The following is a 112,445-nucleotide window of genomic DNA, read 5'->3' on the forward strand; positions in this document are numbered from 1 at the left end:
CACCGAATACAACGTGTTCGTGCTGCCGGCCAATTCGCCCTTCAAGACCATGAAGGACGTGGTCGAGCAGCTCAAGAAGGACCCGGGCAGCGTCAAGTGGGGCGGCGGTTCGCGCGGTTCCACCGAGCACATTGCCGCGGCCATGATCGCGCAGAAGGTCGGCGCCGATCCGTCCAAGATCAACTACGTGGCCTTCCGCGGCGGCGGCGAAGCCACGGCCGCCATCCTGGGCGGCAACGTCACCGTCGGCGGCAGCGGCTACAGCGAGTTCGCCGAGTACATCGCCGCCGGCAAGATGAAGCCCATTGCGGTCACCTCGGCCCAGCGCCTGCCGGGCATCAACGTGCCCACGCTCAAGGAGCAGGGCATCGACGTGGAGATCGGCAACTGGCGCGGCGTGTATGGCGCCCCCGGCATCAGCGCCGAGCAGCGCAAGGCGCTGACCGACATGGTGCTGGCCGCGCTCAAGAGCCCGTCGTGGGCCGAATCGCTCAAGAAGAACGACTGGACGCCGGCCGTGCTGTCGGGCGACGCCTTTGCCAAGTTCGTCGACGACGACTTCGCGAGCCTGCGCGCGATCATGGCCAAGTCCGGGATGATCTGATTTCGCTCGCCCCCAGTCTTCGCGCACTTCGTGTCGCTACGCCAACCCCCTACCGGGGGCAACACCAGAGGCCCGGCGGAGCCGGTTCCTCGGTGTTCCTGGCAGGGGATGGGGGCTCTTTCGAGTAGTGGGGGCTTTCAGCGAGTCCCCGTTCCTTTCCCTGACTGCGGGAGCAAAAAATGACAACTCCAGAATCCTCGGTCTCGCCGCAAGCTGCGGCCACGTGGCCGCAAACATTGGTCGGGGCCGGCGTGCTGCTGACCGGCTTGGCGCTGGCTTTCGGCGCCATCGGCATTTCTTCCGAGGCCGGCTACGGCGGCGTCGGGCCCAACTTCCTGCCCTGGCTGGTGTCGGGCGTGCTCACGCTGTGCGGCGCCTGGATTCTCTGGGAAGCGCGCACCGGCGGCTTTCGCGAGCTCGACGCACCCTCGGGCGCGGAGCATGCCTACTGGCCGGGCTTCGTCTGGGTGTCGGCCGGCCTGCTGCTCAATGCGGCGCTGATCACCATGCTGGGCTTCATCCTGAGCTGCACGCTGTGCTACGTGCTGGCGGTGCAGGGCCTGCGCCGCGCGAGCGGCCATCCCTCGGCCAACCAGCCGCGCACCTGGGCCATCGACCTTGTGACCGGCGCGCTCATCTCGGCGCCCGTGTTCTGGATGTTCACCAAGTTCCTGGCCATCAACCTGCCGGGCCTCACGACCACCGGCTGGATCTGACATGGACATTTTCAACGCACTCATGATGGGTTTCGCCGCGGCGATCACCCCCGTCAATCTTCTCTGGTGCCTGGTGGGCTGCGCCCTGGGCACGGCCGTCGGCGTGCTGCCGGGCATCGGCCCGGCCGTGGCGGTGGCCATGCTGCTGCCGATCACCGGCAAGGTCGACATCACGGCCTCGATGATCTTCTTCTCGGGCATCTACTACGGCGCCATGTACGGCGGCTCGACCACGTCCATCCTGCTCAACACGCCCGGCGAAACCGCCAGCATGGTGACGGCGATGGAAGGCAACAAGATGGCCAAGAGCGGCAGGGCGGGCGCAGCGCTGGCCACCGCCGCCATCGGCTCCTTCGTGGCCGGCACCATCGCCACCGTGATCGTCACGCTGTTCGCGCCGTTCGTGGCCGAGTTCGCCGTGAAGCTCGGGCCGCCCGAGTACTTCCTGCTGATGCTGCTGGCCTTCACCACCGTGAGCGCGGTGCTCGGCAAGAGCACGCTGCGCGGCATGACGGCGCTGTTCATCGGCCTGGCGGCCGGCTGCGTCGGGCTCGACCAGATCTCGGGCCAGGGCCGCTACACCGGCGGTGTGCCCGAACTGCTCGACGGCATCGAGATCGTGCTGGTGGCCGTGGGCCTGTTCGCGGTGGCCGAAGTGCTGTACGCCGTGCTCTACGAGGGCAAGGTGGTCGAGGCCCAGAACAAGCTGACCCGCGTGCACATGAGCAAGCGCGACTGGAAGCGCTCGATTCCGGCATGGCTGCGCGGCACCGCCATCGGCACGCCGTTCGGCTGCATTCCCGCGGGCGGCACCGAGATTCCGACCTTCCTGAGCTATGCGACGGAAAAGAAGCTGGCCAAGGATGCCGACGCCAAGGCCGAGTTCGGCACCACCGGCGCCATCGAAGGCGTGGCCGGCCCCGAAGCGGCCAACAACGCCACGGTGACCGCGGCGCTGATCCCGCTGCTCACGCTCGGCATTCCCACGTCGAACACCACCGCCATCTTGCTGGGCGCGTTCCAGAACTACGGCATCCAGCCGGGGCCGCAGCTGTTCACCACGTCGGCCGCGCTGGTGTGGGCGCTGATCGCCTCGCTCTACATCGGCAACGTGATGCTGCTGGTGCTGAACCTGCCGATGGTGGGCCTGTGGGTCAAGCTGCTGAAGATTCCCAAGCCGCAGCTCTACGCCGGCATCCTGATCTTTGCGACGGTGGGTGCCTATGGCATGCGCCAGAGCGCATTCGACCTGTTCCTGCTCTACGGCATCGGCCTGCTCGGCGTGGCGATGCGGCGCTTCGACTTCCCGACCGCTCCCGTGGTGGTGGGCATGATCCTCGGGCCGCTGGCCGAAGCGCAGCTGCGCAACGCGATGTCCATCGGGGAGGGCAGTGCCGTGGTGTTCTTCCAGCGGCCGATGTCGATCACGCTTGTGGTTGTCATTGTGGCTGTGCTGGTGTTGCCGCGGGTTGCGAAGCGGATGAGTGAGCGCAAGTTGGCCAGGCTGGCGGCCTAAGGGTGCTGTTTTTTCCCGGGGCCGGGTCTCGCCCCGGCGGGCGACTTACTTTCTTTTGCTTCGCCAAAAGAAAGTAAGCAAAGAAAAGGCGACCCCACTGTCTGCGACCCTTCGCTGCGCTACGGGCAACCTGCGGTGCTCGCGTTTCGCGGGGTCCGCAGAACTCGCTTCGCTCGGACAGCTGCGGCCCTGATCCGCGAAACGCTGCGCTCCTCGGCGCATACAGAGGGGCTTGGGAACCACACAGGCCTTTGCTTCGCTCGGCCACCAAGCCACCGCGGCGCTGCGCGCCGCGGTGGTTGGAATTGGCTGTTGGTATTGGCTGTTGGATATTGGGGCCGAGCGAAGCGAAGGCCGCCCGCTCCCACCCCTTCTGTATGCGCCGAGGAGCGCAGATGGAGGCGGGATCAGGGCCGCAGCTGCCTGAGCGCAACGCAGTGGAGCGAGTTCTGCGGACCCCCGCCGCAATCGAGCACCGCAGGTTGCCCGCAGCGAAGCGGAGGGACGCAGACAGCAGGGTCGCCTTTTCTTTGCTTACTTTCTTTTGGCGAAGCAAAAGAAAGTGAGTCGCCCGCCGGGGCGAGACCCGGCCCCCGTCCTCAAAAAAACTCAACTCAACGCAACATAGAAGACATCGCCGAACAGCAGTTCAGCATCCGCACAGCCGCTTCCACCGTCTCGGCGGAAAACCGCAACGTGACACCGTCGACGCGCTCGAACGACGGCCATTGGCAGAACAGATCCGCCATCATCGGCGACTGCGTGCGCAGTGTGACCACCTGCGGACCCTTGAACACCAGCGGCCTCGCATTACCGCGTGCAGCCAGCGCCTCGGCCACACCCGCCCGGATGGCGGCGCGCGACTGCTCGGGTGACAGCGACACCCCGCTGTTGAACCCCGTGGCACGCTTGGTCTGCACGAAGGTCGCATGCGGAAAAAGCGCCCGGTTCTCGGCGATGAACACGTCGTCCCCGCTGGCCATCACCACCGGCACGCCATATTCGCCGGCCAGTGCGCCGTAGAGCCCGGCCTCGCCCAGTTCCTGCTCGCCGAGCCGGATGCCGGCAAAGGCAAAGCTGTTGATGGTGTGGGCGAGGATGCCGCGTCCCTGCGCGCGCGAGTGGTAGCCCACCATGCAGACGGCGTCCACGCCTTCTTCCTCCACGCCGGCCACCATGCTCAGGTAGCGCGGCTTGCCCTGCACCACGCGGGCGCGCGCATCGAGCACGTCGGGCGGCATGTTGCGAAAGCCGCCGTGCGAATCGTTGACCAGCACCTCGGTGGCGCCGGCCTCGAAGGCGCCGGCAACGGCTGCGCTGGCCTCGTGCGCCATCAGCAGGCGGGCGCGTTCGTACTCGGGGTTGCCGGGCCGCGCCTGCTCGTGGTGGTAGACGCCCGCAACGCCTTCGATGTCGGTGGAGATCAGGACTTTCATGGGAGGGAATGCGGTTGCGCTAAAGAGAAGAAAGGGAAGAGGGCGGCAGCAGTTCCGACAGCGCTGCCCGGTGATTGCCATCGCGGCCTGTCACGGCCGTGGCGCGCCAGAGGGCATGCAGGATCGCCTGCTCGGTGCTGTCGGCCGCGGCCTGGAAGAGGCCGTCGAGCAATCCGTCGTGCACCATCGCGATGGCCGGCATCGGGCGATCGACGCGGTCGGGCACGGTGTAGGCGGTCGAGAAGGCCAGCACGATGTCGCCGCTGCCATGGCCGAAGACCGAGCCGGTGCGCGCCAGCCCCGCGCCCGCGCGCAGCGCGAGGCGGCGCAGCTGGCGCGCATCGAGCGGTGCATCGGTGGCGACGACGATGATGATCGAGCCCTTCTCGGGCTCCCTGGATTCGCGCGTGCCGTGCGCGGCCAGCCGCTCGCCGACCGGATGCCCGGCCAGCACCAGCTGCGGCTGGCGCCCGTAGTTCGCGAGCACCAGCGTGCCCACGGTGTGCAATTCGCCCCCTGGCGCCGAGACGCGCCGCGAGGCGCTGCCGATGCCGCCCTTGAGCTGGAAGCTCGACATGCCGCGCCCCGCGCCGACCGAGCCCTGCGCGAAGTCGGAGCCGGCGCTCTCGAGCGCGCGCAGGTAGTCCGCCTCGGTCACGGCCAGCCGCTGGATGTCGTTCAGAAAACCGTCGTTGCACTCGAAGACCAGCGGATTCACCGTCGGCAGCGACCGGCCGCTCTCGGGGTTGGCCGCTATGCAATGGCGGATCTGCGCCGTGGCCACCGTGCCGACCGAAAACGTGTTGGTCAGCGCAATCGGCGTCTCCAGCACGCCGAGCTCGGCGAGCTGCACCAGCCCCACGCTCTTGCCGAAGCCGTTGAGCACCACGGCGGCGGCCGGTACCTTGTCGCGGAACGGATCGCCCGCATGCGGTCGGATCACCGTCACGCCGGTCTGCACGCTGCCGTCATCGAGCGTCTGGTGGCCGACCGTGACGCCTTCGACGTCGGTGATGGCGTTGCGCGCGCCTTGCAGCAGGGTGCCGATGTAGGGCAGGGAGTTCGCTGGCATCGAATGAATGGGTTATTCGCGGTCGATCTTCGGATCGAGCGCGTCGCGCAGTGCATCGCCCAGCAGGTTGAACGCCAGCACGGTGAAGAAGATGGCCAGGCTCGGGAACAGCGCCACGTGCGGCGAGGTCACCATGTCGGCGCGGGCTTCGCTGAGCATGGCGCCCCATTCGGGCGTGGGCGGCTGCGCGCCCATGCCCAGGAACGAGAGGCTGGCGGCCGTGATGATCGAGGTGCCCACGCGCATCGAAAAATACACGACGATCGACGAGATGGTGCCCGGCAGGATGTGCCGCACGATGATGGTCCAGTCCGATGCGCCGATGCTGCGCTCGGCCTCGATGTAGGTCTGCTGCTTGAGCACCAGCGTGTTGCCGCGCACCAGCCGCGCGAAGGCCGGCACGCTGAACACCGACACCGCCACCACCACGTTCGTCATGCTGCTGCCGAGGATGGCAACCACGCCAAGCGCCAGAAGAATGCCGGGGAAGGCAAAGAGCACGTCGGAGATGCGCATCACGATGCGGTCCCACCAGCCTTCGTAGTAGCCCGCGAGCAGGCCGAAGGCCGTGCCGACGAAGCCACCCACCAGCACCGAGAGAAAGCCCGCCATCAGCGAGATGCGCGCACCCATCAGGATGCGGCTGAAGATGTCGCGCCCCAGCGGATCGACGCCGAACCAGTGCGTGGCCGAAGGCCCCGTGTTCAGCATGTCGTAGTCGAAGAAGTTCTCCGGGTCGAAGGGCACGATCCACGGCGCGAACACCGCGACGAGCACCAGCAGCAGCACGAACAGCGCCGCGACGATGCCCACGGGCTGCTTCTTGAAGCGGCGCCAGCATTCGCCCCAGGGCGTGCGGACCTTGCCCGCAGTTTGGACCGCCACGACGGGCGGAGTGATCGATTCGGCAGTCACGCCGGTGGCTTGCGTCATGTCGGCTGCCTCACTTGTAGCGGATGGTCGGGTTGATGTAGCCGTACAGCACGTCCACCACGAGGTTGATCAGGATGAACTCGAGCGAGAACAGCAGCACCAGCGTCTGGATCACGGGGTAGTCGCGCATCTGCACGGCGTCGACCAGCAGGCGCCCGAGGCCCGGCCAGTTGAAGACCGCCTCGACCAGGATCGAGCCGCCCAGCAAAAAGCCGAACTGCAGGCCCATCATCGTGACCACCGGGATCAGCGCGTTGCGCAGGCAGTGCTTGATGATGACGGTGCGCTCGCGCACGCCCTTGGCACGCGCGGTGCGAACGAAATCTTCCTGGATCACTTCGACGAACGAAGCGCGCGTGAAGCGCGCCATCACGGCAGCCACCGCGGCACCCAGCGTGATCGAGGGCAGGATGTAGTGCTTCCAGCTGCTCGCGCCCACCGTGGGCAGCCAGCCGAGCTGGACCGAGAAGATCTGCATCAGCAGCATGCCGAGGGCAAATGCCGGAAAGGAGATGCCCGACACGGCCAGCGTCATGCCGAGCCGGTCGGGCCATTGGTTGCGGAACACGGCAGAAACAATGCCGATGCCCATGCCGAAGATCACGGCCCACACCATGCTGGTGATGGTCAGCATCACCGTGGGGAAGAAGCGCTCGCCGATCTCCATCGACACCGGCCGCCGCGTGCGGATCGAAGTGCCGAAGTCGCCCTGCAGCATGTGGGAGAAGAAGCTCACGAACTGCTGGGGCAGCGGCTTGTCGAGCCCGAGTTCCGCGCGGACCATGGCCACGGTCTGCTCGTCGGCCTCCTGGCCAGCGGCAAGTCGCGCCGGATCGCCGGGCAGCATGTGGACGAACAGGAACACCAGCACGGCCACGATGAGCAGCGTGGGGATCAGGCCCAACAGTCGTTTGAGGAAGTAATTCAGCATGGCATATAGGCGATCAGGCCTCTCGGGGCCTTTTGAGGCCCTAGTCGGGAGACACCGCGGAACCGGCTCCGCCGGGCCGCAGGTGTCGCCCCCTTGAGGGGGAGGCGGCTACACAAAGTGAGCCGCTTCGGGGGTGGATCAATTAATCGCGATTGCGTCGATGTTGATGTTGCCGTCAGGCATCACGAACACACCCGACAAGCGCTTGGCATGCGCCGACAGGTTCTGCTCCGTGACCATCGGCACGCGCGGCAGGTCCTTGCGGATCTCTTCCTGCGCGGTCTTGTAGAGCGCGGTGCGTTCCTTTTCGTCGACCGTCACCAGCGCCTTGGCCAGCGCGTTGTCCACCACCTCGCTCTTGTAGAACGACATGTTGTTGAGCTTGGGGGCCCAGGCTTCCGAGGCGAACAGCGGGCGCAGGCCCCAGTCGGCTTCACCGGTCGACGACGACCAGCCCGTGTAGTACATGCGGACCTTGGCCGTCTTCGGATCGGGCCATGCATCCACCTGCTCGGTGCGCTGGCCCACTTCGAGCGCCTGCACCTGCAGCTTGATGCCGATCTGCGCGAGCTGCTGCTGCACGAACTGGATCGTTTTCTGGCTGGTCGTGTTGTTGTAGGCGCTCCACAGGACCGACTCGAAGCCATCGGGGTAGCCGGCTTCCTTCATCAGCTCCTTGGCCTTCTTCAGGTCATAAGGAATGGGCGCCATCTTCTCGGCGTACTTGACGCCCTGCGGCACGATGCCTTGCGCGGGGAACGCGTAGCCGCCGAATGCAACCTTGGCCAGCGCCTCCTTGTTGATGGCATAGCCGATGGCTTCGCGCACCTTCGGGTTGTCGTAGGGCTTCTGCAGCATGTTGAAGGCCAGGAAGCGCGTGATGATCGACGGCGTGGCCACCACTTCGAGCTTCTCGCTCTTCTTCAGCAGGTCGGCCTGCTCATAGGGAATGGGATAGGCGAAGTCGGCTTCGCCGGTCTGCAGCATCGCGGCGCGCGTGTTGTTCTCGAGCACCGGCTTCCACGAGACCGTGTCGATCTTCGGATAGCCCTTCTTCCAGTAGCCGTCGAACTTCTTGGCCTTGACGGCTTCGGTCTGCTTCCACTCGACGAATTCGAAGGGGCCGGTGCCCACGGGGTGGAAGGCGATGTCCTTGTTGCCCCATTTCTTGAGCGCGGTGGGCGAGATCATCGCGGCCGAGGCATGGGCCAGCGAGTTGATGAAGGGGCCGAAGGGCTCCTTGAGCGTGATGCGCACGGTGGTGGGGTTGAGCGCCTCGACCTTGCCCACGCGGTTGAACTGGTTGTAGCGCAGCAGCTTGTTGTCCTGGTTCAGCACGCGGTCGAGCACGAACTTCACGGCTTCGGCGTTGAAGTCGGTGCCGTCGTGGAACTTGACGCCGCTGCGCAGCTTGATGGTGTAGACCAGGCCGTCCTTCGACACGTCGTAGCTCTCGGCCAGCACGTTCTGCACCTTCAGGTCCTTGTCGAACTGGAACAGGCCTTCATAGAAGGTCTTGGTCACGGCCGTGGTGATGGTGGTGTTGGTGTTGTACGGGTCCAGCGTTTCGGGCTGGTAGCCGATCGACAGCACCACGTCTTTCGCGGCCAGTGCCGTGCCCGATGCAGCCAGTGCGGCCAGGCCCAGCAGCGCCGATGCCCATCGCAGGGAGGAAGAAGATTGCTTCATGGAAAGAAACTCCAGTCGGTTCGAGAAAAAAGCAGGAGGGCCTGCGGGTTGAAAAAAATCTGCCGGTCGCTCAGAAGGCGCCGCCGATGGCATGCCGCGCCACGAAGTGGCCGGGCGCCACCTGCACCAGCGGCGGCACGTCGGGTTCGTCGCCCACGGCGCGGATCGGACTCGGGATCTCGCCTTCGAGCAGCGCGCGCGGCTTGTGGCGGCGCGACGGGTCGGCCACCGGAATCGCGGCCATCAGCTTGCGGGTGTAGGCGTGCTGCGGCGCTTCGAACACGGCGCGGCGCGGGCCGATCTCGACGATCTGGCCGAGGTACATCACGGCCACGCGGTGGCTGATGCGTTCCACCACCGCCATGTCGTGCGAGATGAAGAGAAAGGCCACGCCCAGCTCGCGCTGCAGGTCGAGCATGAGGTTGACGATCTGCGCCTGGATCGACACGTCCAGCGCCGACACCGATTCGTCCGCCACCACCACCTTGGGGTTGAGCGCGAGCGCGCGTGCGATCGCGATGCGCTGGCGCTGCCCACCCGAGAACTCGTGCGGATAGCGCTGCGCCACCTCGGGCGGCAGGCCGACCTTCTGCAGCAGCCAGTCGACGCGCTGCTGCGCCTCGGCGCCCTTGGCGATGTTGTGGATGAGCAGCGGCTCCATGATCGAGAAGCCGACCGTCACGCGCGGATCGAGCGAGGCGAACGGGTCCTGGAAGATGAACTGGATGTTGCGGCGCAGCGCCTGCAGCTCGCGCGTGGGCAGCTCGCGGATGTTCTGGCCGCCGAACTCGATCGCGCCGCTCTGGCTTTCGACCAGGCGCAGCAGCGAGCGGCCGGTGGTCGACTTGCCGCAGCCCGACTCGCCGACCAGCGCCAGCGTCTCGCCGGGGTAGAGGTCGAAGCTGATCTTTTCCACCGCATGCACGCGGCGCTTCACGCGGCCGAACAGGCCGCTGCGCACGTCGAAGCGCGTGACAAGGTCGCGCACGCGCAGGATCGGGCCGGCGCCTTCGCGCACGGTGCTCTCTGGCGTGGTGTGCGTGCAGGGCACGGTCTCGGGCGTGCCCTCGGTGCGCAGCAGCTCGAACTTGGCGGGCAGGTCGGTGCCCTGCATCGCGCCGAGCTTGGGCACGGCCGACAGCAGCGCCTTGGTGTAGGGGTGCTGCGGCGATGCGAACACCGTATCGGAACTGCCCGCTTCGACCTTGTCGCCGCGGCACATCACGAGCACGCGGTCGGCAATCTCGGCCACCACGCCCATGTCGTGCGTGATGAAGAGCACGCCCATGCGCATCTCCTTCTGCAGCTCGCGGATGAGCTGGAGGATCTGCGCCTGGATGGTCACGTCGAGCGCGGTGGTGGGCTCGTCGGCAATCAGCAGCTGCGGCTTGCACGACAGCGCCATCGCGATCATCACGCGCTGGCGCATGCCGCCCGAGAGCTGGTGCGGAAAGCGGTCGAGCACGTTGCGCGCTTCGGGAATGCGCACCAGCTCCAGCATGCGCAGCGCCTCGGCGCGCGCGGCCGCGTTGTTCTTGCCCTGGTGGATGCGGATGGCCTCGGCAATCTGCTCGCCGGCGGTGAACACCGGGTTGAGCGAGGTCATCGGCTCCTGGAAGATCATCGCGATGTCGGCGCCGCGGATGTTGCGCATCTCGGTGTCGCGCGCCTGTGCGAGGTCGAGCACTTCGCCATTGCGGCGGCGAAAGGCCATGCGTCCGCCCAGGATGCGTCCGCCGCCGTGTTCCACCAGCCGCATCAGCGCGAGCGAGGTCACCGACTTGCCCGAGCCCGACTCGCCGACCACCGCGAGCGTTTCGCCATGGTCGACGTGGAAGGAAAGGTTCTTGACCGCATCGACCGTGCGCTCGGAGGTCGAGAAGCGCACGGTGAGATCGTCGACGGCGAGAACGCGGCCGTCTGGCAGGGCGAGGGAAGGGGAGGACATGGTGCGAGAAAAAAACGTGTGCGTGTCAGGCGAAGATGGCTGTTGCGGGTGCCTCGTCGCCGCGCGCGTGGCCGCGGTACATGCCTTCGGTGTTGAAGGCGAGGCTCAGGTTGCCGTGGCGGTCGATGGCGATCAGCCCGCCGGTGCCGCCGATGGCGGGCAGCGACTGGTGCACCACGGCGTGCGTGGCGGCTTCGAGCGTGGCGCTGCCATAGGCCATGCGGGCGCAGATGTCGTAGGCGGCGGCGACGCGGATGAACATTTCGCCGCTGCCGGTGCAGGACACGGCGGCGGTGCGGTCGTCGGCATAGGTGCCGGCGCCGATCAGCGGCGAATCGCCGATGCGGCCGACGCGCTTGTTGGTCATGCCGCCGGTCGAGGTGGCCGCGGCCAGGTGGCCGTGCATGTCGAGCGCGACCGCGCCCACGGTGCCGAATTTCTTGTCCTCGTCGAGCGGCGGCGTCATGGCCGCGCCTTCGTGGTCCGTCACCACGCGGCCGGTGTCGCGCACGCGGTAGAGCTGCTGGCGCCGCGCCTCGGTGGAGAAGAAGAAGGGCTCGACCATTTCAAGGCCGTGCTCGCGCGCGAAGGCTTCGGCGCCCGCGCCGGCCAGCAGCACATGGGCGCCGTCTTCCAGCACGGCACGCGCGGCGCGCACCGGGCGGCGCACGTGGCATACGCCGGCAATGGCGCCGGCCGCGAGCGTGGCGCCGTCCATCACGGCGGCGTCGAGTTCATGGGTTTCCTCGTGCGTGAACACTGCGCCGTGGCCCGCGTTGAAGAGCGGGCACTCTTCGAGCAGCTCGACCGCGAGGCAGGTCGCGTCGAGCGCGGATGCGCCCTTGAGCAGCTGCGCCTGCGCGGCCTGCACGATCTTGCGCAAGGCGTCGTGATAGGCCTGCGCCTGCGCCGCGCTGGTGGTGGAGGCGCTGATGGTGCCGGCACCGCCGTGAATGGCGATGACGGGCGTGATGCTGTTGTTCTTCATGAGGAGGCTTTCTTCTTTTTCCTAGCGGCCCCGGCCGGTGCCGCGCCGGCGGGCAGTGCCGAGGAGACTTCCGCCCGCGGCAGGCCCTGTGCGCCGTGCAGCCAGGGCCGCACCGCCTGCAGGATGCGGCTCGCGGACTGCACCGCGCGCGGCGCACGCAGCGCCACCGCGCTGGTCAGTGCCTCGATCAATGCCAGCACGCTGGTTTCGCAGTTCGGCCGGTAACTGGTCTCGGTCTGGCAATAGAGCGCCACGTCGGCCAGCGGCGCGAGCGGCGAACTCGGACGGTCGGTCAGCGCCAGCACGGCGCAGCCCTGGCCCTTGGCGATCTGCGCCAGCGCCACCGTGTCGGTGAGGTAGCGCGGAAAGGTCAGGCCGATGAACAGGTCCTGCGGACCAGCGTGCGTGAGCGTGCGCGCCGCATGCGTGACGCCGCTGACGCTGGACAGCATCCGCACGTCGTTGCAGCTGCCGTCCAGCCCGTGCTGCAGCAGCCCCGCGAGCCAGGCGCTGGCGCCAAAGCCACCGATGTAGATCGAGCGCGCCTTCAGGATGCGCTGCACCGCGGCGTCGCAGGCGGCGTAGTCGAGCGACTGGCGCGTGGCCTCGATGTTGCGCCGGCTCTCGTCGAGCGCGGTGGCAAACACCTCGGCCACGGTGGTCGGATGCGCCAGGTTGCCGCGCAGCCGCTCCACCGGCGCCACCAGCGATTCGAAGCCGCGCACGAGCTCGGCGCGGAAGGTGGCGTAGCCGTCGAAATCCAGCGCCCGTGCAAAGCGGTTGGCCGTGGCCACCGACACGCCGACCGCGGCCGCGAGCTCGTCGATCGGCAGCGTGGCGACCTGCAGCGGGTGTTCCAGCACGAAGTCGGCCACCTGGCGGTGCGAACGCGTCAGCCGCGGCAGCGCCTGCGCAATGCGCTGGGCCACGGTGGTGCCATTGGTGTCGACGTTGGTGCTCATGGGGCGGGCGATGCACCTCGAAGGGTGCGCGCAATGAAAATGAATTTACAAATATATGTCAGATAAGAAAATTTTCTGTCATTTTCGAACGATATCGCAAGTAGCGGGCCAGGAACGAGGGGTTTTGGCGTGAAACCAAGGGATTACCCTGACTTCATCTTGGAAGCCCACCATGCGGCTTCTTGACTCTCCCACGGTGTGAAGGCCGAGACTTTGTTCTTTGTTGGCTCTGGAAGGAGAACTCCATGGAACATCCCACGGTACCGGCTGCTGGGGCACGCTTGTCTCTTGCCGAGGTTGTTGCGCGCTCCGGCGCATCTGCGCAACTGCTGCGCGACTGCGAGTCGCTCGGACTGCTCGACGGCACGGCGCGTACCGACGGCGATGGCTGCCGCTATGACGAACGCGCCGTGCCGACGCTGCGCTTCGTGCGAAGGGCGCACGCGCTGGGTTTCGAAACACCGGAGGTCGTCGAGCTGCACGCCTTGTGGCGCGACGGACATCGCGCGAGCTTCGATGTGAAGCGCGTCGCGCTCGAGCGGGCCGACGACCTCGCGCAGCGGATCGAGGAGCTGGCGCACATGCAGCGCCTGCTGGAGCGCCTGGCCCATTGCTGCGAAGGCGACGAGCGCCCGGAATGCCCGATCCTGGATGAGCTGGCCGGGCTTGAGGGGTTCGCCGGCTGCGAGGCGCGGTGAGCCGGCCGGCCCGCGCAGCGGGTTATGCCGCCGCTTTCTCCTTCTGCATGAACACGCTCAGCGGATCGTCGGGATAGTCGCCGAAGCGCTCGCGCCGCGCATAGCCCGCGCGCGCATAGAACGCGAGCGCCTCGGGCTGGTGCACGCCCGTCTCCAGACGGAACACGGCGCATCCGCATGCCGCTGCTTCGGCTTCGAGAAAGCCCAGCACCTTCGCGGCCACGCCTTGCCCGCGGCTCTGTGGGCGCACGTACATGCGCTTGAGTTCGCCGTAGCCGGGGTTCATGACCAGGGCGCCGCAGCCGATGGCCGTGCCGGCCTCGTCGCGCGCGACCGCAAAGAGCACGTGGGCCGCCGACAGCGCTGCAATGTCGATGCCGTAGTGGCTCTCGGGCGGGTACAGCGGCTTCTGGTACGCATCGAGGTCATTGATGAGCTGGATGACATCGGGTTGGCCGGGGCGTTCGAGGGCAATGTTCATGCGGACGACTTCATTGGTTCACGGAATCTTATGGTGGCCCGGGGGCCAAAAGAAAACCCGCAGAAGCAGGTTTGGGAAAGTTTTGCGGTGGTGGGCGCGTCAGGGCTTTTCGCGGCTTCCCCGGAACCACTTCAACCGGCGCTCTACCTCGTCAGGCGGAAATTTCCCTTCAGCTGCCAGTTTCCTCAGCGCTCGCTCGTGCGCGCGATACAGCGCGTCCTTCAGGAGTGCCATCTTGCGTTCGCCGCAAGGAGCGCAATCGTAGAAGCCCGGTGGACTGGCCGCGAGCTTCATCTTTGCGTCGTACTCTTGGGTGCTGATCCGCCCCGTGGGCTCAACGCCGATGGCGAGGACCTTCCCGTTCTGGAAGGTAACGAGCACGCTCCCTTTACACCCCGTGGTGTCGGTGTTTTCGGGGTCGTAGGCCTTCCATGAAACCCTGCGCATGTGTTGCAAGGCATAGCGGACATCCTCTTCTGTCAGCACGACATCGTCGCAGTCAAGGACGTCCTTGTCTTCCCAGGCAGTTCGGCCTGAAGGTTCTGTGATCTCCACTTTCTGCACATATGCGAGGGGATAGCGCTTGTCGGCTGCCTGCGCTGGAGATGCGAGTGAGGCCAAGATCAGCGCCGCCACGGTCGCGAGAATATGGGTCTTGTTCATGGCGTTGGTACGGGAAGACTCCAGTTTGCGCCTCGCGCTTCCGTTGGATTCTTTCTGCTGACCACGGGATGACGAAAGATTTCACTCGAAGGAATCTGCATGGAATCTTCAAGCGCCTTGACAAGCCAGGAGAGAGATAGATTTTGAGCCGCAGTCGGGGTAGCGAATATGCCGAACTCACCTCGTTGTCTTTCGAGCGTCCACTTTGCTGGTTCACTAATTGGCTTGAAGCCTACCGGCAGCGCTGCCCTGCCAACCATCTCTATCCCGATGGCCTCCATGTTGCTCGGATAACGATCACTGGGCGGCTTGCGCATTTCAATGCGATGCATTCCTTCCACTCCTGCATTCGCATAGTCGCGCAGGTTGCACGGCATTGCGGCCCCTACGGCGAGGCATCTCGCCTTCAGCGGTCCGACGTGATTCGTGCGCTGATAGATTGCAGCGGTCTGATAGATGGTTCCATCCGTATCGATGAGAAAGTGCGCGCCATTCGCCTTCGGGCGCTTGTAGCTGTTCAATGAAGACGCCGAGGTATCGGCATCGGTCTGATGCACGACGATGCCCGTGATTGCGCCGGTTCGCCTGCCTCGTTCGATTACGGGGCTGCGAGCATTTCTGACTCGCGCGTGACTAATCATTCCGTTTTCGTCAATTTCGACAAGCATGTGGTTCCTCCTGAAAATTTATTAGTTGTCGTTTTCTCTTGAGAGGCGTTTCTTGCGGGATCAGACGCCGCGCACAGATCGCCTCTCGCGGCACATGCTACAGGCCTCCGAACGGGACTCAGTGAAGGCTTTGTTAACTACTCCTGGTCCGCATCAACATGTTCGACAGCGCGGAGTACTGGCACCAGCAGGGATTCCTCGAGCGCAATCCCAATCCCATCTAGGACGGCGCGAGCCCAAGCACCCAGCGCTCGAAGTGCTCCAGCGCCCCGGAGGCCGGCCGGCCCTCGGGGTAGGCGAAGTAGTAGCCCTGGCGCACCTCCAGGTGCCGGTCGATCGGGATCACGAGCTCGCCGGTGCGCAGCTCGCGCTCGATCAGGATGCGCGGCGCCAGGCCCACGCCCATGCCGGCGGCCGCGGCGGCGGTCACCATGGTGAAGAGCTCGTAGCGCGGTCCGCGCGAGGCGTGCACCGTGTAGTCCCAGCCCTGCTGCGCATACCAGTCGCGCCAGGCATGGGCGCGCGTGCCCAGGTGCACGTGGCGGCAGCGCTCGAAGGCCGATTCGTCCCACGGCCCGTTGGCGTCGCGGAAGGCGGGGCTGCAGACCGGCACCATCTGGCCTTCGGAAAAGATCAGCCCGCCCTGGGTGCCGGGCCAGAATTGGTCGCCGAAATAGATGGCCGCGTCGTAGGCGTTCTCCTGGAACGAGAAGGGCTGCGAGCGCGCCGAGAGATTGACGGTGATGTTGGGGTGCCGCCGGCTGAAATCGGGCAGCCGCGGGATCAGCCATTGCGTGGCGAAGGTGGGCACCACGGCCACTTCGAGCACAAAGCCCATGTCGTGGCCGGCGCTGATCTCCTGCGTGTCGCGCCGGATCTGGTCGAGGTGGCGGCGGATGCGCGCCGCGTACTCGCGCCCGGTGTCGGTGAGCGTGAGGCGCCGCCGCACGCGCGAGAACAGCGCCACGCCCAGCCGCTGCTCGAGCGTGGCCACCTGCCGCCCGACCGCGCTTTGCGTGAGCGCGAGTTCGGCCGCCGCGCGGGTGAAGCTCCCCAGGCGCGCCGAGGCCTCGAAGGCCTGCAAGGCACCCAGGTTGGGAATGTCTTTTCTCATCGTTGCTATTCTGCGTGCCGGGCTCGCGGTTTTTTGCGGCGGCTCGCGCGGATTGGATCTGTCGGCGAACAGCAAGAAAGGAATTTCATGCGTCGTGTGGTGATCATCGGCGGCGGTGCCATCGGCTCCGCCATCGCCTATTTTCTCAACCGGGATCCGCAGGAGGAGCCGTTCGACGTCACCGTGGTCGAGCGCGATTTTTCGTACACGCAGGCCTCGTCGGCCTTGTCGGCCAGTTCGATCCGGCAGCAGTTCTCGAGCGCCATCAACATCGAGATGTCGCTCTACGGCATCGACTTCTTCCGCCAGCTGGGCGAAAACCTGCGCGTCGGCGACAACGTGCCCGACATCGGCCTGGTCGAGCCGGGCTACCTGTACCTGGCGCCGCCGGAGGGCCTCGAGGTGCTGCGCGAGAACCACGCGGTGCAGAAGGCGCACGGCGTCGATGTGGTCCTGCTGGCGCCCGACACGCTGCAGGCGCGCTTTCCATGGATGTCGGCCGAGGGCATTGCGCTGGCCTCGCTGGGCCTTTCGGGCGAGGGCTGGTACGACGGCTACAGCCTGTTGCAGGCCTTTCGCAAGAAAGCCATTTCGCAGGGGGCGCGCTATGTGCAGTCGCAGGCCACGGGATTGAAGCGCAGCGGCCGCACGGTGGCCGGCGTGGAACTGGACATCGGCAACGTGCTGGAGGCCGACGTGGTGGTCAACGCCGCCGGCGCCTGGGCCGCGAGGGTGGCGGGCTGGGCCGGCATCGATCTGCCGGTGCGCGCGCGCCGCCGCATGGTGTTCAGTTTTTCGTGCCCCGAGACCCTGCCGGGCTGCCCATTGGTGATCGACACCTCGGGCATCTGGCTGCGCCCCGAAGGCCGGCGCTTCATCTGCGGCTTTGCGCCGCCCCAGGACCGCGACCGCGACGACGCACCGCTCGAAGTCGACTACCGCGTCTTCGACGATTTCATCTGGCCCGCATTGGCGCGCCGCGTGCCCGCCTTCGAGGCCATCCGCATGACCGGTGCATGGGCCGGCTACTACGAGATGAACCTGTTCGACCACAACGCAATCCTGGGCCTGCACCCGGACTGCGACAACCTGTTCTTCGCCAACGGCTTCTCCGGGCACGGGCTCCAGCAGTGCCCGGCGGCGGGGCGCGGCGTGGCGGAACTCATCCGTCATGGCAAATACCGCAGCCTCGACCTGTCGCCGGTGTCGTTCGCGCGAATTCTGGAGAACCGGCCGCTCGTCGAGAAGAACGTGATCTAGCCTCGGCGCGGGTGGAGGCGTACGATCTTTCCAAGCAAGTGAGGGTCTCATCATCATGACTGCACAGGCATTGATCGACACCGCCCGGGCGCTGGTCGCCGGCGACAAGGGCTTGCTCGCGATGGACGAGAGCAACGCCACCTGCCACAAGCGCTTCGCCAAACTGGGCATTCCGCAGACCGAGGACGCGCGGCGCGACTGGCGCGAGTTGATCGTCACCGCGCCGAACCTCGGCGCGTCCATCAGCGGCGCCATCCTCTTCGACGAAACCATCCGCCAGCGGACGAAATCGGGCGCGTCCTTCGTCTCGGTGCTCAGCGGCGCGGGCATCATTCCGGGCATCAAGGTCGACACCGGCGCGAAGCCGCTGGCGGGCCACCCCGGGGAGACAGTCACCGAAGGCCTGGACGGCCTGCGCGAACGGCTGGCCGAATATGCCGGCATGGGCGCGCGCTTCGCCAAATGGCGCGGCGTCATCACGCCCGGCCCCGGCCTGCCCAGCCGTGCATGCATCGAGGTCAACGCCCATGCGCTGGCCCGCTACGCAGCCTTGTGCCAGGAGGCCGGGCTTGTCCCCATCGTCGAGCCCGAGGTGCTGATGGAAGGCGGCCATTCCCTCGCGCGCTGCGCGGAAATTACCGAGGAGACGCTGCATGCGGTGTTCGCCCAGCTGCGCCTGCAGGGCGTGCTGCTCGAAGGCATGCTGCTGAAGCCCAACATGGTGCTGCCCGGGCAGGACAGCCCGAAGCAGGAGAGCGTGGAAGAAGTCGCCGGCGCCACGGTGTCGTGCCTGCGGCGCACCGTGCCCGCGGCCGTGCCGGGCGTTGCCTTCCTGTCGGGCGGGCAGTCGGCGCAGCTGGCATCGGCCCGGTTGAATGCCATGAATGCGAGAGCCGGTTCGCGCCTGCCGTGGGCGCTGGCGTTTTCGTATTCGCGCGCGGTCCAGCAGCCGGCGCTCGACGCCTGGAAGGGCGACGCCGCCAACATTGCCGTGGCGCAGCAGGCGCTGGTGCACCGTGCCCGCTGCAACCAGGCTGCGCGCCGCGGCGCCTACGATGCGCGGGCCGATGCGCCGGTGCCCGGCTGAGGGGCTTCAGCCGCCCTTTGCCGCATTCACCAGCACCGGCGTCGGCCGGTAGCTTTCGGGAAAGAGCTTCTTCAGGTCGTCGATCTTGGGCAGGTCGTTGAACACGATGTACTCGTGGCTCGGATGGCGCGTGAGGAAGTCCTGGTGGTAGGCCTCGGCCGCATAGAAGGGCTTCGACATTTCGATGGTGGTGGCCAACTGCCTGTTGAAGGTCTTCGCCTGGTTCAGCTGCGCGATGTAGGCCTTCGCAACGCGGGCCTGTTCAGGGTTCTCGGCAAAAACGGTGGAGCGGTACTGAGGGCCGACGTCCGGCCCTTGCCGGTTGAACTGGGTCGGATCGTGCGCCACCGAGAAATAGATCTGCAGCAGCTTGCCGTAGCTGATCTGCCGCGGGTCGTAGGTGATGCGCACCGCCTCGGCATGGCCGGTGCGGCCCGAGCCCACGTCCTCGTAGCGCGCCGTCTTGGCGTCGCCGCCGGCGTAGCCCGACACGGCGTTGTTCACGCCCTTGACGCGCTGGAACACGCCCTGCACGCCCCAGAAGCAGCCGCCGGCGAACACGGCGGTGTCGTACTTCAGGGTGGGCGGGGCGGCGAGGTCGACCGCGGCCGCCGGCACGCGCCGGGCCGGCTCTGCGACCGAAGGTGCGGCATGCCAGGCCAGCGCCGCGGCGGCGAGCATGCCTGCGGTGAGTGCGGGGAATCTCATGTGCTGTCCTTGAAGGAGGCTTGGAGGCCAGGCCGGTGGAAGCGACATTGCCGCCGATTGCGGCGGGCGTCAATGCCGCGTACCCCTGCTGCTTACTTCTTCATCTCGTCCTTGCCCATCGCGTCCTTGGACATGCCGTCCTTCTTCATGCCGTCCTTGGACATGCCGTCTTTCTTCATGCCGTCCTTGGACATGGCGTCCTTCGCCATCGAATCCTTCTTCATGCCGTCCTTGGCCATGGAATCCTTGGCCATGCCGTCCTTCGCCATGTCGTCGGCGGCGAAGGCCGAGGCGCCGGCAAAGGCGATGCAGGTTGCGAACAGGGTTGCAGTGAGCTTGTTCATTCGGAATCTTCCAGTTGAGGTTTCATTTTCAAGAGAATGGCGCGGTCCCACTGGGAACACGGCCTCGCGCTTTCATCGGCAGTCGAGCCGCACGGGTGCGGCTCAGCTCCCTCCGAACCAGTTGTAGCCCTGGTCTTCCCAGTAGCCACCGGAATAGGTGTTGGTGACGAACATCGCCTTGATGTGCTTGGGGTTCTTGTAGCCAAGCTTGGTCGGCATCCGCAGCTTCATCGGAAAGCCGTACTTGGGCGGCAGGGGCTGGCCGTCGTAGCTGAGCGTGAGCAGCGTCTGCGGGTGCAGCGCGGTCGGCATGTCGATGCTGGTGTAGTAGTCGTCGGCGCACTTGAAGCCGACATACCTGGCGGTGGTGTCCGCGCCGATGCGGCGCAGGAAGTCCGCAAAGCGCACGCCGCCCCACTTGCCGATCGCGCTCCAGCCCTCGACGCAGATGTGGCGCGTGACCTGGTCGTGCTGCGGCATGGCGCGCAGCTCGGCCAGTGTCCAGCTGCGCCTGTCGGCGACCATGCCTGTCACTTCGAGCTTGTAGCCGGCCTCGTCGACCTCGCGGACCTCGTCCTCGCCGTAGTAGGCATTGAACGGAAAGGGCCGGGTGATCATCGATTCCGGGTAGGTTTCGGCGAGCTGCGTCGGGCTGAAAATGAGGCCCTGCACCTTGTCATTGAAGCGCGAGATCTTCGAGAGCGCCGCTTCCACATGGCTGTCGTCGCTGATGCTGCATCCCGTAAGCAGCGAAAGGCCGCCGAGCGTCAGCGAGCGCTGCAGGAAGGCGCGGCGCGCGGGCTGGTCGAGCTGCTTCGCGATCAGTGTGCGGGCCTCGCGCACCACGGCGTCGGCATCGACGCCGGTCATCTTTGGGGCTTTGAAGATTCTCATATCAGGCTTTTGGCGCGCGGCCGCGGATCATGGTGAGAAGGGTGCGGGGCACCAGCGCCACCATCACCAGGTGTAGGGCGACGAAGGCGATCAGCGAGGCCATGCCGAAGAAGTGGATGCGGCGCGCAAATTCGTAGCCGCCCAGCAAGTCGCGCAGCACGGCGAACTGCACGGACTTCCACAGCACGAGGCCCGAAAGCACGATCACGGCGATGTCGAGCATCACGAACAGGTAGGCCAGCTTCTGCACGCTGTTGTAGCGGCGCGGGTCGGCATGCGAGAGCCGGCCCTTGAGCGCGGCCAGCGCGTCGTGCCAGACACCGGCCGGCGTGACCGGAAAGAACCTGGCGGCCAGCCGGCCGCTCGCGATGTTGATCGCCAGGTAGACCAAGCCATTGAACACCAGCAGCCACATGGCCGCGAAATGCCATTGCAGCGCACCGCCGAGCCAGCCGCCCAGCGTCACCGCGCCCGGAAAGCGGAATTCAAAGAGGGGCGATGCGTTGTAGATGCGCCAGCCGCTCGTCACCAGCACCAGCACCGCAAGGGCATTGAGCCAGTGCGTGATGCGCATCCACAGCGGGTGGATGGGGCGGGCATCGGGTGCGGTGCTTGCGATGGCGGTGCTGGTCATGGAGCCGATTCTTGGGCGCACCCCATGGCCGATTCATCACGCAGAGTTCAATTAATCGTGATAACTCCGAAAGCCGGTTGGCGGGACAATCGGTGCCATGGACACTGCCAAACGCGTGCTGATCGTCGAGGACGACGCCCACATCGCCGAACTGCTGCGCATGCACCTGCGCGACGAAGGCTATGTGATCGAACACGCCGCGGACGGCCACGCGGGCCTGCGCGAACTGGAGCGCGGCCATTGGGACGCGCTGGTGCTCGACCTGATGCTGCCCGGCGTGGACGGCCTCGAGATCTGCCGCCGCGCCCGCGCCATGGCGCGCTATACGCCGATCATCATCATCAGCGCACGGTCGAGCGAGGTGCACCGCATCCTTGGCCTGGAGCTGGGCGCCGACGACTACCTGGCCAAGCCCTTCTCGGTGCTGGAACTCGTGGCGCGCGTCAAGGCGCTGCTGCGGCGCACCGATGCGCTGGCGCGCAATGCCCGCCTGGAGTCGGGCAGCCTCACGCTGGGCAACCTGGACATCGATCCTGTGGCGCGCGAGGTGCGCGTCGATGCCAGGCTGATCGAGCTCACGCCGCGCGAGTTCGACCTGCTGTACTTCTTTGCGCGCCATCCGGGCAAGGTGTTCTCGCGGCTCGACCTGCTCAACCAGGTCTGGGGCTACCAGCACGACGGCTACGAGCACACGGTCAACACGCACATCAACCGGCTGCGCACCAAGGTCGAGGCCGATCCGGCCGAGCCGCGGCGCATCCTGACCGTCTGGGGGCGGGGCTACAAGCTCTCGCCCACCGGAGCCGGCGAGGAAGGGGGCGCGTGATGGCCTGGGCCAGTTGGGCCACGCTCTCGCGCCGCCTCTCGGTGGTGTTCGCGCTGCTGCTGCTGGCCTGCTGCGGCGCCTCGGCCTGGCTGCAGGTGCGCGCGAGCGGGCTGCACGGGCAGGAGGTGGTGCAGCGCCTGTCGATGGGGCTGGCGGCGCACATCGCCGAGAACTCGGAGCTGATGCGCCCCGGCGGCCTCAACCAGGCCGCGGTGAAGGACCTGTTCGACAAGCTGATGGCGGTCAACCCCGCCGTGGAGGTCTACCTGCTGGGGCTGGACGGCCGCATCGAGGCCCAGGCCGCGCCGCCCGGGCACCTGAAGCGCGACCGTGTGGCACTGGAGCCGATCCGCAAGCTCCTGTCGGGTGCTGCGCTGCCCATCGTGGGCGACGATCCGCGCAGCGCGGATGCGGCCAAGGTGTTCAGCGCCGCGCCGCTCAAGGTGGGCGGACGGGATGCGGGTTATGTCTACGTGGTGCTGCAGGGCGAGGACTACGACGCGCTGGCGGCCAGGCTCGCGGCCGACAACCTCTTGCGCACCACGCTCTGGTCGATGGCGCTGGTGGCGTTGCTCGGCCTCATTGCGGGCCTGGCGGCGTTCCGGCTCATCACGCGGCCGCTGCGCGAGTTGACCCAGGCCGTCAAGCGCTTCGAGACCGAAGGCCCGGCTTCGCCCGGGGGCGAGGCGCCCACCCTTGCGCGGCTCTCGCGCGGCGGCGACGAGATCGCGCTGCTGGGCCAGGCCTTCACGCAGATGACGCGCCGCATCGCCGAGCAATGGCGCGAACTCACGCTTTCGGACCAGCAGCGCCGCGAGCTCTTCGCCAACATCTCGCACGACCTGCGCACGCCGCTCACTTCACTGCACGGCTATCTCGAAACCCTGCTGCTCAAGGCCGGCTCGCTGAGCGAAGAGGAGCGCCGGCGCTACCTGGAAATCGCGCTCGGCCAGAGCCGCAAGGTGGGCCGGCTCGCACAGGAGCTGTTCGAACTGGCGCGGCTCGAATACGGCGTGGTCAAGCCCGAGAAGGAGAACTTCGCGCTGGCCGATCTCGTGCAGGACGTGTTCCAGAAATTCGAACTCGCGGCCGAGGCGCGCCACCAGCAGCTCAGGCCCGACATCGCGCCGGGCCTGCCGGTGGTGTCGGCCGACCTCGGGATGATCGAGCGCGTGCTGACCAACCTGCTGGACAACGCCATCCGCCACACGCCGGCCGGCGGCCAGATCGAGGTGCAGCTGCGGCCCGCCAGCTCGGGCGTGGCGGTGCAGGTGAGCGACACGGGCCCGGGCATTCCGGGCGAGCTGCAGAAGGGGCTCTTCGTGCGCCCGGTGTTCTTGAGCGGGGCGCGCAGCGACGGTTCCGGCAGCGGCGGGCTGGGCCTGGTGATCGTGCAGCGCATCCTGCAGCTGCACGGCAGCGACATCCGGCTCGTGCAGCAGCCCGACAAGGGGGCGGTGTTCCGCTTTCAGCTAGGCGGCGCCACGGCCGCCTGAAGCGCCTCAGGCTTCGGGGCCGACGTGCCGGTTCAGCCGCTCGATGAGCCCCGGCAGGTCGAAGCCCTGCGACGCCACCGACCTGGGCAGCGCATGGAAGAGGCGCGGCATCAGGTAGATGAGCACGAAGCGGTCGTCCTGCCGCCACTTGAGCACGTTCGCCCAGACGATCCGGCTCTCGCCGTGCGGGGCGCGAAGGCGCAGTGCGTCGTCCAGCAGCTCCGCAGAAAACTCTTCGCGGATCGCCTTGTACTTGCGGTAGTGCCGGCGGGCCGTCATCGGCATGACGAAAACGCGCATGGCCAGCAGCACGCCCGCGCCGCCGGCCAGGCCGCCCAGCGCGCTCGCCTGGACCTGCCGCGTGCCGAAGACCGCCGCCAGCACGAGCAGCACGGCCGCGGCCCCCAGGAGCCAGCGCGCTGTGCGCGGCAGGCGCGCGTAGAGCTTCATGGCGTCGACATAGTCGTCCTCGGAGATCCTGAATGTCGCGGTCATCGTGCAGCGCTCGTGGGTGGCCTGTGGGTGGAGGCGATGCTACAGCGCGGGCGCCCAGCATCTGCCGATCCACCTGCCGGTCCCGCCGCTCAGGGCGGGCAGGGGCGTGCCGCGGCTGCGCCCGGACGCGTCGCCTTGCTGGTGGGGCTTTCGTCCAGCGTGCCGAGCGGGCGCGTGAACGTGCAGCCGTAGGCCGGGTCCGCCACCGTGGCCGCGGTGACCACGTCGTCGCCCGCCGGCTTCACGCCGTCGCGCTCCCACTTGACCATCGCGTCGAAGGCCTCGACCTGTTCGGCGATCGTGAAGTCGCAGTGCGAGATGCCGCGCACCGCGCGCTGCACCAGCCAGCCGCCGTTGCCCTTGGCCGCCACGCGCTGGTGGTAGATCTGCTCCATGCTGAAGGGCACGTACAGGTCGCCCAGCGTGTGCAGCGTGACCACCGGAATCCTGAACTCGCCATTGGCCTTGGGAATCCAGCGCAGGCCGTCGGTGCGCAGGCGGTTGGCATCGGCCGCCGCGGTCAGCTTGAGCACCGAGGTGTTCAGCGCCGTGGTGCCCGGCACGTCGCCGTCGATGGTGTAGGTGAAGCGGTTGGTGTCGAGCGTGCTCCGGTTCAGGATGCCGTTGACCGTGCCATCGCTGCCGAACACGCCCCATACCGCTGCGAACGAGCCGCCCTGCGTGAAGCCCAGGTCGAACATCGGCCGCTCGCCGCCCGTGAGGTTCTTCACCACCGAGCCGAACTTCAGGCCGGTGGCCGTGGGCGTGCCTGGGAACGCGGTGTACAGCGTGCCCGTGACCTGCGCCCGGATGTCCAGCCAGTTGACGCTCGGATACTTGGGCAGCCCTGCCAGCGCCTGCGCGGCGACCTGCGCGCCCGCAAAGTAGTCGAACAGCTCGGTGTCGCCCATCACGCCGCACATCGGCACCGCGCCGTGGTACTTCATCTTGTGGTTGGCGGTGGCGTAGGCCTCGTCCTCGATGGCTGCCGCCGTGATGTGGCCGCCCATCGAATGGCCCGTGATGTAGATCCTCGAAGGCGCCGCGAGCTCACGGCCGTTGGCCTTGGCGATGGCGTTGAACTGCAGGGCCAGCGCGTTGGTGTCTTCCACGCCCGCGCGCACGTCGTAGAAATTCTTGCTGTAGCTCGAGGCGGCCCAGGCGTAGCCGTTCTGGATCAGGAAGCGGCGGATGGAGGGGTTGTTCACCTGCAGCAGGTTGCTTTCGCCGGCGTAGCCATGCGCGTACATCACGAGCTTGCCGTTCCAGTTGGCGGGCACCTCGACGCGGTACTGCGCGCCGCCGAGCATGCCGGCCCAGCGGCTGGTGGTGGTGTTGTCGACGGCGTCGCTGGCGTCGGAGGCGAGCGCCGCGAACGTGGTGGCCGCGGGATCGGCGGGCGCGAAGGAGTTGCGGCTGTCCTGCAGGCGGGTTTCTTCGGGCGGCGGGGGAGGTGGAGGAGGCGGTGCCGGCGGCGCGGGTGCCGGCGCCGGCGGCAATGGCATGAAGGCAAAGCCGTTGCCGCCGCCGCCCCCGCCGCAGGAGGCGACGGCAAGGCTGGCTGCAAGGGCAAGAAATGTCAGGCGTGCGGAATGCATGGGATGTCTCTCTCCGTTCTTGTGTTGTTGGGAAGAAGCCCGGCGCAGCGCAGCCTCGCGCGGCCGTAGAGAACGACCGTGCTATTTCGCTGGACCGGCGGCGCAGCGTAGGGGCGTTGCCGGGCGCACCGGCCCGGGCTTTCCCGTAGCTGCTATCCCCTGCGCGACACCCGCGCGCGCTGCGTCAGCCCTTGCGGCGCGTCACCACCACGGTGGCTTCGAGGCCGTCGTAGGCCTCGGCATCGCCATACCAGCTGCCCGAGATCGGCGCGGCCTGTGCCGGGTCGCGCGTGACGCCGACGCGGATCAGCTGGCCGCTGCCCATGAGGTTGTTGGTGGGATCGAAGGCGAGCCAGCCGATGCCCGGCAGGTAGGCCTGCAGCCAGGCGTGCGTGGTGCCGGCGCCGGTCATCGATTCGCCGGGCGCCTGGGCCGCGCGGTCGAGCGCGGCGTCGTACAGGTAGCCCGAGACGAAGCGCGTGGCAATGCCCAGGCGCCGTGCGGCCTCCATCATCAGGAGCGCGTAGTCGCGGCAGCTGCCGCTGCCCAGCGCCAGTGTTTGCAGCGGCGTCTGCGTGCCTTCCTCGTCGCGCGCCTTGTATTCGAGGCTCTGGCCGATGTGCGCGTTCATGCGCGCGAGCACTTCGCGCGTGCTGTTGGGCTGGTCGGTGTGCAGGAACTGGTGGGCCCAGCGGATCAGCGTGCCGTTGGCATCGTCGTCGTGGTGCGGGCGCAGGTAGTGCTCGAGGTCGAGCCGCTCCTGCACCGAATAGGCGAAGGGCAGGAACTCGGCGGCCGGATCGAGCGCGAGCTGGTCCTGCTGCGCCGGCACGTGCTCGATGGTGAAGGAGCACACGATGCGCAGCTCCGTGGCCTCGCCCATGGGCTGCACCAGCGCGACCGAGTTCGAATGCGGGTCCTGGATCAGCCGCGTGAACGACTCGGGGCTCACCTGCAGGTCGGTCGCGAGCACGCGCAGGTCGTGGCTGTCGCGCGGGCGGAACATCACCCGGTGCAGACCGAAGGTGACCGGCTTCTTGTAGCGGTAGACGGTGGTGTGCGTGATGTCGTATTGGATGGCCATGCGCTGCATTCTGGGGCCTTGGCGCGGTAGCGCCTACGCTTGCGTTCGCGCGGTCGAGAGCGCCTTGGCCAGGTTGGCCGGCAGCGGCAGCGGTTCGCCATGCCATTGCGCGGCCAGCAGTTCGGCGCACAGGGCCGCGAAGCTCAGGCCGCGCGAGCCCAGCGCGGTGCAGGCCCAGGGACTTGGCGCACCGGCTGCACCATCGGCATCGAGCGGGCCGACCAGAGGGCGGCGGTCGCCCGATGCGCAGCGCACGCCGACCCAGGCGTGGACCTGGCCCCGATCGAAGCTCGCGGCCAGTGCGGCGGCCGCGGCGGGGTGCAGCCGCTCCAGGCGCTCGCGGTTGGCGGCGGCATCGGCGCCGTTCGCCTCGAGATTGGTGCTGTCGCGGTCGAAGGTGGCGCCGGCCAGCCAGAGCTGGGTGCCGTCGCCGGCGGCGGGTACGTGCGCGATCAGGTGGCCGTCGCCATTGACGGGTGTCGGGGGCAGCCCGTCATCCGCCGCCATCGCGCCCCACATGACTTGGCCGCGCACGGGCTGCAGCGGAAGCCCCGGTGCGAAGCGGCCCGATTCGAAGCCCGCGGCGATCACCACACGCTCCGCCTCCGCCAGCAGCCGGTCCGCCGCATCGAACAGCTGCCACGTGCCGCCGCCTTGCGCCATCCGTGCGACCCGTGCGTTGCCGCGGAACTCGATCCCCGGCCCGCGCAGCCAGGCCGTGATCAGCCGCTGCGGCCGCACCCAGCCCGCGCGCGCATGCCAGAGGGCCGGTGCATCGGCCGGCAAGCGGGCCTCTGCCAATTGCGCGGCGCTTGCGGGCCACGATTCATTGGGGCCGCTGTCGCTCCACCCGGCGGGCACGCGCGTGTCCCCCTCGGGCCGGCGCTCCAGCACGCCGCTGGCGCGCCAATCGCGGCCTTCCTCCAGCAGGCGTTCCAGTTCATGCCAGGTCGCGCGGATGCCGGCGCGCGTGAGCCGCGACAGCAGGGCGTCGTCTGGCGAGACATGCGGCGCCATCACGCCGACCGGCAGTCCGGACGCACCGGCGGCCGGACGTTCGGCCGCATCGAGCACCGTGACCTGCCATCCGCGCCGTGCCAGGCTGGCGGCCACGGCCGCGCCGGCCAGCCCGGCGCCGATCACGGCGCAGCGGCCCGGTGCTTCGAGTTGCTCGGGCGCGGGGCCACGGCGGCGCACCGTCCAGGCCGGCGCGAACACGCCGGCGAGGCAGTCGCGCTTGGGCGGCAGTCCTGGCCGCCTTTCGAGCTGGAAACCGTTCTGCGAGAGCGCATCGCGCACCGCACGCGCATAGGTCCAGGTGGCAAGGCCCGTGCCCTGGCGCGCAAAGCGCGACACCGCCTTCAGCGTGTCGGGCGACCACATGGCGGGGTTCTGCTGCGGGCTGAAGCCGTCCAGGAAGAGGCTGTCGGCCTCGAAGCGCTGGGCGCGCAGCATCGGCTGCACGTCGCCGATGCACAGCGTGAGCAGCACGCGGCCGGCGTCGAAGGCCAGCCGGTGAAAGCCCGGCAGCAGCCCGTGCCACTGCGCGGCCAGTTGCTCGGCCAGCGGCATCAGCTCGGGGTAGGCCCCGGCGGCGCGCAGCAGGTCTTCAGGGCCGACCGGGTACGCCTCGATGGAGACGTAGTGCAGCATCCGCGGCCGGTTCGCATCCGCGCGCCAGGCCTGCCAGCTTGTCAGGAAATTGAGGCCGAGCCCGAATCCGGTTTCGAGAATCCGCCATTGCGGCCGCCCGGACCAGGCGCCGGGCAGGCCGCAGCCGCCCAGGAACACGTGGCGCGACTGCGCCAGCGCCCCGGTTTCGGTGTGATAGATGTCTCCGAAGCGCTCGCTCAACGGCACGCCGTCGGCGCGCCAGGCGACGGGCTCGGCGGCCAAGACGGGCTCAGTTCGAGGGGGGGACGTAGCCCTGCGCGACGTCGGCGCCTTCGCCGAAGAAGTGCTTTTCCATCTGGCGGGCCAGGTACTGGCGGGCGCGCAGATCGGCCAGGTTCAGCCGGTTTTCGTTGACCAGCATGGTCTGCTGCTTGAGCCAGGCGGCCCAGGCTTCCTTGCTGACGTTTTCCCACAGGCGCTTGCCTAATTCCCCGGGATAGGGCGGGAAGTCGAGCCCTTCGGCTTCTTTGCCGAGCTTGATGCACTGAACCATGCGTGCCATTTTTGATTGCCTCTGGTGGGGAAAGCGGTTGCTTAGTTGATTTGGCTATTTAGAACTGAAAACTCGGTCGTTCCAGTTTCTATATGTCGTATTGAGAATACGCAGCTTCATTGATATGCCTTTTTGAGCAAGACACCATGAGCCTTCGCCGCGACTTTATCAAGCTTTCCCTGGGTGCCGGCGTGGCCGGTGCCATGGCCCTGACGGCATTGCCGTCGTTCGCGCAGGGCGCGGCCCCCGTGACGCTGCTCAACGTGTCGTACGACCCGACGCGCGAGCTCTACGTGGACTACAACCGCGCCTTCGCCAAATACTGGAAGGGCAAGACCGGCCAGGACGTGACCATCAAGCAGTCGCACGGCGGCTCGGGCAAGCAGGCGCGCTCGATCATCGACGGCATCGATGCCGACGTTGCCACGCTGGCGCTGGGTGGCGACATCGACGCGCTCGCCACGCACGGCGGCCTCGTCAAGGCCGACTGGCAAAAGCGCCTGCCGCAGAACTCGGCGCCCTATACCTCGACCATCGTGTTCCTGGTCAAGAAGGGCAATCCCAAGGGCCTGAAGGACTGGGACGACCTCGTGAAACCCGGCGTGCAGGTGATCACGCCCAACCCCAAGACCTCCGGCGGCGCGCGCTGGAACTACCTGGCTGCCTGGGAATTCGCCAAGCGCAAGTACGGCAGCGACGCCAAGGCCAAGGAATACATCGGCAGCCTGTTCAAGAACGTTCCGGTGCTCGATGCCGGCGCGCGTGGCGCCACCATCACCTTCGTGCAGCGCGGCGTGGGCGACGTGCTGCTGGCCTGGGAGAACGAAGCCTTCCTGGCGCTGAAGGAATTCGGCGCCGAGAAGTTCGAGATCGTGGTGCCGTCGATCTCGATCCTGGCCGAGCCCACCGTGGCGGTGGTCGACAAGGTGGTCGACAAGAAGGGCACCCGCGCGGTGGCCGAGGAATACCTCAAGTACCTGTATTCGGACGAAGGCCAGGACATTGCCGGCCGCAACTTCTACCGCCCGACCTCGGAAAAGGCCAAGGCCAAGTACGACAAGCAGTTTCCCAAGCTCACGCTGGTAACCATCGACCAGGCCTTCGGCGGCTGGGCCAAGGCCGACAAGGAGCACTTTGCCGACGGCGCTTCGTTCGACCAGATCTACACGGCCAAGCAGAAGTAATCCGCCTCGCACCTCGAAGCGAAATCCCGAAGAAAACCGAAAGTCCCCTGTGTCCGTTCTCCTGATTGCCGGCAGTCCCTCCGCACCTTCGCGTTCCAGCGCATTGCTCGAGGCCGTGGGCGAGCGGCTGGCCGGCCGCAGCGCGCGCATCGAGCGGCTCGCGATCCGCGACCTGCCGGCCCAGGCGCTGCTGCTGGCGGACTGGAACCATCCGGCCATCGAGCGCGCGATTGCGCAGGTGGCGCATGCGCGCGTGGTCGTGGTGGCGACGCCGGTCTACAAGGCCGCCTACAGCGGCGTGCTGAAGGTTTTTCTCGACCTGCTGGCGCAGAACGCGCTCAAGGGCAAGACCGTGCTGCCGCTGGCCACCGGCGGCAGCCCGCACCACATGCTCGCGCTCGACTACGCGTTGCGGCCGGTGCTGCATGCGCTGTCGGCGCGCCACATCCTGCCGGGCGTCTACGCGACCGATTCGCAGATCACACTCACGCCCGAGAACGCCTACCAGGTGCATGCCGACCTGGCCGAGCGGCTCAACGAGGCCGTCGAGGTGCTCGCGACCGAAGGGCTGAAGCTGCCTGCCACGCACGGCTTCGAGCCCGTGCCGTTCTCCAGGGTGCGATGTAGTGTCTAGAACGGGTTCTTGATCGAACCCGAGTCCGGCCAGCCCCATTCCTGTTCCCGTTTTTGAAGTCGCGTCTTGCGCGGCCAGGGCGCAGCCTTGCCCGAAGTTTTTGCACAAGGAATCACGCATGAACCCCGTTGCCACCGAAGACTCCGCGCTCGACGCGCAGCCCCGCTCCATCTGGAAGGCGCTGCGGGACCTGGCCATCAGCACGATCGTGGTGACCGCCATCGCGCTCATCGTCGGCTTCATTTCGGCCTGAGGCCGCCTGCATCCGCATCCGCATTCGAAAAGGACGAGTCCATGACTTCCATCTCCATCCCGCGCCGCCGCCTGCTGCAGGGCGCCGCTGCCGCCGCAATCGCATTGCCTTCCTTCGCCGCGCTGGCCCAGGCGCCGGCGCGGCAGCTGCGCATCGGCCACCAGAAGGGCGCCCTCAGCATTCTCAAGGGCCGCGGCACGCTCGAGAAGCGGCTGGCGCCGCTCGGCGTGGCCGTGAAGTGGACCGAGTTCACCGCCGGCCCCGTGCAGCTCGAAGCCCTGAACGTCGGCTCCATCGATTTCGGCGATGTGGGCGAGGCGCCGCCGATCTTCGCGCAGGCCGCCGGCGCGCCGCTGGCCTACGTGGCCACCACGCTGCCGCGGCCCCAGTCGGAGGCCGTGCTGGTGCCCAAGGGCTCGGCCATCAGGACCGTGGCCGAGCTGAAGGGAAAGAAGGTCGCGCTCAACAAGGGCTCGAACGTCCACTACTTCATCGCCAAGCTGATCGAGAAGCACGGCCTTGCCTACAGCGACCTGAACCTCGTCTTCCTGCCGCCGGCCGATGCACGCGCGGCCTTCGAAAAGGGCTCGGTCGATGCCTGGGTGATCTGGGATCCGTTCCTTGCCGCCGCCGAAAAATCGCTCGAGGCCCGCGTCCTGGCCGACGCGACCGGCGTGGTCGGCAACCGTGGCTACTACTTCTCGTCGCTCGGCTATGCGGCCAAGAACGCCGACGTGCTGGCCATCGCGATCGAGGAGATCAACAAGGTCGACGTCTGGGGCACCGCCCACAAGGACGATCTTGCCGCCGAGTTCGCGGCCCTGTGGGGCCTGCCGAAGCCGGTGGCCGAACTGACGGTGGCACGCGCGGCCTACGGGACCAGTCCCATCAGCAAGGCCGTGCTCGCCGAGCAGCAGAAGATCGCGGACACCTTCTTCGACCTGAAGCTGATCCCCCGAAGGATCAGCGTGCTCGAGGCCGCCGCGGCGGGCATCGCGTGATGCCGGAAGCCTTGCGCGAGCGCGCCGCCCGCGTGCTCGCCACGACCACGCGCGCCTGGGGCCTTGCCGAGCGGCGCGTCCGCACCGCATCGCCGCGCTCGCGCTGCGCGCTGCCCCGCGTGCGCGGCGCCTTGTTCGCGATCTGACGCAGCACCACCGAAAGACGACATGCAGATATTCTGGTTTCTCCCCACCCATGGCGACAGCCGCTATCTCGGCACCAGCGAAGGTGCGCGGCCCATCGACCTGGCCTACCTGCAGCAGATCGCGGGCGCGGCCGACCAGCTCGGCTACGAAGGCGTGCTGATTCCCACCGGCCGCTCCTGCGAAGACCCGTGGGTGATTGCCTCGAGCCTGATCGGCGCGACCAAGAATCTCAAGTTCCTGGTGGCGGTGCGCCCCGGCCTGCACCAGCCCAGCCTGGCCGCGCGCATGGCCGCGACATTCGACCGCCTCTCGGGCGGCCGCCTGCTCGTGAACCTGGTCACCGGCGGCGACCAGGCCGAGCTCGAAGGCGATGGCGTGTACCTGGACCATGCGCAGCGCTACGAGCAATCGGCCGAGTTCATCCGCATCTGGCGCGAGATCCTTGCGCGCAGCCACAGCGGGCAGGCCTTCGACTACGAGGGCCGGCACCTGAGCGTGAAGGGCGCGAAGCTGCTCTATCCGCCGGTGCAGGAGCCTTATCCGCCGGTGTGGTTCGGCGGCTCGTCGGCCGCCGCGCACGAGCTTGCGGCGGAGCAGGTCGATGCCTATCTCACCTGGGGCGAACCACCCGCCGAGGTGGCCAGGAAGATCGCCGACGTGCGCAACCGCGCCGCGCGCAAGGGCCGCACGGTGGAGTTCGGCATCCGGCTGCACGTGATCGTGCGCGAGACCGAAGACGCCGCATGGAAGGCCGCCGAAGAGCTGATCAGCCGCGTCGACGACGAGACCGTGATCCGCGCCCAGGCCGCCTTTGCCCGCATGGATTCCGAAGGCCAGCGCCGCATGGCCGCGCTGCATGCCGGCGGCGCCAGGCGCTCGCGCGCCGAGCTCGAGATTTCTCCCAACCTCTGGGCCGGCGTCGGCCTGGTGCGCGGCGGCGCGGGCACGGCGCTGGTGGGCGACCCCAAGACGGTGGCGGCGCGCATCGAGGAATACGCGGCGCTCGGCCTGGACAAATTCATTCTCTCGGGCTACCCGCATCTCGAAGAGGCCTACCGCTTCGCCGAGCTGGTGTTCCCGCTGCTCTCGCGCAAGGCGCAGTCGCGGCTCGCGGGCGGCTCGCTGAGCGGGCCGTTCGGCGAAGTCGTTGCCAATCTCGATGCGCCTTCGCGCCTCGCCTCCCAAAGCTAAGAAGGATCTCCCATGACGGAACAGGTACAGGAACTGCCGGCGGTCGCGTCTTCTTCGGAAGAAACCACCGGCGGCGCGTTCAAGGCCTTCGGCGCCAGCGTGGCGGTTCGGCTGGTGCCGTGGCTGGTGCCGGTGGGGCTGATCGTCTTCTGGCAGATCGCTTCGTCGCTGGGCTGGCTCTCCACGCGGGTGCTGCCGGCGCCGGTGGACGTGGTCAAGGCCGCCTGGGCGCTGGCCGTGTCGGGCGAGCTCTGGACGCACGTCAAGGTGAGTGCGGGCCGCGCGCTCGCGGGCCTTGCGATCGGCGGCGGCACGGGGCTGGTGCTGGGCCTTCTGACGGGCTCGGTGAAGTTCTTCGAGACGCTGCTCGACTCGACCATCCAGATGGTGCGCAACATCCCCGCGCTGGCGCTGATTCCGCTCGTGATCCTGTGGTTTGGCATCGACGAGTCGGCCAAGCTGTTCCTGATCTCGGTGTCGGTGTTCTTTCCGATCTACCTCAACACCTTTCACGGCATCCGCAACGTCGATCCGCAGCTGATCGAGATGGGGCGCACCTACGGGCTTTCGCGCTGGCAGCTGTACCGCGAGGTGATCCTGCCCGGCGCGCTGTCGTCCATCCTGGTGGGCCTGCGCTTTTCGCTCGGGCTGATGTGGGTGATCCTGATCGTGGCCGAAACCATCTCGGCGCAGGCCGGCATCGGCTATCTCACGATGAACGCCCGCGAGTTCCTGCAGACCGACATCGTGCTGGTGGGCATCCTCTTGTATGCGCTGCTCGGCAAGCTGGCCGACCTGTTCGCGCGCGGGCTGGAGCAATGGTGGCTGCGCTGGCATCCGGGCTACCAGAAGAAGACGGCGAAGTGAGGGCAGGGCACATGAAGAACATCATTTCGCGGCGCGCGGCCATCGCCACGCTGGGCGCACTGGGCGCCGGTGCCGCGTTTGCGCAGGGCGGGGCCACGCGGCCCCTTACCGTGCGGCTCGGCTACCAGAAGTCCTCGACGCTGATCGCGCTGCTGAAGGTGCAGGGCACGCTCGAAAAGCAGCTCGCCCCGCTCAACGCCACGCTGAGCTGGCACGAGTTCACCAGCGGCCTGCCGCTGCTCGAGGCGCTGAACCTCGACAACCTGGACATCAGTGCCGACGTGGCCGACACCGTGCCGGTGTTCGCGCAGGCCGCCGGCGCCGACCTGACCTTTGTCGCGCAGGAAGCGCCGTCGCCTGCCGCGCAGGCCATTCTCGTGCGCGAGGACTCGCCGCTCCGGTCGGTGGCCGACCTGAAGGGAAAGAAGGTCGGCTTCGCCAAGGCGGCCGGCGCGCACTACCTGCTGATCGCGGCGCTGGAGAAGGCTGGCCTGTCCTTCAGGGACATCGATCCCGCCTACCTGACGCCGGCCGACGGCCGTGCCGCCTTCGAGCGCGGCGCCATCGACGCCTGGGTCGTGTGGGACCCGTTCCTGGCGGCCGCGCAGCGCCAGGCCAGGGTGCGCGTGCTGGCCGATGGCACGGGCATCGCCTCGTACCAGCGCTACTACCTCGCCAGCACCAAGTTCGCGAAGGCGCGCCCGGACGTGCTGCGCGTGGTCTATGCCGAGCTCGAGCGAACCGGCCGATGGGTCAAGCAGAACCCGAAGGAGGCCGCGGCACTGCTGTCGCCCGTGTGGGGCCTGGACGCGGCAACGATCGAGCAGGCCAACGCCCGCCGCAGCTACGCGGTGCGCCCGGTGGTGGCCGAGGCGCTGGCCGAACAGCAGCGCATTGCCGATGCCTTCTTCGCGGAAAAGCTGCTGCCTAGAAAGATCAACGCGCTCGACGTGGCGCTCTTCCAACCGGGCCTGAAATCATCATGAATGCTGTTCTGAAAGACACACGGCCGCTGGCCATTGCGGGCGGCGTGCGCCTGGAGGCGCGCGGGCTGCACAAGCGCTATGGCGAACGCGAGGTGCTGCGCAACACGCAGCTCGCCATCGAGCCGGGGCAGTTCATCGCCATCGTCGGGCGCAGCGGCTGCGGCAAGAGCACGCTGCTGCGGCTGGTTGCGGGGCTCGAGAAGGCCAGCGCCGGCGGGCTCTACACGGACGGCAAGGCCATCGACGGCCTGCACGACGACACCCGGATCATGTTCCAGGAAGCGCGCCTCCTGCCCTGGCGCCGCGTGCTCGACAACGTGACGCTCGGCCTGCCCGCCGAGGCCAAGGCGCGCGGCAAGGAGGTGCTCGCGCAGGTGGGCCTGGCCGACCGCGAGAACGAATGGCCGGCGCGCCTGTCGGGCGGCCAGCGCCAGCGCGTGGCGCTCGCACGGGCGCTGGTGCACCACCCGCGGCTGCTGCTGCTCGACGAGCCGCTGGGCGCGCTGGACGCGCTCACGCGCATCGAGATGCATCGTCTCATCGAGAACCTGTGGCAGCGCCACCGCTTCACCGCGCTGCTGGTGACGCATGACGTGCAGGAGGCCGTGGCGCTTGCAGACCGCGTGATCCTGATCGAGGACGGGCGCATCGCGCTCGACGAGAACATTGCGCTCGCCAGGCCGCGCTCGCAGGGCGACCCGGCGTTCGCGGCCATCGAGAAACGCATCCTCGACCGCGTGCTGCAGAAGCCCGGCGAGGCCGAATCCGCCGCCGCGGACGCCAACTGGCTGCAGCCCTCGGCGCACACGCTGCGCTGGGCGATCTGAATCCATCGTTCATCCACAAAGAAGAAAGGCAGTCGCATGTCGCAGAACTGGAAATTCGAAACCCTGTCGGTGCACGCCGGCTACTCGCCCGAGCCGACCACGCGCGCCGTGGCGCCGCCCATCTATCAAACGGTGGCCTATGCCTTCGACAGCGCGCAGCACGGCGCCGACCTGTTCGACCTGAAGGTGCCGGGCAACATCTACACCCGCATCAACAACCCGACGCAGGACGTGCTCGAACAGCGCGTGGCCGCGCTCGAGGGCGGCATCGCGGCACTCGCGCTGGCTTCCGGCCAGGCGGCCGTGACCTATGCGATCCAGACCATTGCCGAGGCGGGCGACAACATCGTCAGCAGCACCGCGCTGTATGGCGGCACCTACAACCTGTTCGCGCACACGCTGCCGCAGTTCGGCATCACCACGCGCTTCGCGGACCACCGCGATCCCGCAAGCTTCGAGAAGCTGTTCGACGAGAAGACCAAGGCGGTGTTCGTCGAATCGCTCGGCAACCCGGCCGGCAACGTGACCGACATTGCGGCCATCGCCGAGATCGCGCACCGCCACGGCGTGCCGCTGATCGTGGACAACACCGTGCCTTCGCCGTACCTGAGCCGGCCCATCGAGCATGGCGCCGACATCGTGGTGCACTCGCTCACCAAGTACCTGGGCGGCCACGGCACCAGCATCGGCGGCGCCATCGTCGATTCGGGCAAGTTCCCGTGGGCCGAACACAAGCAGCGCTTCCGGCGCCTGAACGAGCCCGACGTGAGCTACCACGGCGTGGTCTACACCGAGGCGCTGGGCCCGGCCGCCTACATCGGCCGCGCGCGCGTGGTGCCGCTGCGCAACACGGGCGCGGCGATCTCGCCGTTCAACGCCTTCCTGATCTTGCAGGGCATCGAGACGCTGGCGCTGCGCATGGACCGCATCAGCAGCAATGCGCTTTCGGTGGCCCAGCACCTGAAGACGCACAAGGCCGTCAACTGGGTCAACTACGCGGCGCTCGAGGACCATCCCGACCACGCATTGGCAAAGAAGTACTTCGGCGGCCGGTCCAGTGGCGTGCTGACCTTCGGCATCGGCGCCGGCCGCGAGGGCGGGGCGAAGTTTCTCGATGCGCTCAAGCTCTTCACGCGGCTCGTGAACATCGGCGACGTGCGCTCGCTCGCCACGCACCCGGCCTCCACCACGCACCGGCAGCTCTCGCCCCAAGAGCTGGCGCGGGCCGGCGTCACGGAAGACACCGTGCGCCTGTCGGTCGGCATCGAGCACATCGACGACCTCATCGCCGACCTCGACCAGGCGCTGGCTGCCGCGGGGTGAGCGCCTTGCCCCTGTTCCTCATGCCAGAACCCTTCCTTCAACCTCAAAGAGAAAGAAACACCATGTCCATCCAAGCCATCAATGTCCGCAACCAGTTCAAGGGCAAGGTCCGCGAAATCATCCGCGGCGACGTCGTCTCCGAAGTCGACGTCGAAACCGCCTGGGGCATCGTGACCTCGGTCATCACCACGCGCTCGGTCGACGAGCTGCAGCTCAAGGTGGGCTCCGACGTGGTCGCGCTCGTGAAGTCGACGGAGGTTTCGATCGCGAAGCTTTGACGGACCCTCAAGCTTGCGAACAACCCGGCGCCGTGTTGGCGCCGGGGTTTTTCCGCTTGCAGCAGCCGGGTTTTCAGTTCTTGGCACATCGGCCGCGGGCTTCTACAGTGTGATGTACAAAACGCCCGGAGAGAAAGCCATGGCCAATTTCGAAGTAGGCGGCATCGTGCGCGCGCTGCACGCCGCGCGCGATGAATGGCGCGATTCGCAGCGCCGCTCGCGCGAGCCCGGCACGCGCGAGTTTCCGTCGCGCGATGCGCTGGCGCAGGTCATCGAATCGCTCAAGGGCGCGCTGTTCCCGATGCGGCTCGGCCCGCCCGACTTGCGCCATGAGAGCGAAGACTTCTATGTCGGCCACACGCTGAACACCGCCTTGCAGGCGCTGCTGGTGCAGGCGCGGCTGGAACTCAACTACAACGCCCGCCACGAGCCGCGCCCCTCGAACGAAGTCGACGGCCTCGCCACCGAGGCCATCCGCCAGTTCGCGAACGCGCTACCGGGCCTGCGCCGCCTGCTCGACACCGACGTGCTCGCGGCCTACCAGGGCGATCCGGCCGCGCGCAGCGTCGACGAGGTGCTGCTGTGCTATCCGGGCGTGCTCGCGATGATCCACCACCGGCTGGCGCACGAGCTCTACAAGCTTGAATTGCCGCTGCTGGCGCGCATCGTGGCCGAGCTCGCGCATGCGCAGACCGGCATCGACATCCACCCCGGCGCGCAGATCGACGCGGGCTTCTTCATGGACCACGGCACGGGCGTGGTGATCGGCGAGACGGCGGTCATCGGCAAGCGCGTGCGGCTGTACCAGGCCGTCACGCTGGGCGCCAAGCGCTTTCCGACCGATGCCGAGGGCAACCTGCAGAAGGGCCTGCCGCGCCACCCGGTGGTGGAGGACGACGTCGTGATCTACGCCGGCGCCACCATCCTCGGGCGCGTGACGCTGGGCAAGGGCGCGGTCATCGGCGGCAATGTGTGGATCACCGACGACGTGCCCGCGGGCGCGAGCGTGACGCAGGCCAGCCTGCAGAACGCGCCGAAGGCGAACGCGCCATAGGAACGGCACCAAGGGGCGGCCGGCTTCGGCCGCGCTATGCTTGGCCGTTGTCAACTATGTAGCTTGCCTTCGCATGTCATTGCCTCAAGCCACTTCCTCCATTTCTTCCGCGCCCCCGGCGGCCGACGAGTCCTGCGACGTGCTCGTGATCGGTGGCGGCCCCGCGGGCTCCACGATCTCGGCGCTGCTCGCACAGCAGGGCCGCAAGGTGGTGCTGCTCGAGAAGGAGCACCATCCGCGCTTTCACATTGGCGAATCGCTGCTGCCCGCGAACGTGGAACTGTTCGACAGGCTCGGCGTGCGCGACCAGGTCGAGAAGATCGGCATGCCCAAGTTCGGCATCGAGTTCGTCTCGCCCGAGCATGAGCACCGCAGCTACGTGGACTTTGCCGAAGGCTGGGACAAGTCGCTCGATTCGGCCTGGCAGGTGCGCCGCTCGGAGCTCGACGAGCTGCTGTTCCGCAATGCCGCCGCGCGCGGCGCGCAGGCGCTCGAAGGCTGCAAGGTGCGCGACGTGGCCTTCGATGCCGATGGCGCCACGGTGCAGGCCCAGATGGACGACGGCGCCAGGCGCAGCTGGCGCGCGCGCTTCGTGGTCGATGCCACGGGCCGCGACACGCTGCTGGCCAACAAATTCCGCTGCAAGGAAAAGAACCCCGACCACAACAGCACGGCGCTGTTCGGCCATTTCACCAACGCCGAGCGGCTGGAGGGCAAGAAGGAAGGCAACATCAGCATCTGCTGGTTTGCGCACGGCTGGTTCTGGTTCATTCCGCTGGCCGACGGAACCACCAGCGTCGGTGCGGTCTGCTGGCCGTACTACCTGAAGACACGCGACAAGCCGCTGAAAGATTTCTTCTACGACACCATCGCGCTGTGCCCGGTGCTGGTGGACCGGCTGAAGCACGCCACGCTGGTGGACGATGCGGTGCACGCCACCGGCAACTTCTCGTATTCGAGCACGCACGCCACGGGCGACCGCTACCTCATGCTGGGCGATGCCTTCACCTTCATCGACCCGATGTTCTCTTCGGGCGTGTACCTGGCGATGCACAGCGCCTTCGACGGCGCCGGGCTGGTGGCCACCGCGCTCGACCGGCCAGCCGAACTGGCGCCTGTGCGCGAGAATTTCGAGGCCATGATGCGCAAGGGGCCGCGCGAATATTCGTGGTTCATCTACCGCGTGACCAACCCGACCATCCGCGACATGTTCATGCACCCGGGCAATCCCTTCCGCGTGAAGGAGGGGCTGATGTCGCTGCTGGCCGGCGACATCTACCGCGGCACGCCGATCTGGCGGGCGCTCGGCATGTTCAAGTTTCTCTACTACTTCATCTCGATCACCCACCTGCGCCGCACCTGGGCCGGCTGGAAGCGGCACCGCTTCAACATCCGAGACATGGGCGCACTGAAGGGCGAGACGATCCTCAAGTCGGAGTAGCCGCAGTAGCGCCTCAGGGCGCCCACGCCGAGCGCGAGGCGCGCAGCGTGGCCACGGCATGCGCCACGCCCGGGCCGGGGCTGCCGAGCACCTCGATGCCGAGGTCTGCCAGTTCATCCGCGACAGGGGCCATCGAGGCCTGCGCCAGCACCACCACGTCGGCGCCGATGGCGGCGCTGCGGATCGCGCTGGCCAGCATCTCGATGTAGCGGGCGCTGTCGCCGGCCTCGAAGTGCGGCCAGGCCTCGGCGACCAGCAGCGTGCTCGGCCGGACGCCGACGCCGGCCTGCGCGGCGGCCGAAAGAAGCAACGCGGTGGTCGGCTCCAGCGTGCTTTCGAGCGCCGCCGCAATCAGCACGCGCGGGCCGGCGCGCACGGCGCGGTCGGCCATCGCACGGTCGATGCGCTGGGCCGCGAAGGCGCCGCCCGTCGGGGTCTTTTCCGCGATGCCGCCGATGGTCGAGCAGGTGCACGCCACCACGGCGGCGCCCTCGGAGGCGGCCTCGCGCATGGCCTCGTGCACGCGCGCGGCCAGCATCGGGTTGTCGATGCCCACGGCGCGGGCTTCGTGCAGCAGTTCCTCCATCACCAGGTGGCGCACCTCCAGCTCGGGCGCGATCTCGCGGGTCAGGCGCTCGAAGGTCGGCACATGGACCTGCGCCGTGTGGAGGAAGGCGATGGCGTCGTTCATCGCGCGGAAAGCCCCGTCAGGCCGCTTCGCGGGCGCGCCGTGCCTCGTAGGCCTTCAGGTGGACGTAGGCCGTGCGCAGCACCGAAGGCGCACAGGAAGAAGATGCGGCCGGCGCGCGGCCCAGCAGGTCGCCCACGATGTGGTCGGCCTCGACCGGCGCGCCGCGCACGATGTCCTTGTACATGGAGGCGGTCATCGGGGAGCCCGGCGCCGTCATGATGGCGCGGCCGCGCTCGACGGCTGCGGGGCGCGGCGCGAAGCCGTTGTGCGCGGCGATGGCGCAGCATTCGTCGAAGATCGCGAGCGCCACGTCCTGGCCGCCCGCGCTCGCGATGTCGCCGATGGAGGCGCGCATCAGGCTCGTGAGCCCGGCCGCCGAGGCGATGAAGACCCACTTCTCCCACATGTCCTGCGAGATGTTCTCGCTCAGCGTGGCGTCGAATTTCGCGCCCGCGAACTGCGCGGCAATGGCGTCGACCCGCGCCGAGCGTCCGCCTGCGCGCTCGCCGAAGGCAAGGCCATGCATGTCGTTCAGGTGCAGCACGCGGCCTTCGTCGTCCAGCGTGGCGGAGATCATGCACAGGCCGCCGAGCACGCGTTCGCTGCCGAAGCGCTCGGCCAGGCGGTCGATGTGGCTCATGCCGTTGAGCAGCGGAAGAATGACCGTGTCGGGCCCGACGGCTGGCGCGAACGACGCCATGGTCGCGTCGAGGTCGTAGGCCTTGCTGCCGACCACGACCACGTCGAACGGCGTCCGGATGTCTTCGGCCAGCACGTGGGGCGGCGAGGGCAGCTGCAGGTTGCCGAAGGGGCTCTGCACCACCAGACCGATCTTTGCGATCTGCGCCGCCCGCCGCGGCCTCAGCAGAAAAGTGAGGTCGCGTCCCGCCTCCAGCAGCCGGCCGCCGAAATAACCACCGAGTGCACCGGCACCCACCATCAGAAATCGCATCGTGAACTGCTCCTGGAACCAAAGGGCTCGGGCGATGATGCACGCGATTGCGCAAGCCTGCTGCGCATGCCGCAAAGCCAGGGCGGGGCCGAAGAGCTTTTCTGGAAAAGGTCTTGGGCGCTTCGCATAATCATTCCGGTCATGTTTTCCCCAACCCAAAAGGAGCTTCATCCATGAGCCAGACCCGAATTGCCGTGATCGTCGGCAGCCTTCGCAAGGATTCGTTCAACCAGAAGCTGGCCCTTGCGCTGGCGCACCTTGCGCCGCCGGATTTCACCTTCGAGCATTTGCGCATCGACGACCTGCCCCTGTACAACCAGGACGACGACGGCAACCAGGCGCCTTCGGTGAAGCGGCTCAAGACCGAGATCGTGGCGGCCCAGGGCCTGCTGTTCGTTACGCCCGAATACAACCGTTCGGTGCCTGGCGTGCTGAAGAATGCGATCGACCATGCCTCGCGCCCCTACGGGCAGAGCGCCTGGGCCGGCAAGCCCGCGGGCGTGGTGGGCATTTCGGTGGGCGCCACCGGCACTGCGCTGGCGCAGCAGCACCTGCGCAACGTGCTGGCCTATCTCGACGTTCCGACCCTGGGCGCGCCGGAGATCTTCCTGCAGTTCAAGGACGACCTGTTCGACGACAAGGGCCACATCGGCAATGAAGGCACGAAGAAGTTCCTGCAGGGCTGGATGGACAAGTACGTGGCCTGGATCAAGAGCCACGCGGCAGCCTGAGACGGCCTGGGTCCCTGAGCCCGCCAATGAAAATGCCGCCCCCGGGGGCGGCATTTGCTTTTGGGATGGAACCGAGGCTCAGGCGGCCTGTGCCACGTCCTGCTGGTTGGCGGCTTCGGCCGTGGCCGCAAGGATGTCGGCGCGTGCCGCGGCCAGTGCGGCGGCCTTGGTGGCATCGCCCATGGCCACGCCTTCGGCACGCACGAAGCGCACATCGGTGATGCCGAAGAAGCCGAACACCACCTTCAGGTAGCTCTCCTGGTGTTCCGCGGCCTGGCCGCCTTCGGTGGTCGAGTAGATGCCGCCGCGGCTGGACGCCACGATCACGGTCTTGCCGCCGGCCAGGCCCACGGGGCCCTTGTCGGTGTACTTGAAGGTGCGGCCGATCTGCGCGAGCCGGTCGATCCAGGCCTTGAGCTGGGTCGGCACCGAGAAGTTGTACAGCGGCGCGCCCACCACGATGACGTCGGAAGCCAGGAACTGGCTCACGAGCTGTTCCGAGAGCGCGTTCTCGCGCTGCTGGGCTTCGGTCGGCTGGGCCTGCACGCCGGTCTTGATGCCCAGGGCATCGGCGCCGAAGTGCGAGGGCGCGTTGGCGGCAAGGTCGAGGTACTCGACCTTGGTGTCGGGATGCGCGGCTTTCCAGGCCGCCACGATCTCTGCCGTGAGGAGGCGGGAGGTCGAATTGGCACTCAGGATGCTGGAGTCGATGTGGAGCAGCTTCATGGTCGATCACTTTCGTGTGGAGGTCGGCGCTCAAAGGTGGCCGGCGGTGGGGTAATTCTATTTTTGGTGCGAGTCTCTGATAAGTAGCCAAATTTTGACTGCATCGTTCCACATGCAGGACAATCGGCGAATGCAAGACCTCAACGACATGGTTTTCTTCGCCGAAGTGGCCGAGCGCGGCGGCTTTGCCGCGGCCAGCCGCGCGCTCGGCATTCCCAAGTCGCGCCTGTCGCGCCGCGTCGCGGAGCTGGAAGACCGGCTGGGCGTACAGCTGATGCAGCGCAGCACGCGGCGGCTGTCGCTCACGCCGGCGGGCGAGATCTTCCTGCGGCATTCGGCCGCCGTGCGCGACGCGGCGCAGGCCGCGACCGAGGCGGTGGCGCAGGTGCACACCGATCCCTGCGGCACGGTCCGCCTGAGCTGCCCGATCACCGTCGCCCACAGCGGGCTCGCGCAGCTGCTGCCGCGCTTCATGGAGCGCTATCCGGCGGTGCGCGTCGACCTGCGCGTCATGAACCGGCCGGTGGACCTGATCGAGGAGGGCATCGATATCGCGCTGCGCGTGCGCCCCGCCATCGAGGACAGCACCACGCTCGTGGCCAAGGTGCTGGGCACCAGCCGTGCCGTGCTGGTGGCCCGGCCGGAGCTGCTGCAGCGCCTGGGCCCGGTCCGCACGCCGGCCGACCTCGAGCGGCTGCCCACGGCGGCCATGTCGGCCAACAGCGAGGGCCGCAGCGAATGGCGGCTCGAGGGCCCGAACGGCGAGATCCACGTGCACGTCCATACGCCGCGCTGCGTGGCGGACGATCTCGTGACGCTGCAGCTGGTTGCGCTCGAGGGCGTGGGCGCAACGCTGCTGCCAGGCTACATGTGCCGCGCCGACGTGGAGGCAGGCCGGCTCGTGCAGGTGCTGCCCGGCTGGGGGCCGGCGCCCGTCATTGCGCACATGGTCTTTCCGCCGCGCCGGGCCCTGGTGCCGGCGGTGCGCCAGCTGATCGACTTCCTGGCGGAGCACATGAGCGGGAGCCAATCGGGCATGTATTAGCCGGATTGGCGCCGCTTATGCGGAAAACGCCATAACCAAACAAGTAGATATTCGTTTGGCATTGAAGCTGCACTTCGCACAATCCCAGGTCCCATCCATCCAAGGAGCGACCATGGCGACCCTGCGACTCGGCGACACAGCCCCCAATTTCACCCAGGATTCCAGCGAAGGCCCCCTCGACTTCTACCAATGGGCCGGCGATTCGTGGGTGGTGTTCTTCTCGCACCCGGCCGATTTCACGCCCGTGTGCACCACCGAACTCGGCAAGACCGCGGCGCTGTCGGGCGAATTCGCCAAGCGCGGCGTGAAGCCCATCGCGCTGAGCGTCGATCCGGCCACCAGGCACAAGGAGTGGATCGGCGACATCAACGAGACGCAGAACACCACCGTCAACTTCCCGATCATTGCGGACCACGACCGCAAGGTGGCCGACCTGTACGACCTGATCCACCCGAACGCATCGGCCACGGCCACGGTGCGCAGCGTGTTCATCATCGACCCGAAGAAGGTGATCCGCGCGACCATCACCTACCCGGCCTCGACCGGCCGCAATTTCGACGAGATCCTGCGCGTGATCGATTCGCTGCAGCTCACCGACAGCCACAAGGTGGCCACGCCCGTGAACTGGAAGGATGGCGACGACGTGGTCATCATCCCGAGCATCCAGGACCCGGCCGAACTGGCGGAGCGCTTCCCCAAGGGCTTCAAGGCCGTGAAGCCTTACCTGCGCATCACGCCGCAGCCCAACAAGTAAGCGGACAGGGCAGCGCCTTCATGCAGACTTCCGTGATCATCGTGCCCGGCTGGCGCGACTCCGGGCCCGGCCATTGGCAGAGCCTGTGGGAAGAGCGCATTCCGGGCGCGGCGCGCGTGGTGCAGGACGACTGGGCATCGCCCAAGCGCGAGGCCTGGGTGGCCACGCTCGCCAGGCTGGTGCTCGAAAGCCCCGGGCCGGTGGTGATTGCCGCGCACAGCCTGGGCTGCATCGCCACGGCGCACCTGCCGGCCGAGGCGGCGGCGCGCATCCGCGGGGCGCTGCTGGTGGCGCCGGCCGATCCGGAGCGCCGGGCCGTGCTGTCGGACTTCGCGCCCGTGCCCTATGCGGCGCTGCCGTACCGCAGCATCGTGGTGGCGAGCAGCAACGATCCCTATTGCCCGATCCGCCTGGCCGGCGCGTATTCCCGCGCCTGGGGCAGTGAGTTTGTCCGCATGCAGAATGCGGGGCATATCAACATCGACTCGGGGCACGGAGACTGGCCGCTCGGCCTCGCCTTGCTCCAGTCGCTGACCGACGAGCCCGCCGCCTGGCCGGCGGGCCGTGAATTTTCAGAAAACTTGGCAACCACATGACTTCCAGATTCAAGACCTTTGCCGCCGTGCTCGCGCTGGCGTCTTCCGCGCTCGCGGGCGGCAGCGCCTTTGCCCAGGGCAACACGCTGCTGAACGCCTCGTACGACGTGGCGCGCGAGTTCTACAAGGACTACAACGCGGCGTTCGTGGCCAACTACAAGAAGACCACCGGCAAGGACGTGAAGATCGACCAGTCGCATGGCGGCTCCAGCGCCCAGGCGCGCGCGGTGGCCGACGGCCTCGATGCCGACGTGGTGACCATGAACACCACCACCGACATCGACTTTCTTGCCAACACCGGCGTGGTCGCAAAGGACTGGAACAAGAAATTCCCCGAGAACGCATCGCCCACCACCTCGACCATGCTGTTCCTGGTGCGCAACGGCAACCCCAAGGGCATCAAGGACTGGGAAGACCTGGTCAAGCCCGGCGTGCAGGTCGTGATCGTCAACCCCAAGACCGGCGGCAACGGGCGCTACGCCTACCTGGCGGCCTGGGGCTACGTCAAGAAGAAGGGCGGCACCGACGCCCAGGCGGCCGAGTTCGTCGGCAAGCTGTTCAAGAACGTGCCGGTGCTGGCACGCGGCGGCCGTGATGCCACCACCGCCTTCCTGCAGCGCAACATCGGCGATGCGCTGATCACCTTCGAATCCGAAGTGGTGTCGATCGAGCGCGAATTCGGCTCGGGCAAGGTCGATTCGGTCTACCCGTCGATCAGCATCGTGGCCGAGAACCCGGTGGCCGTGGTCGAGCGCACCACCAAGAAGAAGGGCACCGGCGAACTCGCCAAGGCCTACCTCGACTGGCTCTACTCCGAAGAAGCGCAGGAAATCGCGGCCAAGCACGCGCTGCGTCCGCGCTCGCAGGCCGTGCTCAAGAAGTACGCCGCCACCTTCAAGCCGCTGCAGCTGTTCACGGTGCAGGAACTGTTCGGCAGCCTCGGCGAAGCGCAGAAGGTGCACTTCAACGACGGTGGCCAGTTCGACAAGCTCTACACGCCCGGCGCAAAGTAAATGAGCGGCGCTGTTTCTTCGGCGCTCCCGTCCGCGGGAGCGCCTTTTTCGCGTGCCAACCGGGCAGGGGGCACCAAGCGCGTGCTGCCCGGTTTCCACATCACGCTCGGCTTCTCCATTCTTTACCTGAGCCTGATCGTGCTGATCCCGCTCTCGGCGCTGGTCTTCAAGACCTTCACGCTGAGCTGGGAGCAGTTCTGGGTGGCCGTGACCGCGCCGCGCGTGATGGCCTCGTACCGGCTGACCTTCGGCGCCTCGCTGATCGCGGCCGTGGTCAACGCGGTGTTCGGCCTGCTCGTGGCCTGGGTGCTGGTGCGCTACAAGTTCCCGGGCAAGCGCATCGTCGATGCGCTGGTCGACCTGCCGTTCGCGCTGCCCACGGCGGTGGCCGGCATCTCGCTCACGGCGCTGCTCGCGGGCAACGGCTGGATCGGGCAGCTGCTCGAGCCGCACGGCATCAAGCTCGCGTTCACGCCGGCGGGCATCGTGATTGCGCTGATCTTCATCGGCCTGCCGTTCGTGGTGCGCACGGTGCAGCCGGTGCTCGAAGACGCCGAGAAGGAGCTCGAGGAAGCCGCCACGTCGCTCGGTGCGACGCGGCTGCAGACCTTCACCAAGGTGATCTTCCCGTCGATCGCGCCGGCGCTGCTCACGGGCTTTGCAATGGCCTTCGCACGCGCCATCGGCGAGTACGGCTCGGTGATCTTCATCGCCGGCAACATGCCGATGATCTCGGAGATCACGCCGCTCATCATCATCGGCAAGCTGGAGCAGTACGACTTTGCCGGCGCCACCGCGGTCGCGCTCGTGATGCTGGTCCTTTCATTCGTCCTGCTGCTGGTCATCAACGGCCTGCAGGCGTGGCAGCGCAAGCGCGCGGGAGCCTGAGATGAGCGCGCCTTCCAAAGTCATCCGCCGCGCGCAGGCCGGCACCACCGAATCGGCCTGGGTGCGCTGGCTGCTCATCGGCCTTGCGCTTGCGTTCATGTTCCTGTTCCTCGTGCTGCCGCTGGCCGCCGTGGCGACGGAAGCCCTGCGCAAGGGCCTCGATGCCTACATCGAAGCGCTGAAGGAGCCCGACGCCTGGAGCGCGATCCGCCTCACGCTGATCACGGCCGCCATCGCGGTGCCGCTGAACCTGGTGTTCGGCGTGGCGGCGGCCTGGGCCATTGCCAAGTTCGAGTTCCGCGGCAAGGCCTTCCTGACCACGCTGGTGGACCTGCCTTTTGCGGTGTCGCCGGTGGTGGCGGGCCTGATCTACGTGCTGGTGTTCGGCGCGCAGGGCTGGCTCGGCCCGTGGCTGGCCGAGCACGACATCAAGATCATCTTCGCGGTGCCGGGCATCGTGCTGGCGACCGTGTTCGTGACCTTCCCGTTCATTGCGCGCGAGCTCGTGCCGCTGATGCAGGCGCAGGGCACCGATGAGGAGCAGGCCGCGATCGTGCTCGGCGCGACCGGCTGGCAGACCTTCTGGCGCGTGACCCTGCCCAACATCAAGTGGGGCCTGCTGTACGGCGTGATCCTGTGCAACGCGCGCGCCATGGGCGAGTTCGGCGCGGTGTCGGTGGTGTCGGGCCACATCCGCGGCCAGACCAACACCATGCCGCTGCATGTGGAAGTGCTCTACAACGAGTACCAGTCGGTCGCGGCCTTTGCCGTGGCCTCGCTGCTCGCCATCCTGGCGCTGGTCACGCTGGTGATCAAGTCGGTCATCGAGTGGCGCCACGAACGCGAAATGAAAGCCATTGCGGAGCTGCCGCCAGAGCGGCCCACGGCGGCTTGAGAAGGCTTCGAGTGAGGGGAACAACCCTCACCCCGGCCCTCTCCCCGAGGGGAGAGGGAGAAATCAGAAGAAGGCAGAGGAAGAGATTCCATGAGCATCGAAATCCGCAACATCAGCAAGCAGTTCGGCGACTTCCGCGCACTGAACAACGTGAACCTCGACGTCGAGTCGGGCGAACTCGTCGCGCTGCTCGGTCCCTCGGGCTGCGGCAAGACCACGCTGCTGCGCATCATCGCGGGGCTGGAGACGGCCGACACCGGCAGCATTCTCTTTTCGGGCGAGGACACCACCGACGTGCATGTGCGCGAACGGCAGGTGGGCTTCGTGTTCCAGCACTACGCGCTGTTCCGCCACATGACGGTGTTCGAGAACGTCGCGTTCGGCCTGCGCGTGAAGCCGCGCAAGGAGCGCCCGAGCGACGCGCAGATCAGGCAGAAGGTGACCGACCTGCTCAAGCTGGTGCAGCTCGACTGGCTGGCCGACCGCTATCCGTCGCAGCTCTCGGGTGGCCAGCGGCAGCGCATCGCACTGGCGCGCGCACTGGCGGTGGAGCCCAAGGTGCTGCTGCTCGACGAACCCTTCGGCGCGCTCGACGCCAAGGTGCGCAAGGAACTGCGCCGCTGGCTGCGCCGGCTGCACGACGAGCTGCACGTCACCTCGATCTTCGTCACGCACGACCAGGAAGAAGCGCTCGAGGTGGCCGACCGCGTGGTGGTCATCAACAAGGGCCGCATCGAGCAGGTCGGCTCGCCGCAGGAGGTGTGGGACCAGCCCGCCAGCCCGTTCGTCTACGGCTTCCTGGGCGATGTGAACCTGTTCCACGGCCGGGCCGACAACGGCGCGGTGCAGCTCGACGGCATGCGCCTGGACTCGCCTGAACACAGCGGCGCGCGCGACGCCAAGGCGATGGCCTATGTGCGCCCGCACGACCTCACCGTGGAGCGCTACACCGCCGGCGCCACCGGCATCGTGGCCACCCTGTCGCGCGCCATCGTGGTCGGCCCGATCGCGCGGCTGGAACTTGAGCCCACCGAAACGAATCCAGATAATCCGGGCTCCGGAACCATCATCGAGGCGCAACTCCCTGCGCAACAGTTCCGTGAACTGGGCCTGCACGAGGGCGACACGGTCGTCGCCACGCCGCGCAAGGCCCGGGTGTTCGTAGAAGAAGATTGGGTTTCCCCTTGATCGATTGGTACTTCGGCGCGCCGCGCCGCGCGTATGGGCTGATCTGCCTGGCCTGCGTCCTGATGCTGGCCTTCGGGCTCTACCTGCAGCACGTGGTCGGCCTCGAGCCGTGCCCCATGTGCATCGTGCAGCGCTATGCGCTGGTGCTGGTGGCGCTCTTCACCGGCCTGGCCGGCGTGTTCAGGAGCCGCGGCCTGCAGGCCACGGGCGGTGTGCTGGCGCTGGCGGCAGCGGCCGGCGGCGCCTACACGGCGGCGGCGCAAAGCTGGCTCCAGTGGAACCCGCCCGAGGTCGTGACCTGCGGGCGCGACCTCTACGGAATGATCGAGACCTTTCCGCTCAAGCGGGCGCTGCCGATGATCTTCCGCGGCGGCGGCGATTGCTCGAAGGTCGACTGGTCGCTGTTCGGCCTGACGCTCGCGAACTGGTCGTTCATTGCCTTCGTGGTGCTGGCGGTCCTGCTGCTCGTGCTGCTTTTTCGCCGGCCCGCGGCGCGCTAGCTAGAGCGGCAGGGTGTCGAAGGCCGCGTAGGCGGTCGCCAGCCAGGACTTCACGCGCTGGCGCTCCAGCAGGCCGAGCGCATGCGGCCCTTCGCGGTCGTTCACGGCCTTCCAGAAACTGGTGTTCTGCGCATCGATCTTGCGCATGCTCGCCTCATGCAGGCGCGGCAGCGTGATCACGCGGGCGCCGTTCGCGGTGGCCTTGGAAAGCGACTGCGACGCCAGCAGCATGCCGAAGTCGCTGCCGCGGCCGTAGTTCTGCACCACGATGTAGTTGGGCCGGTTGCCGAAGGTGTCGATCAGCGTGCCGAGCAGGTCGGTGGAGTCCTTGCCGTCGTCCAGCACGTGCCAGAAGTTGACGGCCACGCCCAGCTCGTCGAACACGTCGAACAGGTCCGATTCCTTGATCCAGCGCGACAGCGGCGCGAGCGTCTGGGCCGCCAGGTCGACGATGACGCTTTGCTGCGGATTCGTCTCGAAGCCGTTCACCACGGTGTCCAGGCCCTCGAAGCTGTCGACCACGATGGGCGAGGCAAAGCCTTCGTAGAAGCGCGTGAACGAGCTGTGCGAGCGGTCGGTATCGAAGCCCGTGAAGGGCTTGCTGTGGTCGATGAAGTACTGCGCCAGCACGCGCGCCGTGACCGACTTGCCGACACCGCCTTTTTCGCCGCCGATGAAATTGATGGAGCTCATGAGTTGCTGCTGCCTCGAAAGGGTGGAGGAGTGAAGGGCCGGATCATTCTAGGGGGCGGGCTTTTCTATTTGCCGCGCCGCGCCATCCCCTGCAGCAAGGGATGTGCCTGCAAGCGCTGCTGCAGCCGTTTCTTCCACGCGGCCGGCAGCGCCGATGCCTCGATCATCGCGGGCCAGCGGCTGCGCGCGAGCCGCGCCGTGTCGGCCACGGTGCGCCGCACCAGCGGCTCGTGCAGCCCGGCCGAGAAGCAGAAGGCGCGCACGCTGGCGGGCGTGAACAGGGCGCTGCGCCTGGGGGCGGCCTCGCCAGGCGTTGCGGGCAGAAGAGGCAGCGCATGGCCGTCGACGCCCTGCAGCGCCGCATAGGCCACGATGTCGTAGGCCGGCGCCAGCCGCGGCGCGATGCCGTCGGGGTACAGCACGCCAAAGTTCTTCAGATGCGCGTCGGGGTTGCCGAGCAGGTCGTTCACCGCAAGGCGCCGCACGAGTTCGAGCACCGCTTCCTCGCCCAGCGATGGAAATGCGCGCATCGCCAGCGCCATGTCGAGGTAGCTGGCGCTGTACTTGTGCATCGGGTCGACCGCAAGCACCTGCGCGAAATCCTCGAAATGGATGCGGCGCGCGCCTTCGCGGTCGAAGCGCGTCACGGCAAGAAAGTCGGGCTCGTCGGGCAGCGCGTAGCTGTGCTCGGCCGCAATGGCCGAGAGCGGCGCGAGTTCGGCATGGCAGACCTCGACGCCGGCCGCACCCGCCATCTGCAGCGAGAGCATTTCCAGCTGCGGCATGTGGGGCCGCCCGGCCACCGGCAGCTTGGCGATCACGCGCGTGCTCGCGCCGGCGCGGGTGCGGGCCACGTAGCGCCCGCCTTGCCGGCGCAGGCCGAGCTTGGGCTGCACGCCCGACACCGAGATGCCCTGCGGCATCGGCAGCTCGACCACCGACATCTCGAGCGCGTCCTGGTCCTGGGTGATGAGCCGCTGCAAGGTGCCCCGGTCGACCGAGACCGGCCGGGCGCTCACCGCGCCGGGCAGGTCGCCGCCGCAGGCCGCAAGCAGCTCGAAATGGTCGTTCTCGCGGCAGCCGCGCAGCTGCGCGATGTGGCTGCGCAGGACGCCTTCGGGCAGCAGGTTCTGGAAGAAGCGCGGCAGCTGACCGCCCTGTGCGTTGAAGAGCGGGTTCTTGACGTCGCTCCACAGTGCCGACTGCGCGGAAGGATCGCTGGCCACCATCGACAGCGACAGCACCTCGGGCGGCGGCGCGGCCACCAGTTCGGGTTCCGCCACGAAGCGGCAGAGGTCCGCGTACTGGAACAGCTTGCCGAAGCGGCGCGCGCCGAGCGAGATCTCGAGGATCTTGACGTTCATGGCGAAGGCTTTTTCGAACGCGGCCCGGACGCCGGAGCCGGCGGCGGCGCCGCAGCGCCGACGGCGTTGCCGATGCGCGTGGGCACCGGGCGGTAGCCGGGCTCGGAGTCCGCGCGTTCGCCGAAGCCCTTGGGCGCGAGCTGCAGCTCGAGGCCCAGGGCATCCACCAGCGCCAGCAGCGAGGACATCTGCGGATTTCCCTTCAGGCTCAGCGCATTGCGCACCGAACGTTCGGTGAGGCCGGAGCGCAGCGCGATTTCAGCGTTGCCGAGACCCGCGGCCTCGCGCCGGGCCGCCAGGGCGGTGATGAGTTCCTGCTTGTTCACGGAAATATATTACCGCAAACCACAATTTCGGAAATATGTTTCCGAGAGAGTGTCCGCAATCGCTACCGGGGAATGAGCGTGAAGAAGGGCATCACGACGCCCATGACCCAGTTCTGGCCGAAATCGAGCGCGGCGCGCCGGTATTTCTCGTCGGCCTGGGCGGCCAGCAGGTCGAGCCGCGCCACCACCTTGGACAGTTCGCGGTCGGCCACGAGGTTGCGCCCGCGCTCGCTGATCTCGGTGGCCAACAGCAGCGGCTGGCCGTCGGGGCCGGTCTTGGAGGCAATCAGCCAGAGCGATATCTCGAAGTTGCGCGCGGCCCGGAAGCTGTTCTCGGCATTGACGCCGTCGAGCATGGTCTGGTCCCAGGTGTCGCCGTTGGCCTGTTTGAGCATGGTGGCCCAGCCGACGACCAGCGCCGCCACCCGGTCGCCCTGGTAGCCCTGCGGCCCGGTGTCGAAAGCCATGCGGATGGCGTCGATGCCCGTGGCGCCGCGCAGCTCGGGCAGGGCAGGGCCGGTCAGCACCGCATCCCAGGCGCGCTGCGCGGCCGCCTCGACGCTGGCGGCCGACTTGCGCCATTCGCGCGGGTTGCGCCGGTAGAGCGTGGTCTGCACGCGCCGGATCGATTGCAGGTTGTCGCGCAGCGAGAGGTTGGCGATGCGGTTGGCGCTGGACTGCAACCATTCCTGGTTGCTGTAGGCCTCGGCGCGATCGGTGGAACGCACGGCCGCGCAGCCGCCAAGGCCCAGCAGGGCGGCCGCACCGGCCAGCAGGCAGCCGCGGCGCACGGCAAGAGGTGATGAAACCAGGGAATCGCTCATGCCCTGACGTTATCATCCACGGCTGGGGCGGCGGCCTGTCTCGAACGGCAGGTCCGTGCAATTTTCCTTACAAATCAATACCTTGGCGTCATGCCAAGGCAGGCCGACAAGTCGTGCGTCTCAATTCCATCAAGCTTTCGGGCTTCAAGTCGTTCGCCGAACCCACCAACTTCCTGCTGCCGGGCCAACTGGTCGGCGTCGTCGGGCCCAACGGTTGCGGCAAGTCGAACATCATGGATGCGGTGCGCTGGGTGCTGGGCGAGTCGCGCGCGTCGGAGCTGCGCGGCGAGTCGATGCAGGACGTGATCTTCAACGGCACGACCACGCGCAAGCAGGCCAGCCGTTCGAGCGTGGAACTGGTGTTCGACAACGCCGACCATCGCGCGGGCGGCCAGTGGAACCAGTTCGGCGAAATTGCCGTGCGGCGCGTGCTCACGCGCGACGGCACCAGCAGCTACTACATCAATAACCAGCCGGTGCGCCGCCGCGACGTGCAGGACGTGTTCCTGGGCACCGGCCTCGGACCGCGCGCCTACGCCATCATCGGCCAGGGCACGATCAGCCGGATCATCGAGTCCAAGCCCGAGGAGCTGCGCCTGTTCCTCGAAGAGGCGGCGGGCGTCTCCAAGTACAAGGAGCGCCGGCGCGAAACCGAGAACCGCCTGGGCGACACGCGCGAGAACCTCACGCGCGTGGAAGACATCCTGCGCGAACTCAACGCCAACCTCGAAAAGCTCGAGAAGCAGGCCGAGGTGGCCGCGCGCTACAACGCGCTGCAGGGCGAAGCCACCAAAAAGCAGCACCAGCTGTGGTTCCTCAAGCGCAGCGAAAGCGATGCCGACCAGGCCAAGATCAAGGCCGACTCGGAAAAGGCGATCAATGACCTCGAGTCGCGCACCGCCGACCTGCGCCGCATCGAATCCGAACTCGAAACCGTGCGCCAGGCCCACTACGCGGCCGGCGACCAGGTCAACCAGGCCCAGGGCAAGCTCTACGAAGCCAGCGCCGAAGTGGGCCGCCTCGAAGGCGAGATCCGCTTCGTGGTCGAAGGCCGCCAGCGCGTGGAGCAGCGGCTGGTCCAGCTGCGCGAGCAGATGGGCCAATGGGGCCGCCGCCGCGAAGAGGCCGAGGCGGAGATCGAAACCCTGGCCGGCCAGGGCGTCGACGCGGAAGAGCAGGCCGTGCTGCTGGCCGCGCAGCTCGAGGAACACGACGCGCGCATGCCCGAGCTCGAGGAAGCCGTGCAGCGCGCCCAGGACGAGGCCAACGCCCAGCGCAGCACCGTCTCGCAGGTGCAGCAGCAGATCCAGGTGCTGGCCGCCGACCAGCGCAACATCGAAGAGCAGAGCCGGCAGCTCACGCAGCGCAGCGAACGCCTGCGCGCCGACCAGAACGCCCTGGCCGCGCCCGACGAGGCGCGCCTGCAAGCCCTGCAGGAAGAGCATGCGGCCGCGCAGGAAACCGCGAGCGAGGCCGATGCGCGCCTGCACGAGCTGCAGGAATCGGTGCCGCAGCTCGACGACGACCGCCGCGCCAAGCAGCAGGCCGTCAACACCGAAGGCGCGCGCCATGCCGAGCTCTCGGCGCGGCTCGAAGCGCTGCGCGCGCTGCAGGAAAAGGTCAAGACCGATGGCAAGCTGGCGCCCTGGCTCGCCAAGCACGGGCTCGAAGGCATGCAGGGGCTGTGGAGCCGCATCCACATCGAGCAGGGCTGGGAAAACGCGCTCGAAGCGGCGCTGCGCGAGCGCCTGGGCGCGCTCGAGGTCAGCCGGCTCGACATGGTGCGCGCCTTCGGCAACGATGCGCCGCCCGCCAAGCTCGCGTTCTACAGCCCGCCCGCGGCCGGCGCGCCGCAAGGTACGGCCGCGCTGCCGCGCCTGTCGAGCCTGCTGCGCCTGAACGATGCGGGCCTGCAGGCCCTGCTGACCGACTGGCTGCACGGCTGCTACACCGCGCAGAGTTTCGAAGAAGCGCTCGCGCAGCGCGCCACGCTGCAGCCGGGCGAAGTCATCTATGTGCAGAGCGGCCACGCCGTGTTCTCGCACAGCGTCAATTTCTACGCTCCCGATTCCGAGCAGGCCGGCCTGCTGGCGCGCCAGCAGGAAATGGAAAACCTCGAGCGCCAATTGCGCGCCCAGGCCCTCATCAGCGAAGAGGCGCGCACCGCGCTGGTCCGCGCCGAAGCCGCCTACGCCGATGCGGCGCAGCGCCTCGTCACGGCGCGCCGCGAAGCGGCCGAAACGCAATCGCGTGCGCATGAACTGCAGGTCGAGACGCTGCGCATGACCCAGCTCGCCGAGCAGACGCGCGCGCGCAGCGAGCAGCTGGCTGCCGACCTGGCCGAGGTCGACGCGCAACTGGAAGAACTGCAGGAAAAGCGCATGGCCGCCGAAGGCCGCTTCGAAGAGCTCGACATGCAGCTGGCCGACAGCCAGGAGCGCCACGCGCAGCTCGACGAACGCGTGATCGAGGCCGGCCGCGCGCTGGCCGCGAGCCGCGAGCAGCACCGCAGCCTCGAGCGGCAGGCGCAGGAGGCCACCTTCTCGCAGCGCACGCTCGAAGCCCGCCGCGGCGAACTGAACCGCGCCATTGAAACCGCATCGCAGCAGGTGCTGTCGCTCACCGACGAAGACGAGCGCGCCCGCGCCGAACTCGGCCGCCTGTCCGATGCGGCGGCCCAGGCCGGCCTGCAGGACGCGCTGGCGCTCAAGCTCGAGCGCGAGGCCGCGCTGGGTGCGGCGCGCAGCCAGTACGACGACCTCACGCTGAAGCTGCGCGCCAGCGACGAACGCCGGCTGCAGCTGGAGCGCGAACTCGATCCGCTGCGCCAGCGCATCACCGAATTCCAGCTCAAGGAACAGGCCGCGCGCCTGGGGGTCGAGCAATACCAGCAGCTGCTGGACGACGCCGGCGCCGACCTCGAGGCCGTTGCCCAGTCGATCGAAGCCGACAAGGTCCGGCTCACCGGCCTCCAAGGCGAGATCGACCGCCTGAACCGCGAAGTGGTCGCGCTGGGCGCGGTCAACCTGGCGGCGCTCGACGAGCTTGCCGTGGCCAGCGAGCGCAAGACCTTCCTCGATGCGCAGTCCGCCGACCTGAACGAGGCCATCGGCACGCTCGAAGACGCCATCCGCAAGATCGACGCCGAGACGCGCGACCTGCTGGGCGGCACCTTCAAGATCGTCAACGAGCACTTCAGCCGCATGTTCCCCGAGCTGTTCGGCGGCGGCAATGCACGGCTCGTGATGACCGGCGACGAGATCCTCGACGCCGGCGTGCAGGTGCTGGCGCAGCCGCCCGGCAAGAAGAACCAGACCATCCACCTGCTCTCGGGCGGCGAGAAGGCGCTCACGGCCATTGCGCTGGTGTTCGCGATCTTCCAGCTCAACCCGGCGCCTTTCTGCCTGCTCGACGAAGTGGACGCGCCGCTGGACGATGCCAACACCGAACGCTATGCCAAACTCGTGACCGCCATGAGCCGCGAAACCCAGTTCCTCTTCATCAGCCACAACAAGATCGCCATGGAAATGGCCGAGCAGCTGATCGGCGTCACCATGCAGGAGCAGGGCGTCTCGCGCATCGTCGCGGTCGACATGGAAGCGGCCGCCTCCATGGTCGAGGCTGCTTGATCCGGGCAGCCCATGAGCAATCTCACTCTCGCCCTGGCCATCCTCGGCGGCCTCGTCCTCGCGGCCGTCGTTGCCTACAACACCCTGACCTCGCGCCGCAATGCGCCGCGCCAGCCCGACGCCGCTGACCGCGACCTGTCCGAGGCGGACCCTCGGCCATCGTCCTCGTCCGACGGCGTGGAGCCGATGCTGCACATCGATCCGCACCCGGTGCCGGGCCATGAACGCCACGAACCGCTGTTCGACCCCGACCTGCCCGCGCCCAGCGCGAGCCCGGTGCCCACGGCCGAGCGGCGCGGCGGGCTCGATCCGCTGATCGACGTGATCGCGCCGGTGTCGCTGGACGGGCTCGCATCGGGCGACGCGGCCATTGCCGCCATGCCGCCCACGCGCCGCGCGGGCAGCAAGCCCGTGGCCATCGAAGGTTTGAACGAACACACCGGCCAATGGGAGCCGCCCGTGCCGGGCCAGCGCTACAGCGCCTTCCAAGTGGGCGTGCAGCTGGCGAACCGCACCGGCGCGCTCAACGAGATCGAATACTCCGAATTCGTGGTCAAGGCGCAGGCCTTTGCCGATGCCGTCAACGGCGCGCTCGAATTTCCTGAAATGCTCGACGAGGTGGCGCGCGCCCGCGAGCTCGACCAGTTCGCCAGCGCGCACGATGCGCAGTTGGGCTTCGTGCTGCGCGCGCTGCATGCCGCCTGGAGTCCCGGCTACGTGCAGCAGAACGCGGCGCGGCTGGGCTTTGTGGCCGGCATCATCCCGGGGCGCATGGTGCTGCCGACGAGCGAGGCCGGGCTGCCGCCGATCCTCGGGCTCTCGTTCGACACGCAGGCCGCGCTGGCCGACGATCCGGCGCAGTCGGCCATCCGCGAACTCAGCCTGAGCCTGGACGTGCCGCAGGTCGACCGCGCCGAGCAGCCGTTCCGCCGCATGCGCGAAGCCGCCGCCACGCTGGCGCGCGAGATGGACGGCGTGGTCACCGACAGCGACGGCCAGCTGCTGCGCGAGGAAACCATGGATGCGATCGGCGCCGACCTCGAGCAGCTCTACGACACGCTCGAGTCGCGCGACCTGGCCGCCGGCTCGCCCCTGGCGCGCCGCCTTTTCAGCTGATCCGATCGTTCGGGAGACACCCATGACCACGCGCGACGAAGCGGCACGCGAAGCCGCCGCACTGAGCGAACAGCTTCACCGCCACGCTCATCTCTACTACGTGCTCGATGCGCCCGAGCTGCCCGACGCCGAGTACGACCGGCTGTTCCAGCGGCTGCAGGCGCTGGAAGCCGAATACCCCGAACTGCGCACGCCCGATTCGCCCACGCAGCGCGTCGGCGGCAAGGTGCTCGAAGGCTTCGTGAAGGTGCGCCACAAGGTGCCGATGCTGTCGATCCGCACCGAGACCGACATCTCGCCCGGCGGCGCCAGCGCCTTCGATGCCCGCGTGCGCAAGGAACTGGGCCTGGCCGAGGACGGGCCGCAGGTCGAGTACGTCTGCGAACTCAAGTTCGACGGCCTGGCCATGAACCTGCGCTACGAGAACGGCGTGATGGTGCAGGCCGCGACGCGCGGCGATGGCGAGGTCGGCGAGGAGGTCACGCAGAACATCCGCACCGTGCGCGAGATTCCGCTGCGGCTCAATGGCAAGGCGCCGCCCGTGGTCGAGGTGCGCGGCGAGATCTACATGAAGCGCGCCGATTTCGAGGCGCTCAACGAGCGCCAGCGCGAGAAGATCGCGGCCGGGCAGAAGAACGAGAAGGTCTTCGTCAATCCGCGCAATGCCGCGGCCGGCGCGGTGCGCCAGCTCGACCCGGCCATTGCGGCGGCGCGGCCGTTGAGCTTTTTTGCCTATGGCCTCGGCGAGGTCACGCCGGCCAGCGAAGGCGGGCCGGAATTTCCGACCCAGTTCGACTGGCTGCAGCAGTTCCACGCCTGGGGCTTTCCGGTGGCCACGCAGACCGCACGCGCGACCGGCGCCATCGAACTGATCGCCTTCCACGAGAACATCGGGCGCCAGCGCGATGCCTTGCCCTACGACATCGACGGCGTGGTCTACAAGGTCGACAGCATCGAACTGCAGCGGCGGCTGGGCTTCGTCTCGCGCGAGCCGCGCTGGGCCGTGGCACACAAGTACCCGGCGCAGGAGCAGATCACCGAGGTGCTGGGCATCGAGGTGCAGGTCGGGCGTACCGGCAAGCTCACGCCGGTGGCCAAGCTCGCGCCGGTCTTCGTGGGCGGCGTGACCGTCACCAACGCCACGCTGCACAACGAGGACGAGGCGCGCCGCAAGGACGTGCGCGTGGGCGACAAGGTGATCGTGCGGCGGGCCGGCGACGTGATCCCCGAAGTGGTCGGCGTGGTGCCCGAAAGCCTCGCCAGGCCCGAGGGCGAGCGGGGCCTGCTCTTCACCATGCCGCACCAGTGCCCGGTGTGCGGATCGGAAGCGCTGCGCGAAGAGGGCGAAGTCGACTACCGCTGCACCGGCGGCCTGTTCTGCGCGGCCCAGCGCAAGGAAGCCATCCTGCACTTTGCGGCGCGCCGCGCGGTCGACATCGATGGGCTTGGCGACAAGCTGGTCGAGCAGCTGGTCGATGCCAACCTGATCCGCACCTTGCCCGACCTCTACAAGCTCGGGTTCACCACGCTGGCGGGGCTGGACCGCATGGCCGACAAGTCGGCCAAGAACCTCGTCGATGCGCTCGAGGCGTCGAAGAAGACCACGCTGCCGCGCTTCCTGTTCGGCCTGGGCATCCGGCACGTGGGCGAGAGCACGGCCAAGGACCTGGCCAAGCACTTCGGCAAGCTCGACGCGATCATGGATGCGAGCGAGGAGCAGTTGCTGGAGGTCAACGACGTGGGCCCGGTCGTCGCGCAAAGCCTGCGCACCTTCTTCGACCAGCCGCACAACCGCGAGGTGGTCGAGCAGCTGCGCGCCTGCGGGCTGACCTGGGAGGAGGGCGAACCCGCAGCCCGGGCGCCCAAGCCGCTGGCGGGGCTGACCTTCGTGATTACCGGCACCCTTCCTACGCTGAGCCGCGACGAAGCCAAGGACAAACTGGAAGCAGCCGGCGCCAAGGTGGCGGGTTCCGTCAGCAAGAAGACCAGCTACCTGGTGGCCGGCGAAGAGGCTGGCAGCAAGCTGGACAAGGCGCGCGAGATCGGCGTGGAGGTGATCGACGAGGCGCGTATGCTGGAGCTGCTCGCCGGCGGTGTGCCGGGTTGAAGGGGGGTGAAGCGCGGTTCTTACCGGCAGTTACGCGACTTCACACCACCGCAGTCAACAGGGCCTACAAGCTGGCGTTGAAAACTGAAGGCTGACAAGGAGTCCCTCATGCAGAAAATTCGTGTTCTCGGTATCAGTGTCGCCATCGGCGGCTTCGCGCTGCTTGGCGGCTGCGTGGCTGTTCCTGGCGACCCCTACTACAGCGGGGGCTATTCGCAGCCGTACTACTCGGATCCGGTGGTGGTGAATCCGGCGCCGGTCTATATCCAGGGCGGCGGCTACTACGAAGGCGGGCGCCGCTATTACGACCATGACCGCCCCTACTACGGCGGCAGGCCCTATTACGGGCGCCCGGGCTACCCGGTGGCGCGTCCGGTGCCAGTGCCGGTTCCCGTGCCCGTGCCTTCTCGCCCGGGCTGGGGCGGCGGCGGTGGCGCACGGCCGCCGGCTGCCGGCGTGTCGCCGCTGCCGCAATACCGGCCGGATCCGCCGCGCGGCGCATCGCGGCTGTGGTCGTCGCCCGACTCCAAGGGACAAACCCCTCCATGACGCCGCGGCGGGGCCGCTCGCGATAATCCCGCCATGGCCATCCGCGAAATCCTCAAGATGGGCGACCCCCGGCTGCTGCGCATTGCGCAGCCGGTGGCTGCCTTCGACACCGACGAACTGCACCTGCTGGTGCGCGACATGTTCGAGACCATGCTGGCCGTCAATGGCGCGGGCCTGGCCGCGCCGCAGATCGGTGTCGACCAGCAACTCGTGATCTTCGGCACCGACGTGGTCAATCCCCGCTATCCCGACGCGCCACCCGTGCCGCGCACCGTGCTGCTGAACCCGGTCATCACGCCGATCGGCGACGAGGAAGAAGAGGGTTGGGAAGGCTGCCTCTCGGTGCCGGGCCTGCGCGGCGTGGTGCCGCGCTTTGCCAACATCCGCTATACCGGCTTCGACCCCTACGGCGATCCGATCGACCGCGTCGCGAGCGGCTTTCATGCACGCGTGGTGCAGCATGAAGTCGATCACCTGCTGGGCAAGCTCTATCCGATGCGGGTGCGCGACTTCTCGCGCTTCGGCTATACCGACGTCCTGTTTCCAGGGCTGGACGCGAACGACGACGAGTGACGAAAGAACGGCCGGCACGCCGCCGGCCGCATGCTTCCTTCCTTCTTCCTTCAGTTGTACTTGCCGCCCAGGCCGAACCGGCCGCCGCCGAAGAGCGCAATGGCAAGTGCCGAGAACAGGAACATGCCCTGCAGTTCCAGCGCCCAGCCGCCCTGGCCATTGAGTGCGCCCAGGTCTTTCCGGTGCACGAGCCAGATGGCCACCAGCATGTTGAGCGCAACGATCAGCGCAGCCGGACGGGTGAACAGGCCCACGATGAGCAGCACGGGCGCAAGGATCTCGGCCACATAGACCAGGTAAGCCATGGCGGCCGGCAAGCCGTGGGATGCCAGCATGCCGCCGATGCCGTCGACGCCCTTGCCGACCTTCGCAATGCCGTGCAGCAGGATGAGGATGCCGAGCGCGACGCGCAGAACGAGCTTGCCGGTGTCATCGGATTTGGTCATGTGCAGATTCCTGGTGAAGTGATTGAAGGCCCGTATGTTAGTGAATGCGGCGCCCAAGAAAAACACCGTGCCGGCGCCTGCGGCATATGCATCCAACCGCCCGTTCTTTGGCAGAGTGGCGCGCAGCCTCGTACACTGGCTTTTGCTTGTTGTTGAGGAGAACACACCAATGAAGAACCGATTCCGTCCCGCACTGGCCATGGCCGCAGCCGTTGCAGCGCTTGCCGCTGCCGCCCCCGCCTTTGCCGGCAAGACCCTCGATGCCGTCAAGCAGCGCGGCACCGTCAAGTGCGGCGTGACCAATGGCGTGGCCGGCTTTTCCGCGCCCGATACGCAGGGCAACTGGTCGGGCCTGGACGTCGACACCTGCCGCGCCATTGCGGCGGCCGTGCTGGGCGACCCGAAGAAGGTCGACTTCGTGCCGCTCAATTCGCAGCAGCGCTTCTCGGCGCTGCAGGCCGGCGAGATCGACATCCTCGCGCGCAACACCACCTGGACGCTCACGCGCGATGCGTCGCTGGGCTTCAACTTCACCACCATCACCTACTACGACGGCCAGGGCTTCCTGGTGCCGAAGAAGCTCAAGGTGACGAGCGCCAAGCAGCTCAAGAACGCGACCATCTGCACGCAGTCGGGCACCACCAACGAGAAGAATGTGTCCGACTACTTCCGCGCGCAGAACATCCCGGTCAAGACGGTGGTGTTCGAGAGCTTCGAAGCCTCGTTCAAGGCCTTCTTCTCCGGCCGCTGCCAGGCCTTCACCACCGACGCCTCGGCGCTGGCGGGCCTGCGCAACAAGGAAGCGCCGAACCCCGACGACTACGTCATCCTGCCCGAGCTCATTTCCAAGGAGCCGCTCGCGCCGCTGGTGCGCCGCGGCGACGACGAATGGTTCGCCATTGCCAAATGGGTGCCCAACGCGCTCATCGAGGCCGAGGAATTCGGCATCACGCAGGCCAATGCCGACGAGCTCAAGGCTGGCAGCAAGGACCCGGCGCAGCAGCGCCTGCTGGGCGCCGGCGAAGACCTGGGCAAGCTGCTGGGCCTGGACAAGGACTGGTCGTTCCGCGCCATCAAGGCCGTCGGCAACTACGGCGAGATGTTCGAGCGCAACGTGGGCCCCAAGTCGGTCCTGAAGCTGCCGCGCGGCTCGAACAACCTCTGGAACAAGGGCGGCCTGATCTACGCACCACCGGTTCGATGAGCAGCGGAGCCTCGCGCCGCGGCGCCTGGCTGGGCTGGGTCGTCCAGGCGCTGCTGGTGCTGGCCGTCGTGGCCGGCGCGGCCTGGGTCGTGAACCATGCGCTCGAGGTCTTGCGGGCGCGCGGCGTCCGATCGGGCTTCGACTTTCTTACTGAGCCCGCGGGCTTCTCCATCAGCGAAGGCTGGCTCGACTTCGATGCCAGCCAGCCGTTCTGGCGCGCCTTCCTCGCGGGCCTGGTCAACACGGTGCGCGCCTCGGTGCCCGCCGCCATCTTTTCGGTGGTGCTCGGCACCTTGATCGGCATCGGCCGGCTCGCGCCTCACGTGCTGCTGCGCGGCATCTGCACCGCTTATGTCGAGCTGCTGCGCAACGTGCCACTGCTCGTGCAGCTGCTGATGCTGGCCTTTGCGATTGCCAACCTGCTGCCTGATCCGACCGAACCCGTGCGGCTGCTGCCGGGCGTGTGGCTCAGCAAGGGCGGCCTCAGCGTGCCCTGGCCGGCGTCGGGCGAGGGTGGCTGGTGGCCCACGCATTTCGATTGGCCCGAGCGCGGCGACTTCGGCGTGAGCGGTGGCGCGGCGCTGAGCCCGGAGTACGTGACCATCGTCGCGGGCCTGTCCTTTTACTCGGCCGCGTTCGTGGCCGAGATCGTGCGCGCCGGCATCCTCTCGGTGCCGCAGGGGCAGGTGCTTGCGGGCCAAGCGCTGGGACTCGCGCCGGTGCAGCAGCTGCGCATCGTGATCCTGCCGCAGGCGCTGCGGGTGATCGTGCCCTCGCTCACCAACCAGCTGCTGAGCCTCGTCAAGAATTCATCGCTCGCGGTGGCCGTGGGCTATCCGGAACTGGTGTCGGTGGCCAACACCACCATCGGCTCGAACGGCCGTGCCTTCGAGTGCATCGCCATCATCATGGCGGTCTATCTGCTGCTGTCGCTGCTGATCTCCTTCGGCATGAACCGCTACAACGCGCGCGTCGCGCTCAGGGGCTGGCGATGAGGAACGTGGCCCAGGGCCCGATCGCCTGGCGCAGCGAACTCTGGGGTTCGCCGCCGCGGGCGCTGGCGACCGTGCTGCTGCTCGCGCTGCTGGCATGGGGCGGCTACCGCGCGGTCGAATGGGGCGTGCTGCACGCCGTCTTCCGGCCTGACGCGGAAGCCTGCCGCGCGGTGCAGCATGGCGCCTGCTGGGGCGTGGTGGCCGAGAAATGGCGCCCGATGCTGTTCGGCCGCTTTCCCTACGAAGAGCAATGGCGCCCGGCCATTGCCGTGGCCGTGCTGTCGGCCGTCACCATACTGAGTGCCTGGCCGCGCAGCTGGCGCTGGTGGCTGGCGCCGCTCTGGGTGGTGGCGCTCGTGCTGTTCGTGCTGCTGATGCGCGGCGGCGTGGCGGGCCTCGCCCCCGTGCCGACCAGCCGCTGGGGCGGATTGCCGCTCACCATCGGCCTGGCGGTGGTGGGCCTCGCGCTGGCCTTTCCGCTCGCGCTGCTGCTCGCGCTCGGGCGCCGCTCGGGCTGGCCGGTGGTCCGCACGCTCAGTGCGAGCTACATCGAGCTGGTGCGCGGCGTGCCGCTGATCTCGGTGCTGTTCATGGCCTCGTTCCTGCTGCCGCTGCTCTGGCCCGCGGGCTGGCAGCCCGATGTGCTGGTGCGCGTGCTGGCGGGGCTCACGCTGTTCGTTGCGGCCTACCTGGCCGAGATCATCCGCGGCGGCTTGCAGGCCGTGCCGCGCGGCCAGACCGAAGTGGCGATGGCGCTGGGCTTCGGCCGCTGGCCGGTGCAGCGGGACATCGTGCTGCCGCAGGCCCTGCGGCTGGTGGTGCCGGCGCTGACCAACAGCGTGGTCGGTACCTTGAAGGACACCTCGCTGGTCACGGTGGTCGGCCTGTTCGAGCTGACCGGCGCGCTGGGCCTCGCACTCGGCGGCGACCCGACCTGGCGGCCGTTCTACCTCGAGGGCTACCTCTTCGTTGCGGCGGTGTACTGGGTGCTGTGCTTCGGGCTGTCGCGCTACAGCGTGTGGCTCGAGCGGCGGCTGGGAGAGGGCGCGCGCTGAACGCGCCGGCCGCACTCAGCCCGCCAGCGCCTTGTCGACCAGCAGCTGCGCCTCCTCGAGGATGCGGCCCAGGTGCTCGGCGCCGAGAAAGCTCTCGCCGTAGATCTTGTAGATGTTCTCGGTGCCCGAGGGCCGCGCGGCGAACCAGCCGTTCTCGGTGACCACCTTCACGCCGCCGATGGCCGCGCCGTTGCCGGGTGCGTGGCTCAGCACCTCCTGGATCTTCTCGCCGGCAAGCTCGGTGGACAGCACCTGCTGCGGCGACAGGCTCGAGAGCTTCTTCTTCTGCTCGACGGTGGCCGCCGCATCCACGCGATTGGCCACCGGCTGGCCCAGCGCCTGCGCCAGTTCGGCAAAGCGTTCGCCGGGATCGCGCCCGGTGCGCGCGGCAATCTCGGCCGAGAGCAGGGCGGGCACGATGCCGTCCTTGTCGGTGGTCCATACCGTGCCGTCGCGCCGCAGGAAGGTAGCGCCCGCGCTTTCCTCGCCGCCAAAGCCCAGCGACGAATCCACCAGCCCGTCGACGAACCACTTGAAGCCGACCGGCACCTCGTACAGCCTGCGGCCCAGCCGGGCGGCCACGCGGTCGATCATCTGGCTGCTGACCACCGTCTTGCCCACGGCCGCATGCGCCGCCCACTGCGGCCGGTGCGTGAAGAGGTAGTCGACCATCACCGCCAGGTAGTTGTTGGGCGGCAGCAGCCCCGCACTGCGCGTGACGACGCCGTGGCGGTCATGGTCGGTGTCGCAGGCAAAGGCAATGCCGAAGCGCTCCCGCAGGCCGATCAGCTGGTGCATGGCGTCGGGCGACGACGGGTCCATGCGGATGCGGCCGTCCCAGTCGAGCGACATGAAGCGGAAGGTGGGGTCGACCTCCTGGCTCAGCACATTGAGCCGCCCGAGCTTGTAGCGCTCGGCGATGGCCGGCCAGTAGCGCACGCCCGCGCCGCCCAGCGGGTCGACACCCAGGTCGATCTCCACGCCGCGGATCGCATCCATGTCGAGCACCTGCGCGAGGTCTTCGACGTAGGTGTTGAGGTAGTCGTGGCGGTGCGTGGTCGGGGCGCGCAGCGCCTGGGCGAGCGGCAGGCGCTTCACGCCCTTGAGGTCCGCCGCAAGAAAGGCATTGGCCGCGGCTTCGACCGCCGAGGTGATGTCGGTGCCCGCGGGGCCGCCATTGGGCGGGTTGTACTTGAAGCCGCCGCTTTCGGGCGGGTTGTGCGAAGGCGTGATCACGATGCCGTCGGCCAGCCCCGCCGTGCGACCGCGGTTGTAGACCAGGATCGCATGCGAGACGGCGGGGGTGGGCGTGTACTCGTCGTCCTTCGAGAGCATCAGCTCGACGCCGTTGGCCGCCAGCACTTCCACCGCGCTGTTGAAGGCGGGCGTGGAAAGCGCATGCGTGTCGATGCCGAGGAACAGCGGGCCGTCGATGCCCTTCTGGCGCCGGTAGTCGGCAATGGCCTGGCTCATGGCCAGCACATGCCATTCGTTGAACGCGTTGTCGAAGGAGGAGCCGCGGTGGCCCGAGGTGCCGAAGGCCACGCGCTGCGCGGGCACCGAGGGATCGGGCCGGCCCGTGTAGTAGGCCGAGACGAGGCGCGGGACATTGACGAGCAGGTCCAGCGGTGCGGGCTGGCCTGCGAGGGGATTGGTTTTCTGGCTCATGTCGAGGGTTGCCGTTCGAGTTGAAACAAGAGTCGGCACCATCATGCCGCAGGATGCGCCTGCGGATGAAACAAGCGGCAAGCGGGCCTCAGGAGGCCAGCGCTTCCATCAGGTCGGTCTCGATGGCCAGCTGCGTCTTCTGGCCCTGCAATTCGGGCCCGCTGATCAGGAAGGTGTCTTCCACGCGCTCGCCGAGCGTCGTGACCTTGGCGAGCTGCAGGTTCAGGTGATGCCGGGCGAGCACGCGCGCCACCGAATAGAGCAGCCCGGCGCGGTCGCTGGCCGAGATGTTGAGCAGCCAGCGCTGCGCCTTGTCGTCGGGCAAAAGGCTGATGCGCGGCTTGATCGGAAAGCTGCGCACGCGCCGCGACACGCGGCCCACGCTGGGCGGGGGCAGGGGGCCGGCTTCGGTCAGCGTCTGCGCCAGGCCCGACTCCACCATGCTGATGAGATCGCGGTAGTGATCGGGCAGGAAGGTGGTCACCACCTGAAACGTGTCGAGCGCGTAGCCGTTGGTCGCGGTGTGCACTTTCGCATCGAGGATGCTGAACGAAGCCTGGTCGAAGTAGCCGCAGATGCGCGCGAAGAGGTCGGGCTGGTCGGGCGTGTAGACCACCACCTGCAGGCCTTCGCCCACCGGCGAAAGGCGGGCCCGCACGATCGGCGGCGCCTTGGGGTCGATGGGCACGTTGGGCGGCGGCACGAAGCGCGAGAGCTGCTTGGCATGCCAGGCGATCTCGGTGGCTTCATGGCGCATGAAGTAGCCGACGTCGAGCGTGGCCCACAGGGCCTTGTGGGCCTCGAAGGGCTGCGCGTGCAGGGCCAGCTGCACCAGCGCCTCGCGCTTGCGCGATTCCACCTCGGCGTCGGGGTCGGGCATGCGGCCGCCGAGCGCGCGCAGCGTGTAGCGGTACAGGTCTTCGAGCAGCTTGCCCTTCCAGGCATTCCACACGCGCGGCGAGGTGCCGCGGATGTCGGCCACCGTCAGCAGGTAGAGCGCCGTGAGGTAGCGCTCGTTGCCCACGCGCCTGGCGAAGGCGCCGATCACCTCGGGGTCGCTCAGGTCCTGCTTCTGCGCGACCTGGCTCATCACCAGGTGCTCCGCAACCAGGAATTCGATCAGCCTGGAATCCTCGCGCGCAATGCCGTGCTGCTTGCAGAAGCGCTGCACGTCGCGTGCGCCGAGCGTGGAATGGTCGCCGCCGCGGCCCTTGGCGATGTCGTGGAACAGCGCCGCCACGTAAAGGATCCACGGCTTGTCCCAGCCGGCCGCGAGCTGCGAGCAGAACGGGTACTCATGCGCATGCTCGGCGATGAAGAAGCGCCGCACGTTGCGCAGCACCATCAGGATGTGCTGGTCCACCGTGTACACGTGGAACAGGTCATGCTGCATCTGCCCCACGATGCTGCGGAACACCCGCAGGTAGCGCCCCAGCACCGAGGTCTGGTTCATGAGCCGGAACGCATGCGTGATGCCGTAGGGCTGCAGCAGGATGCGCATGAAGGTCTGGTGGTTGACCGGGTCGTTGCGGAACTTGCTGTCCATCACGTGGCGCGCGTTGTAGAGCGCGCGCAGCGTACGGGCCGACAGGCCCTTCACGCCGATGGTCTTCTGGTAGAGCAGGAAGGTTTCGAGAATGGCGTGCGGCTCGCGCTCGTAGAGGTCGTCGCTCGCAATCTCGATGAGGCCTGCGCGCTCGAAGAAGCGCTCGTTGATCGGCGTGTGCTGCTCGTCCACCGGCTGCAGCCGCTCCGCAATGTTCAGCAGCAGGATCTGGTTGAGCTGCGACACCGCCTTGGCCGCCCAGTAGTAGCGCCGCATCAGCGCCTCGCTCGACTTGCGCTGCGATTCGCTTTCATAGCCGAAGCTTGCCGCCACCGCGGTCTGCAGGTCGAACACCAGGCGGTCCTCGCGCCGGTTGGCAATCACGTGCAGGCGCGCGCGGATCAGCGAGAGCAGCGCTTCGTTGCGCTTGATCTGCTGTGCCTCGAACGAGGTGGCCAGGCCGTTCTTGGCCAGGTCGTCCCAGCGGCTGCCGAAGCCCGCGGCCTTGGTCATCCAGAGGATGGTCTGCAGGTCGCGCAGGCCCCCCGGCGATTCCTTGCAGTTGGGTTCGAGCGCGTAGGGCGTGTTGTCGAACTTCTGGTGGCGGTGGCGCATTTCCTGCGACTTGGCCACGAAGAAGGCCTGCGGATCGATGGCGCGTGCAAAACGCCGGCGGAAGCCCACGAAGAGCTTCTTGTCGCCCGTGATCAGCCGCGATTCGAGCAGCGAGGTCTGGACTGTGACGTCCTTCTCGGCTTCGGCCAGGCACTCGTCGACGGTGCGCACGCTGGAGCCGATCTCGAGCCCCGCGTCCCAGCAGTGGCCGATGAAGGCCTCGATGCGCGCAGGATCGATCGCGCCGGCCTCGCCCTCGGGCGGCAGCAGCAGCAGCACGTCGACATCGGAGTAGGGGAACAGCTCGCCGCGGCCGAAGCCGCCCACGGCCACCAGCGCGAGCGCGTCGCCGAAATCGGCCTCGCGCCAGAGCGTGCACAGCGTCTGGTCGGCCAGCGCCGACAGCTGCCGCAGCACCGTGTGCACGCTGCGCGTGGGCGCGCGCGCAAAGCGCAGGGTGTCGAACAGCGCCAGCTTCTTCGCGCGATAGGCCTCGCGCAAGGTGGCGACGTCGATCTTGGCGGGTTCGATCACGGCAGTGTCCGGAGCCGTGCGCCGCTCGCGCGGCTCACGTTTTCGTGGAAGTGACGAACGAGGGCAGGGGTGGGCTGCCTTCGGACAGCGTGAGCACCTCGTAGCCCGTTTCGGTGACCAGCACCGTGTGTTCCCATTGCGCCGACAGCGAATGGTCGCGCGTGACGATGGTCCAGCCGTCGTACTGGCCACCCTTGAAGTCTTCCTTCACCTCGCGCTTGCCGGCGTTGATCATCGGCTCGATGGTGAAGATCATGCCGGGCTTGAGTTCTTCCAGCGTGCCCGGCCGGCCGTAGTGCAGCACCTGCGGCTCTTCGTGAAAGCGCTGGCCCACGCCGTGGCCGCAGAATTCGCGCACCACCGAATAGCCCTGGCCTTCGGCGAATTTCTGGATCGCATGGCCCACGTCGCCCAGGTGCGCGCCCGGGCGCACCTGCAGGATGCCGTGCCACATGGCCTCGAAGGTGATGCTGCACAGGCGCTTGGCGGCAATGGAGGCATCGCCGATGATGTACATGCGGCTGTTGTCGCCGAACCAGCCGTCCTTGATGACGGTCACGTCGACGTTCATGATGTCGCCCTTCTTCAAGGGCTTGTCATTGGGAATACCGTGGCAGACCACGTGGTTCACCGAGGTGCAGAGCGACTTCGGGAAGGGCACGCTGCTCGCGCCCATGTAGCCCACGGTGGCCGAGGTGGTGCCCTGCTTGACCATGTATTCGGCGGCCAGCCGGTCGACGTCGTTCGTGGTGATGCCGGGCTTGATGAGGGGCGTGAGGTAGTCCAGCACCTCGGAGGCCAGGCGGCAGGCGACGCGCATGGCTTCGATGCCTGCGGCGTCTTTGTAGGTAATGCTCATCCCGGAATTATCCCATTCACCAGAAGAACCTGCCCCCGACGCGGAGCACTTCGTGCCCCGCTGCCCCCCGAGGGGGCCGCCATCTTGGGGCGGCCCGGCGATGGCCTAAAATTCCGGGTTAACGCGGATGACCCCAGTCAGCGGCCATTCGCCCAGATTTCTTGATTCCCAACGCGGCCCCAGGCCCATTCGACCGTGACGCAGCCCGCACCTCAAGCCCTTCCCGTCGTAACCTTTTTCGAGGGCGGCAGCGCACTCAGCGATTTCCGCGCGCGGCAGCTGCTGCCGAAGCTGCAGGCGATCGATGCGCGCATCGAGGGCGTCAGCGCCCGTTTCGTGCACCTGGTGGTCACCGACGCGGCGCTCGACGCGGCCGGCCGCGAGCGCTTTGCCGCGCTCCTGGCCTACGGCGAGCCCTTCGAGGCGCCGGCCAAGGCGGGCGCCTCGGTGGTCGTCACGCCGCGCCTGGGCACCGTCTCGCCCTGGGCCTCCAAGGCCACCGACATCGCCCACAACTGCGGCCTGGCGCTGCGCCGGGTCGAGCGGGTCACCCAGTACCACCTGAAGCTCAAGGCCCCGCTGATCGGCAAGGCGCCCGTGCTCGAAGGCGACCTGCTGGCGGCGGTGGCCGGCCCGCTGCACGACCGCATGACCGAATCGGTGCTGGCCAGCGTCGAGCAGGCCGCCAGCCTGTTCAGCGAGCTGCCGGCCCAGCCGATGGCGCTGGTCGACGTGCAGGGCGGCGGCCGCGCCGCGCTGGTGGCGGCCAACACGGGTTTTGGCCTGGCGCTGGCGGAAGACGAGATCGACTACCTGGTCGAAGCCTTCACCCGGCTCGGGCGCAACCCGAGCGACGTCGAGCTGATGATGTTCGCGCAGGCCAACAGCGAGCACTGCCGCCACAAGATCTTCAACGCCAGCTTCGCCATCGACGGCCAGGCCCAGCCGCAAAGCCTGTTCTCGATGATCCGCCACACCGAGAAGCAGAATCCGCAGCACACCGTCATCGCCTATGCCGACAACGCCTCGGTGATGGAGGGCACGACGCTCGAGCGCTTCATCCCGGCGCCGGATTCGCAGAGCTATCAAAAAGATAGCGCGCTGAGCCATGTGCTGATGAAGGTCGAGACGCACAACCATCCGACCGCCATTTCGCCGTTCCCCGGCGCCTCGACCGGCGCGGGCGGCGAGATCCGCGACGAAGGCGCCACCGGCCGCGGCTCCAAGCCCAAGGCCGGCCTGACCGGCTTCACGGTGTCGAAGCTCTGGCCCGAAGAGGGCCACTACGGCAAGCCCGAGCACATCGCCAGCCCGCTGCAGATCATGACCGAGGGCCCGCTGGGCGGCGCCGCGTTCAACAACGAGTTCGGCCGGCCCAACCTGCTGGGCTACTTCCGCGAATACGAGCAGACCGTGGCGAGCGACGTCGACACGGTGCAGCGCGGCTACCACAAGCCCATCATGATCGCGGGCGGCCTTGGCAGCATCGACGCCACGCAGACGAAGAAGATCCAGTTCCCGGCCGGCTCGCTGCTGATCCAGCTCGGCGGGCCCGGCATGCGCATCGGCATGGGCGGCAGCGCCGCAAGTTCCATGGCCACGGGCGCCAACGCGGCCGAGCTCGACTTCGACTCGGTGCAGCGCGGCAACCCCGAGATCGAGCGCCGTGCGCAGGAGGTCATCAACCATTGCTGGCAGCAGGGCGCGGCCAACCCGATCCTTGCGATCCACGACGTGGGCGCGGGCGGCCTGAGCAACGCCTTCCCCGAGCTGACCAACGACGCCGGCCGCGGCGCGCGCTTCGACCTGCGCGCGGTGCCGCTCGAAGAGTCGGGCATGGCGCCCAAGGAAATCTGGTGCAACGAAAGCCAGGAGCGCTACGTGCTGGCCATCGCGCCCGAATCGCTCGAACAGTTCAAGGCCTTCTGCGAGCGCGAGCGCTGCCCGTTCTCGGTGGTGGGCGTGGCGACCGAGGAGCGCCAGCTGCTGGTGGCCGACGAAGGCGCCGCGCGCAGCGAGGACACGCCGCAGCCCGTCGACATGCCGATGGACGTGCTGCTCGGCAAGCCGCCCAAGATGCACCGCGACGTGAAGAGCGTCGCCCGCACCTTCAAGCCGCTCGACCTCACGGGCGTCGACCTGCAGAAGGCCGCCATCGACGTGCTGTCGCACCCGACCGTGGCCTCCAAGCGCTTCCTCATCACCATCGGCGACCGCACCGTGGGCGGCCTGAGCCACCGCGACCAGATGGTCGGCCCCTGGCAGGTGCCGGTGGCCGACTGCGCCGTGACGCTGGCCGACTACAAGGGCTTTGCCGGCGAGGCGATGAGCATGGGCGAGCGCACGCCGCTGGCCGCGCTCGATGCGCCGGCCTCGGGCCGCATGGCCGTGGCCGAGGCCATCACCAACCTGCTGGCCGCGCCGATCGAGCTCTCGCGCGTGAAGCTGTCGGCCAACTGGATGGCCGCCTGCGGCGAGCCCGGCGAAGATGCCGCGCTGTATGAAACCGTCAAGGCCGTGGGCCTGGAGCTGTGCCCGGCACTCGGCGTCTCGATTCCGGTCGGCAAGGATTCGCTGTCGATGCGCACGCAGTGGAAGGATGGCGGCGAAGCCCGGAAGGTCACCTCGCCCGTGAGCCTGATCGTGACCGCCTTCGCCACGCTGGCCGACGTGCGCGGCACGCTCACGCCGCAGCTCGATGCACAAGAGGCCGACAGCACGCTGGTGCTGATCGACCTGGGCCGCGGCCAGCACCGCATGGCCGGCAGCATCCTCGCGCAGACGCTCAACCAGAGCGGCGACACGGTGCCCGACCTCGACGACCCCGCGCAGCTCGTCGCGCTGGTCAACGCCGTGAACGCGCTGCGCGCCAACGGCAAGATCCTGGCCATGCACGACCGCAGCGACGGCGGCCTGTTCGCCACCGCCTGCGAAATGGCCTTTGCGGGCCACGTGGGCGTGGCGCTCAACGTCGACATGCTGGTGACCGAAGGCGACGGCATCTCCGACAGCCGCATGGAAACCGGCGACGCCAAGAACTGGGCGCAGCAGGTCAGCGCGCGGCGCGAGGAGCTCACGCTCAAGGCGCTGTTCAACGAAGAGCTCGGCATGGTGCTGCAGGTGCGCACGGCCGAACGCAACGAGGTGATGCAGGTGCTGCGCGCCCACGGCCTCAGCGCCCACAGCCACTTCGTCGGCAAGACGCGGCCCGCCAGCTCCACGATGGAGGCCGGCAAGGGCAAGCTCGAAGTCTGGCGCGATGCCAAGTCGGTGTTCAGCGCGAGCCTGCAGGACCTGCACCAGGTGTGGGATTCGGTCAGCTGGAAGATCGCCCGCGAGCGCGACAACCCGGCCTGCGCCGATGCCGAGCACGCCGCGGCCGGCGATCCTTCGGACCCCGGCATGCACGTCTTCCTCCCTCTCCCTCCGGGAGAGGGCAGGGGTGAGGGCAACGGCCTCAATGCCCCCGCCATCCTTCAGAACCGCCCCAAGGTCGCCATCCTGCGCGAGCAGGGCGTCAACTCGCATGTCGAGATGGCCTACGCCTTCACCGAGGCCGGCTTCGAGGCCTTCGACGTCCACATGACCGACCTGCAGGCCGGCAGGGCGGACCTCGCCGACTTCAAGGGCGTGGTGGCCTGCGGCGGCTTCAGCTACGGCGACACGCTGGGCGCCGGCATCGGCTGGGCGCGCAGCATCACCTTCAACCCGAAGCTCGCCGAACAGTTCAAGGCCTTCTTCGGCCGCGAAGACACCTTCGGCCTGGGCGTGTGCAACGGCTGCCAGATGTTCGCCGAGCTGGCCGACATCATTCCGGGCGCCGAGGCCTGGCCGCGCTTCACCACCAACCAGAGCGAACGCTTCGAGGCGCGCCTGTCGATGGTCGAAGTGCTCGAATCGCCGAGCATCTTCTTCGCGGGCATGGCGGGCACGCGCCTGCCGATCGCGGTGGCGCACGGCGAGGGCTATGCCAACTTCAAGCACCGCGGCGACGCGGCCAAGGCCATTGCGGCGATGCGCTTCGTGGACAACCACGGCAACCCGACCGAGCAGTACCCGTTCAACCCGAACGGCAGCGCCGGCGGCCTGACCTCGGTGACCACGCCGGACGGCCGCTTCACCGCGGTGATGCCGCACCCCGAGCGCGTGTTCCGCAACATCCAGATGAGCTGGACCGGCGGCGACCGGAGCGAGCTGAGCCCCTGGATGCGGATCTGGCGCAACGCGCGCCGCTGGGTAGGCTGAAAGAAAGAGCCCGGAACGAAAAAGCGGCCCGCGGGCCGCTTTTTTCATGGGGCAGGAAAGCCGCGGGGCTTACTCGACCTTGGCCTTCGCGCGCAGTTCTTCCTGGTACTTCTGCAGGCGCTGCTGCTGCAGCTGCTGCGTGATCTGCGGCTGAACTTCTTCCAGCTTCGGCAGTTGCGCCTGGCGGACATCGTCGACGCGGATGATGTGGTAGCCGAACTGCGTCTTGACGGGGGCGGGCGTGGTCTCGCCCTTCTTGAGCTTGATCATTGCTTCGGAGAACTCGGGCACGAAGCTCGCGGGGTTGGCCCAGTCGAGATCGCCGCCGTTGGCGCCCGATCCCGGGTCCTTGCTCTGCTTCTTGGCGATGTCCTCGAACTTGGCGCCCTTCTTCAGGTCGGCCATGATCTTCTTGGCCTGGTCCTCGGTCTCGACCAGGATGTGGCGGGCCTTGTATTCCTTGCCGCCGTTGGCCGCCACGAACTTGTCGTACTCGGCCTTCACCTCGGCATCGGAGACCGGGCTGGTCTTGCGGTAGTTCTCGAACAGCGCGCGGATCAGGATGGCCTGGCGGGCGAGTTCGAGCTGGTTCCTGTAGTCGTCGGTGGCGTCCAGGCCCTGCTTCTGCGCTTCCTGCATGAACACTTCGCGCGCGACGATTTCCTCGCGCAGCTGGCCCTGCATTTCCGGCGTGACCGGGCGGCCGGCCGCGGCCAGCTGCTGGGCCAGCACGTCCATGCGCGCCTTGGGCACGGGCTTGCCGTTGACGATGGCTGCGTTCTGCGCCACGGCCGCCAGAGGAATCGCACCGAGCAGCGCTGCGGCCGCAACGGCCTGCAAGAGTTGTTTTTTCATGAAATGAATATCAGGCTGGAGGGGAAATGCGCGTGTAGGAAAAAGCGCGTGGAAAAAAGCGGAGGAGCGGGAAAAAAGGGTCGGGCCGCCGCGGCCGTATCGGCGCGTGCCGGCAATCGAACGACTCAGAGCACCTCGATGGCGATGGCGTGCAGACCCTGTGCGATAAAAACTTGGAGGGCATCATACACAAGGCGATGTCGCGCCACGCGGGGCTTCCCTTCGAACAGTGGGGAAGCAATGCGGACCCGGAAGTGGGTGCCCCGGCCCTCGGCATTGGCGCCGGCGTGGCCGGCATGGGCGCCGCTCTCGTCGATCACCTCGAGCGTGGTGGGCTGCAGCGTCTGGCGCAGCGCCGCTTCGAGGTCGCGCGCCGTGGGCAGCGGATGGGTGGTGGCGGTGCTCATACGGAGGGTTCGTCGTTCTTGAGGTGCGGCGAGATGTAGAGGCCCTGCGCCACCAGGAACACGATCGGGAACACGTAGCCCCAGAGCTTGAAGTTGACCCATGCCTCGGTGGTGAAGTAGGCCGCAACGTAGCCGTTGATGGCCGCCATGAAGAGGCAGTAGCCGATCCACGCCACGTTCAGGCGCCCCCAGATGCGGTCCGGCAGCTGCAGCTGCGAGCCCAGCAGCATCTTGAGGAAGTTCTTCTTCAGCGCCCAGAGCGCCACCGCCAACGCGATGGCCATGGCGCCGTACAGGACCGTGGGCTTCCACTTGATGAAGCGGTCGTCGTGCAGCACCAGCGTGAGCGTGCCGAACAGCAGGATCAGCACCAGCGTGGCCTTCTGCATGGCCTGCAGCTTGCGCTCCATGGCGTAGATGATGCCCATCTGCAGCACGGTGGCGGCCATCAGCACGCCGGTGGCGGTATAGATGTCGGCCAGCTTGTAGGCGCCGAAGAACAGCAGGATCGGAAAGAAGTCGAGGATCAGTTTCATGCGCTGGGCAGGCCGGTTCGGTGGTTGCTTATTTCTTCTTGAAGTCGAGCGAGGCGGAATTCATGCAGTACCGCAGGCCGGTTTCGGTGGGGCCGTCGGGGAACACGTGGCCCAGGTGGGCGCCGCAATTGGCGCAGACGTTCTCGGTGCGCACCATGCCGTGCGAGCGGTCGACGATGTTGCGGATGGCGCCCGGCACCGCCTCTTGCGAGAAGCTCGGCCAGCCGCAGCCCGCGTCGAACTTGGTGGACGATTCGAACAGCTTGGCGCCGCAGCAGATGCAGTGGTAGGTGCCGTCGTCCCAGTGCGCCTCGTACTTGCCGGTGAAGGGGCGTTCGGTGGCCGCGTGGCGCGTGACCTCGAAGGCCGCGGGCTCGGCGCCTTTTTCGGCAAGCAGGGCTTTCCATTCGGCGTCGGTTTTCTCGATGGGAGTGGTCATGATGAGCAGCTGATTTCGATCGTGGAGGCCCAGTCGGGCGGGAACCCGGCATAGGCATCGGCGCCGGGATGTTCTTCAAATGGGGTTTCGAGCAGCGCCAACAAGGTTGCCACAGCCGAGAAGTCCTTCTGGCTGGCCGCTTCGATGGCCTGCTGGCCCAGGTGGTTCCGCAAGACGTACTTCGGATTCGATCTGAGCATCAGGTCCGCGGCCTGGGCGCGCGGTGCCTGCGCATGCCGCTCTGAAAAGGATAGCAGCCAGGCATCGAAGCCCGCACGGTCCAGGAACAGGTCGCGCACGGGTTCAGCGTTGCCGCCCGCCATGTGCTGCGAAAGGCGGCGCCAGAAGATGGTGTAGTCGACCTTTTCGGCGGCCATGAGCTTCAGCACGCCCTCGATGAGCGCGCGATCGCCTTCGGCCGGCTCCGCGAGGCCGAGCTTGGCGCGCATGCGGCTCTCGAACTCGCGCGGGAACACCGTCTTGTAGGACTCCAGCGCGGCGACGGCGATTTCCTGGTCGCCGATCAGCGGCAACAGCGCCTGCGCCAGGCAGAACAGGTTCCAGTAGGCCACGTTGGGCTGCTGGTTGAAGGCATAGCGGCCGCTGGTGTCGCTGTGGTTGCAGATGTGGCGCGGATCGAAGCCGTCCAGGAACTGGAACGGCCCGTAGTCGATGGTGAGCCCGAGGATGCTCATGTTGTCGGTGTTCATCACGCCGTGGCAAAAGCCCACGGCCTGCCATTGCGCGAGCAGGGCGGCGGTGCGCTCGCTCACGGCTTCCAGGAAGGCCGCGTAGGCATTGCCGTTGAAGCGCTCGGTGGCGCGGCAGCCCGGGTAGTAGCGGTCGATGACGTAGTCGGCCAGCGCGCGCAGCTCGGCCTCGCGCTGGTTGGCCGAGAAGTGCTCGAAGTGGCCGAAGCGGATGAAGCTGGGCGCCACGCGGGTCACGACGGCGGCGGTTTCGGGCATTTCGCGGTACACGCGTGCGTCGGAGCCCGTGACGCAGAGCGCGCGGGTGGTTGGGATGCCCAGGCCGTGCATGGCCTCGCTGCAGAGGAATTCGCGGATGCTGGAGCGCAGCACGGCGCGGCCGTCGGCGCCGCGCGAGTAGGGCGTGCGGCCCGCGCCCTTGAGCTGCACTTCGAGGCCGCCCTCGGTTTCGCCGAGCATGATGGCGCGGCCATCGCCGAGCTGGCCGGCCCAGACGCCGAACTGATGGCCGCTGTACACGGTGGCGAAGGGCTGCGTTCCGGCGACGGGCAGGTTGCCGGTCAGTGCCGCCAGCGTGCCCTCCGATTGCCGCCAATCGGCCGGCAGGCCGAGCAGGCGGGCCGCCGCCTCGCTGTAGCCCACCCAGTAGGGGGGATCGGGCAGGGGCGTCGGCCGCAGTTCGGTGAGAAAGGCGGGGCCCAGCGCCCGGAATCCGGGTTTCCAGCGCAATCCCAGGTCCGCGGCGGCCGTGTCTTCAGCAAGCAAGCTCATGTCCGGATTGTCCGGCAGAGCGCGAGACCCCTGGCGATGCGGGCCATCGGAAGGTCGAGGCCCCTTCAGTGGGCCAGCGCCGGCGTGTCCCAGATGCGCGCCCGGTATTGGGCGGGCGGCAGCCCGAACCAGCGCTTGCAGGCCCGGAAGAAGTTGCTGCTGTCGACGAAGCCGAGCATGTCGGCCACGTCGGTGAGCGTGTGGCGGTCTTCCGCCAGGTACTGCTGCGCCAGTTCGCGGCGGGTGCGGTCGAGCAGCGACTGGAACGACACCGACTCCTGCTGCAGCCGCCGCTGCAGCGTGCGCTCCGCAAGGCCGAGACCCGCGGCCACGTCCTGCCGGCGCGGTTCGCCTTGCGGCAGCCGGCGTGCAATCTCGGCGCACACCAGGGTGCTGGTGGTGGTCTGGCCCAGCAAATTCAGCTGCTCGTCCAGCAGGTGCTCCTGCATTTCGCCCAGTGTGGGGTGGTGGGTGGGCAGCGGCATTGCCATGTCGGCCGCCGACAGCAGCAGCCGGTTGGCCGGCGCGTTGTAGCGGATCCCGCAGCCGAAGGCCTCGCGGTGCAACCGGTCGTCGGCGGGCGGCGGATAGACGAATTCGAGCGCCAGCGGCTGCAGCTCGCGCCGCGTGAGCCACTGGCACTGCATGAAGACGGTCAGCAGGGCGTATTCGACGCGCTGGCGCGGAATCGGGAGGCTGCCGCCGGTGTGCTCCATCACCATCCAGCAGCCGCGCGCCTCGCGCTGCAGCGAGAAAGCGGTCGCGTCGGAGATCACCGCCATGTAGCGCGTGAGCCGCGCGAGCGCCGCGCCCAGGTCGGCGCTGCAGGCCATGGCGTGGCCGACCGTACCCAGCTTGCTGTGCGTGGCGGCCAGGTCGCGCGCGAGGCCCAGCGTGGGCTTGCCGGCGCGAGCCACCGCCAGCTGCCAGAGCACCGAGATCTCGTCCACCGGAATGCGGGTGTTCTGCCGATGCAGCGAATCGGGGTCGAAGCCCGCGTCGCGCAGCAGCGAGGGCACGTCGATTCCTTCGGCCTCGAACATCGAGAGCACGCCTTCGAGCCAGGCGGCCGAACTGGTCCGCAGCTCGGGCTGCTGCGCGCAGCCGGACCGGCGTTGCGGCCGGCGCTGGGCATGCGGCATGGAGGCTCCTGAAGTCATTGAATTGGCGCGCTTGCGATAGCGGGGGAAACGGCGTGCGTTCCTAGAATTTTTAGGGGTTCGGCGGGCCGGAGTATGGCCACCGGACGCGCAGGCAGGAATTCCGATTAACCCGGTGTGGAGACAAAAAATGGACAAGGCACTGACAGCAGCGGTACGCGCCCGGCCAGAAAACCAGCGCATGGCGGCAACGACCACAGCGGCGGCGGCGCGGGCACTGGCCGCGGCGGCCTGCCTGGCCCTCGCGGCCTGCGGCGGCGGCTCCTCGGGCGGGTCGTTCTCGTTCCTGCCGGCCGCACCGCCTGCACCGCCGCCCCCGGCCGCGCCGCCGCCGGCCGCCGATGGGCCCATGGTGCGCCAGACCACCGCCGGCAAGATCGAGGGCGTGGACGACAGCGCCAGCTCGGGCACCTGGTTCTGGAAGGGCGTTCCCTTCGCGCAGCCGCCGGTCGGCGCGCTGCGCTGGCGTGCGCCGGTGGAACCCGAGGCCTGGAGCGGCATCCGCCCGGCCGCGAAGTTCGGCAATGCCTGCCTGCAGATCGGCCGGCTCTTCAGCCCCGGCGCCAACAACACCTACGACGCCACCATCGGCACCACGCTGGGCAAGCCGGTCGGCAGCGAGGACTGCCTGTTCGTCAACATCTGGCGGCCCGCGACGGACGAGCGGAACCTGCCGGTGCTGCTGTTCGTGCACGGCGGCAGCAATATTTCGGGCTACACGGCCGATCCGCTCTACGACGGCGCCCGGCTCGCGAAGGCCGCCAACGCGGTGGTCGTCACCGCCAGCTACCGCCTGGGCATCCTGGGCTTCCTGAACATGCCGCAGCTGCGCCCGGGCGGCAGCGCGGGAGACGACTCGGGCAACTTCGCGCTGCTCGACAACATGGCGGCGCTGCGCTTCATCAAGAACAACATCGCGAACTTCGGCGGCGATCCGGGCAACGTCACGCTGTCGGGCGAATCGGCCGGCGCCACCAACCTGCTGGCGGTGATGACCTCGCCGATGGCCAAGGGCCTGTTCCACAAGGCCTTCGAGATGAGCGGCGGCATCTCGCTCGCGAGCAACCTGCCGCCAGGCACGCTGCCGACCCTGGCGCCGGCAGCGGCTTCGCTCGCGCAGGGGCAGTCGATCCTCGAGAAGCTGCTCGTGGCCGACGGCACCGCCGCCGACGCGGCCGCCGCCAAGGCCTACATCGGCACGCGCACGCCGGCGCAGATTGCCGAGTACCTGCGCGCCCAGGAGGGTGGGGCGATGCTGGCCACGGTGGTCGCCAACGGCCTGGGCAGCGTCGCGCCGATTCCCGACGGCACGGTGCTGCCGGCCGATCCGATCGGCGCCATCGCGGCCGGCAACTACGCCAAGGTGCCGATGCTGGCCGGCAACACGCGCGACGAGGGCAAGCTCTTCGCCGCGCTGCTGGGAACCATCGGCTTCCCGAAGCCGGGCTGGATCGTCACCGATGCCCAGCGCTTCTCGATGATGTTCAACTTCGACCCCGATGCACCGCCCACGCTCACGGTGGCCGACATCATCGATGCGTCCTACCTTCCGGTAGACACGCCCGGCACCGGCTACAACGCGGCCACCGCCGTCATCACGAAAGGCCTGTTCGAGGCCAACCGCGACAACCTGCTCAACACCATGAAGACGCAGCAGTCGAACATCTGGCACTACCGCCTCGACTGGGCGCAGGAGCCCTCGCCGTGGAACGACGTGTACGGGGCCGCGCATGCCTTCGACCTGCCGTTCGTGTTCGGCAACTTCAGCGGCTCGCTGCTCAGCAACGTGATGGGCGGCAAGGCCAACCAGGCGGGCCGGCTCGCGCTGTCCAGGGCGGTGATGGCCAGCGTCGGCGCCTTCATGCGCAAGGGCGACCCGAACACGCCCGAACTTGGTGCAACCTGGGCGACATGGCCGTCGCAGCTGCGGCTCGACGCCACGCCCTCGGCGGCCGTGGTCACGCCGGCGCAGGCCGTGCCTTGATCGGGCGCATCAATGAGCCGCTCCGTTCAATCCGGCAGTGCGGGTTTGTGTCATTGTGGAAGTGGCCGAAGCTTGCGTGAATCCGTTGTCCGCAAGCTTTCATGAAGTCATTTCAAAAAGGAGTCCGTAGATGCTGGGTTTGATGCAAGACCAACCGCTCTTGATCTCGTCGCTGATCGAGTTCGCCGAGCGCCACAACGGCGACGGCGAGATCGTCTCGCGCCGGGTCGAGGGCGACATCCACCGCACGACGTGGGGCGGGATCGCATCGCGCGCCCGGCAGGTGGCCAATGCGCTGGACGGCGAGCAGCTGCTGTTCAGCGACCGCATCGCCACGCTGGCGTGGAACGGCTACCGGCACCTGGAGCTGTACTACGGCGTGAGCGGCAGCGGCCGCGTGCTGCACACCATCAACCCGCGCCTGCACCCCGACCAGATCGCCTGGATCGCCAACCACGCGGAAGACCAGATCCTGTGCTTCGACCTGAACTTCCTGCCGCTGGTGCAGGCAGTGCATGCCAAGTGCCCCACGGTGCGCAAATGGATTGCCCTGTGCGACGCCGACAGGCTGCCGGCGGACAGCGGCGTGCCCAACCTCGTGAGCTACGAAAGCTGGATCGGCGGGCAGTCCACCGGCTACGACTGGCCCACCTTCGACGAGAACTCGGCCTCGAGCATGTGCTACACGAGCGGCACCACGGGCAACCCCAAGGCCGCGCTCTACAGCCACCGCTCGACCATGCTGCATGCCTACGCCGCGGCTCTGCCCGACGTCATGCGGCTGTCGGCGCGCGACTCGGTGCTGCCGGTGGTGCCGATGTTCCACGTCAACGCCTGGGGCATTCCGTACTCGGCCGCGCTGGTGGGCTGCAAGCTCGTGTTTCCGGGTCCGGCGCTCGACGGCAAGTCGGTGTACGAGCTGATCGAATCCGAGGGCGTGACCTTCGCGGCCGGCGTGCCCACCGTGTGGCAGATGATGCTCGGCCACATGCAGGCCAACGGCCTGAAGTTCAGCAAGCTCAACCGCACGGTGATCGGCGGCTCGGCCTGCCCGCCGGCCATGATCACGGCGTTCCAGGAGAACTACAGCGTCGAGGTGCTGCATGCCTGGGGCATGACCGAGATGAGCCCGCTGGGCACGCTGTGCACGCTCAAGAACAAGCACCTGTCGCTGCCGCCCGATGCGCAGCTGCAGATCCGCATGAAGCAGGGCCGCGCGATCTTCGGCGTCGACATGAAGATCGTCGACGGCAACGGCAAGGAGCTGCCCTGGGACGGCAAGGCCTACGGCGACCTGTTGGTCAAGGGCCCCTGGATCGTGAAGGAATACTTCAAGGGCGAGGGCGGCGATCCGCTCATCCGCGACGCGCAGGGCCGCGGCTGGTTCCCCACCGGCGACGTCGCCACCATCGACGCCGAGGGCTACCTGCAGATCACCGACCGCAGCAAGGACGTGATCAAGTCCGGCGGCGAGTGGATCAGCTCCATCGAGATCGAGAACATCGCCGTCGCGCACCCGGCCGTGGCCATGGCCGCCTGCATCGGCGTGTACCACCCCAAGTGGGACGAGCGGCCGATCATCGCGGTGGTGAAGAAGCCCAATGCCGAAGTCGCGCGCGAGGAGCTGCTGAAGTTCTACGAGGGCAAGACGGCCAAGTGGCAGATCCCGGACGACGTGGTGTTTGTCGAGGCGATTCCGATCGGCGCCACCGGCAAGATCCTCAAGACCAAGCTTCGCGAACTGCTCAAGGACTACAAGCTGCCCACCTGCTGACCCCCCGCCAAGGCCCGGCCGCGCTGTCGCGCATGCGATAGCAAGGCCGCTTCGGCGGCCTTCCTTCCGGGCAATCCCTGTGCGGCGAAGAAAAGGGCGCTTGTACGCTGGCATCCCGCCTTTCACTCCGGAGACTCTTCATGCAATTTGCCATCAAGTCAGCAGCCGCCTGTGCCATGTTGGTCGGCATGACGGCCGCACTCGCCCAGAAGGGCGAGACCGTCAAGATCGCCTGGCTCGATCCGCTGTCGGGCCTGATGGCGGCGGTGGGAACCAACCAGCTCAAGACCACGCAGTTCCTGGCCGAAGAGTTCAACAAGAAGAATGCCTCGGGCGTGAAGTTCGAGATCATCGCCATCGACAACAAGCTCAGCCCGCAAGAGACGACCGCGGCGCTGCGCTCGGCGCAGGACCAGGGTGCGCGCTACATCACCCAGGGCAACGGCTCGGGCCCGGCGCTTGCGATCATCGACGCCGTCGAGAAGAACAACGCGCGCAATCCCGGCAAGGAACTGCTTTACCTGAACTACGCGGCGGTCGACCCCGACCTCACCAACAGCAAGTGCAGCTACTGGCACTTCCGGCTCGACGCCGACACCTCGATGAAGATGGAAGCGCTGACCACCTGGATGAAGGACCAGCCCGACATCAAGAAGGTCTACATCCTCGGCCAGAACTATTCGCACGGCCAGCAGGTGTCGAAGTTCGCCAAGGAAGACCTGAAGGCCAAGCGCCCTGACATCCAGATCGTGGGCGACGACCTGCACCCGCTCGCGCAGGTGCGCGACTTCTCGCCCTACATCGCCAAGATCAAGGCCTCGGGCGCCGACACGGTCATCACGGGCAACTGGGGCTCCGACCTGTCGCTGCTCATCAAGGCGGCGAACGACTCGGGGCTGGACGTCAAGTTCCTGACGTACTACGCGCCGGGCGCCGGCACGCCCACGGCCATGGGCGCCACCTCGGCAGGCAAGGTCTACACGGTGGCCTATGCCCACTACAACATGGGCGGCGAGATCCAGCGGCTTCTTGCCGGCTACAAGAAGAAGATGAACGACGACCTGACGCAGTCCTCGATCTATCACACGTTCGCATTGCTCGATGCCGCTTTCGTCCAGACCAAATCGACCGATCCGGTCAAGGTCGCGGCCGCACTCGAAGGCATGAAGATCAAGAGCTTCAATGGCGAAGTCGAGATGCGCAAGGCGGATCACCAGCTGCAGCAGGGCCTCTACATCTCGCGCTGGGAAAAGGCCAGCGCCAAGTACCCCTACGACGCCGAGAACACCGGCTACACGAATGTCCCCGTGAAGTACTACGAGTCGTATGTGGCGAGCACGCCCACCACCTGCCAGATGAAGCGCCCCTGAGCATCCATGTGAATGCGTTTCCTACCCGCGGGTAGCAGCTGCCTACCCATGGGTAGCAACTTGAAGGAATGCAGTGTCGCCTGCGCGATAGAAACGGGCCTTTGCGGCCGCCCCCTCCGGGCATTCCCTGAGGGGTGGGCCTGCAAACGCTTGTACTCTCGTGCGGCCATTTGAATCGGTTTGACCAGGAGAAATAGATCGTGAAGTTCGCTCTGAAAATCGCTACCGCCTCCATCCTTGCAGCGAGCGCCGCCGGCGCCCTGGCCCAGAAGGGCGAGACCGTGAAGATCGCCTGGCTCGACCCGCTGTCGGGCCTGATGGCGGCCGTTGGCACCAACCAGCTCAAGACCTTCCAGTTCCTGGCCGAAGAATTCAACAAGAAGAACGCGGCCGGCGTGAAGTTCGAGGTCATCGCCATCGACAACAAGCTGAGCCCGCAGGAAACCACCAGCGCCCTGCGCTCGGCCATGGACCAGGGCGCACGCTACGTGGTGCAGGGCAACGGCTCCGGCCCGGCGCTGGCCATCATCGACGCGCTCGAGAAGCACAACGCCCGCAACCCGGGCAAGGAAGTGCTCTACATCAACTACGCGGCCGTCGACCCCGACCTCACCAACAGCAAGTGCAGCTACTGGCACTTCCGCCTCGATGCCGACACCTCCATGAAGATGGAAGCGCTGACCGCCTTCATGAAGGAGCAGCCCGACATCAAGAAGGTCTACCTCATCAACCAGAACTACTCGCACGGCCAGCAGGTCTCCAAGTTCGCCAAGCAGAACCTCAAGGACAAGCGGCCCGATGTCGAGATCGTGGGCGACGACCTGCATCCGCTGGCCCAGGTGCGCGACTTCTCGCCCTACATCGCCAAGATCAAGGCCTCGGGTGCCGACACCGTCATCACCGGCAACTGGGGCTCCGACCTCGCGCTGCTCATCAAGTCGGCCAACGACTCGGGCCTGAACGTCAAGTTCTACACCTACTACGCCGTGACCAACGGCACGCCCACCGCCATGGGCGCGGCATCGGACGGCAAGGTCTACCAGGTGGGCTACAGCCACTACAACGCGCCTGGCCCCGTCCAGCCGCTGATGAACGAGTTCAAGAAGAAGTTCAACGACGACATGTACACCACCGACATCTACACGGTGTACGCCATGCTCAGCGAAGCCTTCGTGCGCACCAAGTCGACCGAGCCCGTCAAGGTGGCGGCCGCGATGGAAGGCATGAAGTTCAAGAGCTTCAACGGCGATGTCGAGATGCGCAAGTCCGACCACCAGCTGCAGCAGGGCCTGTGGATCACGCGCTGGCAGAAGGCCGACGCCAAGAACCCCTACAGCCCGGAGAACACCGGCTACACGCTGGCGCCCGTCAAGTTCTATGAAGCCTACGTGGCGAGCACGCCCACGTCGTGCCAGATGAAGCGGCCCAACAACTCCTGATCGCCCGATCGCGCGCCGACCGGTCGAGGCCCGACTTCAACACTCGGGCCTTTTTCTTTTCTTACCTGACACGAAAGACCGATGAACGTCGAATTCTTCGTCATCTCGCTGCTCAACGGCGTCAGCTACGGGCTGCTGCTGTTCATGCTGAGCTCCGGCCTCACGCTGATCTTCAGCATGATGGGCGTGCTCAACTTTGCGCACGCCAGCTTCTACATGCTGGGCGCCTACATCGCCTACACGCTCTCGGGCATCGTCGGCTTCTGGCCGGCGCTGTTCATCGCGCCGCTCCTGGTGGGCCTCTTGGGCGCGGCCTTCGAGCGCTACAGCCTGCGCCGGGTCCACAAGTTCGGCCACGTGCCGGAGCTCCTGGTGACCTTCGGGCTTTCGTACCTCATCCTGGAGCTGGTGCAGCTCGCCTGGGGCCGCTCGACCGTGCCCTACGGCCTGCCGCCGCAACTGCAGGGGCCGCTGTTCTCGCTGTACGGCACGCAGTTTCCCAAGTCGCGCTCGTTCATCATGCTGGTGGCCGTGCTGATGCTCATCTCGGTGTGGCTGCTGCTCACGCGCACGCGCATCGGCCTGGTGATCCAGGCGGCGCTCAAGCACCCCGACATGGTCGAGGCGCTGGGCCACAACGTGCCGCGCGTCTTCATGCTGGTGTTCGGCGGCGGTGCCGCGCTCGCGGGCCTTGCGGGCGTGGTGGGCGGCAACACCTACGTCACCGAACCCGCGATGGCGGCGTCGGTGGGCTCGATCATCTTCGTGGTGGTGGTGGTCGGCGGCATGGGCTCGCTGGCCGGGGCGTTCCTGGCGTCGCTTCTGATCGGCATCATCCAAACCTTCGCGGTGGCCATGGACCAGTCGTTTGCCGGCGGCCTGCAGATGCTGGGCTTCACGGTGACCGACCAGACCTTCGGCTACGAGCTGCTCAAGCTCACGATCTCGCAGGTCGCGCCGATCCTGCCGTACCTGTTCCTGGTGCTGATTCTCATCTTCAGGCCCAAGGGTCTTCTTGGCACCCGGGAGGACTGAAGCCATGACAAGCACAACCACCACGACCACTGCGACCACCACCACGCAGTACTACCGCTTCAAGCCCTGGAACATCGGGCGCTTCCTGATCTGGTCGCTGTTCGCGATCGTGCTGATCGTCTCGCCGATGCTGTTCAAGAGCAGCCTGGCGCTCACCATGCTCTCGCAGATGGGCTACCTGATCATCATCTGCCTGAGCTACAACATCCTGCTGGGGCAGGGCGGCATGCTGAGCTTCGGGCATGCCGTGTATGTCGGGCTCGGTTCCTTCCTTGCGATCCATGCGATGAACATGGGCGAGAAGGGCGGGCTGCAGATTCCGCTGGTGGCCATTCCGCTGGTGGGGGGCCTGGCCGGCATGTTCTTTGCCATCCTGCTGGGCTTCGTCACGACGAAGAAGTCGGGCACCACCTTCGCGATGATCACGCTGGGCATCGGCGAGCTGGTGGCCTCCATGGCGCTGATGTTCCCGAGCTTCTTCGGCGGCGAGGGCGGCATCACCACCAACCGCGTGTACGGGCCGAGCTTCTTCGGCTTCAACTTCGGCCCGCAGATCCAGGTGTACTACCTGATCGCCGCCTACTGCTTCGTCTGCACCGCGCTCATGTATGCCTTCACCGGCACGCCGCTCGGGCGCATGCTGAATGCGGTGCGCGACAACCCGGAGCGCGTGGAGTTCATCGGCTACAACACGCAGCGCGTGCGCTACTTCGCCTTCATCATCGCGGGCTTCTTCGCAGGCATCGGCGGCGGGCTGGCGTCGATCAACTTCGAGATCGTGAACGCGGCCGACAGCCTGAGCGCCATCCGCTCGGGCGGCTACCTGCTGTTCACCTTCCTGGGCGGCGCGGTGTTCTTCTTCGGGCCGATCATCGGCGCGGTGCTGCTGGTGTTCGCCTCGATCCTGCTGTCGGAGCTCTCCAAGGCCTGGCAGCTCTACTTCGGCCTGGTGTTCGTGTTCATGGTGATGTTCGCGCCCGGCGGCATCGCCAGCCTGGTGATGATGAACCTGCGGGTTGCCAGGTTCGGCAAGTTCGGCCGCTTCTGGCTGCTGTACGTCGCGCTCGCGGTGGCACTGGTGCCGGTGGTGGTGGGCGCCGCCGCGCTGATCGAGATGATCTATCACATCCAGCTCAATGCGGCGCTCGGACCCAACCTGAACTACTTCGGCGTGGCGATCGATACATCCTCTGCGGCAAGCTGGCTCGGCGCCGCCGCGATCCTGGCCGTGGGCCTGGCTGCGCTGGAGGTGGCGCGCCGGCGCTTCGTGCGTGTCTGGGGCCAGGCGCAGGAAGAGATCGAAGCAGAAATCAAGCGCCGGGAGGCTGCGTAATGAGCGCGCAATATGCACTGGAACTGAAGTCGCTGCGCAAGAATTTCGGCAAGACCGAAATCATCCGCGGCGTGGACCTGGCCGTGAAGGCCGGGGAACGCGTGGCCATCATCGGCCCCAACGGAGCGGGCAAGTCGACGCTGTTCAACCTGATCAGCGGACGGCTCGCACCCACGAGCGGCGAGGTGCTGCTGAACGGCGAGCGCATCGACGGCAAGAAGCCCTACGAGATCAACCGGCTGGGCCTGTCGCGCAGCTTCCAGATCACCAACATCTTCCCAAAGCTCAGCGTGTTCGAGAACCTGCGCTGCGGCGTGCTGTGGAGCCTGGGCTACCGCTACACCTTCCTGCGCTTTCTCTCGAACCTGGACGACGCCAACGCGCGCACCGAAGAGCTCATCAAGCAGATCGGCCTGCAGCGCAAGCGCGACGTGCATGCGGTGAACCTCACCTATGCGGAGCAGCGCGCGCTCGAGATCGGCGTGACCATTGCGGGCGGCGCCGGTGTGATTCTTCTGGACGAGCCCACGGCGGGCATGAGCAAGACCGAGACGGCGCACTTCATCTCGCTCATCAAGCACGTGACGGTCGGCAAGACGCTGCTGACGGTGGAGCACGACATGGGCGTGGTCTTCGGGCTGGCCGACAAGATCGCGGTGGTGGTATATGGCGAGGTCATTGCCTTCGACACGCCGGCTGCCGTTCGCGCCAATGCGCGGGTTCAGGAGGCGTATCTGGGGTCTTCCGTTGCCGATGCGCAGGGGGCGGGGCATTGATGAATTCCTGCTTTTCTTTGCATTGCGTTGTTCGCCGTTCGGGGCGCGCTCCCGCCGACGGGGCACCTTGCTCCGCGAATGTCCTCCGGCCTGCGGCCTCCCCCTTGATTTCGCTGCGCAAGGCACCCCATCGACGGGAGCGTTGGACAGAGCGGTTGTTGATCGACCGGCACAAGCGCTGCGCCCAGCGTGCACAGGGCATCGGGTGCTCCCCGCAGCGAAATAAAGGAGGAGCCGAAGGCGGGGGACATTCGCGGAGGGGAGTACCCGGTGGCCTGTGCACGCGCCCTGGACAAGAGCGCCCAGAACAACAACGCCAAGAACACAAGCAACCCGCAACACAACAACACGCCGCGGAGCCATTGACATGCTGAAGCTTCACGACATCCACGCCTACTACGGCAAGAGCCATGTGCTGCATGGCGTTTCCTTCAACGTGGGCGCCGGCGAGATCGTCGCGCTGCTGGGCCGCAACGGCTCGGGCCGCTCGACCACCGCCAAGGCCATCATGGGCCTGGTGCATGCCGAGGGTACGCTGCGCTGGAAAGACCAGGACATCCTGCGCAGGAAGGCCTACGAGATCGCCCACCTGGGCATCGGCTACGTGCCCGAGAACCGCGACATCTTTCCCAAGCTCACGGTGCACCAGAACCTGCTCCTGGGCCAGAAGGGCTCGGGCAAGGGCAGCCGCTGGTCCTTCGACGACATGTACGGCATGTTCCCGCGCCTCAAGGAGCGCCAGCACACCGAGGCCGGCGTGCTCTCGGGCGGCGAGCAGCAGATGCTCACGCTGTGCCGCACGCTGATGGGCGACCCTGACCTGATCATCATCGACGAGCCCACCGAAGGCCTTGCGCCCAAGATCGTCGAGCTGGTGGGGCAGTACCTGAAGACGCTCAAGGACAAGGGCATCTCGGTGCTGCTGATCGAGCAGAAGCTGACCATCGCGATGCAGATCTCCGACCGCGCGCTCGTCATGGGCCACGGCAGCATCGTGTTCGACGGCACGCCCGACAGCCTGCGTGCGGACGCAACCACTCGCAAAGAGTGGCTCGAGGTCTGAAGAAGCCCTCCGGGGATCCGGGCCGCGCCCCGGATCCCCTTGTCCCAACAGCGACTGCGTGCCATTGTTGCGCTGCGCCAAACGCCTAGAATCTCCCGAAAAAGAACACTCGTGCTTTTTCTTCTTTTTCTTCACACACCAAGGAACGCAGCATGACGGCTGAATACAAAGTGCTCGGCGATGTCGCCGTGATCACACTGACCAACCCTCCGGTCAACGGTCTCGGTTTCTCGACCCGCATCGGCATCACCGATGGGCTCGCGAAGGCCAATGCCGACGACGCCGTCAAGGCCATCGTCATCACCGGCGCCGGCAAGGCGTTCTCGGGCGGTGCGGACATCAAGGAATTCGGCACGCCCAAGGCGCTGCAGGAGCCCAACCTGCTGAGCGTGATCCTTGCGCTCGAGGCTTCGCCCAAGCCGATCGTCGCGGCGATCCACTCGGTGTGCATGGGCGGCGGCCTCGAGCTGGCGCTCGGCTGCCACTACCGCGTGGCGGCGCCCGGCACCAGCATTGCGCTGCCCGAGGTCAAGCTGGGCCTGATTCCCGGCGCCGGCGGCACGCAGCGCCTGCCGCGCGTGCTGGGCGTGGAAACCGCGCTCAACATGATCGTGAGCGGCGAGCCCGTCAAGAGCGAACTGCTCGCCGGCCTGCCGGGCCAGAAGCTGTTCGACAAGCTCGCGGCCTCGCCCGAATCGGTGTTCGAGGAAGCCCTTGCATTCGCCAAGAGCGTGGCGGGCAAGACCGGCGACGCGCTGCCGCTGGTGCGCAACCTGCCGTGCAAGCACCCGCAGGGCGATGCCTACTTCCAGTTCGCGAAGAACATGGTCGGCGGCATGTCGAAGAACTACCCGGCGCCGCTCAAGTGCGTCGACGCCGTTCAGGCTGCCACCAAGATGAAGTTCGACGAAGGCATGGCCGAGGAGCGCCGGATCTTCACCGCACTGATGTTCACGCCCGAATCGCTGGCGCTGCGCCACCTGTTCATGGCCGAGCGCGCGGCCTCCAAGATTCCAGACGTGCCCGAGGACACGCCCAAGCGCGAGATCAAGTCGGTGGGCGTGATCGGCGCCGGCACCATGGGCGGCGGCATCTCGATGAACTTCCTGAACGCGGGCATTCCCGTGAAGATTCTCGAGATGAAGCAGGAAGCGCTCGATCGCGGCATTGCCACCATCAAGAAGAACTACGAATCGCAGGTCAAGAAGGGCAAGCTCAAGCAGGACAAGTACGAGCAGCGCATGGCGCTGTTGAGCACCACGCTCGACTACAACGACCTGAAGGATGCCGACCTGATCATCGAAGCCGTGTTCGAGGAACTCGGCGTGAAGGAGAAGGTGTTCAAGGAGCTCGACCGCGTGGCGAAGAAGGGCGCGATCCTGGCTTCCAACACCTCGACGCTCGACGTCGACAAGATCGCAGCCTTCACCCAGCGCCCGCAGGACGTGGTCGGCATGCACTTCTTCAGCCCGGCCAACGTGATGAAGCTGCTCGAAGTGGTGCGCGGCAAGGCCACATCCAAGGACGTGCTGGCCACGGTGATGGACATTGGCAAGAAGATCAAGAAGACGGCCGTGGTCTCGGGCGTGTGCGACGGCTTCATCGGCAACCGCATGATCGAGCAGTACTCGCGCCAGGCCGGCTTCCTGCTGGACGAGGGCGCCACGCCGCAGCAGGTCGACAAGGCCGTCGAGAAGTTCGGCTTTGCGATGGGCCCGTTCCGCATGGGCGACTTGGCTGGCAACGACATCGGCTGGGCCATCCGCAAGCGGCGCGCCGTGGAACATCCGGACATGAAGTACAGCCGCACGGCCGACAAGCTCTGCGAACTGGGCCGCTTCGGCCAGAAGACCGGGGCAGGGTGGTACGACTACCAGGCCGGCAAGCGCGATGCGATTCCCTCGGAACTGGTCAACAAGATGATCGAGGACCACCGCAAGGAACTGGGTATCACGCCGCGCAAGATTTCCGATGAAGAGATCGTGCAGCGCCTGGTGTATGCGCTGGTCAACGAAGGCGCGCACATCCTGGAGGACGGCATTGCCTCGAAGTCGGGCGACATCGACATGGTGTACCTCACCGGCTACGGCTTCCCGGTCTGGCGCGGCGGCCCGATGCACTACGCGTCGCAGGTGGGCCTGTACAACGTGGCCGAAACCATGAAGCGCTTTGCCAAGAACCCGCGCGACGACGCCGAGTTCTGGCAGCCCGCGCCGCTGATCCAGAAGCTGGTGGCCGAAGGCAAGCAGTTCAGCTGATCGCGAAGGACTCCGGCCGCCCATGTTGAAACGCATCTTTCTCGGGCTGCTGCTGGTGCTTCTGGCACTGGTGGCGGCCGTGGCGGTCAAGACCTGGACCACGCCATCGCAGCAGCTGGCGGTGGCGCCCGCACCCAAGCTGGACATCGACCTGCAGGCGGCCGCGAAGCGGCTGTCCACCGCGATCACGTTCCGCACGGTGTCGGCCCTGGACGACCCGGCCGCGAACCTGGCCGAGTTCGACAAGCTGCATGCCTACCTCGCGCAGCAGTTCCCCAAGCTCCACGCCACCCTCAAGAAGGAAGTGGTCGGCAACAGGGCGCTGCTCTACACATGGGCCGGCAGCGATCCGCAGGCCAAGCCCATTGCGCTCATGGCGCACCAGGACATGGTGCCTATTGCCCCGGGTACCGAGAAGGCCTGGACGGTCGACCCCTTCGCGGGCGAGATCAGGGACGGCTTCGTCTGGGGCCGCGGCACGCTCGACAACAAGAGCAACCTGTTCGCGCAGATGGAAGCCATCGAGCTGCTGGTTGCGAGCGGCTTCCAGCCGAGGCAGACCGTCTACCTCGTGATGGGCGACGACGAGGAGGTGAGCGGCCTGCGCGGTGCGCAGCCGATTGCCGAACTGCTCAAGTCGCGCAACGTGCGGCTCGATTGGGTGCTCGACGAGGGCCTCTTGATCCTCGACGGCGTGCTGCCGGGTCTTTCCAGGCCCGCGGCGCTCATCGGCCTGGCGGAGAAGGGCTACGGGACCTTCTTTCTCTCGCTCGATACTGCGCCGGGCCATTCGTCGATGCCGCCGCAGCACAGCGCCATCGGCAGCATGAGTGCGGCGCTCGCGCGGCTCGAGGCCAGCCCGATGCCCGGCGGCATCAAGGGCGTGGCCGCGCAGATGTTCGGCGCGCTTGCGCCCGAGATGAGCGGCGTGAACCGCGTCATGCTCTCCAACCTGTGGCTCACCGAACCGCTGGTGCGCGGCCAGCTCGAAAAAAGCCCGAGCAGCAACGCGATGCTGCGCACGACCACGGCGCTCACCATCGTGCGCGCCGGCAACAAGGACAACGTGCTGCCTGGCCGCGCCGAGGCGGCGGTCAACTTCCGCATCCTGCCGGGCGACAGTATCGACAGCGTGGAAGCCCACCTGCGCAAGAGCCTGGGCAACGACGAGATCAAGATCAAGCGCTATCCCGGCAACTCGGAGCCGTCGCCCGTGTCGCCGACCGACAGCACCGGCTACCGCGCGATCCAGCAGGCGGTGCGCCAGTCGTTTCCCGATGTGGTGGTGGCGCCCGGCCTCATGACGGCGGCCACCGATTCGCGCCACTTCAGCCTCGTGAGCGACGCGGTCTTCCGCTTCTCGCCGCTGCGCATGAAGGGCGAGGACCTTGCGCGCTTCCATGGCAACAACGAGCGCGTCTCCATCGCCAACTACGGCGAGATGATCGGCTTCTATCACCAGCTCCTGCGCAACGGCAACGCCGCGCCGGCGCAATGACCACCACAACCCTCTTTCCCTTCCATCTTCAAAGGACCTCACCATGACCAGCGCCGTCATCGTTTCCACCGCCCGCACGCCGCTCGCGAAGAGCTGGAAGGGTGCCTTCAACATGACGCACGGCGCCACGCTCGGCGGCCATGCCGTGCAGCACGCCATTGCGCGCGCCGGCATCGAAGCCGCCGAAGTCGACGACGTGATCATGGGCTGCGCCACGCCCGAGGGCGCGACCGGCTCCAACATCGCACGCCAGATCGCGCTGCGCGCCGGCTGCCCGGTGACCACTTCGGGCATGACGATCAACCGCTTCTGCTCGTCGGGCCTGCAGACCATCGCCACCGCGGCGCAGCGCATCATCGCGGGCGAGGGCGAGGTGTACGTGGCCGGCGGCGTGGAGAGCATCTCCTGCGTGCAGAACGAAGCCAACAAGCACATGCTGGCCGACCCCTGGCTCGTGAAGCACAAGCCCGAGATCTACTGGAACATGCTGCAGACGGCCGAGCAGGTCGCCAAGCGCTACAACATCGGCCGCGACGCCATGGACGAATACGGCGCCGCCAGCCAGCAGAAGGCCACGGCTGCGCTCGAGGCCGGCCGATTCAAGGACGAGATCGCACCGATCACGGTGCTGGCCGGCGTGGCCGATCCGGTGATGGGCCTGCGCACCAAGGAAGTGACGATCGAGAACGACGAAGGCATTCGCCCCGGCACCACCAAGGAAGGCATCAGCGGCATCCGTTCGGCGATGCCCGGCGGCCTGATCTCGGCCGGCAACGCGAGCCAGTTCTCCGACGGCGGCGGCGCCTGCGTGGTGGTCGACGAAAAATACGCGCAGCAGAAGGGCTTGAAGCCGCTCGGCCGTTTCCTCGGCTTTGCGGTGGCCGGCTGCGAGCCCGACGAGATGGGTATCGGCCCGGTGTTCGCGATCCCGAAGGTGCTCAAGCGCCTGGGCCTCACGGTCAACGACATCGACCTGTGGGAACTGAACGAAGCCTTCGCGGTGCAGGTGATCTACTGCCGCGACAAGCTCGGCATTCCGGGCGACCGCCTGAACGTGGACGGCGGCGCCATTGCCGTGGGCCACCCCTACGGCGTGAGCGGCCAGCGCCTCACGGGCCACGCGCTCATCGAAGGCAAGCGCCGCGGCGCCAAGAAGGTGCTGGTCACGATGTGCATCGGCGGCGGCATGGGCGCGGCCGGCGTGTTTGAAGTGCTTTGACTCTCCCCTAATCGGCGGCGCACTTCGTGTCGCCTCCGCCAACCCCCTTCCCGGGGCAACACCGGCGGCCCGGCGGAGCCGGTTCCGCGGTGTTTCTGGCGCAGAACCCGCGCACCCATTCACACCGAGATCGATCATGAGCCTGCGTCCCACCCTCGACTTCCTGCTTTACGACTGGCTCGATGCGGAATCGCTGAGCCAGCGCGAGCGTTTCTCGGACCATTCGCGCGAGACCTTCGATGCGGTGCTCGACACCTGCGAGCGCATTGCGCGCGAAAAGTACGCGCCGGCCAATCGCATCGTCGACACGCAGGAGCCGCACTTCGACGGCGAGAAGGTCGTGCTGCCGCAGGCCACGCATGACGCGCACAAGGCCTTTGTCGAATCGGGGATGATGAGCGCGGCGCAGGACTACGACATCGGCGGCATGCAGCTGCCCTACACGCTGCAGGCCGCGGCCAACAGCTTCTTTGCGATGGCGTCGGTCAGCATCGGCTCGAACATGCTCACGAGCGGCAACGCCAACCTGCTGATGGTGCACGGCACCGAGATGCAGAAGGAAGTGTTCGCCAAGAACGAGTTCTCGGGCCGCTGGGCCGGCACCATGTGCCTGTCCGAGCCGCAGGCCGGCTCGTCGCTGAGCGACGTGGCCACGCGCGCCGTGCCCGACGGCGACGGCTACCAGGGCGATCCGCTCGGGCCGCGCTATCGGCTCACGGGCAACAAGATGTGGATCTCGGCGGGCGACCATGAGCTCACCGAGAACATCGTGCACATCGTGCTCGCCAAGATTCCCGACGCGAACGGCAAGCTGGTGCCGGGCACGCGCGGGATTTCGCTGTTCATCGTGCCGAAGTGGCTGGTGAACGTGGAGAACCCTCACCCCGGCCCTCTCCCGCAAGCGGGAGAGGGGGAGGCCGGCAGCGTGAAGGTCACGCTGGGCAGCAGGAACGACGTGGCGCTCGCCGGCCTCAACCACAAGCTCGGCTGGCGCGGCACCACCAACACGCTGCTGAACTTCGGCGAGGGCAAGTACCCGGTCGATGGCAAGGCGGGCGCGGTGGGCTACCTGGTCGGCGAGCCCGGCAAGGGCCTGCACTGCATGTTCCACATGATGAACGAGGCGCGCATCGGCGTCGGCACGGCCGCCACCATGCTGGGCATGGCCGGCTACCACGCCTCGCTCGACTATGCGAAGACGCGGCCGCAGGGCCGGCTCGTGAAGAAGGCGGAGCAGCCCGGCACGGCAGTCGCCAAGGACTCGGCCAGCCCGCAGGTGCGCATCATCGAGCACGCCGACGTGCGCCGCATGCTGCTTGCGCAGAAGGCGTACTGCGAAGGCGCGCTGGCGCTGGAGCTGTACTGCGCGCGGCTGGTCGACGAGCAGAAGACCGGCAACGCGCAGGCCGCCGACGACGCGCGCCTCTTGCTGGAGGTGCTCACGCCCATTGCCAAGAGCTGGCCCAGCGAGTGGTGCCTGGAAGCCAATTCGCTGGCCATCCAGGTGCATGGCGGCTACGGCTACACGCGCGATTTTCCGGTGGAGCAGTACTGGCGCGACAACCGCCTGAACATGATCCACGAGGGCACGCACGGCATCCAGGCGGCCGACCTGCTGGGCCGCAAGGTGCTGATGGAAAAGGGCCGCGGCCTGCAGCTGCTGGGCGGGCGCATCGCCGAGACCATCGGCCATGCCGCCAAGGTGCCCGCGCTCGCGGCGCACGCCAGGGCGCTGGACGCCGCATGGCAGCGCATAGGCAGCGCCACCCAGGCGGCCTGGTCCACCGGCGATCCGGCCGACGCGCTGGCCAACGCCGTGCCCTACATGCAGGCCTTCGGCCACACCGTGCTGGCCTGGATCTGGCTGGACGTGGCGCGGCGGGCGCTGGAGATCGATGCGGACAAGGCGAGGGCGGTAACAGCTGGCAAGATAGGCGCCACGGACTACTTCTTCCACTACGAGCTACCGAAAATCGGTGCCTGGCTCAACGTGGTCGAGAGCCGCGACCCTACCTGTACCGCATTGCCCGAGGACGCTTTTTGACAATGGCCAACGCCGCTCCCAACAACACGCCCACCCCCGTCAAGCCGCCAAAGCCGCATGCGCGGCTCGAGAAGTGGATCTGGATCCTGATCTACGGTGGCCTGTTTCTCGTGATCCTCGGCATTGCCACGGGCCGCACCGAGCCGGCGCTGGGGTGGTCGATGGCCGTGCCCGGCGCCGTGGTCGCGCTGGTGGGCTTTGTGCTCATTTACGTGCGCTCGCGCCTGGGCGACAAATAACGAGGCCAAGGAAAGGCAGACCATGCTCAAGCACATCGTGATGTGGAAGTTCAAGGAACATGCCGAAGGCGCCGACAAGGCGACCAACCTGCTGAAGGCCAAGGCGCTGCTCGACGCTTGCGCCAGGCTGTCGCCCGGCACCTTGCGTTTCGAGGTGACCGCTGCCCAGCCCGGGCTCGAAGCGACCTGCGACCTGGTCCTGTATTCGGAATTCACCGACGCGGCCGCGCTCGCGGCCTATGCGGACCATCCGCAGCACGTGGCGCTGAAGCCCTTCATCGGCGCGGTGCGCGAAGCGCGCCAGTGCATGGACTACATCGCCTGAACAATCCAAACCGAACAACGGAGACCTTCCCATGACCGCCCGCACCATCCAAAAACTGTTCGACCTCAGCGGCAAGACCGCCCTCATCACCGGCGGCTCGCGCGGCCTGGGCCTGCAGATGGCGCATGCGCTGGGCGAGGCCGGTGCGAAGATCATGCTGAGCTCGCGCAAGGCCGACGACCTGGAGCAGGCCGCGGCCGAGCTGCAATCGGCCGGCATCGACGCGCGCTGGATCGCCGCTGACTGCTCGAAGGAAGAAGACACGCGCCGCCTGGCCGACGAGACGCTGCAGCGCATGGGCGCGATCGACATCCTCGTGAACAACGCGGGCGCCAGCTGGGGCGCGCCGGCCGAGAGCCATCCGGTCGAGGCCTGGGACAAGGTGATGAACCTCAATGTGCGCGGCTATTTCATCCTGTCGCAGCATGTGGCCAACGGCTACATGATCCCGAAGAAGACGGGCCGCATCATCAACATCGCCTCGATCGCGGGCCTCAACGGCAACCCGCCCGAGATGCAGACGCTGGCCTACAACACTTCGAAGACCGCAGTGATCGGCTTCACGCGCACGCTGGCGGCGGAATGGGGCAAGTACAACATCAACGTGAACGCGATCTGCCCGGGCTTCTTCATGACCAAGATGGCGGCGGGGCTGATCAAGTCGCTGGGCGAGGAAAAGATGGCCTCGCATGCGCCGCTCGGACGGCTTGGCGATGAGGAAGACCTGAAAGGCTTGACGCTGCTGTATGCGAGCGATGCGGGCAAGCACATTACCGGCCAATGGCTGGCGGTGGATGGTGGTGTGAGCGTGGTGCTCGGGGCCTAGCAGATGAGGGCGCGCGCTTTGATCTGCCGGGTCGTAAGGCATTCGGGGCGCGCTCCCGCCGACGGGGTACCTTGCTCCGCGAATGTCCTCCGGCCTGCGGCCTCCCCCTTAATTTCGCTGCGCAAGGCACCCCATCGACGTGAGCGTTGGACAGAGCGGCTGTTGATCGGCGGAATACCGGCAACGTGCCCTGGTGCACAGGGCATCGGGTGCTCCCCGCAGCGAAATCAAGGAGGAGGCCGCAGGCCGGGGGACATTCGCGGAGGGGAGTACCCGGTGGCCTGGGCACGTGCCCTGGACAACAGCGCCAAGAAACACAACGCTCCGAACAAAAAGTGCCCCGGACAAAACACAGAACGCAGAGAAAACTGAGATGCCTTCCCCCGATTCCACCGACATCAACATCCTCTCCTACACGAGCCAGATCCCGTTCGCGCGGCACCTGGGCTTCGAGCTCACCAAGTTCGAGGGCGGCGAGTCCGAGATCATCTACACCGCCAAGCCCGAACATCTCAACACCTTCGACGTGACGCACGGCGGTGCCTGCATGACGCTGCTCGACATCACCATGGCGGCCGCCGCACGCAGCGTGGCGCCAGAGACCGGCGTGGTCACCATCGAGATGAAGACCAGCTTCATGCAGCCCTCGGTCGGGCCGCTGCATGCGCGCGGCACGCTGATCCACCGCACCGCCACGCTGGCCTTCACCGAGGCCAAGATCTACGACGAACTGGAGCGCGTGTGCGCGCACGCCACCGGCACCTTCAAGTACGTGAAGCGCCGGCTGCCCACAGGCCCCGCGAGCGCCAACGCGATGCGCCCGCCTTCTACCGATTAATTTCATTTCCCCGGAGACACTCATGCCTGCGAACAAACAGATCCACCTCGACAACCGCCCGGACGGCGAAGCCGCTGCCGGCAACTTCAAGCTCGTGACCGCCGAGACGCCCGCGCTCAAGGACAACCAGGTGCTGGTGCGCCACCACTACATGAGCCTCGACCCCTACATGCGCGGTCGCATGAACGACTCCAAGAGCTACGCCCAGCCGCAGCCGCTGGGCCAGGTCATGCAGGGCGGCACGGCCGGCGAAGTGGTCGAGAGCAAGCACCCCAAGTACGCCGTCGGCGACAAGGTGGTGGGCTTCGGCGGCTGGCAGGAATACAGCGTGGTCGATGCCTCGCAGCCCGGCGCGCTCAAGAAGGTCGACACCACGCAGGTGCCGCTGTCGCACTACCTCGGCGCGGTCGGCATGCCGGGCGTCACGGCCTGGTACGGCCTCGTGAAGATCATTGCGCCGAAGGCCGGCGAGACGATGGTGGTCACGGCCGCCAGCGGAGCGGTCGGCAGCGCCTTCGGTGCATTGGCCAAGGCGCGCGGCTGCCGCGTGGTGGGCATTGCGGGCGGGCCGGACAAGTGCAAGTACGTGACCGACGAGCTCGGCTTCGATGCCTGCATCGACTACCGCCAGCACCCCGACGCCAAGAGCATGAGCGCCGCGCTCAAGGAAGCCTGCCCTAACGGCATCGACGGCTATTTCGAGAACGTGGGCGGCTACATCTTCGACGCCGTGCTGCTGCGCGCCAATGCCTTCTCGCGCGTGGCGCTGTGCGGAATGATCGCGGGCTACGACGGCCAGCCGCTGCCGCTCGCGAACCCGGCGCTGATCCTCATCAACCGCATGAAGATCGAAGGCTTCATCGTGAGCGAGCACATGGAAGTGTGGCCCGAGGCGCTGGCCGAGCTCGGTGCGCTGGTGGCCAGCGGCAAGCTCAGGCCGCGCGAGTCGGTGGCGCAAGGCATAGCGGCTGCCCCTGAGGCCTTCCTGGGTTTGCTCAAGGGCAAGAATTTCGGCAAGCAGCTCGTCAAGCTGATCTGAATGAGCTGAACGCACGGCAAGGAGGCCGGTTATGGAAACGACGCACGAGGTGTTCAACCAGCCCGAGCCGCTGGTGGGCTACAACCTCTTCGAAACCAACCGGCCCCTGCGCGATGCGTTGAAGTTCAATGCGCCATCGCTTCAGCTCGCGCAGCTGAGCGAGCTGGGCGCAACCATCGGCTCGGCCGAAATGCAGGCGCATGCGCGGCTCGCCAACACCCATCCGCCCGAACTGCACACGCACGACCGCTTCGGCCGGCGCATCGACGAGGTGGAGTTCCATCCGAGCTATCACGTGCTCATGGCCGCCGCGGTGGGCGCAGGCCTGCACGGCACGCCCTGGACGGGCACTTCGGCCTCGCCGCACGTGCTGCGCGCGGCCGGCTTCATGCTCTTCACCGAGCTGGAGCCATCGATCCTTTGCCCGGTCTCGATGACCTACGCCGCCACGCCGGCGCTGCGAAGCAATGCTGCCGTGTATGCCGACTGGGGCCCGAAGCTCGGCAGCCTCTGGTACGACCCGGCGCTCGCTTCGTTCAAGGACAAGCCCGGCCTGACCATGGGCATGGGCATGACCGAGAAGCAGGGCGGCTCCGACGTGCGCGCCAACACCACGCAAGCCGTGCGCGACGGCAGCGACGACTGGGGCGAGCGCTACGCGATCACCGGCCACAAGTGGTTCTTCTCGGCGCCGATGTGCGACGCCTTCCTGGTGCTCGCGCAGGCGCCAGCCGGCCTGAGCTGCTTCTTCCTGCCGCGCGTGCTGCCCGACGGGAGCCGCAACGCCATCCACATCCAGCGCCTGAAGGACAAGCTCGGCAACAAGGCCAATGCGAGCTCCGAGGTCGAGTTCCACGGCGCCAGCGCCTGGCTCGTGGGCGAAGAGGGCCGCGGCATTCCGCAGATCCTCGAGATGGGCACCATGACCCGGCTCGACTGCGCGCTGGGCACCAGCGGCCTGATGCGGCAGGCGCTCGGCATCGCGCTCAACCATGCGAGCCAGCGCATGGCCTTCGGCAAGCCGCTGATCGGGCAGCCGCTCATGAAGAACGTGCTGGCCGACCTCGCGCTCGAAAGCGAGGCCTCCACCGCGCTGGCCATTCGCCTCGCGCGCGCCTTCGACCAGCAGGCCGACGAGCACGAGCGCCTGATGGCGCGCCTGCTCACGCCGGTCGCCAAGTTCTGGATCTGCAAGCGCGGCAGCCACTTCGCCCAGGAAGCCATGGAATGCCTGGGCGGCAACGGCTATGTGGAAGAGGGCGGCGAAGGCATCATGGCGCGCATCTACCGCGAGATGCCGCTCAACTCGATCTGGGAAGGCGCCGGCAACATCATGGCGCTCGACCTGCTGCGCGGCCTGCGCAAGGGCGATGCCGTGGCCGCATTGGCCAAGGAGCTGGCGCCCGCGCGCGGCCAGCATGCGGCGCTCGACCGCCTGGCCGATGCGCTGCCGGCCCGCATCGAGGCCATGGCTTCCGAGACCGAGGCGCGCCGCCTCGCGCAGGACGTGGCCCTGGCGGTGCAGGCGGCATTGCTCGCACAGACCGCGCCACCGGCCGTCGTGGGCGCCTTCTGCGCATCGCGGCTGGGCGGCGACTGGGGCAATGCCTTCGGCACGCTGGGCGCGGGCACCGATTTCGATTCGATCATCGAGCGCGCGCAGCCGCGCTGAGCTCCAACATTTCATCCACGGGAAACCAGCACATGGCCGAACTCATCCTGCACCACTACAACACCTCGCCGTTCTCCGAGAAGGTGCGGCTCATCCTTGGCGCCAAGAAGCTGGCGTGGAAGTCCGTGCTCATTCCGCCCGTCATGCCCAAGCCCGACGTGGAGGTGCTCACGGGCGGCTACCGCAAGACGCCGTTCCTGCAGATCGGCGCCGACATCTACTGCGACAGCGCACTGATCGCCGACGTGCTCGAGCACCTGCAGCCCGAAGCCACGCTCTACCCCGAGCCCGAAAAAGGCATGTCGCGCATCCTCGCGCAGTGGGCCGACACCACGCTGTTCTGGGCCGCCATGGCCTGGAGCATGCAGCCCCGCGGCGCGGCCGAGCTGTTTGCCAAGGCGCCGCCCGAAGCCGCCAAGGCCTTCGGCGAAGACCGCGCAAAGATGAGCACCGGCAACATGACGCGGCTGCGCCCGGCCGACGCTACCAGCGCCTACAAGTCGTACCTGCGCCGCCTGTCCGACATGCTCGACGACAAGCCCTACCTGCTGGGCGAGGTGCCGTGCATTGCCGACTTCTCGGTCTACCACCCGCTCTGGTACACGCGCCGCATCGACTCGGTGCGCGGCATCCTCGACCTCACGCCCGCGGTCGTCGACTGGATGGACCGCATGGCCGCCATCGGCCACGGCAGCATCGAAAAATCCAGCTCGGACGAAGCCATCGCCATCGCCAAGGCCGGCACGCCGCACACGCTGCTGACAGACAGCACCTTCCAGGACGACCACGGCATTGCGCTGGGCACCGCGGTCACAATTCGCGCCGAGAGCTTCGGCCTGGAGGAAACCCCCGGCACGCTGGTGGCCGCCACGCGCACGCACTACACGCTGGAGCGCAGCCACGAGCGCGTGGGCACGGTGCACGTGCACTTCCCGCGCATCGGCTATGTGCTGAAGAAAGCAGAGGCCTGAAGAAGAAGCAGAAGCGCCGGCATGGGGCACCTTCGTGACTGCGCCGCGGCGCGTTCCGTATTTCAATAGCGGCTCCAAGCTCAGTCAGAGACATTCAACGCAAGAAGGACACCGGCAAATGATTCAGGACTTCAAGGGCAAGACGGCCGTGCTCACCGGCGCGGGTTCGGGCTTCGGCCTCGAGTGCGCGCGCATCGGGGCTGCGCGCGGCATGAACCTCGTGCTGGTCGACGTGCAGCAGGACGCGCTCGACAAGGCCCGCGCCGAGATGGAAGCCGCCGGCGCGCAGGTGCTGGCGCGCAAGGTCGACGTGTCGGACGCCGCGCAGATGGAAGCCCTGGCCCTTGCGGTGAAGGAGCGCTTCGGCGCGCCGCACTTCGTGTTCAACAACGCCGGCGTGGGCGCGGGCGGCCTGGTGTGGGAGAACACCGTGGCCGACTGGGAGTGGGTGCTGGGCGTGGACCTGTGGGGCGTGATCCACGGCGTGCGCCTGTTCACGCCGATGATGCTCGAGGCCGCCGCCAAGGACCCGGCCTACCGCGGCCACATCACCAACACGGCCAGCATGGCGGGCTTGCTCACACCGCCCAACATGGGCATCTACAACGCAGCGAAAGCCGCGGTGGTGAGCCTGACCGAGACGCTGTACCAGGACCTGACGCTGGTCACCGACCAGATCGGCGCGAGCCTCCTGTGCCCGTACTTCGTGCCGACCGGCATCACGAGCAGCGAGCGCAACCGCCCGAACGCGCCCAAGGAAACCGAGCTCACCAAGAGCCAGCTGATCGGCCAGGCCATGAGCAACAAGGCGGTGAGCAGCGGCAAGATCACGGCGGCCGAAGTGGCGGCGAAGGTGTTCGACGCGATCAGCGACAACCAGTTCTACGTGTTCAGCCATCCAAAGGCGCTGGGCAACGTGAGGAGCCGCATGGAGAACATCGTGGCGGTCAAGAATCCGGCCGACCCGTTCCTCGAGCGGCCGGAGATCGGGCAGAAGTTGCGGGAGCAGCTGCGGGCGGGGTGAGCTTTGTTCAGGGCGCTGTGTTTCTTGGCGCTGTTGTTTTTGTTCAGGGCGCGTGCACAGGCCACCGGGTACTCCCCTCCGCGAATGTCCCCCGGCCTGCGGCCTCCTCCTTGATTTCGCTGCGGGGAGCACCCGATGCCCTGTGCACTGGGCACGCTCGTTGTGTATCGCTGATCAACGACCGCTCCGCATAACGCTCCCGTCGATGGGGTGCCTTGCGCAGCGAAATTAAGGAGGAGGCCGAAGGCCGGGGGACATTCGCTTCGCCGCGTACCCCGTCGGCGGGAGCGCACCCTGAACAGCGGCCTTGCGCCAACCCTCAGGCAGCCTGCGAAGCAATCCACTCCCATACAGTGCGCACTGCAGGCTCGCCCTCATGCCCGGCGGCCACCGCGAGAAAGTAGCTGCCCGTGTCGAGCGCCGGTCCGAAGGGCTGCACGAGCGCGCCGCTGCGCAGTTCCTCGGCTGCGAGCGTGAGGCTCAGCAGCGCCACGCCGTGGCCCGCGAGCGCGGCAAGGATGGCGTGGGTTTCGTCCGAGAACGACAGACCCGCGGCCTTCATCGACCGGCCGCGCGGCGGCGCGATGCCGGCTTCCTTGAACCACCGCGGCCACAGCGCGGGCGCCGCTGCGCCGGGCTGCCAGTCGCAATGGATCAGCTCGTGCTTCGGCAGATCGGCCGCGCGCTTCAGGCCCAGCATCGGGCTGCACAGCGGGGCGTAGCGCTCGGGCATCAGTTCGCGCGACACCAGGCCCGGCCAGTTGCCGCTGCCTGACCGCACGGCAATGTCGGCGCCGCCGCGCGCCAGGTCGACCAGCGTGTCGCTCGCATGCAGCCGCAGCTCGATGCCCGGGCAGGCCTTGCGAAAGGCCACCATGCGCGGCAGCACCCAGCGGGCCGCGAAGGCGGTGTTGGTGGTGAGCGTGACGGCCTGCGGGGCCGACGGCTGGCGCAGCCTTTCGACGCCGGCTTCGAGCGCGTCGAAGCCGGCGCGCAGGTCGTCGAACAGTCGCTCGCCCGCGGGCGTCAGCGCGAGCTGCCGCGTGAGCCGGCGGAACAGCGGCCGGCCCAGTGTGTCTTCGAGCGCGCGCACCTGGTGGCTGATGGCCGAGGGCGTCACCGAAAGCTCGAGCGCCGCGCGCTGGAAGCTCAGGTGCGCGGCCGCCGCTTCGAAGGCCCGCAGGGAGAGCAGGGGCGGCAGGCGCCGGGGGCGCCGCACGGATGAGCCAATCTCGTTCATCGATGGAGAAATGATCGTTTGTCGGAGGTCGTGTGTGTCTCTAGATTCAGGACCTGCGCCGCCATTGTGGCAGCGCAAGACAGAACAGGGAAATTCATCCATGAACACAATGAACCTTCTTCACATCGACGCCAGTGCCCGTCCGGGCCGCTCCGGCATCGATCCCCATGGCTCGCACACGCGCCGGTTGTCCGCGCGTTTTGTCGAGCGCTGGCGCGAGGCGCGGCCGGACGACCGCGTCGACTACCTCGACGTGGGCCAGCATCCGCCTGCGCATGTCGATGCCCGCTGGATCCATGCCGCCTTCACCGTGCCCGCCGAGCGCGAGCCCTGGATGGCCGAGGCGCTGGCCGAGAGCGACCGGCTGGTCGACCAGCTCGTGGCCGCCGACCTGATCGTGGTGGGCCTGCCGATGTACAACTTCAGCGTGCCCGCGCAGTTCAAGGCCTGGATCGACAACATCGTGCGCGTGGGCCGCACCTTCGGCTTCGACCGTGCGCGCGGCGCGGTGCCGTACTGGCCGATGCTCGCCGACGCGGGCAAGCGCATGGTGCTGCTGGGCGCGCGCGGCGACCACGGCTACGACCCGGGTGGGCGCATCGCGCACCTGAACCATGCCGAGCGCACGGTGCGCTCGGTGTTCGGCTACATCGGCATCACCGAGGTGTTCGAGGCCGCGGTGGAGTGCGACGAGTTCGGCGGCGAGCAGCTGGCCGAGTCGCTGCGGCAGGCGGAGCGGAAGGTCGACGGCCTGGTGGACCGGCTCGCAGCCGAGCCGCGCTCAGCTCACACCGCCACCGGGCTGCGCTCGGCGAACTGACCGTTCCAGTACGGGTAGTAAGGGTAGGGCGGCGTCACTGCGCTGGCCGCATCGAGCCGCTGGATCTGGTCCGCGCTGAGCTGCCAGCCGAGCGCGCCGAGGTTCTGCTTGAGCTGCTCCTCGTTGCGCGCACCGATCAGCACGCTCGACACGGTGGGCCGCTGCAGCAGCCAGTTGAGCGCGATCTGCGGCAAGGTCTTGCCGGTCTCTTCGGCCACCTGGTCCATCGCATCGACCACGCGGTACAGGCGCTCGTCGTCCACCGGCGGCGCGAAGCCGGCGGTTTCATGCAGGCGGCTTCCGGCGGGCAGCGGCTGGCCGCGGCGAACCTTGCCGGTCAGGCGGCCCCAGCCGAGCGGGCTCCAGACGATGGCGCCCAGGCCCTGGTCCAGGCCCAGCGGCATCAGCTCGAATTCGTAGTCGCGTCCGATCAGCGAGTAGTAGGTCTGGTTGGCCACGAAGCGCTGCAGCCCGAGCCGGTCGGAGGCCGAGAGCGATTTCATCAGCTGCCAGCCCGAGAAGTTCGACGCGCCGATCAGCCGCACCTTGCCCGCGCGCACCAGGTCGTCGAGCGTGTCGAGCACCATCTCGACCGGCGTCATCGCGTCGAAGGCGTGCAGCTGCAGGATGTCGATGTAGTCGGTGCCCAGGCGCTTGAGCGCGGCATCGGTCGCGGCGATCAGGTGGTGGCGCGAGGCGCCGACGTCGTTCGGCCCGTCGCCGGCGCGCAGCGCGAGCTTGGTCGAGATGATGGCCTTGTCGCGCCGGCCCTTGAGCGCGGCGCCGAGGATCGATTCCGACGCGCCGTTCGAATACACGTCGGCCGTGTCGAACAGCGTCACGCCGGCGTCCAGCGCCAGGTCGACGATGCTGCGTGCGCCCTCCACGTCGGTGTTGCCCCAGGCGCTGAAGAGCGGGCCCTGTCCGCCGAAAGTGCCGGCGCCGAAGCCGAGTGCGGGAACCTTGAAGCCGGAGCGGCCGAGAAAGCGTTGTTCCATGATGTCGTGTCTTTGTGGTCGTTGAAAAAAAGAATGGAGAGTTCAGGCCCGGGCCGACGCGCAATCGGCCGCCCCGGCATTGCCGCCTTCGCGCCGGTCGAGCGCACGGCTCCAGAGCGCGATCGCCAGCCCGGCGAGCGTGAGCAGCGCGGCCACCCAGCCGAGTGCGCGCAGGCCCGGGCCATGGTCGATGACCACGCCGCCCACCCAGGCGCCGAGCGCATTGCCCAGGTTGAAGGCCGCGATGTTGAGGCTCGACGCCAGGTTCTGGCCCGCGCCCGAGGCCTTCTCGAGCACGCGCAGCTGCATCGGCGCCACGGTGGCAAACGAAGCGATGCCGAGCAGGCCCACGAACACCACCGCCGTGAACGGCGTTCCGATGGTGAACTGCATCGCACCGAGCACCGCGGCCAGCGCCACCAGCGTGCCGAGCACGGCCGGCATGGTCGACCTGTCGGCCAGCCTGCCGCCGAGGATGTTGCCCACGGCCAGGCCGCCGCCGAACACCAGCAGGATCGGCGACACCGCCGATTCGGACAGGCCCGTGACCTGCGTCAGCAAGGGCTGGATGTAGGTGAACACCACGAACACGCCCGCAAAGCCCAGCACCGTCATCGCCAGGCCGAGCAGCACCTGCGGCCGTGCGAGCACCGCGAGCTCCTCGCGCAGCGGCGCCGGCCTGGCTTCGCCCTTGACGCGGGGCACGAACACGGCAAGCACCGCAAAGGCCAGCACGCCGATCAGCGTTACCGCCCAGAAGGTGGCGCGCCAGCCGTAGTGCAGCCCGAGCCAGGCACCGGCCGGCACGCCCAGCAGCGTGGCGGCCGTGAGGCCGGTGAACATGATGGCGATGGCCGAGGCGCGCCGTTCCGGCGCCACCAGCCCGGTCGCCACGACCGAGCCGACGCCGAAGAAGGTGCCGTGCGCGAGCGAGGTGACCACGCGCGCGGCCATCAGCAGCTCGTAGCTGGGCGCGAGCGCACAGGCCAGGTTGCCGAGCGTGAAGATCGCCATCAGCGCGAGCAGCACGGTCTTGCGCGGCAGCTTGCGGGTGGCGATGGTCAGGATCGGCGCGCCCACGGCCACCCCGAGCGCATAGCCCGAGATCAGCAGGCCGGCGGCCGTGATGGAGACGTGCAGATCCGCCGAGACCTGCATCAGCAGGCCCATGATGACGAATTCGGTGGTGCCTATTCCGAAGGCACCGGCGGTAAGGGCGAGTAGAGCGATTGGCATGATGTCCTGTACTGTGCGGGCATCCGGCCTTGATGACTAGAATGCCGCTGCTACACGCACTTGTGAATTGAAGTCACAGACAAGGAAACGCCTATGCCGCGCATCGACGTCAACCGCTCCGGCGAAATGGAAGCCTTCGTGCAGGTGGTCGAAGCCGGCGGGTTTTCCGCGGCGGCGCGGCTGCTCGACATGACACCCTCGGCCGTGAGCAAGCTCGTCGCGCGGCTCGAGCTGCGGCTGGGCATCCAGCTGGTGTACCGCTCCACGCGCAAGCTGCAGCTCACGCCCGAAGGCCTGCATTTCTACGAGCGCAGCACGCGCGTGCTGGCCGACATGGACGAGGCCGAGCGCTGCGCCGCCGCGGGTGCTGCGCCGCGCGGGCGCGTGAGCATCAACGCGAGCGTGTCCTTCGGGCACCACAAGCTGGTGCCGCTGGTGCCGCGCCTGCTCGAGCTGCATCCGCAGATCACGCTGGACATTGCGCTGACCGACCGCATCGTCGACCTGATGGACGAGCGCGCCGACATCGCGATCCGCTGGGGCCAGTTGCCGCCGTCCGACCTGGTGGCGCGGCGCCTGGGCGAGACCAGCCAGTCCATCGTGGCCTCGTCGGGCTATCTTGAGAAGTACGGCACGCCGCGCACGCCGCAGGAGCTGGAGGCGCACAACCGGCTGGGCTGGAGCTACCGCCGCAATACGCCCGACTGGCCCCTGCGCGTGGATGGACGAATGATTGCGGTGCCCGTGGCCGGGCCGGTGCGCGCGGGCGACGGCGAAACCCTGCGCCAGCTGGCCATTGCCGGCGCGGGCGTGGCGCGGTTGTCGCTGTACCACGTCCAGCACGACATCGATGCCGGCCGGCTGGTGCCGCTGCTCGAGGAATTCAACCCCGGCGAGGTGGAGCCGATCCATGCGGTGTACATCGGCAAGGCCGGCACGCTGCCAGCGCGCGTGCGCGCGGTGCTCGACTTCCTGGTGGCGTACTCGGGCGTGGGAGGAGGGCGCTACACGCTCAAGCGCAGCGCGCCGATGCCCGCGAACTCCACCGCCACCTGATCGCCGCGGCGGCAGGGCACGATGCCGATCCATGAGCCGGTGGTGACGACGGTGCCGGCCGGTGCGGTCTGCCCGTGCCGCGTGACGTGGCGCAGCCAGGCCGGCAGCAGCCACGCCGGATCGGCCAGCGGATGGGTGCCTTCGCGCACCACGGTTTCGGCACTGCCGACTTTTGTTTCGCAGCGCTGCGAAGCCCAGTCGACCGCCGCATAGGGCTGCCACTCGCCGATGGCGAGCGCGCCGTGCACCTGCGAATCGGCCAGGCGCAGCAGGGCGGGCGTGGCGGCCAGGTCCTGCCAGCGCGAATCGACGATTTCCACCGAGACGGACATGGCATCGATGAGCGAAGCGGCATCGCCGTGGTCGAGCTTCGCGGCCATGGCGGGCGTCACGTCCTGCCCGAGGCGCAGCGCGATCTCGGCCTCGATGCCGGGTACGTGAAAGGCCATGTCGCCGAAATCCGCCGGGCCCGTGCGCACGCCGGCCGGGGGCAGCGGCGCATGCGTGAGCGTGGCGCTGCGCGAGGCGCCGCCGGATTTCCAATAACGGGGCACGGTCTGGCCGCCGAACCAGGCCAGCGCCGAAGCGACGGCGTCCTGCACTTCATAGGCCTGGTCGGCTGTCTCCAGCGTGTTGAGCCAGGGCGTGGCATCGAGCGTCTGGTTGCTTTGGCGGGCCTGGATCAGGGCGTTGGCGAGGGCTGTCATTGAAGGGGTCATGGGTTGGATTGTCTTCGCTGCTTTTGTATCTTGTTCTTGGCGCTGTTGTTCAGGGCGCGTGCACAGGCCACCGGGTACTCCCCTCCGCGAATGTCCCCCGCCTTCGGCTCCTCCTTGATTTCGCTGCGGGGAGCACCCGATGCCCTGTGCACCAGGGCACGCTGCTGGTGTACCGCTGATCAACGACGGCTCTGATCACGCTCCCGCTGATGGGGTGCCTTGCGCAGCGAAATAAAGGAGGAGCCGAAGGCGGGGGACATTCGCGGAGCAAGGTACCCCGTCGGCGGGAGCGCACCCCGAACAACAGCACGTCAAGTGTCCACATGAACCTTGCCGTCCTTCACCACCTTCGCCCACTTGGTGATCTCAGTCGAGATGAACTGCTTGAACTTGTCCTGCGACCCGCCGCCATCTTCCGCGCCGTAGGTGTCGAGCTTTTCCTGCACGTCGGGCATCGCGAGCACGGCATTGACGTCGCGGTTCACCTTCTCGGCAATCGCCGGCGGCAGCTTGCCCGGACCTGCGAGCCCATACCAGGTGGTGGCCTCGAAGCCCGCAAAGCCCTGCTCCTGCATCGTCGGCACGCTTGGGTGGCCCTTGGCGCGCTTGGTGCGCGTTTGCGCCACGGCCAGCACGCGGCCGCTCTTCACATGCGGCGTGGCCGCGGTCATGGTCTCGAAGCTGTACTGGATCTGCCCGCCCATCAGGTCGGCCAGCAGCGGGCCGCTGCCCTTGTAGGGCACATGCAGCGCATCGACCCGGGCCTGCAGCTTGAACATCTCCAGCGCCAGGTGCTGCGCCGAGCCCGCGCCCGCGGAGCCGAAGCTCACCGTGCCGGGCGAGGCCTTGCAGGCGGCCACGATGTCGTTCACCGTGAGCGCCTTCTGCGCCGGGCTCGCGATCAGCAGGTTGGGCGTGACGCCCACCAGCACGATCGGCACGAAGTCGCGTTCCACGCTGTAGCGCAGCTTGGGCTGCAGGCTGGGCGCGAGCGCATGGCTGTTGATGTGCGCCATCAGCAGCGTGCTGCCGTCGCTGGGCTGCTGCGACACGTATTCGGCTGCCAGCACGCCGGCCACGCCGCCCTTGTTCTCGACGATGACCTGCTGGTTCCACATCACCGTGAGCTTCTGCGCCACCACGCGCGCGAGCGCATCGGTGCCGCCGCCGGGCGGAAAGCCCACCACGATGCGCACCGGTCCCGAAGGCCACTCCTGCGCGAAGAGCCGGGGTACGCCCAGCGTGGCGGCTGCGGCTCCCGCGGCCTGGATCAGCGAACGTCTCTGCATCATCATCTTTGTCTCCGTTGTGTGGTGGGTCCGATGCGTGCCGGGCTCGATGCGTGCTCGCAGCTAGGCGGCCTTCTGCAGGCCGGCATGCGCCGCTGCATGGCTCGCGAAATGGTCCATGGCGGCCTGCACGCCGCTGCCCGCGAGCTTGATGCCGCTGAGCTTCATGCCCATCTCGACGCCCGCGACCATCGCCACCAGCGTCAGGTCGTTGCTGTCGCCCAGGTGGCCCATGCGGAACATGCGGCCCTTGAGCTTGCCCAGGCCCGTGCCCAAGGAAAGGTCGAAGCGCTGGTGGATGAGCCGGCGCAGCGCATCGGCATCCACGCCTTCGGGCGTGATCACGCCGGTGAGCACGGGCGAATACACGGCCGGGTCGGCGCACTGGATCGGCAGGCCCCAGGCATCGACCGCCGCGCGCACGCCGGCGGCCCAGCGCTGGTGGCGCGCAAACACGTTGTCCAGCCCTTCGGCCAGCAGCATGTCGAGCGATTCCGACAGGCCGTAGAGCAGGTTGGTGTTGGGCGTGTAGGGCCAGTAGCCGTCCTTGTTCATCTCCACGATCTCGTCCCAGGCCCAGAAGGCGCGCGGCAGCTTCGCGCTTTTCGAGGCTTCGAGCGCCCGCGGCGAGAGCGCGTTGAAGCTGATGCCCGGCGGCAGCATCAGGCCCTTCTGCGAGCCGCTGATGGTCACGTCCACGCCCCATTCGTCGTGCCGGAAATCGGCGCTCGCCAGGCCCGAGATGCTGTCGACCATCAGCAGCGCCGGATGGCCCGCCGCGTCGATGGCCTTGCGCACCGAGGCGATGTCGGAAGTGACGCCGGTGGAGGTTTCGTTGTGCACCACGCACACGGCCTTGATCTTCTTTTCGGTGTCCTTGCGCAGGCGCGCCTCGATGAGGTCGGCCTGCACGCCGCGGCGCCAGCTGGGCGCGGCGGGCAGCTGCTCGTCCTTGCC

The 112,445-nt window shown here is 67.5% G+C and carries 105 protein-coding genes (2 of these 105 cut by a window edge); 61 read left to right on the top strand and 44 right to left on the bottom strand.

Going from position 1 to position 112,445, the window contains the following annotated elements; all coding sequences use genetic code 11:
- The 3 genes from VPA02S_RS28205 to VPA02S_RS28215 form a co-directional block, all read left to right on the top strand.
- On the top strand, positions 1-604 hold the 3' portion of the coding sequence (locus VPA02S_RS28205) for a Bug family tripartite tricarboxylate transporter substrate binding protein (RefSeq protein WP_012748111.1). The gene continues 356 nt to the left of window position 1, outside the view; the window shows 604 of its 960 coding nt (coding positions 357-960); its start codon lies beyond the left edge, outside the window; the stop codon is at positions 602-604.
- Positions 605-783: 179 nt separating this feature from the next.
- Positions 784-1,320, top strand: a complete 537-nt coding sequence (locus VPA02S_RS28210) for a tripartite tricarboxylate transporter TctB family protein (RefSeq protein WP_012748110.1) — start codon at positions 784-786, stop codon at positions 1,318-1,320.
- Position 1,321: 1 nt separating this feature from the next.
- Entirely contained in the window at positions 1,322-2,836 is a 1,515-nt protein-coding gene (locus VPA02S_RS28215) for a tripartite tricarboxylate transporter permease (protein ID WP_018904548.1), read from the top strand.
- A gap of 614 nt (positions 2,837-3,450) precedes the next feature.
- Here VPA02S_RS28215 and VPA02S_RS28220 read toward each other — a convergent pair.
- The 8 genes from VPA02S_RS28220 to VPA02S_RS28255 form a co-directional block, all read right to left on the bottom strand.
- Entirely contained in the window at positions 3,451-4,272 is an 822-nt protein-coding gene (locus VPA02S_RS28220) for a M55 family metallopeptidase (RefSeq protein WP_018904547.1), read from the bottom strand.
- 19 nt (positions 4,273-4,291) lie between these two features.
- Positions 4,292-5,344: a P1 family peptidase gene (locus VPA02S_RS28225; protein ID WP_018904546.1), complete on the bottom strand. Its 1,053-nt coding sequence runs from the start codon at positions 5,342-5,344 to the stop codon at positions 4,292-4,294.
- A gap of 12 nt (positions 5,345-5,356) precedes the next feature.
- Positions 5,357-6,277 carry a glutathione ABC transporter permease GsiD gene (gene gsiD / locus VPA02S_RS28230; protein ID WP_018904545.1) on the bottom strand — a complete coding sequence of 307 codons (921 nt, stop codon included), beginning with the start codon at positions 6,275-6,277 and terminating at the stop codon, positions 5,357-5,359.
- Between the two features lie 10 nt (positions 6,278-6,287).
- The gene (gsiC, locus tag VPA02S_RS28235; RefSeq protein WP_012748105.1) at positions 6,288-7,208 is read right to left on the bottom strand and encodes a glutathione ABC transporter permease GsiC; all 921 of its coding nucleotides are present in this window, start codon (positions 7,206-7,208) and stop codon (positions 6,288-6,290) included.
- A gap of 138 nt (positions 7,209-7,346) precedes the next feature.
- Complete coding sequence (gene gsiB / locus VPA02S_RS28240; RefSeq protein ID WP_018904544.1) at positions 7,347-8,897, bottom strand: glutathione ABC transporter substrate-binding protein GsiB; 1,551 nt, start codon at positions 8,895-8,897, stop codon at positions 7,347-7,349.
- A gap of 70 nt (positions 8,898-8,967) precedes the next feature.
- Positions 8,968-10,845 carry a dipeptide ABC transporter ATP-binding protein gene (locus VPA02S_RS28245; protein WP_062366822.1) on the bottom strand — a complete coding sequence of 626 codons (1,878 nt, stop codon included), beginning with the start codon at positions 10,843-10,845 and terminating at the stop codon, positions 8,968-8,970.
- Between the two features lie 25 nt (positions 10,846-10,870).
- Entirely contained in the window at positions 10,871-11,833 is a 963-nt protein-coding gene (locus tag VPA02S_RS28250; protein WP_012748102.1) for an isoaspartyl peptidase/L-asparaginase family protein, read from the bottom strand.
- Positions 11,830-12,795 (bottom strand): MurR/RpiR family transcriptional regulator, encoded by a 966-nt coding sequence (locus VPA02S_RS28255; RefSeq protein WP_018904542.1) that lies wholly within the window; start codon positions 12,793-12,795, stop codon positions 11,830-11,832. Before VPA02S_RS28255 ends, VPA02S_RS28250 begins: the two co-directional genes overlap by 4 nt.
- Positions 12,796-13,040: 245 nt before the next feature.
- Between VPA02S_RS28255 and VPA02S_RS28260 the strand changes: the two genes are divergently transcribed.
- On the top strand, positions 13,041-13,493 hold the full coding sequence (locus VPA02S_RS28260) for a MerR family DNA-binding protein (protein WP_012748100.1): 453 nt from the start codon (positions 13,041-13,043) through the stop codon (positions 13,491-13,493).
- Positions 13,494-13,515: 22 nt separating this feature from the next.
- Here VPA02S_RS28260 and VPA02S_RS28265 read toward each other — a convergent pair whose 3' ends face one another.
- The 4 genes from VPA02S_RS28265 to VPA02S_RS28275 form a co-directional block, all read right to left on the bottom strand.
- On the bottom strand, positions 13,516-13,974 hold the full coding sequence (locus VPA02S_RS28265) for a GNAT family N-acetyltransferase (protein ID WP_012748099.1): 459 nt from the start codon (positions 13,972-13,974) through the stop codon (positions 13,516-13,518).
- A 99-nt stretch (positions 13,975-14,073) separates the two neighbouring features.
- Positions 14,074-14,637 (bottom strand): hypothetical protein, encoded by a 564-nt coding sequence (locus VPA02S_RS28270; protein WP_018904541.1) that lies wholly within the window; start codon positions 14,635-14,637, stop codon positions 14,074-14,076.
- Positions 14,634-15,305: a peptidoglycan recognition protein family protein gene (locus VPA02S_RS31580; protein ID WP_018904540.1), complete on the bottom strand. Its 672-nt coding sequence runs from the start codon at positions 15,303-15,305 to the stop codon at positions 14,634-14,636. The genes VPA02S_RS28270 and VPA02S_RS31580 overlap by 4 nt, the downstream gene beginning before the upstream one ends.
- Positions 15,306-15,525: 220 nt before the next feature.
- On the bottom strand, positions 15,526-16,419 hold the full coding sequence (locus tag VPA02S_RS28275) for a LysR substrate-binding domain-containing protein (RefSeq protein ID WP_012748096.1): 894 nt from the start codon (positions 16,417-16,419) through the stop codon (positions 15,526-15,528).
- Positions 16,420-16,506: 87 nt separating this feature from the next.
- Between VPA02S_RS28275 and VPA02S_RS28280 the strand changes: the two genes are divergently transcribed.
- Positions 16,507-17,679: an NAD(P)/FAD-dependent oxidoreductase gene (locus VPA02S_RS28280; protein WP_018904539.1), complete on the top strand. Its 1,173-nt coding sequence runs from the start codon at positions 16,507-16,509 to the stop codon at positions 17,677-17,679.
- Between the two features lie 55 nt (positions 17,680-17,734).
- Entirely contained in the window at positions 17,735-18,766 is a 1,032-nt protein-coding gene (locus VPA02S_RS28285) for a class I fructose-bisphosphate aldolase (protein WP_018904538.1), read from the top strand.
- Positions 18,767-18,772: 6 nt separating this feature from the next.
- Here VPA02S_RS28285 and msrA read toward each other — a convergent pair whose 3' ends face one another.
- From msrA to VPA02S_RS28305, 4 genes are all read right to left on the bottom strand, one after another.
- Positions 18,773-19,474, bottom strand: a complete 702-nt coding sequence (msrA, locus tag VPA02S_RS28290; protein WP_018904537.1) for a peptide-methionine (S)-S-oxide reductase MsrA — start codon at positions 19,472-19,474, stop codon at positions 18,773-18,775.
- A gap of 92 nt (positions 19,475-19,566) precedes the next feature.
- Positions 19,567-19,818 carry a pentapeptide MXKDX repeat protein gene (locus tag VPA02S_RS28295; RefSeq protein WP_012748092.1) on the bottom strand — a complete coding sequence of 84 codons (252 nt, stop codon included), beginning with the start codon at positions 19,816-19,818 and terminating at the stop codon, positions 19,567-19,569.
- 102 nt (positions 19,819-19,920) lie between these two features.
- Entirely contained in the window at positions 19,921-20,712 is a 792-nt protein-coding gene (locus VPA02S_RS28300) for a molybdopterin-binding protein (RefSeq protein WP_018904536.1), read from the bottom strand.
- A 1-nt stretch (position 20,713) separates the two neighbouring features.
- The gene (locus VPA02S_RS28305; RefSeq protein WP_018904535.1) at positions 20,714-21,346 is read right to left on the bottom strand and encodes a cytochrome b/b6 domain-containing protein; all 633 of its coding nucleotides are present in this window, start codon (positions 21,344-21,346) and stop codon (positions 20,714-20,716) included.
- 97 nt (positions 21,347-21,443) lie between these two features.
- Between VPA02S_RS28305 and VPA02S_RS28310 the strand changes: the two genes are divergently transcribed.
- Positions 21,444-22,172: a response regulator transcription factor gene (locus tag VPA02S_RS28310; RefSeq protein WP_018904534.1), complete on the top strand. Its 729-nt coding sequence runs from the start codon at positions 21,444-21,446 to the stop codon at positions 22,170-22,172.
- Complete coding sequence (locus VPA02S_RS28315; RefSeq protein WP_018904533.1) at positions 22,172-23,668, top strand: sensor histidine kinase; 1,497 nt, start codon at positions 22,172-22,174, stop codon at positions 23,666-23,668. Before VPA02S_RS28310 ends, VPA02S_RS28315 begins: the two co-directional genes overlap by 1 nt.
- A 6-nt stretch (positions 23,669-23,674) precedes the next feature.
- On the opposite strand, the gene VPA02S_RS28320 is transcribed toward VPA02S_RS28315, so the two are convergent.
- From VPA02S_RS28320 to VPA02S_RS28340, 5 genes are all read right to left on the bottom strand, one after another.
- Positions 23,675-24,163, bottom strand: a complete 489-nt coding sequence (locus VPA02S_RS28320; RefSeq protein ID WP_018904532.1) for a YcxB family protein — start codon at positions 24,161-24,163, stop codon at positions 23,675-23,677.
- An 89-nt stretch (positions 24,164-24,252) separates the two neighbouring features.
- Positions 24,253-25,761 carry an alpha/beta hydrolase family protein gene (locus VPA02S_RS28325; RefSeq protein WP_018904531.1) on the bottom strand — a complete coding sequence of 503 codons (1,509 nt, stop codon included), beginning with the start codon at positions 25,759-25,761 and terminating at the stop codon, positions 24,253-24,255.
- 184 nt (positions 25,762-25,945) lie between these two features.
- Entirely contained in the window at positions 25,946-26,845 is a 900-nt protein-coding gene (locus VPA02S_RS28330; RefSeq protein WP_230537788.1) for a transglutaminase family protein, read from the bottom strand.
- 33 nt (positions 26,846-26,878) lie between these two features.
- Positions 26,879-28,741 carry a bifunctional tRNA (5-methylaminomethyl-2-thiouridine)(34)-methyltransferase MnmC2/FAD-dependent 5-carboxymethylaminomethyl-2-thiouridine(34) oxidoreductase MnmC1 gene (mnmC, locus tag VPA02S_RS28335; RefSeq protein WP_018904530.1) on the bottom strand — a complete coding sequence of 621 codons (1,863 nt, stop codon included), beginning with the start codon at positions 28,739-28,741 and terminating at the stop codon, positions 26,879-26,881.
- A 7-nt stretch (positions 28,742-28,748) separates the two neighbouring features.
- A complete protein-coding gene (locus VPA02S_RS28340) occupies positions 28,749-29,021 on the bottom strand; it encodes an oxidative damage protection protein (protein ID WP_012748083.1) in 273 nt (90 codons plus the stop codon).
- Between the two features lie 137 nt (positions 29,022-29,158).
- Between VPA02S_RS28340 and VPA02S_RS28345 the strand changes: the two genes are divergently transcribed.
- From VPA02S_RS28345 to VPA02S_RS28395, 13 genes are all read left to right on the top strand, one after another.
- Positions 29,159-30,196, top strand: a complete 1,038-nt coding sequence (locus VPA02S_RS28345; protein WP_012748082.1) for a sulfate ABC transporter substrate-binding protein — start codon at positions 29,159-29,161, stop codon at positions 30,194-30,196.
- Between the two features lie 49 nt (positions 30,197-30,245).
- Complete coding sequence (gene ssuE, locus VPA02S_RS28350) at positions 30,246-30,830, top strand: NADPH-dependent FMN reductase (protein WP_018904529.1); 585 nt, start codon at positions 30,246-30,248, stop codon at positions 30,828-30,830.
- A gap of 118 nt (positions 30,831-30,948) precedes the next feature.
- Positions 30,949-31,083, top strand: coding sequence for a hypothetical protein (locus VPA02S_RS32325; RefSeq protein ID WP_012748080.1), 135 nt, complete (start codon positions 30,949-30,951; stop codon positions 31,081-31,083).
- A 41-nt stretch (positions 31,084-31,124) separates the two neighbouring features.
- The gene (locus VPA02S_RS28355) at positions 31,125-32,084 is read left to right on the top strand and encodes a sulfonate ABC transporter substrate-binding protein (protein ID WP_012748079.1); all 960 of its coding nucleotides are present in this window, start codon (positions 31,125-31,127) and stop codon (positions 32,082-32,084) included.
- Positions 32,084-32,230 (top strand): hypothetical protein, encoded by a 147-nt coding sequence (locus VPA02S_RS32045; protein WP_169804851.1) that lies wholly within the window; start codon positions 32,084-32,086, stop codon positions 32,228-32,230. Before VPA02S_RS28355 ends, VPA02S_RS32045 begins: the two co-directional genes overlap by 1 nt.
- A 22-nt stretch (positions 32,231-32,252) precedes the next feature.
- Positions 32,253-33,422, top strand: a complete 1,170-nt coding sequence (gene ssuD, locus VPA02S_RS28360; protein WP_018904527.1) for an FMNH2-dependent alkanesulfonate monooxygenase — start codon at positions 32,253-32,255, stop codon at positions 33,420-33,422.
- A gap of 12 nt (positions 33,423-33,434) precedes the next feature.
- Positions 33,435-34,289, top strand: a complete 855-nt coding sequence (ssuC, locus tag VPA02S_RS28365) for an aliphatic sulfonate ABC transporter permease SsuC (protein WP_012748076.1) — start codon at positions 33,435-33,437, stop codon at positions 34,287-34,289.
- 11 nt (positions 34,290-34,300) lie between these two features.
- Positions 34,301-35,275 carry an aliphatic sulfonate ABC transporter substrate-binding protein gene (locus VPA02S_RS28370; RefSeq protein ID WP_018904525.1) on the top strand — a complete coding sequence of 325 codons (975 nt, stop codon included), beginning with the start codon at positions 34,301-34,303 and terminating at the stop codon, positions 35,273-35,275.
- Positions 35,272-36,102, top strand: coding sequence for an ATP-binding cassette domain-containing protein (locus VPA02S_RS28375; RefSeq protein ID WP_018904524.1), 831 nt, complete (start codon positions 35,272-35,274; stop codon positions 36,100-36,102). The genes VPA02S_RS28370 and VPA02S_RS28375 overlap by 4 nt, the downstream gene beginning before the upstream one ends.
- A gap of 36 nt (positions 36,103-36,138) precedes the next feature.
- A complete protein-coding gene (locus tag VPA02S_RS28380; protein WP_018904523.1) occupies positions 36,139-37,425 on the top strand; it encodes an O-acetylhomoserine aminocarboxypropyltransferase/cysteine synthase family protein in 1,287 nt (428 codons plus the stop codon).
- A gap of 62 nt (positions 37,426-37,487) precedes the next feature.
- Positions 37,488-37,703: a TOBE domain-containing protein gene (locus tag VPA02S_RS28385; protein WP_007829250.1), complete on the top strand. Its 216-nt coding sequence runs from the start codon at positions 37,488-37,490 to the stop codon at positions 37,701-37,703.
- Positions 37,704-37,842: 139 nt separating this feature from the next.
- Positions 37,843-38,757, top strand: a complete 915-nt coding sequence (epsC, locus tag VPA02S_RS28390) for a serine O-acetyltransferase EpsC (RefSeq protein ID WP_018904522.1) — start codon at positions 37,843-37,845, stop codon at positions 38,755-38,757.
- A 73-nt stretch (positions 38,758-38,830) separates the two neighbouring features.
- A complete protein-coding gene (locus tag VPA02S_RS28395; RefSeq protein ID WP_018904521.1) occupies positions 38,831-40,198 on the top strand; it encodes an NAD(P)/FAD-dependent oxidoreductase in 1,368 nt (455 codons plus the stop codon).
- Positions 40,199-40,211: 13 nt separating this feature from the next.
- Here VPA02S_RS28395 and VPA02S_RS28400 read toward each other — a convergent pair whose 3' ends face one another.
- Together VPA02S_RS28400 and panE are read right to left on the bottom strand one after the other, a co-directional pair.
- Complete coding sequence (locus VPA02S_RS28400; protein ID WP_018904520.1) at positions 40,212-40,889, bottom strand: hypothetical protein; 678 nt, start codon at positions 40,887-40,889, stop codon at positions 40,212-40,214.
- Between the two features lie 16 nt (positions 40,890-40,905).
- Positions 40,906-41,841 (bottom strand): 2-dehydropantoate 2-reductase, encoded by a 936-nt coding sequence (gene panE / locus VPA02S_RS28405; RefSeq protein WP_062366824.1) that lies wholly within the window; start codon positions 41,839-41,841, stop codon positions 40,906-40,908.
- Positions 41,842-42,014: 173 nt separating this feature from the next.
- Between panE and VPA02S_RS28410 the strand changes: the two genes are divergently transcribed.
- Entirely contained in the window at positions 42,015-42,572 is a 558-nt protein-coding gene (locus VPA02S_RS28410) for an NADPH-dependent FMN reductase (protein ID WP_012748068.1), read from the top strand.
- Between the two features lie 78 nt (positions 42,573-42,650).
- Here the strand turns inward: VPA02S_RS28410 and VPA02S_RS28415 are convergent, their stop codons facing one another.
- Positions 42,651-43,298 (bottom strand): FMN-dependent NADH-azoreductase, encoded by a 648-nt coding sequence (locus VPA02S_RS28415; RefSeq protein WP_018904518.1) that lies wholly within the window; start codon positions 43,296-43,298, stop codon positions 42,651-42,653.
- A gap of 130 nt (positions 43,299-43,428) precedes the next feature.
- On the opposite strand from VPA02S_RS28415, the gene VPA02S_RS28420 reads away from it, so the two are divergent.
- The 8 genes from VPA02S_RS28420 to VPA02S_RS28455 all read left to right on the top strand — a co-directional run bounded on the left by VPA02S_RS28420 (position 43,429) and on the right by VPA02S_RS28455 (position 50,177).
- The gene (locus VPA02S_RS28420; RefSeq protein WP_018904517.1) at positions 43,429-44,343 is read left to right on the top strand and encodes a LysR family transcriptional regulator; all 915 of its coding nucleotides are present in this window, start codon (positions 43,429-43,431) and stop codon (positions 44,341-44,343) included.
- Positions 44,344-44,455: 112 nt separating this feature from the next.
- On the top strand, positions 44,456-45,097 hold the full coding sequence (locus VPA02S_RS28425; protein WP_018904516.1) for a peroxiredoxin: 642 nt from the start codon (positions 44,456-44,458) through the stop codon (positions 45,095-45,097).
- Positions 45,098-45,117: 20 nt separating this feature from the next.
- A complete protein-coding gene (locus VPA02S_RS28430; RefSeq protein WP_012748064.1) occupies positions 45,118-45,693 on the top strand; it encodes an RBBP9/YdeN family alpha/beta hydrolase in 576 nt (191 codons plus the stop codon).
- The gene (locus VPA02S_RS28435; RefSeq protein WP_012748063.1) at positions 45,690-46,706 is read left to right on the top strand and encodes a sulfate ABC transporter substrate-binding protein; all 1,017 of its coding nucleotides are present in this window, start codon (positions 45,690-45,692) and stop codon (positions 46,704-46,706) included. Before VPA02S_RS28430 ends, VPA02S_RS28435 begins: the two co-directional genes overlap by 4 nt.
- Entirely contained in the window at positions 46,707-47,594 is an 888-nt protein-coding gene (cysT, locus tag VPA02S_RS28440) for a sulfate ABC transporter permease subunit CysT (RefSeq protein WP_018904515.1), read from the top strand.
- Between the two features lies 1 nt (position 47,595).
- Positions 47,596-48,489 (top strand): sulfate ABC transporter permease subunit CysW, encoded by an 894-nt coding sequence (cysW, locus tag VPA02S_RS28445; RefSeq protein WP_018904514.1) that lies wholly within the window; start codon positions 47,596-47,598, stop codon positions 48,487-48,489.
- 90 nt (positions 48,490-48,579) lie between these two features.
- The gene (locus VPA02S_RS28450) at positions 48,580-49,677 is read left to right on the top strand and encodes a sulfate/molybdate ABC transporter ATP-binding protein (RefSeq protein WP_012748060.1); all 1,098 of its coding nucleotides are present in this window, start codon (positions 48,580-48,582) and stop codon (positions 49,675-49,677) included.
- Complete coding sequence (locus VPA02S_RS28455; RefSeq protein ID WP_026283997.1) at positions 49,674-50,177, top strand: disulfide bond formation protein B; 504 nt, start codon at positions 49,674-49,676, stop codon at positions 50,175-50,177. Before VPA02S_RS28450 ends, VPA02S_RS28455 begins: the two co-directional genes overlap by 4 nt.
- On the opposite strand, the gene VPA02S_RS28460 is transcribed toward VPA02S_RS28455, so the two are convergent.
- The 4 genes from VPA02S_RS28460 to VPA02S_RS28475 all read right to left on the bottom strand — a co-directional run bounded on the left by VPA02S_RS28460 (position 50,178) and on the right by VPA02S_RS28475 (position 53,384).
- Entirely contained in the window at positions 50,178-50,870 is a 693-nt protein-coding gene (locus tag VPA02S_RS28460; protein WP_012748058.1) for a P-loop NTPase family protein, read from the bottom strand. It abuts the gene before it with no gap.
- A 65-nt stretch (positions 50,871-50,935) separates the two neighbouring features.
- On the bottom strand, positions 50,936-52,234 hold the full coding sequence (locus VPA02S_RS28465; RefSeq protein WP_062366826.1) for a type II toxin-antitoxin system HipA family toxin: 1,299 nt from the start codon (positions 52,232-52,234) through the stop codon (positions 50,936-50,938).
- Positions 52,231-52,560 carry a helix-turn-helix domain-containing protein gene (locus tag VPA02S_RS28470; protein WP_018904511.1) on the bottom strand — a complete coding sequence of 110 codons (330 nt, stop codon included), beginning with the start codon at positions 52,558-52,560 and terminating at the stop codon, positions 52,231-52,233. The genes VPA02S_RS28465 and VPA02S_RS28470 overlap by 4 nt, the downstream gene beginning before the upstream one ends.
- Positions 52,561-52,622: 62 nt before the next feature.
- Positions 52,623-53,384 carry a hypothetical protein gene (locus tag VPA02S_RS28475; RefSeq protein ID WP_018904510.1) on the bottom strand — a complete coding sequence of 254 codons (762 nt, stop codon included), beginning with the start codon at positions 53,382-53,384 and terminating at the stop codon, positions 52,623-52,625.
- 113 nt (positions 53,385-53,497) lie between these two features.
- On the opposite strand from VPA02S_RS28475, the gene smc reads away from it, so the two are divergent.
- The 5 genes from smc (at position 53,498) to def (ending at position 61,358) form a co-directional block, all read left to right on the top strand.
- Positions 53,498-57,013 (top strand): chromosome segregation protein SMC, encoded by a 3,516-nt coding sequence (smc, locus tag VPA02S_RS28480; protein WP_018904509.1) that lies wholly within the window; start codon positions 53,498-53,500, stop codon positions 57,011-57,013.
- Positions 57,014-57,025: 12 nt separating this feature from the next.
- The gene (locus VPA02S_RS28485; protein ID WP_018904508.1) at positions 57,026-58,129 is read left to right on the top strand and encodes a cell division protein ZipA C-terminal FtsZ-binding domain-containing protein; all 1,104 of its coding nucleotides are present in this window, start codon (positions 57,026-57,028) and stop codon (positions 58,127-58,129) included.
- Positions 58,130-58,151: 22 nt separating this feature from the next.
- The gene (gene ligA, locus VPA02S_RS28490) at positions 58,152-60,236 is read left to right on the top strand and encodes an NAD-dependent DNA ligase LigA (protein WP_062366829.1); all 2,085 of its coding nucleotides are present in this window, start codon (positions 58,152-58,154) and stop codon (positions 60,234-60,236) included.
- Positions 60,237-60,344: 108 nt separating this feature from the next.
- Entirely contained in the window at positions 60,345-60,785 is a 441-nt protein-coding gene (locus VPA02S_RS28495) for a hypothetical protein (protein ID WP_012748051.1), read from the top strand.
- Between the two features lie 33 nt (positions 60,786-60,818).
- Positions 60,819-61,358 (top strand): peptide deformylase, encoded by a 540-nt coding sequence (gene def / locus VPA02S_RS28500; protein ID WP_012748050.1) that lies wholly within the window; start codon positions 60,819-60,821, stop codon positions 61,356-61,358.
- A gap of 50 nt (positions 61,359-61,408) precedes the next feature.
- Here the strand turns inward: def and VPA02S_RS28505 are convergent, their stop codons facing one another.
- On the bottom strand, positions 61,409-61,804 hold the full coding sequence (locus VPA02S_RS28505) for a DoxX family protein (protein WP_062366831.1): 396 nt from the start codon (positions 61,802-61,804) through the stop codon (positions 61,409-61,411).
- A gap of 169 nt (positions 61,805-61,973) precedes the next feature.
- Between VPA02S_RS28505 and VPA02S_RS28510 the strand changes: the two genes are divergently transcribed.
- Genes VPA02S_RS28510 through VPA02S_RS28520 form a run of 3 tightly spaced genes read left to right on the top strand, consistent with a single transcriptional unit; the run spans position 61,974 to position 65,058 of the window.
- Positions 61,974-63,008: an amino acid ABC transporter substrate-binding protein gene (locus VPA02S_RS28510; RefSeq protein ID WP_018904506.1), complete on the top strand. Its 1,035-nt coding sequence runs from the start codon at positions 61,974-61,976 to the stop codon at positions 63,006-63,008.
- Positions 63,005-64,003, top strand: a complete 999-nt coding sequence (locus tag VPA02S_RS28515; RefSeq protein WP_018904505.1) for an amino acid ABC transporter permease — start codon at positions 63,005-63,007, stop codon at positions 64,001-64,003. Before VPA02S_RS28510 ends, VPA02S_RS28515 begins: the two co-directional genes overlap by 4 nt.
- On the top strand, positions 64,000-65,058 hold the full coding sequence (locus VPA02S_RS28520) for an amino acid ABC transporter permease (protein ID WP_018904504.1): 1,059 nt from the start codon (positions 64,000-64,002) through the stop codon (positions 65,056-65,058). Before VPA02S_RS28515 ends, VPA02S_RS28520 begins: the two co-directional genes overlap by 4 nt.
- A 15-nt stretch (positions 65,059-65,073) precedes the next feature.
- Here VPA02S_RS28520 and pgm read toward each other — a convergent pair whose 3' ends face one another.
- The 3 genes from pgm to map all read right to left on the bottom strand — a co-directional run bounded on the left by pgm (position 65,074) and on the right by map (position 70,280).
- Entirely contained in the window at positions 65,074-66,726 is a 1,653-nt protein-coding gene (gene pgm / locus VPA02S_RS28525; protein ID WP_018904503.1) for a phosphoglucomutase (alpha-D-glucose-1,6-bisphosphate-dependent), read from the bottom strand.
- 88 nt (positions 66,727-66,814) lie between these two features.
- The gene (locus VPA02S_RS28530; RefSeq protein ID WP_018904502.1) at positions 66,815-69,421 is read right to left on the bottom strand and encodes a [protein-PII] uridylyltransferase; all 2,607 of its coding nucleotides are present in this window, start codon (positions 69,419-69,421) and stop codon (positions 66,815-66,817) included.
- Between the two features lie 34 nt (positions 69,422-69,455).
- Positions 69,456-70,280, bottom strand: a complete 825-nt coding sequence (map, locus tag VPA02S_RS28535) for a type I methionyl aminopeptidase (RefSeq protein WP_018904501.1) — start codon at positions 70,278-70,280, stop codon at positions 69,456-69,458.
- A gap of 195 nt (positions 70,281-70,475) precedes the next feature.
- Between map and purL the strand changes: the two genes are divergently transcribed.
- Positions 70,476-74,525: a phosphoribosylformylglycinamidine synthase gene (gene purL, locus VPA02S_RS28540; RefSeq protein ID WP_018904500.1), complete on the top strand. Its 4,050-nt coding sequence runs from the start codon at positions 70,476-70,478 to the stop codon at positions 74,523-74,525.
- A 69-nt stretch (positions 74,526-74,594) separates the two neighbouring features.
- Here purL and VPA02S_RS28545 read toward each other — a convergent pair whose 3' ends face one another.
- The 6 genes from VPA02S_RS28545 to VPA02S_RS28570 form a co-directional block, all read right to left on the bottom strand.
- Positions 74,595-75,380, bottom strand: a complete 786-nt coding sequence (locus VPA02S_RS28545) for a peptidylprolyl isomerase (RefSeq protein ID WP_012748041.1) — start codon at positions 75,378-75,380, stop codon at positions 74,595-74,597.
- Between the two features lie 125 nt (positions 75,381-75,505).
- Positions 75,506-75,787, bottom strand: a complete 282-nt coding sequence (locus VPA02S_RS28550) for a BolA family protein (RefSeq protein ID WP_018904499.1) — start codon at positions 75,785-75,787, stop codon at positions 75,506-75,508.
- A complete protein-coding gene (locus VPA02S_RS28555; RefSeq protein WP_012748039.1) occupies positions 75,784-76,323 on the bottom strand; it encodes a septation protein A in 540 nt (179 codons plus the stop codon). The genes VPA02S_RS28550 and VPA02S_RS28555 overlap by 4 nt, the downstream gene beginning before the upstream one ends.
- A 28-nt stretch (positions 76,324-76,351) precedes the next feature.
- A complete protein-coding gene (msrB, locus tag VPA02S_RS28560) occupies positions 76,352-76,762 on the bottom strand; it encodes a peptide-methionine (R)-S-oxide reductase MsrB (protein WP_012748038.1) in 411 nt (136 codons plus the stop codon).
- Positions 76,759-78,243, bottom strand: coding sequence for a protein adenylyltransferase SelO (locus VPA02S_RS28565; RefSeq protein WP_018904498.1), 1,485 nt, complete (start codon positions 78,241-78,243; stop codon positions 76,759-76,761). The genes msrB and VPA02S_RS28565 overlap by 4 nt, the downstream gene beginning before the upstream one ends.
- A gap of 65 nt (positions 78,244-78,308) precedes the next feature.
- Positions 78,309-79,385 (bottom strand): AraC family transcriptional regulator, encoded by a 1,077-nt coding sequence (locus VPA02S_RS28570; protein ID WP_018904497.1) that lies wholly within the window; start codon positions 79,383-79,385, stop codon positions 78,309-78,311.
- Between the two features lie 199 nt (positions 79,386-79,584).
- Here VPA02S_RS28570 and VPA02S_RS28575 point away from each other — a divergent pair, with 199 nt between their 5' ends.
- The 20 genes from VPA02S_RS28575 to VPA02S_RS28670 all read left to right on the top strand — a co-directional run bounded on the left by VPA02S_RS28575 (position 79,585) and on the right by VPA02S_RS28670 (position 104,130).
- Positions 79,585-81,387, top strand: a complete 1,803-nt coding sequence (locus tag VPA02S_RS28575; protein ID WP_018904496.1) for a carboxylesterase/lipase family protein — start codon at positions 79,585-79,587, stop codon at positions 81,385-81,387.
- 130 nt (positions 81,388-81,517) lie between these two features.
- Positions 81,518-83,161, top strand: coding sequence for a 3-(methylthio)propionyl-CoA ligase (locus VPA02S_RS28580; protein WP_018904495.1), 1,644 nt, complete (start codon positions 81,518-81,520; stop codon positions 83,159-83,161).
- Between the two features lie 140 nt (positions 83,162-83,301).
- Positions 83,302-84,531, top strand: coding sequence for a branched-chain amino acid ABC transporter substrate-binding protein (locus tag VPA02S_RS28585; protein WP_012748033.1), 1,230 nt, complete (start codon positions 83,302-83,304; stop codon positions 84,529-84,531).
- Positions 84,532-84,731: 200 nt separating this feature from the next.
- A complete protein-coding gene (locus VPA02S_RS28590) occupies positions 84,732-85,970 on the top strand; it encodes a branched-chain amino acid ABC transporter substrate-binding protein (protein ID WP_012748032.1) in 1,239 nt (412 codons plus the stop codon).
- 81 nt (positions 85,971-86,051) lie between these two features.
- The gene (locus tag VPA02S_RS28595; protein ID WP_012748031.1) at positions 86,052-87,005 is read left to right on the top strand and encodes a branched-chain amino acid ABC transporter permease; all 954 of its coding nucleotides are present in this window, start codon (positions 86,052-86,054) and stop codon (positions 87,003-87,005) included.
- A 4-nt stretch (positions 87,006-87,009) separates the two neighbouring features.
- Complete coding sequence (locus VPA02S_RS28600; RefSeq protein WP_018904494.1) at positions 87,010-88,338, top strand: branched-chain amino acid ABC transporter permease; 1,329 nt, start codon at positions 87,010-87,012, stop codon at positions 88,336-88,338.
- Positions 88,338-89,114: an ABC transporter ATP-binding protein gene (locus VPA02S_RS28605; protein ID WP_018904493.1), complete on the top strand. Its 777-nt coding sequence runs from the start codon at positions 88,338-88,340 to the stop codon at positions 89,112-89,114. The genes VPA02S_RS28600 and VPA02S_RS28605 overlap by 1 nt, the downstream gene beginning before the upstream one ends.
- Positions 89,115-89,481: 367 nt before the next feature.
- Positions 89,482-90,177, top strand: coding sequence for an ABC transporter ATP-binding protein (locus VPA02S_RS28610; RefSeq protein WP_018904492.1), 696 nt, complete (start codon positions 89,482-89,484; stop codon positions 90,175-90,177).
- A 152-nt stretch (positions 90,178-90,329) separates the two neighbouring features.
- Positions 90,330-92,435 (top strand): 3-hydroxyacyl-CoA dehydrogenase NAD-binding domain-containing protein, encoded by a 2,106-nt coding sequence (locus VPA02S_RS28615; RefSeq protein WP_018904491.1) that lies wholly within the window; start codon positions 90,330-90,332, stop codon positions 92,433-92,435.
- Between the two features lie 22 nt (positions 92,436-92,457).
- Positions 92,458-93,933 (top strand): M20 family peptidase, encoded by a 1,476-nt coding sequence (locus tag VPA02S_RS28620; RefSeq protein WP_018904490.1) that lies wholly within the window; start codon positions 92,458-92,460, stop codon positions 93,931-93,933.
- Positions 93,934-93,976: 43 nt separating this feature from the next.
- Complete coding sequence (locus tag VPA02S_RS28625; RefSeq protein WP_012748025.1) at positions 93,977-95,152, top strand: acetyl-CoA C-acyltransferase; 1,176 nt, start codon at positions 93,977-93,979, stop codon at positions 95,150-95,152.
- Positions 95,153-95,288: 136 nt separating this feature from the next.
- Positions 95,289-97,196 carry an acyl-CoA dehydrogenase gene (locus VPA02S_RS28630; protein ID WP_018904489.1) on the top strand — a complete coding sequence of 636 codons (1,908 nt, stop codon included), beginning with the start codon at positions 95,289-95,291 and terminating at the stop codon, positions 97,194-97,196.
- 2 nt (positions 97,197-97,198) lie between these two features.
- Entirely contained in the window at positions 97,199-97,435 is a 237-nt protein-coding gene (locus tag VPA02S_RS28635; protein ID WP_018904488.1) for a hypothetical protein, read from the top strand.
- 22 nt (positions 97,436-97,457) lie between these two features.
- Complete coding sequence (locus VPA02S_RS28640) at positions 97,458-97,760, top strand: Dabb family protein (RefSeq protein ID WP_018904487.1); 303 nt, start codon at positions 97,458-97,460, stop codon at positions 97,758-97,760.
- 31 nt (positions 97,761-97,791) lie between these two features.
- Complete coding sequence (locus VPA02S_RS28645; RefSeq protein WP_018904486.1) at positions 97,792-98,586, top strand: SDR family oxidoreductase; 795 nt, start codon at positions 97,792-97,794, stop codon at positions 98,584-98,586.
- Between the two features lie 373 nt (positions 98,587-98,959).
- The gene (locus tag VPA02S_RS28650; protein WP_012748020.1) at positions 98,960-99,424 is read left to right on the top strand and encodes a PaaI family thioesterase; all 465 of its coding nucleotides are present in this window, start codon (positions 98,960-98,962) and stop codon (positions 99,422-99,424) included.
- A gap of 22 nt (positions 99,425-99,446) precedes the next feature.
- Entirely contained in the window at positions 99,447-100,463 is a 1,017-nt protein-coding gene (locus VPA02S_RS28655; protein WP_018904485.1) for an NADP-dependent oxidoreductase, read from the top strand.
- A 31-nt stretch (positions 100,464-100,494) separates the two neighbouring features.
- Positions 100,495-102,135: an isovaleryl-CoA dehydrogenase gene (locus VPA02S_RS28660; RefSeq protein ID WP_018904484.1), complete on the top strand. Its 1,641-nt coding sequence runs from the start codon at positions 100,495-100,497 to the stop codon at positions 102,133-102,135.
- A 32-nt stretch (positions 102,136-102,167) separates the two neighbouring features.
- Positions 102,168-103,106 (top strand): glutathione S-transferase family protein, encoded by a 939-nt coding sequence (locus tag VPA02S_RS28665; RefSeq protein ID WP_012748017.1) that lies wholly within the window; start codon positions 102,168-102,170, stop codon positions 103,104-103,106.
- A gap of 118 nt (positions 103,107-103,224) precedes the next feature.
- A complete protein-coding gene (locus VPA02S_RS28670) occupies positions 103,225-104,130 on the top strand; it encodes an SDR family oxidoreductase (RefSeq protein WP_012748016.1) in 906 nt (301 codons plus the stop codon).
- 319 nt (positions 104,131-104,449) lie between these two features.
- Here VPA02S_RS28670 and VPA02S_RS28675 read toward each other — a convergent pair whose 3' ends face one another.
- The gene (locus VPA02S_RS28675) at positions 104,450-105,370 is read right to left on the bottom strand and encodes a LysR substrate-binding domain-containing protein (RefSeq protein ID WP_018904483.1); all 921 of its coding nucleotides are present in this window, start codon (positions 105,368-105,370) and stop codon (positions 104,450-104,452) included.
- Between the two features lie 100 nt (positions 105,371-105,470).
- Between VPA02S_RS28675 and VPA02S_RS28680 the strand changes: the two genes are divergently transcribed.
- On the top strand, positions 105,471-106,190 hold the full coding sequence (locus tag VPA02S_RS28680) for an FMN-dependent NADH-azoreductase (RefSeq protein ID WP_018904482.1): 720 nt from the start codon (positions 105,471-105,473) through the stop codon (positions 106,188-106,190).
- Here VPA02S_RS28680 and VPA02S_RS28685 read toward each other — a convergent pair.
- Both VPA02S_RS28685 and VPA02S_RS28690 read right to left on the bottom strand, forming a co-directional pair.
- On the bottom strand, positions 106,157-107,188 hold the full coding sequence (locus VPA02S_RS28685; RefSeq protein WP_018904481.1) for an aldo/keto reductase: 1,032 nt from the start codon (positions 107,186-107,188) through the stop codon (positions 106,157-106,159). The two genes, VPA02S_RS28680 and VPA02S_RS28685, sit on opposite strands and share 34 nt — an antisense overlap.
- Positions 107,189-107,230: 42 nt before the next feature.
- Entirely contained in the window at positions 107,231-108,424 is a 1,194-nt protein-coding gene (locus tag VPA02S_RS28690; protein WP_018904480.1) for an MFS transporter, read from the bottom strand.
- A gap of 93 nt (positions 108,425-108,517) precedes the next feature.
- On the opposite strand from VPA02S_RS28690, the gene VPA02S_RS28695 reads away from it, so the two are divergent.
- Positions 108,518-109,480, top strand: a complete 963-nt coding sequence (locus VPA02S_RS28695; RefSeq protein ID WP_018904479.1) for a LysR family transcriptional regulator — start codon at positions 108,518-108,520, stop codon at positions 109,478-109,480.
- On the opposite strand, the gene VPA02S_RS28700 is transcribed toward VPA02S_RS28695, so the two are convergent.
- From VPA02S_RS28700 to VPA02S_RS28710, 3 genes are all read right to left on the bottom strand, one after another.
- Positions 109,429-110,187 carry a fumarylacetoacetate hydrolase family protein gene (locus VPA02S_RS28700; RefSeq protein ID WP_018904478.1) on the bottom strand — a complete coding sequence of 253 codons (759 nt, stop codon included), beginning with the start codon at positions 110,185-110,187 and terminating at the stop codon, positions 109,429-109,431. The genes VPA02S_RS28695 and VPA02S_RS28700 overlap by 52 nt on opposite strands.
- A gap of 323 nt (positions 110,188-110,510) precedes the next feature.
- Positions 110,511-111,494: a Bug family tripartite tricarboxylate transporter substrate binding protein gene (locus VPA02S_RS28705; RefSeq protein WP_012748009.1), complete on the bottom strand. Its 984-nt coding sequence runs from the start codon at positions 111,492-111,494 to the stop codon at positions 110,511-110,513.
- Positions 111,495-111,551: 57 nt separating this feature from the next.
- Positions 111,552-112,445 carry the 3' portion of a pyridoxal-phosphate-dependent aminotransferase family protein gene (locus VPA02S_RS28710; RefSeq protein ID WP_018904477.1) on the bottom strand. Its footprint extends 351 nt past the window's final position, so only the last 894 of its 1,245 coding nucleotides appear in the window; its start codon lies beyond the right edge, outside the window; the stop codon is at positions 111,552-111,554.

Source organism: Variovorax paradoxus NBRC 15149, assembly GCF_001591365.1.
In the GTDB taxonomy this organism is placed as follows: domain Bacteria; phylum Pseudomonadota; class Gammaproteobacteria; order Burkholderiales; family Burkholderiaceae_C; genus Variovorax; species Variovorax paradoxus.

Bases quoted from the DNA above. Each gene is read 5' to 3' on its own strand.
- VPA02S_RS28485 (WP_018904508.1), top strand. From the start codon at position 57,026: ATGAGCAATCTCACTCTCGCCCTGGCCATCCTCGGCGGCCTCGTCCTC.
- msrB (WP_012748038.1), bottom strand. From the start codon at position 76,762: ATGACCACTCCCATCGAGAAAACCGACGCCGAATGGAAAGCCCTGCTT.
- ssuC (WP_012748076.1), top strand. From the start codon at position 33,435: ATGACGGAACAGGTACAGGAACTGCCGGCGGTCGCGTCTTCTTCGGAA.
- VPA02S_RS31580 (WP_018904540.1), bottom strand. From the start codon at position 15,305: ATGCTTGTCGAAATTGACGAAAACGGAATGATTAGTCACGCGCGAGTC.
- VPA02S_RS28420 (WP_018904517.1), top strand. From the start codon at position 43,429: ATGCAAGACCTCAACGACATGGTTTTCTTCGCCGAAGTGGCCGAGCGC.
- VPA02S_RS28295 (WP_012748092.1), bottom strand. From the start codon at position 19,818: ATGAACAAGCTCACTGCAACCCTGTTCGCAACCTGCATCGCCTTTGCC.
- VPA02S_RS28585 (WP_012748033.1), top strand. From the start codon at position 83,302: ATGCAATTTGCCATCAAGTCAGCAGCCGCCTGTGCCATGTTGGTCGGC.
- VPA02S_RS28545 (WP_012748041.1), bottom strand. From the start codon at position 75,380: ATGAAAAAACAACTCTTGCAGGCCGTTGCGGCCGCAGCGCTGCTCGGT.
- VPA02S_RS28580 (WP_018904495.1), top strand. From the start codon at position 81,518: ATGCTGGGTTTGATGCAAGACCAACCGCTCTTGATCTCGTCGCTGATC.
- VPA02S_RS28285 (WP_018904538.1), top strand. From the start codon at position 17,735: ATGACTGCACAGGCATTGATCGACACCGCCCGGGCGCTGGTCGCCGGC.
- gsiC (WP_012748105.1), bottom strand. From the start codon at position 7,208: ATGCTGAATTACTTCCTCAAACGACTGTTGGGCCTGATCCCCACGCTG.
- VPA02S_RS28575 (WP_018904496.1), top strand. From the start codon at position 79,585: ATGGCGGCAACGACCACAGCGGCGGCGGCGCGGGCACTGGCCGCGGCG.
- VPA02S_RS28355 (WP_012748079.1), top strand. From the start codon at position 31,125: ATGACTTCCATCTCCATCCCGCGCCGCCGCCTGCTGCAGGGCGCCGCT.
- VPA02S_RS28625 (WP_012748025.1), top strand. From the start codon at position 93,977: ATGACCAGCGCCGTCATCGTTTCCACCGCCCGCACGCCGCTCGCGAAG.
- VPA02S_RS28600 (WP_018904494.1), top strand. From the start codon at position 87,010: ATGACAAGCACAACCACCACGACCACTGCGACCACCACCACGCAGTAC.
- VPA02S_RS28395 (WP_018904521.1), top strand. From the start codon at position 38,831: ATGTCATTGCCTCAAGCCACTTCCTCCATTTCTTCCGCGCCCCCGGCG.
- VPA02S_RS28210 (WP_012748110.1), top strand. From the start codon at position 784: ATGACAACTCCAGAATCCTCGGTCTCGCCGCAAGCTGCGGCCACGTGG.
- VPA02S_RS28370 (WP_018904525.1), top strand. From the start codon at position 34,301: ATGAAGAACATCATTTCGCGGCGCGCGGCCATCGCCACGCTGGGCGCA.
- VPA02S_RS28520 (WP_018904504.1), top strand. From the start codon at position 64,000: ATGAGGAACGTGGCCCAGGGCCCGATCGCCTGGCGCAGCGAACTCTGG.
- VPA02S_RS28685 (WP_018904481.1), bottom strand. From the start codon at position 107,188: ATGGAACAACGCTTTCTCGGCCGCTCCGGCTTCAAGGTTCCCGCACTC.
- cysW (WP_018904514.1), top strand. From the start codon at position 47,596: ATGAGCGCGCCTTCCAAAGTCATCCGCCGCGCGCAGGCCGGCACCACC.
- VPA02S_RS28430 (WP_012748064.1), top strand. From the start codon at position 45,118: ATGCAGACTTCCGTGATCATCGTGCCCGGCTGGCGCGACTCCGGGCCC.
- VPA02S_RS28380 (WP_018904523.1), top strand. From the start codon at position 36,139: ATGTCGCAGAACTGGAAATTCGAAACCCTGTCGGTGCACGCCGGCTAC.
- VPA02S_RS28475 (WP_018904510.1), bottom strand. From the start codon at position 53,384: ATGAGCGATTCCCTGGTTTCATCACCTCTTGCCGTGCGCCGCGGCTGC.
- VPA02S_RS28410 (WP_012748068.1), top strand. From the start codon at position 42,015: ATGAGCCAGACCCGAATTGCCGTGATCGTCGGCAGCCTTCGCAAGGAT.
- VPA02S_RS28245 (WP_062366822.1), bottom strand. From the start codon at position 10,845: ATGTCCTCCCCTTCCCTCGCCCTGCCAGACGGCCGCGTTCTCGCCGTC.
- VPA02S_RS28515 (WP_018904505.1), top strand. From the start codon at position 63,005: ATGAGCAGCGGAGCCTCGCGCCGCGGCGCCTGGCTGGGCTGGGTCGTC.
- VPA02S_RS28425 (WP_018904516.1), top strand. From the start codon at position 44,456: ATGGCGACCCTGCGACTCGGCGACACAGCCCCCAATTTCACCCAGGAT.
- VPA02S_RS28640 (WP_018904487.1), top strand. From the start codon at position 97,458: ATGCTCAAGCACATCGTGATGTGGAAGTTCAAGGAACATGCCGAAGGC.
- VPA02S_RS28660 (WP_018904484.1), top strand. From the start codon at position 100,495: ATGGAAACGACGCACGAGGTGTTCAACCAGCCCGAGCCGCTGGTGGGC.
- VPA02S_RS28250 (WP_012748102.1), bottom strand. From the start codon at position 11,833: ATGAAGAACAACAGCATCACGCCCGTCATCGCCATTCACGGCGGTGCC.
- VPA02S_RS28650 (WP_012748020.1), top strand. From the start codon at position 98,960: ATGCCTTCCCCCGATTCCACCGACATCAACATCCTCTCCTACACGAGC.
- VPA02S_RS28325 (WP_018904531.1), bottom strand. From the start codon at position 25,761: ATGCATTCCGCACGCCTGACATTTCTTGCCCTTGCAGCCAGCCTTGCC.
- VPA02S_RS28375 (WP_018904524.1), top strand. From the start codon at position 35,272: ATGAATGCTGTTCTGAAAGACACACGGCCGCTGGCCATTGCGGGCGGC.
- VPA02S_RS28255 (WP_018904542.1), bottom strand. From the start codon at position 12,795: ATGAGCACCAACGTCGACACCAATGGCACCACCGTGGCCCAGCGCATT.
- gsiD (WP_018904545.1), bottom strand. From the start codon at position 6,277: ATGACGCAAGCCACCGGCGTGACTGCCGAATCGATCACTCCGCCCGTC.
- VPA02S_RS28570 (WP_018904497.1), bottom strand. From the start codon at position 79,385: ATGCCGCATGCCCAGCGCCGGCCGCAACGCCGGTCCGGCTGCGCGCAG.
- VPA02S_RS32325 (WP_012748080.1), top strand. From the start codon at position 30,949: ATGAACCCCGTTGCCACCGAAGACTCCGCGCTCGACGCGCAGCCCCGC.
- VPA02S_RS28450 (WP_012748060.1), top strand. From the start codon at position 48,580: ATGAGCATCGAAATCCGCAACATCAGCAAGCAGTTCGGCGACTTCCGC.
- VPA02S_RS28330 (WP_230537788.1), bottom strand. From the start codon at position 26,845: ATGGCCATCCAATACGACATCACGCACACCACCGTCTACCGCTACAAG.
- VPA02S_RS28465 (WP_062366826.1), bottom strand. From the start codon at position 52,234: ATGAACGTCAAGATCCTCGAGATCTCGCTCGGCGCGCGCCGCTTCGGC.
- VPA02S_RS28690 (WP_018904480.1), bottom strand. From the start codon at position 108,424: ATGCCAATCGCTCTACTCGCCCTTACCGCCGGTGCCTTCGGAATAGGC.
- ssuD (WP_018904527.1), top strand. From the start codon at position 32,253: ATGCAGATATTCTGGTTTCTCCCCACCCATGGCGACAGCCGCTATCTC.
- VPA02S_RS28645 (WP_018904486.1), top strand. From the start codon at position 97,792: ATGACCGCCCGCACCATCCAAAAACTGTTCGACCTCAGCGGCAAGACC.
- VPA02S_RS28615 (WP_018904491.1), top strand. From the start codon at position 90,330: ATGACGGCTGAATACAAAGTGCTCGGCGATGTCGCCGTGATCACACTG.
- panE (WP_062366824.1), bottom strand. From the start codon at position 41,841: ATGCGATTTCTGATGGTGGGTGCCGGTGCACTCGGTGGTTATTTCGGC.
- cysT (WP_018904515.1), top strand. From the start codon at position 46,707: ATGAGCGGCGCTGTTTCTTCGGCGCTCCCGTCCGCGGGAGCGCCTTTT.
- def (WP_012748050.1), top strand. From the start codon at position 60,819: ATGGCCATCCGCGAAATCCTCAAGATGGGCGACCCCCGGCTGCTGCGC.
- VPA02S_RS28565 (WP_018904498.1), bottom strand. From the start codon at position 78,243: ATGAGCTTGCTTGCTGAAGACACGGCCGCCGCGGACCTGGGATTGCGC.
- VPA02S_RS28610 (WP_018904492.1), top strand. From the start codon at position 89,482: ATGCTGAAGCTTCACGACATCCACGCCTACTACGGCAAGAGCCATGTG.
- VPA02S_RS28655 (WP_018904485.1), top strand. From the start codon at position 99,447: ATGCCTGCGAACAAACAGATCCACCTCGACAACCGCCCGGACGGCGAA.
- VPA02S_RS28315 (WP_018904533.1), top strand. From the start codon at position 22,172: ATGGCCTGGGCCAGTTGGGCCACGCTCTCGCGCCGCCTCTCGGTGGTG.
- VPA02S_RS28510 (WP_018904506.1), top strand. From the start codon at position 61,974: ATGAAGAACCGATTCCGTCCCGCACTGGCCATGGCCGCAGCCGTTGCA.
- msrA (WP_018904537.1), bottom strand. From the start codon at position 19,474: ATGAGATTCCCCGCACTCACCGCAGGCATGCTCGCCGCCGCGGCGCTG.
- ligA (WP_062366829.1), top strand. From the start codon at position 58,152: ATGACCACGCGCGACGAAGCGGCACGCGAAGCCGCCGCACTGAGCGAA.
- VPA02S_RS28305 (WP_018904535.1), bottom strand. From the start codon at position 21,346: ATGACCAGCACCGCCATCGCAAGCACCGCACCCGATGCCCGCCCCATC.
- VPA02S_RS28670 (WP_012748016.1), top strand. From the start codon at position 103,225: ATGATTCAGGACTTCAAGGGCAAGACGGCCGTGCTCACCGGCGCGGGT.
- VPA02S_RS28280 (WP_018904539.1), top strand. From the start codon at position 16,507: ATGCGTCGTGTGGTGATCATCGGCGGCGGTGCCATCGGCTCCGCCATC.
- VPA02S_RS28675 (WP_018904483.1), bottom strand. From the start codon at position 105,370: ATGAACGAGATTGGCTCATCCGTGCGGCGCCCCCGGCGCCTGCCGCCC.
- VPA02S_RS28345 (WP_012748082.1), top strand. From the start codon at position 29,159: ATGAGCCTTCGCCGCGACTTTATCAAGCTTTCCCTGGGTGCCGGCGTG.
- VPA02S_RS28300 (WP_018904536.1), bottom strand. From the start codon at position 20,712: ATGAGAATCTTCAAAGCCCCAAAGATGACCGGCGTCGATGCCGACGCC.
- VPA02S_RS28630 (WP_018904489.1), top strand. From the start codon at position 95,289: ATGAGCCTGCGTCCCACCCTCGACTTCCTGCTTTACGACTGGCTCGAT.
- VPA02S_RS28460 (WP_012748058.1), bottom strand. From the start codon at position 50,870: ATGAGCTCCATCAATTTCATCGGCGGCGAAAAAGGCGGTGTCGGCAAG.
- VPA02S_RS28260 (WP_012748100.1), top strand. From the start codon at position 13,041: ATGGAACATCCCACGGTACCGGCTGCTGGGGCACGCTTGTCTCTTGCC.
- VPA02S_RS28705 (WP_012748009.1), bottom strand. From the start codon at position 111,494: ATGATGATGCAGAGACGTTCGCTGATCCAGGCCGCGGGAGCCGCAGCC.
- VPA02S_RS32045 (WP_169804851.1), top strand. From the start codon at position 32,084: ATGCCGGAAGCCTTGCGCGAGCGCGCCGCCCGCGTGCTCGCCACGACC.
- VPA02S_RS28495 (WP_012748051.1), top strand. From the start codon at position 60,345: ATGCAGAAAATTCGTGTTCTCGGTATCAGTGTCGCCATCGGCGGCTTC.
- VPA02S_RS28635 (WP_018904488.1), top strand. From the start codon at position 97,199: ATGGCCAACGCCGCTCCCAACAACACGCCCACCCCCGTCAAGCCGCCA.
- VPA02S_RS28555 (WP_012748039.1), bottom strand. From the start codon at position 76,323: ATGAAACTGATCCTCGACTTCTTTCCGATCCTGCTGTTCTTCGGCGCC.
- gsiB (WP_018904544.1), bottom strand. From the start codon at position 8,897: ATGAAGCAATCTTCTTCCTCCCTGCGATGGGCATCGGCGCTGCTGGGC.
- VPA02S_RS28310 (WP_018904534.1), top strand. From the start codon at position 21,444: ATGGACACTGCCAAACGCGTGCTGATCGTCGAGGACGACGCCCACATC.
- VPA02S_RS28275 (WP_012748096.1), bottom strand. From the start codon at position 16,419: ATGAGAAAAGACATTCCCAACCTGGGTGCCTTGCAGGCCTTCGAGGCC.
- epsC (WP_018904522.1), top strand. From the start codon at position 37,843: ATGGCCAATTTCGAAGTAGGCGGCATCGTGCGCGCGCTGCACGCCGCG.
- VPA02S_RS28680 (WP_018904482.1), top strand. From the start codon at position 105,471: ATGAACACAATGAACCTTCTTCACATCGACGCCAGTGCCCGTCCGGGC.
- VPA02S_RS28700 (WP_018904478.1), bottom strand. From the start codon at position 110,187: ATGACAGCCCTCGCCAACGCCCTGATCCAGGCCCGCCAAAGCAACCAG.
- pgm (WP_018904503.1), bottom strand. From the start codon at position 66,726: ATGAGCCAGAAAACCAATCCCCTCGCAGGCCAGCCCGCACCGCTGGAC.
- VPA02S_RS28415 (WP_018904518.1), bottom strand. From the start codon at position 43,298: ATGAAGCTGCTCCACATCGACTCCAGCATCCTGAGTGCCAATTCGACC.
- VPA02S_RS28435 (WP_012748063.1), top strand. From the start codon at position 45,690: ATGACTTCCAGATTCAAGACCTTTGCCGCCGTGCTCGCGCTGGCGTCT.
- VPA02S_RS28595 (WP_012748031.1), top strand. From the start codon at position 86,052: ATGAACGTCGAATTCTTCGTCATCTCGCTGCTCAACGGCGTCAGCTAC.
- VPA02S_RS28385 (WP_007829250.1), top strand. From the start codon at position 37,488: ATGTCCATCCAAGCCATCAATGTCCGCAACCAGTTCAAGGGCAAGGTC.
- VPA02S_RS28400 (WP_018904520.1), bottom strand. From the start codon at position 40,889: ATGAACGACGCCATCGCCTTCCTCCACACGGCGCAGGTCCATGTGCCG.
- VPA02S_RS28320 (WP_018904532.1), bottom strand. From the start codon at position 24,163: ATGACCGCGACATTCAGGATCTCCGAGGACGACTATGTCGACGCCATG.
- VPA02S_RS28550 (WP_018904499.1), bottom strand. From the start codon at position 75,787: ATGAGCACCGCCACCACCCATCCGCTGCCCACGGCGCGCGACCTCGAA.
- VPA02S_RS28270 (WP_018904541.1), bottom strand. From the start codon at position 14,637: ATGAACAAGACCCATATTCTCGCGACCGTGGCGGCGCTGATCTTGGCC.
- VPA02S_RS28340 (WP_012748083.1), bottom strand. From the start codon at position 29,021: ATGGCACGCATGGTTCAGTGCATCAAGCTCGGCAAAGAAGCCGAAGGG.
- VPA02S_RS28695 (WP_018904479.1), top strand. From the start codon at position 108,518: ATGCCGCGCATCGACGTCAACCGCTCCGGCGAAATGGAAGCCTTCGTG.
- VPA02S_RS28620 (WP_018904490.1), top strand. From the start codon at position 92,458: ATGTTGAAACGCATCTTTCTCGGGCTGCTGCTGGTGCTTCTGGCACTG.
- VPA02S_RS28215 (WP_018904548.1), top strand. From the start codon at position 1,322: ATGGACATTTTCAACGCACTCATGATGGGTTTCGCCGCGGCGATCACC.
- map (WP_018904501.1), bottom strand. From the start codon at position 70,280: ATGAGCATTACCTACAAAGACGCCGCAGGCATCGAAGCCATGCGCGTC.
- VPA02S_RS28505 (WP_062366831.1), bottom strand. From the start codon at position 61,804: ATGACCAAATCCGATGACACCGGCAAGCTCGTTCTGCGCGTCGCGCTC.
- VPA02S_RS28220 (WP_018904547.1), bottom strand. From the start codon at position 4,272: ATGAAAGTCCTGATCTCCACCGACATCGAAGGCGTTGCGGGCGTCTAC.
- VPA02S_RS28665 (WP_012748017.1), top strand. From the start codon at position 102,168: ATGGCCGAACTCATCCTGCACCACTACAACACCTCGCCGTTCTCCGAG.
- VPA02S_RS28225 (WP_018904546.1), bottom strand. From the start codon at position 5,344: ATGCCAGCGAACTCCCTGCCCTACATCGGCACCCTGCTGCAAGGCGCG.
- VPA02S_RS28605 (WP_018904493.1), top strand. From the start codon at position 88,338: ATGAGCGCGCAATATGCACTGGAACTGAAGTCGCTGCGCAAGAATTTC.
- VPA02S_RS28265 (WP_012748099.1), bottom strand. From the start codon at position 13,974: ATGAACATTGCCCTCGAACGCCCCGGCCAACCCGATGTCATCCAGCTC.